Below are 97875 nucleotides of genomic sequence, written 5' to 3'. Positions count from 1 at the left end.
CCCAACGGCGGTGTCCCCGGCAGAGATGGGACCTGGCTATGGCTGGCCGGGAGCGGTATCTCCGGCAAGCTTTGGTCCCGAGAATGTATCGCCTGCTGCCTTGGGAGAAAATAGTGCCCCAACAGCCGTCAGCCCTGAAATGACAGGACCTGTCGGCGGTTATGGCTACGGCTGGCCGGGAGCGGTATCTCCGGCAAATATGGGTCCGGAATATGGCTACGGCTACGGAGGAATGGTATCCCCCGTTAACGCAGGCCCGGATTACGGCTACGGCTACGGTCATCCGGGAATGGTATCGCCGGCTGCGATGGGACCAAACGTATCGCCCGCAGCGTTAGGCTCGAACGTATCCCCCGCTGCGCTTGGATCTAACGTATCGCCTGCAGAGCTAGGCTCGAACGTATCTCCGGCTGCGCTTGGATCCAACGTATCGCCTGCGGCGCTTGGCTCGAATGTTTCGCCGCTTGCGCTTGGGCCTAACGCCGCGCCAGGCACGAATGTATCCCCGGCCGGCATGGGGCCTGTCGGCTACGGCTATTACGGCAATCAAGTAGCCGGCGCTCAAGGCTTCAGTCCTTATTCCTACTGGCCTGGCCAAACGGCTGGCGCGCAGGATGATCCTTGCGGATGCGGCGGTAAACGCACGGAAGAAGAGTTGATAGAAGCCGTTACCGAAGCGGTGATCAAAAAAGCAAAGCCGCGCAAAATAGCTAAAATCCGTTCGGTTGCTCCAAAATCGTCGAAAAAAACAGACCGCAACAGCAAACCTTGGATTAACCGCTGATGCATAATTTAGTAACAGCCTCTTGCCTTTCTTTAGGGCAGGAGGCTGTTTGCTTTTTTAAAAATAACTTCGGCGAGCGCTTTATGCGTACATATTATTGGAAGCATTGAGTTAAACTAGGTCAAAAAGAAATACAAGGGGCTATTATTATGATGATGAAGTTCAGCTTATGGAAGCAATTGAAAAAAAGACTGCGACGAGGACGGCGTCCGATGTGGACCTTGGGATCCTTCTTGATTGGAGCAACCGTGCTCGTACAAGCTGTTTACGGATCGCCGGCTGCCGCTGCGGCAGCGGCAGCCGGCAAGGAACCGGGAGAAGGAAATCCCGGTCTGATCCGTATATTGCAGGAGCATGAGGAGCCTCTTGCGGTTCAGCTGCACCGCCAGTACATTTGCGGGGAGGAAACGCAGCCGCTTGGCCAATTGACCTCCGCCGAAGTGATACGCATGCTGATGTCCCATCCGGAATGGACGGCGATGCTGTCGCAGGACGGTCGGACCGTGCTGCTGGAGCAGGAGATAGAAGATTTCTCGCAAACGTGCAAAGGCAACATCTATATCGGGCTGGATAAACAAGGCTACCTGTCTCTCTTTGAAGGAGCTCCCAAAAAAGAGAAGGTCGTAAAGACCTTTTTTCAGTTGGACGTGAAATATATGGAGAGCAGCCTGCCGCAGGATAAAGTAGAACGTCTGTCCGAGGGGATCAAGATTACGGATATGGACGAATACAACAGCGTTCTGTCGACCTACAGCGATTTTGCCATACCCGCCAACCAAAAAGTGATGAAGCCGACGTATTGATCGGATGCTGACCTTCCGCGTTCTCCAGCGGAAGGTTTTTTCGTGGACGGGGCCATGCCTCCTCCCCGCGGCGATCTCAAACGCGTGTTCTCATATGGTCCAACTTTTGCTATAATGGACGGATAAGAAGCGGTAATGACTGCCGCAAAGGAGTTGGCGGATTGCGCGTTCTTGGTATAGACCCCGGCATTGCGATCGCGGGATTTGGTTTTATTGATAAGGATGGCCATAAGCTGAAGCCCGTCCAATACGGCTGTATTCAGACGGCTGCCCATACGCCTCAAGAGGAAAGGCTCGTGCAGATTTACGACTCGGCGGTTGCGCTCATGGATAAGTATAAGCCCGATACCGTGGCCGTAGAGAAGCTGTTCTTCAACCGAAACGTAACCACGGCGTTTGCCGTAGGGCAGGCGAGGGGGGTTATTATTCTGGCCGCCGCCCAGCGGGGACTGCCGGTAGCAGAGTATACGCCGCTTCAGGTGAAGCAGGCCGTTGTGGGTTATGGCAAAGCAGAGAAGCGCCAGGTGCAGGAAATGGTTAAAATGTTTCTTAAGCTGTCGGCCATACCGAAGCCGGACGATGTGGCGGATGCGCTTGCGGTAGCGATTTGTCATGCCCATTCTTCGGGATTGTCGCAAAAAATTAACGAGGTGCTTCGATGATCGATTTTTTACGCGGACTTATTTCTCATGTAGAATCCGAATATGTCGTTTTAGATGTCAGAGACGTCGGTTACCGGGTGTTTACGCCTAATCCTTATGCCTTTGCGGGCAAAGAGGAGACCGTCACCATCTATATTCACCATCATGTCCGCGAGGATGCGATCCTTCTGTACGGCTTTGAGTCGAGGGAGGAGCAGACCTTGTTCCGCAAGCTGCTCGAAGTGTCGGGCATCGGTCCGAGAGTGGCGCTTGGCATTCTGGCCGGCGGGCGTCCGGATGCCGTGATCGGCGCGATTCAGCAGGAGAATATCGCGTTCCTGACGAGACTTCCCGGCATTGGCAAAAAGACGGCCCAGCGCATGATTCTCGACCTAAAGGATAAGCTGGCCGGCTTTGCGACGGATGCGGGGCTTCTTGCCGCAGCGGGACTAGCGTCTCATCAACCGGTCTCCGCAGCAAGCGCGCAGCAAGGAGCCGGAACAGCCTGGGAAGAGGCGCGCGACGGGCTTGCCGCGCTTGGTTATACGGGCGCCGAGCTGGATAAGGCCTGGAACGCCCTGGCTCCGTCGGTAACCGCGGACGAAACGGTGGATTCATTAATGAAACGTGCCTTGCAGCAGCTGTTTAAAGGCTAACATAAAGGAGCTGAGCGAGGGTGGAAGATCGGATTATATCCGCTAACCTGATGATGGACGAGCAGGCTATGGAATTAAGCCTGCGCCCCCGGTATCTGGCCGAATATATCGGGCAGTCCAAAGCGAAGGAGAATTTAAAGATTTATATCGACGCAGCCAAGATGCGGAAAGAAGCATTGGACCATGTTCTCCTGTACGGACCTCCCGGGCTCGGGAAAACAACGCTGTCGAACATTATCGCCAATGAGCTTGGCGTTAACCTGCGCACGACGTCGGGGCCGGCAATCGAGCGTCCCGGCGACCTTGCCGCCCTGCTGACCAATCTGCAGGAAGGCGATGTGCTTTTCATTGACGAAATCCATCGTCTTCACAGGACGGTAGAGGAAGTGCTCTATCCGGCGATGGAGGATTTCGCGCTGGACATTATGATCGGCAAAGGGCCCAGCGCCAGGTCCGTCCGTCTCGACCTGCCGCCGTTTACGCTTATTGGCGCAACGACAAGAGCGGGTCTTCTGTCGGCGCCGCTGCGCGACCGGTTTGGCGTCATCAGCCGTTTGGAGTTCTATACGGTGGATGAGCTGGCTTACATTGTTTCCCGTTCGGCTGAAATCTTCGATATTGCCATTATCGGGGAAGCGTCGGAAGAGATTGCGATGCGTTCCCGGGGAACGCCTCGCATTGCGAACCGTCTCCTGAAGCGCGTGCGCGATTATGCGCAGGTGCGCGGCGATGGCATCATTACGCACGAGATAGCAAAATCCGCGCTGGAGCTGCAGCAGGTCGATCCGATGGGGCTCGACAATATCGACCATAAAATGCTGCTGGCGATGATGACGACGTTTGCCGGCCGTCCGGTCGGCTTGGATACGATTGCCGCGTCGATTGGCGAAGAAAGCCAGACGATCGAGGATGTTTACGAGCCTTATTTGATGCAGATCGGTTTTCTGCAGCGGACGCCTCGCGGCCGGATCGCAACGGATCAGGCGTATCGTCATCTCGGGATGCCTATACCGGAAAGGTGAGGAAGATGAAGAGCGAGCGGGAAAAGCTGTATATCGTATATGACGGAACCTGCAATCTGTGCACGGGAACGGTGAGCAAGCTGCGAGAGCTTCGTTCCAACGCCGATTTGATTTTTGTGCCTATTCAATCGCTTGGCGACGCGGCAAGCCGCGTTCCCGGAATTGAGAAAGCAGCAGAGACGGACCTGTACGAGAAGATGCATGTCGCAGACGAGAAGGGCCGGCTGTATGCCGGCGCTGACGGCGTTGTCCGGATTTTGCGGACCATCAAAGGCTTCCGTCTGCTTGCTTTGCTTTACCGCTTGCCCGGCTTAAGCCGGGTTGGCGATTTGCTCTACCGCTATATCGCGAAACGCAGATACGACTGGTTTGGACGCACGGAGCAGAGCTGCTCCTTAAACGGCTGCGACTTGCCGCCGCAACATGAGAGGGGAAAGGGGAATCATTGATGAATTTTCAACGATGGTCGTTTAAGCGGTTATCCTTGCTTACGATCGCCGGACTTTTGTTTGTATCGACGTGGTGGGTGAAGCCTTCGCTTGGCGCCGTTCCGCAGCTTGACACGATTCGGGTTGCCATCTACCTGCAGCTGCCGGGGAAATATCAGGCTAACACGGCCGCGGCTACGTTTTCTTCCGCCGGCGGTTTAACGATAGGCATGAGCGATCCTGCGGGTACGGTACCGTGGGTCAATACCGGGGCTAATGTGCAATCCCGGATTGCGAAGGACGACTATAAGGTAAAAGTAATCGAGACGGAAAGCTTCGATACGGCGCTTGCCGTTTACAAAAGGCTTCAGGCCTTGTCCGGGAGCGGCTTTATTACGTCCCTGAAGAAAAAAGGAAAGACGGTTTATCAGGTTGCGGAAGGTACATACGGCAATGCGGCAGACGCAACGGCGGCCATGACCAAATGGGCGGCGGACAGCACGATCGGCAAGCTGACCGGCAGTGCCAAAGCGGCAATTCAAGGGCCGTACCACCTGGAAAGCGCAGCAACTTACGCTTCCGAAGCGGAGGCGCTTAAAGCCTCCGACGCCTTCAGCGCAGCGGGAGTGGATGCATTCGTAGGCGTGCGCAAGGCCGACGGCAGCGCGAATGCGCGTTATTCCGTGTTTGTTGGCGCTGCTGCCAGCACGGCTGAGCTTAATGTGGTGAAGACGGCTGCCGGCGCAGCGGGCAGCGGGCTGAAGACGGCGGATGATTCCGCTTATCTGCTGGAACGCAACGACCATACGTTAAGCGGCAAAGCAGACAGTCCGGTTACGCTCTACGCGTTCCCGGTTAACAATGCGAAGGTTCGGATTATGCCAGCGGGCAACAGCGCGATTAAGCTGACGGAGCGCAGCGGCCGGACTTACCGGGGGCAATTCGAGGTCAGCGAATTCAACGGCAAGCTGGCCGTCGTTAACGAGCTGCCATTCGAGCAATATTTATATTCCGTGGTTGGCGGAGAGATGATCTCGTCATGGCCGCTTGAAGCGCTCAAAGCACAGGCGGTAGCGGCACGCACGTATGCGCTGTACCAAGGCGCGGGCTTCCAAATCGCCAACGTCGTTGATACCGTTAGCAGCCAGGAATATCAAGGCACGGTAACCGAGAAGCCTTCGACCATTCAAGCGGTAGACGAGACGGCCGGCGAAGTGATGCTGTACAACGGCAAGCTTATTGAGGCGCTGTTCTCATCCAACGGCGGAGGCAAAACAGCAGATGCTTCGGAGATTTGGGGCAATTCCGTTGCCTACCTGAAGAGCGTCTCCAGTCCGGCGGACAGCTCCTCGGAGAAGGGCTTGTACACTTGGTACCGGGTTGTTTTGCCGAACAATCAGACCGGATATATCCGGGAGGATCTGCTGACCGATTCCGGTCAAACGAATGCGGCAGGCGTCAAGCTAATGACCGTAAATACGGACGGATCCAAAGTGCGGAAAAATCCGAAGGTAGAAGATGCCGTTGCGTTAGTCGGGCAAGTGAATAAAGGCACCGTTGTTGCCATTCTGGACAAAGCGGTCGAGAATAACGCGATGTCCTGGGTGAAGGGTCCCTTCACGTCTTCGGAGCTTCTCGCTACGATGACGAAGCAGGCGAGCGTTACGGGGCCGATTACTTCCTTGCAGGTCGGAACAACGGGGCCATCGGGGCGAGTTACGCAATTGCTTGTCAATGGACAGTCCTACAATGTAAAATATCCAGATGTGCTTCGTTCGGCGCTTGGCGGTTTGCCTAGCACGCTATTTAAGGTAGACGAAACGGCGAAGGTGACTATGCTTGGCGCCAACGGCTCGACCCGCACGAAGACGTCTTCCGCGCAGCCCGTTTATATGATTCAGGCAGGCGGCCAAGTCACGCAGGCCGACAGCAACGTGATCGTTATGAACGGAGACAGCCAGATCCGCGCGACAACCAAGGATCCTTCCTTCCGTTTCGTCGGAACGGGGTACGGCCACGGAATCGGATTATCCCAATACGGAGCGTTAGGTCTGGCACAGCAAGGGTATGACTACTCTTATATCTTGCAATACTACTATAAAGATGTAACTATCGCTAAGGAATGATTGATTCATGAATGTAGATTGGTTTGATTTTGAACTGCCCGAGCATCTGATTGCCCAAACGCCTCTTGCAGAACGTACGGCATCGAGACTTCTGGCGCTTAACAAAGAGACGGGGGAGATCGCGCACCGCACCTTCACGGATCTCGCCGAGTACATGAAAGCGGGAGACGTGCTCGTTCTGAACAACACGCGCGTTATTCCGGCCCGTCTTACGGGGGTAAAGCCCGATACAGGCGGGAAGATTGAGCTCTTGCTTCTGAAACAGCTGGAGGGAGACCGCTGGGAGACTTTGGCCAAGCCGGCCAAACGTCTAAAGGCGGGCTCCGAGCTGTGGTTCGGCGACAACGGCAGCGGCGAGCCTCTGCTCCGCGCGGTAGTTGAGGATGAAGGCGAGATGGGCTCGCGGACGATCCGTTTCCATTACGAGGGCATCTTCCAGGAGCTGCTCGACCGTCTGGGAGAAATGCCGCTGCCTCCTTATATCAAGGAGAGACTGGAGGAGCGGGAACGCTACCAGACCGTGTATGCCAAGCATGAAGGCTCGGCGGCCGCTCCTACGGCAGGGCTTCATTTTACGAAGGAGTTTCTGCAGCAGCTGGTCGATAAAGGGGTTAAGCTTGCCTATATTACCCTGCATGTTGGTCTAGGCACCTTCCGGCCGATGTCCGTCGATAAGGTTGAAGAGCATGAGATGCATTCGGAGTATTACGAGCTGGACGAACAAAATGCCGCAATAATAAATGAAGCCAAATCGTCGGGAGCCCGTATAATAGCTGTGGGCACAACCTCCTCGAGAACGCTCGAGACGGTAGCCGCAAGATTTGAAGGCCGAACGATTGAGGCATGCAACGGCTGGACGGATATTTTTATTTTCCCGGGATACGACTTTAAGCTGGTAGACGCTTTGCTGACAAACTTCCATTTGCCGAAATCGACGCTTGTTATGCTGGTCAGCGCGCTAGCCGGACGGGATGCGATTATGAAGGCTTACGGGGAAGCGGTTCGCGAAGAATACCGGTTCTTCAGCTTTGGCGACGCCATGTTTATCTATTAGCATCAGCTTGCGCAAGCACGATAATTCCAAGTAGACAGGAAGAATGACAAGTGGCTGTAAAATACGAATTAATTAAAGTTTGCAAACAGTCCGGCGCGCGTCTTGGCCGGGTCCACACCCCGCACGGCGTTATCGAGACGCCAACGTTTATGCCGGTAGGGACTCAGGCAACCGTTAAGACGATGAGCCCGGAAGAATTAAAAACGATGGACGCTCAAATTATTTTGAGCAACACGTACCATTTGTTCCTTCGCCCCGGTCATGACATTGTCGGCCGGGCGGGGGGCCTTCACAAATTCATGAACTGGGACCGTCCGATTCTGACAGACAGCGGCGGCTTCCAGGTATTCAGCTTGAGTGACATGCGCAAAATTACGGAAGAAGGCGTGCAATTCCGCTCCCATCTGAATGGGGACAAGCTGTTTATCTCTCCGGAGAAGGCCATGGAGATCCAGAACGCGCTTGGCTCGGACATTATGATGGCTTTTGACGAATGTCCGCCGTATCCGGCCGATTACGATTACGTGAAGCAATCGCTTGAGCGCACAACGCGCTGGGCGGAGCGCTGCCTCAATTCCCATGCCCGCAAGCATGACCAAGGGTTGTTCGCAATCGTGCAGGGCGGCATGTACAAAGACCTTCGGATCCAGAGCGCGAAGGATTTGACTTCCATGGATTTCCCGGGGTATGCTATTGGTGGACTAAGTGTAGGCGAGCCTAAGCATTTGATGTATGAAGTGCTTGATTACACCGTACCTGAGCTGCCAACGACCAAACCGCGATATTTAATGGGCGTTGGTTCGCCGGACGCATTGATCGAGGGTTCGATCCGCGGCGTCGATATGTTCGACTGCGTATTGCCGACGCGTATTGCCCGCAACGGGACAACGATGACAAGCCAAGGCCGTCTTGTTGTTCGCAACGCGAAATTCGCCGAGGACTTTGGACCGCTGGATCCGGAATGCTCCTGCTACACTTGCCAAAACTACTCGCGTGCGTATATCCGCCATTTGCTCAAAGCAGACGAGACGTTTGGCATCCGGCTTACGACCTATCACAACTTGCATTTCTTATTACAGCTCATGCGTGATGTGCGTCAGGCGATTATGGAAGACAGGCTTCTTGATTTCCGCGACGAATTTTTCACCAAGTATGGACTGTTTGATAACGAGAAGGGCTTTTAAGCTTAGATTTTAGGGAAAGGGGGGAATTTCCATGAATGCATATCTAGCAGCAGATTCAGCAGGCAGCACGAATATCTTCCAAATGATCTGGCCTTTTATTCTGATGTTTGCGGTTTTCTATTTCTTGCTTATTCGTCCGCAACAGAAGAAAACGAAACAGCGCAACTCGCTTCTCAGCCAGCTGAAGAAGGGTGATAAAATTCAAACGATTGGCGGCCTTCAAGGCACAATCGTTGAACTGACGGACGACACGGTTGTACTTCGCGTCAACGATACGACAAAGATGACGTTCGACCGCAGCGCAATCAGCTCCGTACTGAACAGCGCACCTGCAGCAACGGAGTAATTCCAATGAAAAGAAGCTGATCCTTAGGGTCAGCTTCTTTTCTTGCTTGTATGTAGTATGTGCAGAGGCATGGTTATTCATTACCGCTATTTCTTAAGGTTAACGCCGATCATTCCGCCTAAGGCTCCCGCCAGTATAGCGGCAAGCAGCATCATGGCGCTTTTGCCGGACAATCCGCTGTTGGCCGCAAGGAAACCGATGGTCAGGACGGTAATGCCGTAAATCAAGCCAAGCAGGGCGCCGTGATACCAGCCCTTCATGCCGGAGCGTTTGCCCGATACGAAACCGCCGGCTAAAGCGGAAAAGCCATGAACGGCAAGAGAGTATTGAGGCAGGTTGTTTTCCTTCATATTGCTGAGGTAAAGTAACAACGAGAGAATCAGTGCGCCTATAGCAAGCCAAATAATCGAATATATAACGCCTGCAATAAGCGGAGAGCCGATACGCGGCGGCCGGGCGATCGATTTGATCGATTTGATCGAATTCATTTTATTCCCCCCCTTGTACAAGACTATTAGTACACCTTATGGTCAAGCCGGCGCGATTAGACCTGCCGCTTAGGCTAGACTGGACGTTATTTGCATTTTTTTTGTATAATGTGCTTTGCTTATTGAATTGCTGATACAAGGAGTTGTTGGCTTGGAACCGATTTATCATCCTGCTGCCTGGCAGGTAACGGCGGCTGTCGTTATTTTCCTCACGACCTACGCCATTATTATTACGGAGAAAATAAACCGCACCGTCATCGCCTTATTTGGCGCGGTAATTATGATTGCGCTTGGCGTATTGGATATGAAGCTGGCCTTCTCGGAGCATATCGAATGGGAAACGATCTTTTTGTTAATCGGGATGATGATCCTGGTTGGCATAACGAATAAGACGGGCGTATTCCAATATGCTGCGGTAAAAGCGGCTCAGACCGCAAAAGGAGATCCGGTTAAGATCTTTATTATTCTGTCGTTGCTTACGGGGCTTGGTTCCGCTTTTCTGGACAATGTAACAACGGTGCTTCTAATCGTTCCGATTACGTTCTCGATTACCCGGATATTGAATATAACGCCGGTGCCCTTTCTGCTGGCTGAAATTCTGTCGAGCAATATCGGAGGAACGGCTACCTTAATCGGCGATCCGCCCAATATTATGATTGGTTCGGCTAACGAGAACTTAACGTTTAACGATTTTCTCGTAAACCTGGCTCCGGTTATTCTCGTTATTCTGGTCGTCACAATCGCCCTGCTTGTCTGGATTTACCGTAAGAAGCTGATTGTAACCGAAGAAGCAAAGAAGGAGCTTATGAACTTAATAGCCGAGGATAATCTCACAGACCGAAAGTTAATGATAAAGTCCTTATCGGTTTTGCTGCTGACGATTGTTGGCTTTATACTTCATTCGGTCATCCATATTGAAGCGGCTGCGATTGCATTGGGCGGAGCTACGCTGCTTATGCTGATCGGGGTGAAGCGGGAGGACGCGGAGGCTGCTTTTGACATGGTCGAGTGGGAAACGATCTTTTTCTTTGTCGGCTTGTTTATGCTAGTGGGCGGCTTGGTGGAGACAAACATCATTTCGGATTTGGCGAACTTCACGCTGCAGATTACTTCCGGCGATATGACCAAAACCTCCATGCTGATCTTATGGGTGTCCGGCATTGCTTCCGCGACAATAGACAATATCCCGTTTGTGGCAACGATGATACCGCTCATTCAGGATTTGGGGATACAAATGAAAATTACGAATCCCGACGATCTTAATCCTTTATGGTGGTCGCTGTCGCTTGGCGCTTGTCTGGGTGGCAATGGGACGTTGATCGGCGCATCGGCCAACGTGGTGGTAGCGGGGCTTGCGATGCGTGAAGGCAAAGGCTTCAGCTATATGGATTACTTGAAAATCGGGGCGCCTTTGACGCTGCTGGCTCTTGTTATTTCAACCATATATATCTATTTTATTGTATTGCCATAGGTTATTTACCCATAAATTCGTTAGTCCGCTCATCGCATGATGTGACAGGCTGAAGGTCAGAATAGCTGTACGTGCTGTTCCGATGCTGGCATGACAAAAACGAGGAGGCGGTTAGGATGGAATATGGGAGCATGCTGCTCCGAACCGTATTGATTTACTTCGTCGTATTTCTGATCATGCGTTTTATGGGAAAAAGGGAAATTGGCAAGCTTTCCGTATTTGACCTGGTGATCTCCGTTATGATCGCCGAGATTGCCGTTATCGTCATTGAAGATGTAGAACGTTCCATGTGGGAGGGCATTTTGCCCATGGTCGTATTGCTAATCATTCAGGTGGGCATCGCGTATATTGCCTTGAAAAACCGTAAGCTGAGGTTATGGTTTGACGGGAAACCAAGCTTCATCATAGCCAAAGGCAAGCTTAACCGGGATATCATGCGCAAGCAGCGCTATAACCTGGATGATTTGCTGCTTCAATTAAGGGAAAACAAGATCGCCAACGTGGCGGATGTTGAATTTGCGATTCTGGAGACGACGGGCAAATTATCGGTTGTCGAGAAAGAAAACGCAACGAATAAGGATCAAGAGCAAGAACAAGAAGAACCGCAAAAAGAACCAAAGACAAGGTCGGCTGCCGACGAGCCTATCCTTAAGCCTCAAACGCAGACGCCTGCTCGTTTCCGGTTCGAGATGCTGCCGATTCCGCTCATTATGGACGGCAAGGTGCAGGACGAGAATTTGGCGAAGATGGACAAAACCAGATTCTGGCTAAAAAATGTGCTGCAGGAACAGGGCGTGCACGATTTCAAGGAGGTCTTTCTTTGCACGATAGACCACAAAGGAAAGCTGTTTATCGATACCGACAAAAAGCCGCGCTTCTAGCCGGAACGGACCCCTGTCACTAAAAGCAGGGGTTCGCTTCCGGCAAGGAAGCGCGGCTTTTTTATATGGGAAGCACTCATTTGAACCATTGCCCCAGTACCGGGATGCGGGCGATATCATAGCGGTCGATTATTCTCATCCAGACCATCAACAGCAGATATAAAATAACGCTGATCATGCAGGCAAGGATCAGATTGATCCACTCCAGCGACAAGGGCTGGGTATTCATCATCCACCTTGCGGCGGCTCCCATAATGATCATGGCTGCTCCAACCTTTATAAAATCCATCGCTTGCATATGGAAGCCGATAAATCGCAATACGCTGATGCCGTGGAGGACCGTAACGAGTACGATATTGACGTTAATGGCGATTAGCGCGCCGTATATGCCAAGCTCCGGCTTGGAAGCGAGCATAACGATTAGAATAAGCTTGACCGCGGCCCCGATAAAGGTGTTCATAAGCGCGGTACCGGGCTTGTTCAACGCTTGAAGGGCCGCTTGAAGAGGGGCCTGCAAATAAATGAATATGCCGATCGGAGCTATCAACTGAAGCATCGGAGCGATATCTGCTTGATTGTAAATCAGGCGGCAGATCGGTTCGGCAAACAGCCACATCACAACGACAAACGGTGCCCCTGCCACAAGAGCAAGACGCATGGACTGATGCATCCGGATATGGATCGTTGCTTTATCTCCCTTGGCAGCCGCTTCGGACAGTGAGGGAACGAGGGAGGAAGCAAGCGAGAAGGTTAGCGCGGTTGGCAGGAGCAGCAGCGGAATAATCATCCCTTGCAAGGCGCCGTATTGGGCAGTGGCGGCACGGGTTGCAATTCCCGCGGCCGCGAGGCTTCGGGCAGTCAGAATCGATTCCAGCAAATAAGACAAGGAGCCGACCATGCGGCTTCCGGTTACCGGAATGGACAAGCCGAGCAGGCGGCGAAGCACGGGTGTATTTTCTTCGGGCGCAGCATCCGGCGCAGTAAGTGAAGCTTTTTTTTGCTTTCCGCGTTCTTTCGAATACGTCCAGAGCAGCACGGCAAGAGCGCCGATCTCTCCCGCAACAACCCCAAGCATGGCTCCGGCGGCAGCCCATTCGATTCCTTTCGGAAGCAGCATGGAAGCAAAGGCCAGGGAGCCGATTATGCGGATGACGGTTTCAATGATTTGCGAGGCAGCGGACGGTATCATATTTTGCATGCCTTGGAAGTATCCCCGGTAGACCGAGGAAATTCCTATGATCAGCATTAGCGGCGTCATTACCATAAACGTCTGATAGACCCTGGAGTCCGTCAGCAGATGGGTCGTAATCCATTTCCCGAAGAGGAGCAGCGCAGCCGTCATGACGATAGCCAGTACGATGGTAAGGCCCATTGCTGTCCGGAAAATCTGTTTGACCCTCGAAGAGTCGCCGCGAGATACGGCTTCCGCTGTCCATTTGGTAATGGCAAGCGGAATGCCGCCCGTTATTACGGTCAGCATAACGGTCAGGAACGGGTAGCTGAGCTGATACAGCCCGACGCCCTCCGCTCCGATGATTCTCGGGAGAGCAATGCGCGGAACAAAACCGAGCAGCCGGTTAATGATGCCGGCGGCCAGCAGAATCAGAGCCCCTTTTATAAACGATTGCTTCGTCATTCGTCGCCCTCATCTCTTCAATAATCCCACCTTTTGTATCCGTACATCTTTATGCGCGGCATGTCCGAATCATGAATCATCCAAATTTATCAATTCAAAAGATTCAGCAGGAAAAGCGGCAGGCGGTAGCGAATAGGTAGAAGAGTTATCACTATCGGGACAAGGCATTTGCAAGGCCAAAAGGAGGAGACAGCCGTGAGAGATGAGGATCTGAACAACGCGATTGAGCAGCTGTGCAACAGCAAGGCGGAAGAATTTCATCTCATCGGATACGAACATGTAACGGGGAAAGAGATTTGGGAATGCGTAAGCGAGAAGTATAACAAGACCGGTCAACCGGAGCTTCATCAGATCGTAAACGATATCTTGTCCTTAAAGGTGACAAAATTTATGAACTTTATGACGCTGAGCGCTTTTCGGGGAAACCATTTCTAACGGAAGGGTTTTCTTTTTTTTGTCGTGCAATTTTACACGCAAGTACAACCTAAGTATAATAGGAATATTGAGATCTTAAGGGGGACTATGTACGTATGAACTGGAAGAGATTAACTGCCTTCCTTGCGGTCGTTGTCATCATGTTTGGCGCAATCGCATGGACGAGCCCGGCTCTTGTCAAAGATATCCGGCTCGGTCTTGACTTGAAAGGCGGATTCGAGGTATTGTACGAAGCCTCTCCACTGGAAGGCGGCGAACAGGTAACGTCCGAGTCGCTGAAAGAAACGGCGCATAGCCTGGAGCAGCGGATTGACTCCACGGGTACGACTGAGCCTGAAATCACGCGTGAAGGAAGCAACCGGATCCGCGTGAAAATTCCTGGCGTTACGGATGAAACGGCAATCAGAGACATGCTGAAAAAACCGGTTAATCTGACATTCCGCGGTCCGGACGGCACGGTTGAGCTGCAAGGCAACGACTTCGTGCAAAACGGCGCTAAAGTCGAGTTTGATCAGCTCGGCAACCCGATGATTACCATTAAACTGAAAGACGCGAAAAAGTTTGAAGACGTTACAACAAAGCTGACGGGCAAAACGTTGTCGATTTACTTGGATGACGAATTGCTGTCCAGCCCTACTGTTAACTATCCGATTACAGGCGGTTCGGCACAAATCTCGGGTAAATATTCCCTTGATGAAGCGAACAAGCTGAAAGATACGATTAACCTTGGCGCTCTGCCGCTGAAGCTGACGGAGATCTACACGCAAAGCGTAGGCGCGAAGCTTGGCCAAAAGTCGCTTGAAGATACGGTTGGCGCAGGCGTGATCGGCACGATTATTATTTTGATTCTGTTGATCGTCTTGTTCCGAGTTCCGGGTCTGGTTGCCGGCATTACGGTTATTTCCTACACCTGGCTGCTCGTTGTTGTATTCGAACTGATGAACGCTACGCTAACCTTACCGGGCATCGCCGCGTTCGTACTCGGTATAGGTATGGCGGTTGACGCCAACATCATTATGTACGAGCGGATCAAGGAAGAGATTCGCAGCGGCAAGAGCCTGCTGTCTTCCCTGAAGGCCGGTTCGAAAAACTCGTTCCGTACCATTATGGACGCGAACGTAACGAATATCATCTCTTGCGTCGTATTGTACTTTATCGGTAACGGCGCAATCCGCGGCTTTGCCCTGACGATGATCTTCAGTATTCTCGTAAGTATTGTGACCAACATCTTCTTGGCTCGTCTGCTGATTCACTTGCTGATCCGCAGTAACCTCTTTACTAAACCTGGCTACTACGGCGTGAAGGAGGCAGAAATCCGTGCTCTATAATGCAAAGGTTCGGTTCGACTTTATTAAACACCGCAACAAATTTTTTATGTTCTCGGCTATTTTGACGATTGTCGGCATCTTGATGGTCAGCATCTTCCATTTGAACTTCGGGGTTGACTTCAAGGCCGGTACCAACATGGATATTCTCGTAGGCAAGAAAATTACCCAGGCGGACGCCAAAGCTATTTTGTCTCAAGCAGGCTATTCCGACATAACCCCTACGGTTGGAGGCACAAACGGCGATCGGGTTTCGGCCCGTTTCGACGATGTTCTCGAACAGCCGAAGGTTCAGGCAATCGAGGATGCTTTTAAAGCAAAATACGGTGACAATGTATCATCGGAAGTAAACGTTGTCTCGCCGGATATCGCGCAGGAGCTTGGCGTCAAAGCAATTTATGCGGTTATTATCGCAAGCGTAGCGATTATGCTCTACGTGATGATCCGTTTCGAGTGGCGCATGGCGCTTGCAGCCAACATTGCGATTTTGTACGATGCTTTTGTCGTTATTACGATGTTCTCAATATTCCGTTTGCAGGTTGACCTGCCGTTTATCGCGGCCGTACTGACAACGATCGGTTACTCGATTAACGATAAGATCGTTATCTTTGACCGGATCCGCGAAAATCTTCGTTTCTCGAAAACAAAAAACGCCGATCAAATTGGCGATCTTGTGAACCAAAGCTTGTGGCAGACCATGGCGCGTAACATTTACACGGTACTCGCCGTTCTCATTATCGCAACCTGTCTCTTTATCTTCGGCAGCGAATCGATCAAGCTGTTCGCACTCGCGAAGATGATTGGTCTTGCAAGCGGCGCTTACTCCTCGATCTGTATCGCGGCTCCGCTGTGGATGGTCATGAAGAGCAAGCAAAAGCCGTCTACGAAAGCAGCGGCTAAAAAAGCCGTTTAAGCAATATTTACGGGCAGAGATAGAAAAATACTCTATGAAAAAGTGGAATGGAAGCTTTGCCAGCTCCATGGCGAGCGATCCTTTCCGCGCTGGAGGCATAAATGTCAACTGAACAACGATATGCGAAGGCGAAGCCGGCTGAACAGGCAGGCTTATGGGGAACTGCGGCGCTGGCGTTGTTTAAAGGCATAGTAGGCGGACTCGCGGGCAGCAAATCGCTGCTCGCCGATGCCTTCCGTACGGCGGCAGAATGTGCCGCCGCTTTTGCTTTGTTGTCCGGTAAGCAGGACGAAAGCAAGAAAACGGCTGCGGCGCTGCGGATGGAAGCCTTGACGAATGTTTTTCTGGCCGTGTTTTTTCTCATTACGAGCCTCGAGATTGGCATCTCCGCTATTCGGTCCATTGCGGAAGGGGTTGATACACCGCCGCACTGGACCGCATTTGCGGCCATTCTTATTAGTTTGCTTGTAAGGGAGATGTTCTTCTCCCAGAAGGAACGCGGCTCAAGCCTGTATTGCTCGCTGGCGGCGCTTGTCGGAGCAGGGGGAGCTATGCTTGGAAAGGCTGCGGCTTTGCCGGCTCTGTATTATCTGGACCCTGCGGCCGCAATCGTAATTGCCGTCATTGTGATGTTAAGCGGCTATCGTACGATAGCCGGTTTCGTAAGAAAAGACGGAAAGACCGAGATTCAAAACGAGGACACGGAAATACTGATGCAGCTGATTCAGCGGGTAGAAGGGGTTATTACCGTTGAATCGATTCAGGCCAAGGAGCAGGGGCATTATGTTGTTGCCGATATTGTAATCAGCGTTAATCCGCGAATTTCCGTATCGGAAGGCCATGAAATTGCAAAGCGGGTTAAGCAGCTGCTTCTTACGCGGTTCGGCCATGTTACGGACGTGACGATCCATGTGGAGCCTTACGATCCTGGTTATCCGTACAAATCGAATCATGATCCGAACCAGGAGCATATGCCAACGCTTCTGCAATAGAATGGAAAGGGGTTGAAACTTTAGCGTGATACAAGCTAAAACACGCTGGAATTTGGCGCCTTGGAGTAAAGAGGAAGAACAGCAGGCGGAGCGGCTGTCTGCCCAGCTAAACATTCCCCCTCTTGTTGCCAAGCTTCTTGTCCAGAGAGGCTATAAGGATAAGGAAGCGGCGGAGGTTTTCCTTCAAGGAGGGGAAGATCGGCTGCACGACCCGTATTTGCTGATTGGAATGAAGGAAGCCGTCGACCGGATTCGGCAGGCGGCAGATAACGGCGAATTCATTCGGATTTACGGGGACTATGACGCGGACGGCGTATCCAGTACGTCGCTGCTGATCCATGTATTCCGTGAATTGGGTTATACCTTTGACTATTATATTCCTCATCGCGCCTTGGAAGGCTACGGCCTCAATACCGGGGCAATCGATTTGGCGGCTGCGGACGGCGTTCGTCTTATCGTTACCGTTGACACGGGCATCAGCGCTTACGAGCAGGTCGAATATGCGAAATCGCTTGGCATTGATATTGTCGTAACCGACCATCACGAACCGCCTGAACGGATTCCCGAGGCGGTTGCCGTTGTTAATCCGAAGCGGGAGGATTGCCCCTACCCGTTCAAAGGCTTGGCCGGGGTAGGCGTAGCCTTCAAGCTCGCAACGGCACTTATGGGACGTCCGCCCATGGAATGGACGGATATTGTCAGCCTCGGCACGATTGCGGACATTATGCCGCTGACGGATGAGAACCGGGTATTGGTGCGGGCTGGACTCGAAAGGCTGCAAAATACGGGCAATATCGGCTTCCGGGCTTTATCGGAAGCATGCGGGATAGAGCTGGATCAAGTCACGTCGACCACCGTTGCCTTTGGCATGGCGCCGCGCATCAACGCTGCGGGGCGGCTCGATCATGCGAAGCGCGCGGTAGAGCTGCTGACGACCGGCGATTACGATGAGGCTATACGGGCAGCGTCTTCGCTGGATGTGCTCAACAAGGAAAGACAACGAATCGTGGAAGGCATTGTGAAGGAAGCCGAGCTGCAGTGGCAGGGGAAAAGGGACGCCGCGCAGGCGGCTGCCAGACCCGAGCCCGCCGTTATCGTGCTTGCCGGGGAAGGCTGGAATGTTGGAGTCATCGGAATTGTTGCTTCCAAGATTCTGGAGCGTTATTACAAGCCGGTTATTATCCTTGGCATTGATCCGGAGAGCGGCATGTGCAAAGGGTCGGCAAGATCCATTGAAGGCTATGATCTTCATGCCGCGTTAACCGAATGCGACGAGCTGCTGGATCATTACGGCGGCCATCAGGCTGCGGCCGGCATGAGTCTTCACCGCGATCAGCTGCCGGCATTCGAAGAGAAGCTTAGCGAGCTGGCGATGGAATGGCTGACGGAGCAGGATTGGATTCCGAAAACAGCCATTGATCTCGTCTGCTCGGTGGGGGATGCAAGCGTCCATACGATTGGTCAGCTTGCTCTGCTCGAGCCGTTTGGAGCGGGCAATCCGTCACCTAGGCTGCTGCTGCAATCCGCCGAGCTGTCGGACTACAGGACGATGGGGAAGGATTCCCGGCATTTGAAGCTGTCGCTCCGCAGCGGGCGTGCTTCTCTGGATGCGGTAGGATTCGGATTGGGCGAGCTGTCGAATCAGCTGCAGGCCGGTCTGCCCGTCGATCTGGTTGGCGAGCTGTCCATCAACGAATGGAACGGCCAGCGCAAAGCCCAGCTGCATATTCACGATCTGTATTTCGGAGGAGCGCTTGCCAGATTCCCCGAACGGGAGCACTTCGGACAGGTCTATCAGCTGCTAAGAAGAAAGCAGCGCTTCCCGGTAAAAGGGATTGAAGCCTATCTGTCCGGGCAATGCGGCTGGCCCGAGCAGATGATAACCGTCATGCTGGAGGTCTTCCTTGAGCTTGGCTTTATTGAGGTAGACGGTACTCATTTTGTTGTTGTAGAAGCACCGCAAAAGCGAGATCTTGGTACGTCGCAGAGGTATCAAGAGGCAAAACGCGAAGCCGAAAGGCTTCGTTCGCCGTATGTTCCAAACGAAGTAATGGCATAATTGATATGGGAAGTAGAGAAAGGATTGAATAAAGAATGAGCGATATTAATTTCAAAGACTACATCCGGGTGATTCCCGATTTTCCGCAACCAGGTATCCGATTCAAAGATATTACGACTCTGCTGAAGGATGGCGACGTATACCGCGCTGCTATAGAGGATATCCGTAAAGCGGTTGAACATTTGAAAATCGACATTATTGCCGGACCGGAAGCACGCGGCTTTGTTGTTGGCGCTCCGCTAGCGACGGCGCTTGGCGTTGGCTTCGCGCCAATCCGCAAAAGCGGCAAGCTGCCAGGCGAGACGATTCAAGCCAGCTACGATCTGGAATACGGCAATGACAGCCTGGCGATGCATAAAGACGCGATCTCTCCTGGTCAGCGCGTACTCATCGCGGACGACCTGCTTGCTACTGGCGGTACGATCGCGACATCAATGAACCTTGTCCGCCAGCTGGGCGGGGAAGTGGTTGGCGCCGCATTCCTGATTGAGCTGTCCTACCTGACCGGCCGCGAGAAGCTGGAAGGCGTGGAAGTGTTCTCGCTCGTAACCTACTAAAGTCAAGTTTTTACCTGAACTGTCCCTGACGCGCAAGCGAAGGGGGCGGTTTTTTTGTTTTCACGCACCTTTCAAGGGATGTGAGGTGGAAACGGATTCATTTTAAGCTTAAAAATGCAACCGCATACATCGGAATATAGTGTTATGAATAATAACATGATTCGATTGAAATGTATCATTTTTCGTTGGTCTGGCAAATAGAAACGAACCTTCTCCGATTCTAAAATAAAAGCATGAGCATTTGCTTCTAATTGATAACTAAAACTTGCGAAGTCAGAAACGCAACCGAAACGTGTTGCCATTCTTTTTAGGGGGAAGGCAAATGACAGAGATCACCGCAGCCGTAGCAGAGAAACAACATGCGCTAAAGCGCAAATCCAAGCTTACGCGGTTCATAAAGCAGTGGGATTTGCAGCTGATGGTTATTCCGGCGCTTCTGCTTATTTTCGTATTCAGCTACATACCGATGTACGGCGTACTGACCGCTTTCCAGGATTACAGCATCTTTAAAGGGTTTTTGGATAGCCCATGGGTGGGATTCAAGCATTTCGAAATGTTCTTCCACGCCCCCGAGTTTGAGCGGGTGATGCGAAATACGATCATCATCAGCGTATTGAAGCTGTTGTTCGGCTTTCCGGCGCCAATCCTTCTGGCGCTTATGCTGAACGAGGTAAAGAACATGTACTTCAAGCGCGTTGTGCAGACGGTGAGCTATTTGCCGCATTTCTTATCATGGGTTATCGTATCGGGCTTTGCGATGTCGATCCTGTCGGTGGAGAACGGCAGCCTGAATATCCTGCTCCAGTCCGTGCATCTCGTCAAAGAACCGATCAGCTTCTTGTCCATTCCCGAATACTTTTGGACGATAATCGTCACCACGGGAGTGTGGAAGGAAATCGGCTTCAGCTCCATTGTCTACTTGGCCGCGATTGCGGGCATTGACCCCAACATGTACGAAGCGGCTTCCATCGACGGAGCAAGCCGGTTCAAGCAAATATTCATGATTACGATTCCAACGATCATGCCGGTCGTCATTATCTTCCTTATTCTCGCAATCGGCAATCTGCTTAGCGCGGGCTTTGAGGATCTGCTCCTTCTCGGGGTTAATCCGGTTCTAAGAGACGTATCGGATGTGCTGGATACTTACGTGTACAGAACGGGGATAACGGGGCAGCGTTTCTCTTACGCGACGGCAGTTGGATTGTTCAAGGCAGTCATCAGCGTCGGCTTGCTCACCTTTGCCAATCTTCTGGCAAGAAGAACCGGCAACAGCTTATGGTAAGGCAATCGCATAATCGCATAAGGAGGACCGCCCGCGTATGAGAATCAAATCCAGCTTAAGCGATAGAAGCTTATCGATCTTCGTCTATATCTGCCTGACCGTCATCGCCTTTTTTACCTTTTATCCGTTCTGGAACGCTGCGGTAATTTCGTTTAACAAGGGCATGGATACGGCGCTTGGCGGCGTCACCTTCTGGCCGAGGGCGTTTACGGTCGATAACTACGAAATCGTTTTCCAGGATAAACGGATCATTAACGGTTTTTATGTCTCCGTCATGCGGACGGTGATCGGTACGGCCTGCTCTATCCTGTTTACCGCCATATTCGCTTACGGCATGACCAAGCGCGAGCTGATCGGCCGCAAGTTTTATATGATCGCCTGCATCGTCACGCTTTACTTCAGCGGCGGCATTATCCCGACGTTTCTGCTGATTCGCGGACTTGGCTTGATGGATAACTTTCTTGTCTTTATCGTCCCGGGCTTGATTAGCGTATGGAACATGATTATATTCCGCACCTTCTTCCAAGGACTCCCCAAAGGTCTAGAGGAATCGGCGCAAATTGACGGCTGCGGCTACTGGGCAACGTTTTTTCGCATCATTCTGCCGTTATCCGGTCCCGTCATCGCTACGCTTGCTTTATTTACCGCTGTTGGCCACTGGAACGACTGGTTTTATCCAAGTCTCTATATTACGAAGGAAAAGCTTATTCCCATTCAGACGATGCTGCAGCAGATTCTGAATTCCAATATTATGAGCGAGCAGTTCTCGCAGCTGGATTCCGCTTCGCAGAGCAGGCTTAGCTCGATGAAAAGCGTGACCAGCAAATCGCTTTCGATGGCTACGATGATGGTGGCTACCATCCCGATTATCGCCGTGTATCCGTTCGTGCAGAAGTATTTCGTAAAAGGGGTATTGGTAGGCTCTTTGAAGGAATAGGGAGTTTAAGCCCGACCAGCGTTTTCAACGTGAAACGGATACGGCTTGCCCGGCAGCACGGATCGACAAATCCGCTTCCGCTGAACATAATTAAAAGCATGGGAGAGAGGGGTAATAGTAACATGAGCAGATGGAGGAAGTCGGCAACGATTGGACTAGCAAGCGTAATGGCGATCACATTGGCAATGACGGGATGCTCCGGCAATAACGGGAACAAGACAAACAACGAACCGGCAGCGACCAACAGCCAGAAGCCGGCCGAAAGCGAAACGCCCGCGAACACGGCTGCCGATTCGGGAGCATGGAAGCTTGGCAGTGAACCGCTGAAGTTTTCATTCTACGGGCATTACGACTGGTATTCGATGCCCGCTTGGGGCGGGGACGAGGCAACCAAATGGATTAAAGACAACATGAAGGTCGATATTACGCCGGTTCAATCTGGCGGCAATGCGGCTCAGAAGCTGAATACCATGATTGCTTCCGGAGAGCTGCCGGATGTCATCTGGTTGGACCGCGGGGCGGATGTCGAGAAGCTGCGCGAAGCGGGCATGCTGGTTCCTTTCGACGATTATCTCGATAAATATCCGAACTTCAGGAAGTGGGTCGGCGAAGAGGCGATCAATATGCTGCGTTCGAAGGACGGCAAGATCTATCAGTTCCCGAACTGGTATACGTCCCAGCCTAACGGCAACGCAGGTTACCTCGTAAATAAGAAGATTTATGAGGAGCTCGGCAAACCGGCACTCGAAACAACCGATGATTTCTACAACTATCTGAAAATGGTCAAAGAGAAATATCCTAACGTAACGCCTTTTAACCCGGATTTGGCGATTGACGGCCAAGGACTTGATGTGTTGTACTCCGCATTCGGAGAGGATTACTCGACGGCTTATGTATCGAACCGAGCCGTGCCAAACGGCGACAAGCTGACTTCGCTGTTCCTGGATCCCGTCTTCCGCGAGTCGATGCAGTTCGCCAGCAAGCTGTTCCGCGAGAAGCTGATGACCCCGGATGCCCTGACGCAAACGAAGGATCAAGTGAAGGAGCAGGCCTATAACGGAACGGCTGCCGTATTCGCCGGCGCCAGCCCTACGGAATATGGCGCAGTTGGCGATTCCGAGCTGAAGAAGAAGGATCCGAATTCGGGTTACATGATGATCTGGCCGGTCCATAAGGCAGGTCTCGATAAGAATAAAATTTGGGCAGGTACTTACACGCAGCTGGGCTGGAACGTAAGCGTCATTACGAAATCGGCCAAAGATCCAGAGAAAATTTTCGCTTTTCTCGATTACCTGACCGGTCCTGAAGGCACTCGAACGTTGTTCTGGGGTCCTGAAGGCATCTACTGGAAGGGCACGGATGCGGACGGATCGCCGATCTTTACCGATGCTTATACCTCCGACGTAGAAGGGCGCACGAAAATGATGGACGCAACGGTTAACTTCCAATGGAACGGCAACACCGTCTTTATCGATACGTCCAAAATGAAATTCGAGCTGACGCTGCCGGAAGAGAAGCAATCCTGGGAAGCGCGCTGGCAAAATGCGATTACCTGGAAAACGCAGAAGAACGCAACGGAATTCATTAACCTGGCGCCTGCGCCGGATTCCGAAGAGGGCATTATCGCCCAAACCTTCGAGGAGCTCTACAAGGAAGCAAGAGCGAAGGCTCTGTATGCGAAGAGTGACGAAGAGGTGCTCGCCATCCTCGATAAAGCGCAGAAGGATGCCGAAGCCATTGGCTACGACAAGCTGCTGGCTTACAAGACAACCAAATGGCAGGAAAATTTAAAAAGCATGAAAGGCAATTAACATCGAGGCTCATGCTGGAGTATAATTTGGTCAAGCGGTCAGCGCCGTCCCTATGCATAGGGGCGGTTCTGCCGTTTCACGGCTTAACACTCTTCGGGAACGGGGGAAGATGCTTCGTGTACAAGGTGTTGATTGCAGACGATGAAGTGCTTGACCTGGAAGGCATGCGTTTGTTTATTCCCTGGTCGGAGCTTGGCCTTGAGGTTGTGGCAGCCGTTAACAACGGCTTTGATGCTTACGAGGTGTTAAAGGACGGGAGAATCGATATTCTCGTTACGGATGTGCATATGCCCAGCATGTCCGGACTGGAGCTTGCCCGAAAGGCGCAGGAGACCGAAGGCTGCTCGGGTCTGCGGGTCATATTTGTCAGCGGTTATCAGGATTTCCATTACGTCAAGCAGGCCTTGTCGCTTCGGGCATACAGCTATGTGTTGAAGCCAATGGATGATTCCGAGCTGGTTGACGCGCTTGTTCACGTAACGAAAGAGCTGGATGAAGCTTCAAGAAAGCAAGAGGAAGAAAGACAGTGGCGTCAGGCAGCCCAACGCATGGCTCCCCGCTATCAGCCGCAGCAGGAGACCTCATCCGTGGAACCCGGCAAGCATACGAAGCTCATTCAAGAAGTCACCGCTTACATGAAGGAGCAACTGAACCGCTCCCTGACGCTGAAGGAAGTGGCGGACCGGTTCGCTTTTTCCCCTAATTACCTGGGTCTGATGTTCAAGGAAGAGATGGGTGTAGGCTTCAGCGAATATGTCATTGCGATGCGGATGGAGAGAGCAGGAGAGCTGCTGAAGGACCCTAAAGTGAAGATCTACGAGGTGGCCGACCAGGTAGGTTACCGCTACATGCCTTATTTCAGCCGACAGTTCAAAGAGACCTTTGGCATGACGCCTATCGAATTCAGGAGACACCGCTAATATGATGCATACGCCGCTTACTGGCACTAATCATCCCCGCAAGTTTATTCCGTTTGGCATTAAGCTGCTCATCTCTTATATGATGCTGATCATTATACCGATTTTTCTGCTTGGCTATTTCGCAAGCGGCATCATGACGGATTCGATCCGTTCCAATACAACGAATACCATTAAGGGGACGCTAAAGCAAATCGAAGATAACGTCGTCTATAAATTGGAGGATACGGTTCGTTTATCCGATCTTCTCTATTACGATACAACCTTGTCGAAGCAGCTGCTCCATTACGAGGAAGGCTGGGTGAGCTATGAAGCAACAACCAAGCTGCTGCTTCCGAAGTTCCGGCAGACCATCGAATCGACGAACCGCAGCATGTGGCTTACCGTTTATTTGCGCAACGAGACATTGCCGGAAGTTTATTACGACACCAAAAATATCGATCCTCTTGTCATAAAGGGCAAGTTTTTTGACCTGCTTCATTTGAACCGGATTGCGCAGAAGCCCTGGTACAAATCCTACCCGGTCGAGCACTACGGCGAGACGCTGCAATGGAAGCAGATTGAGGATGACGGCCGCTATAACCGGATATCGATGCTCCGGCGATTAGTGGATCTGGAGTCGGCAAAACCGAAAGAAATCGGCTTTACGCGCATCAGCGTCTATTTGTCCGATTTGTTCCAGAGCGTAGATTCCCGCAAGATTGGCGCAGGCAGCACCTTGTTTATTACCGACGGCAGCCGGAATATTCTGTATGCTTCGGGAGCAACCGAGCAGTCGACGGAGCAATTGTGGGATGAGGGGAGAGGCGAAAATTATCTCGTCATCCGCCAGCCGCTGCCGGGTCTGAACTGGAGTCTCACGGCAATGGTTCCGTCCTCGGTATTAGAGAAGGATACGCAGAAGGTCAAGCTGCTGACATTGGTCATTTGCAGCGCGAGCTGCGTGCTCATTCTGCTGGTCGCGACTTTTGTCTCGAGAACGTTTTCACGGCGGGTATTAAAGGTGATGTCCGTCCTTCAATCCTTCCGCCAGGGAGACTTTCAACGACGGATACATTATAGCGGCAACGATGAATTTACGACGATTGCATCCTCGCTAAATGAGCTGGGCAAACGGACGCAAACCCTGATTGAAGAGGTTTATGCGACAAATTTGAAAAAGAAAGAGGCGGAGCTGGAGACGCTTCAGGCGCAGATCAATCCGCATTTTTTATATAATACGCTTTCCTCGATCAGCCGGTTGGCCAAATTCGGGCAGGTCGAGAAGCAGCATCAAATGGTTATGAACCTTGCCAAGTTTTACCGGCTGTCCTTGAATGAAGGGCAGACTATTATCCCGATCGGCAAGGAAATCGAGCAGGTCCGTGCTTACATGGACATCCAGCAGATTAAATACGGCGACCGGGTCCGAATCGACTATACTATTTCCCCGGAAATTGTCGAACTGACAACCGTGAAGCTGATTGTTCAGCCTTTCGTCGAGAATGTGCTTGAGCATGCCTGGCGCGGAGACCAGATCGATATTCAGGTAACGGGATATCTGGAAGGGGCTGATGTCCATCTCATAGTTGCGGACAACGGCAACGGAATGCCTCAAGATACGATTTTCCAAATATTTAACGGCGAAGGAATGGAACGCGTAGGCTACGGAATCCGTAATGTACATGAAAGAATCCAGCTTTATTACGGTAAAGATTTTGGCGTGGCGATTAATAGTGCCGAAGGTGAAGGTACGCGTGTTCATATTCGCATTCCGGCTCAATCCGTTTAGCTTCCTTGCGCGAAATTTGGTGAGGGATGCAGGTTGACGCGGATGACTACTTCCAGCATAATATTAAGAAAACTCGGAAAATGCGCGAATCGGAGTCAAGCGTTCGGAAAGGACAATTCATGGGCATAGAGCAGTTAATCGAAAAGGCGTCGGCCTATATAAAAGAACAGGATCTTGTACGCATCAGGGAAGCCTATGAATTTGCGGACCAAGCCCACCACGGACAAGTGCGCAAATCGGGAGAGCCTTATATTCTTCACCCTGTTGCAGTTGCGGAAATTATCGTGGATATGCAAATGGACGTACTGTCGATTATTGCAGCGCTGCTGCATGATGTGGTAGAAGACACGACAGTTGACCTCGAGGTCATCCGCGCGAATTTTGGTGAAACCTGCGCGATGCTGGTCGACGGACTTACGAAGCTCGAGAAGATCAAGTTCCGTTCGAAGGAGGAGCAGCAGAACGAGAATTACCGGAAGATGTTCCTGGCGATGGCGCAGGATATCCGGGTTATTCTGATTAAGCTGGCGGACCGCCTTCATAATATGCGCACGCTGAAGTTCCAATCCGAGGAAGCGCAGCGTCGGATTGCCTACGAAACTCTGGAAATTTTTTGCCCGATTGCTCACCGTCTTGGTATTTCCGCGATTAAATGGGAGATGGAAGATATCGCTCTGCGGTATTTGAATCCGCAGCAATACTACCGGATCGCGAATTTGATGAAGAAGAAACGGGCGGAGCGCGAGCTGTTTATCTCCGATGTAATCGGCCGGATCAAAGAGAAGCTCGAAGAGATGGGCATCGACGGGGATATATCGGGCCGTCCGAAGCATATATACAGCATTTACAAGAAAATGACCGTCAAGAACAAACAGTTTAACGAGATTTACGATTTGATGGCGATCCGGATTATCGTAGACAATATTAAAGATTGTTATGCCACACTTGGCATTATTCATACGTTGTGGAAGCCGATGCCGGGACGGTTCAAGGACTATATCGCAATGCCGAAGGCAAACATGTACCAGTCCTTGCATACGACGGTAATCGGACCAAACGGGGATCCGACGGAAGTGCAGATCCGTACCTGGGATATGCACCGCACCTCCGAGTACGGTATCGCGGCTCATTGGGCTTACAAGGAAGGCACCGTTGTGCCGAATAATAATTTCGAGGACAAAATGTCCTGGCTCCGCGAAATTATGGAGCTCCAGAACGAAGCGCGCGACGCCTCGGAATTTATGGAATCGCTCAAGATGGACTTTTTCTCCGATCTCGTATTCGTGTTTACGCCAAGCGGAGAAGTCATCGAGCTGCCAGCCGGCTCCGTGCCGCTGGACTTTGCCTACCGAATCCATACGGAGGTCGGCAACCGGACGATTGGCGCGAAGGTCAACGGACGGATTGTGCCGCTCGACCATAAGCTGAAGACCGGCGACATTATCGAGATTTTAACGTCGAAGCATTCCTACGGTCCTAGCCAGGATTGGGTGAAGATTGCGCAATCGTCCCATGCCCGCAGCAAGATTCGCCAATGGTTCAAGCGCGAGAAACGGGAAGAGAACGTGGCTAAGGGCCGCGACCTGCTTGAACGCGAGCTGAAGCGCATGGGCGTGGAGCCGTCCGCCTGGATGAGCGATGACAAGCTGCAGGAAGTGGCGGGCAAGTTCAATTTCAACGATATTGAAGATATGATGTCGGCCATCGGGTTTGGCGGTATTACGGCTGCTCAGATTTGCACCCGCCTAACCGAGAAGCTCCGCAAGGAAGCGGAGAAATCCAATCTGATTGAGCTGACCTCCGAGCCGAAGGAGATGAAGTCTCCGGGCCACCGCAAGAACCGTCCGACTAACGGCGTAACGGTAAAAGGGATCGATAATTTACTGGTCCGATTTGCTCGCTGCTGCAACCCGGTGCCGGGCGATACGATTATCGGCTACATTACCCGCGGCAGAGGCGTATCGGTCCATCGGATGGACTGCCAGAACATTCCGTTTAATGCCGATGGCGAAGAAGCGGACCGCGTTATCGAGGTGGAATGGGAGGATTCGATTGAATCCAATTACAGCGTGGATATCGAGATAACGGGTCATGACCGGTCGGGGCTTCTCAACGAGGTGCTTCAGGCCGTTTCCGAGAGCAAAACGAATATTTCGGCGGTTACGGGCCGCTCGGTGAAGAACAAAATGGCCATGATTCATATGACCGTGCTCATCCGTAATATCGATCATTTATCCTCTGTAGTAGAGAAAATTAAACGCGTTCAGGATGTTTATTCCGTTCAGCGCATTATGAACAGCTAGTTGGAGGTTTACCCGCAGTGAAGGTAGTTGTACAACGCAGCAAGCAGGCAAGCGTAACGATCGAAGGGGAAGTCGTCGGGGCGATCGAACATGGCCTTGTGCTTCTCGTCGGCATTACGCATGAGGATACGGAAGACGATATCCGCTGGATGGCGGATAAGGTTGCGGGTCTTCGGATCTTCGAGGACGAGAACGAGAAAATGAATTTCTCCGTCGTTGACGTTGGCGGACAGATTCTATCGATTTCGCAGTTCACGTTATACGGGGACAGCCGTAAAGGGCGGCGTCCGAACTTTATGGCTGCCGCACGTCCGGAGCTGGCGGAACCGCTCTACAACCGGTTCAATGAGCTGCTCCGCGCGGCAGGCCTGATCGTTGAGACGGGCCGTTTCGGCGCGATGATGGATGTCGATCTCGTCAATTCGGGACCGGTCACATTAATTATCGACAGCAAGCAGTAAATCGCGGGTAAGATAGGCTTCGGCTGGCAACAATAGAGACAGGCATGGCTTAATCGGCCTCAAGTATCTGTTGGCAGAGGAGCATAATTTATGCATCAATCCCGCAAGGAACAAGGCGTGGAGCGGGCCTCCCGCAGACTCCTGCAATCGGATCGCCGCGAAGCGATCGTAATGTCGAGGCTGGAGGAGCAGGTGGAGACGGCGGAGGAATTTTTCGCATTCCCTTCGAACCGGCGCGAGCCCGGCGGACGCATGTAGGTCTACCTACCATAAGCGAAAGGCTGCTCTTCCGGGCAGCTTTTTTGCTTCCAAAGCCGAATGTTCGTAAATGAACCGCTTACTATTTTGTAATATTACTGTAATGATTTTATAACGGTTTTTTAACATCGCTATCCTATAATAAATCTCGACCCCCTTTTTAAAAATATAATTTCTGGACCTGCAACGATGGCTGCAGGTTTTTTTTTGTCCTGAAAGAGGCATACTGATATAATGTGATTGACTATTGACTTATTTTGTCGACACGGTTAGAATTAGGACTCAGTATATAAGTTTCTGATTCGTTGATGGAACAAAGTAATCCCGTGCACGTACCCAGAGATAGGCGCCATGGCTGCAAGCGTCTTTATGGTGGCTGGATGAATAGACCTTCCGGAGAACAGACGGTGAACGGATGATCCGCGGGATCATTGCCAATAGCCGATCTGCGTGTAACGGGCGTTAACCGTTAATGAGCGGACTGGATTGTCCGGAATATGGGTGGCACCACGGGAGTTCAACTCTCGTCCCTAACGATTAGCCTTTAACGGCATGTCGTTAGGGGCGGGAGTTTTTTGCGTGATTAAGGGTTAGTTCAGTTACGCTTACGAAGTAAGAATTACCGCCAAAGACGCGATAATTGTTTAGGATTACGCTTACGAGGCAAGAATCATCGCAATAAACGCGACAATTCTTTTTAGGAGGGTTTGCAATGGCTTTTCAAAAGTCGCCGGGCACGCAGGACATATTGCCCGGAGTAGTGGAGCGATGGCAGTATGCGGAGCAGAAAGCCCGCGATATTTGCCGACGCTTTAATTTCCGCGAGATTCGTACGCCGATCTTCGAAGCAACGGAGCTGTTCCAACGCGGCGTAGGCGAAACGACGGATATCGTGGAGAAGGAGATGTACACCTTCACGGACCGCGGCGATCGCAGCATTACGCTTCGTCCGGAAGGAACGGCGGGTGTTGTCCGTTCGTACGTCGAGAACAAATTGTACGGAGAGCCGGATGTATCGAAGCTCTATTATATCGGACCGATGTTCCGTTATGAGCGCCAGCAAGCCGGACGTTACCGTCAGTTCCACCAATTCGGAATCGAAGCGCTTGGATCGGTGGATCCGTCGATCGATGCGGAGGTTATCGCACTGGGGTATACCTTCTACAAGGAAGTAGGACTGAAGGGCGTCCGCGTGGAGATCAACTCCGTTGGTACGCCTGCGGTTCGCGCAGCCTTCCGGGAGAAGCTGCTTGCTTTCCTTATGCCGATGCGCGAGCAGCTCTGCAAGGACTGCCAGTCCCGCATGGAGCGGAATCCGCTTCGCGTTCTCGACTGCAAGACCGATCAGGCCCGCTTTGAAAATGCGCCATCGATTCTCGACAGCTTGGATGAGGAGTGCACGACCCATTTCGAGAAAGTTAAAACGTACCTGTCCGATATGGGAATTCCGTTCTCCATCAATCCGAGACTTGTTCGCGGTCTTGATTATTACACCCACACCGCATTTGAATACAAAGCGGAAGGGATCGGCGCTATCGATACGATTGGCGGCGGCGGCCGTTATAACGGACTTGTAGCCGAAATCGGCGGACCGGATCAACCCGGCGTAGGTCTTGGTCTTGGCCTGGAACGCACGATCATGCTGCTTGAGCATCAACAAGCCGAGCTGGATAATGCGCATCAGGTTGACGTGTATGTCGTAGCCCTTGGCGAAGCGGCAGACCGGGAAGTAACCAGACTGGTCTACGAGCTCCGTACTTCCGGAATTCGCGCGGAACGCGATTATCTCGGTCGTAAGATGAAAGCGCAGATGAAGTCGGCAGACCGGCTGCAAGCCCGGTATACGGCTATTCTCGGCGATGACGAACTGGCTCGCGGCGAGATTGCGTTGAAGGAAATGGCGACTGGCGAGCAGCGCGTAGTGGCGCTTGCAAGCCTTGCTTCTGAACTGAAATCCAACTAATTATAAAGGGGAGTTACATCCATTATGATGCTGAAAACTCATCAGTGCGGCACCTTAACGAAAGCCAACATTGGCGAAGAAGTAACACTGAACGGCTGGGTACAACGCCGCCGTGACCTTGGCGGGGTATTATTCATTGACCTGCGCGACCGCACGGGTATCGTGCAAACCGTATTTAACCCTGATTTCTCCGGCGAAGCTTTGGCAATCGCTGACCGCGCCCGCAACGAATACGTACTGGCTGTTAAAGGTACGGTTGTAGAACGCGACGCCGAGACGGTTAACAAAAACCTGGCAACGGGCGAAATCGAGATCCGCGTGACGGAGATTGAAGTCATCAACGCTGCGAAGACGCCTCCATTCCCAATCGAAGACGGCGTCGAAGTAGACGAATCGCTTCGCCTGAAATACCGTTACCTCGACCTGCGCCGTCCGGAAATGCACAAGACGCTCTTGCTTCGTTCGAAAGCGGCAAAAGTATTCCGCGACTTCCTTGACGGTGAAGGCTTTATCGACGTTGAAACGCCAATTCTGACGAAAAGCACGCCGGAAGGCGCTCGTGATTACCTGGTGCCAAGCCGCGTTCACGAAGGCGAATTCTTCGCATTGCCGCAATCGCCGCAAATCTTCAAGCAATTGCTGATGGTCGGCGGTATTGAGCGTTACTACCAAATCGCTCGCTGCTTCCGCGACGAAGACCTTCGCGCAGACCGTCAACCGGAATTCACGCAAGTCGACATCGAGACTTCCTTCCTTACGCAAGATCAATTGCTCGGCATGATGGAGCAGCTGATTGCACGACTGTTCCGCGAAACGGTTGGCGTGGAGGTTGAGCTTCCGATCCAACGCATCACTTATGCGGATGCCATGAACAAATACGGCTCCGACAAGCCGGACCTTCGTTTCGGCATGGAAATCGAAGACATTACCGATATCGTTGCGACAAGCGACGTTAAAGTATTCGCAAGCGTTGCGGCAAGCGGCGGCGTCGTGAAGGCGTTCAACGCAAAAGGCTGCGGTCATTGGAGTCGCAAAGAGCTTGACGATCTGCAGCCGTTCGCTGCCCGTTACGGCGGTAAAGGCCTGGCATGGATCACGATTAAAGACGGCGAGTGGAAAGGTCCAATCGTTAAATTCCTGAAGCCGGAAGAAATCGCGGCATTGACTGAACGTCTGAACGTTGAAGAGGGTGACCTCCTGACATTCTCCGCCGATAAAGCGAAAGTTGTTGCCGACGTTCTTGGCAACCTGCGTCTGAAGGTCGGCCGCGAGCTGGGTCTGATCGACGACTCCAAGTTCAAGTTCGTATGGGTGGTTGACTTCCCTATGCTGGAATGGGACGAAGAAGCAAAACGTTACGTGGCGGTTCACCATCCGTTCACGCGTCCGAAAGACGAAGACCTTCACCTGTTCGAGACGGATCCGGGACAAATCCGCGCGCAAGCGTACGATATCGTTCTGAACGGCTACGAAGTTGGCGGCGGCTCGATGCGTATCTACAAACGCGATATTCAGGAGAAAATGTTCGGCGCGCTTGGTTTCAACATGGAAGAAGCGCATGAGAAGTTTGGCTTCCTGCTTGACGCATTCGACTACGGTACGCCTCCGCACGGCGGTATCGCATTTGGCTTCGACCGTCTCGTTATGCTGCTGGCAGGCCGCACGAACCTGCGCGAGACCATCGCATTCCCGAAAACGGCAAGCGCAACCGACCTGCTCTGCGATGCACCGTCTCCGGTCGAGCTGTCGCAGCTTGAGCAGCTTCATATCCGTACGGTTCTGAAGCCTAAGCCGGAAGCGGCTGCTGCGGGCAACAAGCAAGCTTAAGCTTATGCTTTCGATGTAAGAATCATCACGAACAGCCATAAGGCTGTTTAGGTGACAATTCTTTTTAGGAGGCGGCTACGAATTATGCTGCATCAATTTTCTCGTACCGAGCTTGCGATTGGCCCGGAAGGCCTCGACGTGATGAGAGGGAGTACCGTCGCCGTGCTTGGCATCGGCGGCGTAGGCTCCATCGCGGCCGAGGCTCTCGCCCGGACCGGCGTAGGCCGGATCATCCTGATCGATAAGGATGTTGTTGATATTACAAACGTAAACCGCCAGATTCATGCGCTCACCACAACGGTGGGACAACCGAAGGCTGATCTGATGCGCGACCGGATTAAGCTGATAAATCCGGAATGCGACGTCATCTCGCTGCGGATGTTCTATACGGAAGAGACGTATGAGCAGTTGTTTGCTTACAGGCTTGATTATGTCGTGGATGCTTCGGATACCATCTCGTATAAAGTCCATCTGATCAAGGAATGCCTGGAGCGGAAAATTCCGATCATCTCCAGCATGGGTGCAGCCAACAAGATGGATCCGACGAGATTCACGGTTGCGGATATCTCGAAGACGCATACGGATCCTATCGCGCGCGTCGTACGCACGAAGCTGCGCAAGGACGGCATTAAGAAAGGCGTGAAGGTGGTCTTCTCGGACGAGTTGCCCAAGAAGCCTCGCGAGGACGTGACGCAGCGCATTGTGCCGGAAAACGCTCCGGAGATCCGCAAAGCGAAGCAGCCGCCCGCGAGCAACGCCTTTGTGCCTCCGGTTGCCGGTCTTATCATGGTAAGCGTAGTGGTGCAGGATCTTTTGGAGAAGCATGGCATAGAAGTATAGAGGAAGGCTGTCCTTTTGGGCAGCCTTTCTTTTTTGTTGATGCTGGGGTGGGATTTACAGAAAAGTATCCTCGTCCGGTTGCTGTTGCTGTTGCTTGTGCTTTGCATGAACAATATTCAGAGGTGGCAAAGCACAAGCAAAGGCCGCCAAAAGATCCTGCGGGGGAGGGGACAGAAAGCACCGCAAGCGGAATTCGCCTGCGGTGCTTTTTTAGGCTTAGAGGGAGCGATGGTCGATGAAGGCTCGCAAATATTGAACGCCGTCCTCTTTTATGAATCTGCAGCCGGGAACAATCGGGTTCTTCAGGAGCTGCATGGATAACGTATGGAGAACGCGGGTTAACGGCGTTCGATCGTTGTCGCCGATCTGGAATTCAAGGCCGTAGCGATAAATGCCGGATTCCAGCTCCTTCAACCAGACAACCTTGCCGTATAGCTTAAAGATTTTGTTGAGAAGCTGGGCTTCAATCTCCAACAGAATTCCCGGATGGACGGCAAGCTGGATGGAAGACAAGAATCGCAATCCTCCGGCCCCTATATTTTCGATGACGATTTCCGTTTTGCCAAGCTCAATGCTCCTTCCGTTGATCTCGATGACGGTCATTAAAGCACTGATTGGGTGAGGAAGATGAACCCGGAAATATGCCCTTCTGTTTTCAATTGGAGCATCGGCCCCTTTGATAAGGGGAGTCAGGAATCCCCGCTTTAGCAATTCGGCAAACGCTTCTGCTTGCACGGGTCTGCTGAACAAATAGCCTTGAACGAGGTCGCAGTTCAGAAGCTTGAGAATATGAAGCTGCTCTTCGGTCTCAACGCCTTCCGCGACAACCGACATGTTCATATGCTGTGCCAGTTGAATAATCGTGCTGATAATGGCGTTGTCGTCGCTGCCTTGATGCAGGTCATGAATAAACGAGCGGTCAATTTTCAGGATGTCGATTGCATGCTTGAACCGTTTGAGATAAGACAGGGAGGAATAACCCGTTCCAAAGTCGTCAAGCGAGATGGTAACCCCAAGCTTGTTCAGCCCGTCAAGGGTATCCATAACCGTTTCCGCATTCTCTAGCAAGGAGGTTTCCGTAATCTCAATCTCGAGGTACCGGGGTTCCAGCCCGGTCTCGGCTAAAATTTGCCCAATGGTATCCATGATATCTTTGGACAAAAACCGTTTTGCCGTTACATTGACCGAGATCGGAATAGGCTTCAGACCGTCTAGCTGCCACTCCTTGTTCTGCCGGCATACCGTCCTCTTCACCCAGTTGCCAAGCGACAGGATTAACCCGGTTTCTTCCGATATCGGGATAAATTCATTTGGCGATACAAGCCCCCATTCGGGGTGGTTCCACCGGATTAACGCTTCGGCGCCAACAATTTCGCCCGTATGGATATTCACCTTGGGCTGATAATACATTTCCAGCTCGTTACGCGAAATGGCCTTCCGAAGATCCTTTTCGAGCGTAAAAATTTTATAGGTCTGCACGTTCATCGAGGAGGTGAAAATCTGATAGCCGTTTTTCCCAAGGCCTTTAGCCCGATAAAGGGCGGAGTCGGCGTTTTTCATCAGGGTTGAAGAATCGTCCCCGTCGTTAGGATAGATGCTGATTCCAACGCTTGTTGTAATGAACAGCTCGTAATCCTCGATATAAAAAGGCTCCCGAATTCCCTCGATAATCCGCTTGGCGACCTCGATTGCGCTATTATTGTCCTTGATTTGCGGGAGAATGACGGTGAATTCATCCCCGCCCATTCGTGCTGCAAAGTCGTTTTCCCTGATCTGCTCCCGCAACCTTTTGGCGAAGGCGATGAGCAGCTGGTCCCCAACGGCATGTCCTAATGAATCGTTAATGGATTTGAACCGGTCCATGTCGAGATACATGACCGCGAATTGGCGGCGGGCAGTTTTGGCGGTCTCCAAGGTTTTCTCCAGCATTTCTTCAAACTTTCTCCGGTTAGGCAGCTCGGTCAAGGAATCGTGATAGGCGAGAAAAGCATTCAATTCCTCGGCTCTTTTCCGCTCCGTTACGTCAAGGACCGTACCAATGACGGCGGGGGCGCCTTGATACGTGATCCGGTTGGAATACATCTCGACATCAAGCAATTTCCCTTCCGCTGTTAATACGCGGAGAGGATGACGGATCGCATCCGATTCGTTATACAGGAATTGAATGTTTTGTTTTACAACCGGGTGGTCATCCGGATAAACGATGTCCCAAATGCTCATTCCGATAATCGCTTCTTGATAACCAAGCATGTCTATCAGATGAGGATTGGCGTACAGAATCATATTTTTTTGAATGATATAGACGCCAACAATCGATTTTTCCACCAGGCTGCGGTATTTGGACTCAGCTTCGATAAGCGCGTTTTCGGCTTGTTTTTTCGTTGTGACATCTTTGGCGATGGAATAAATTCCGACAATTCGATTGTCTACCGTGATGGGGAGCTTCGTCATTTTCATGTAGACCGGATGACCTTGCTTATGCAGACAGACTAGTTCATAGCTCTGAACAGTGCCCTGCAGAGCCTGATTGAAATAATGTCTGGCTTTATCCCGTTCATGTTCGGCAATCAAGCGACTATAGTTGGAATATAATAATTCTTCTCTGGAATAGCCTAATATTTGTTCCAAGGAAGAGTTGCAATCCATAAAGTTTCCGTTCAAATCAAAATAGGAGATCGCGTCGGGGTTCTGTTCAAACAGGGATTCGTAGCGTTGCTTGTTGATTTGGAATAATTGCTTGTTTCTTGTTTCATCCGAGATATCGTTGCTTATTCCGATAATGCCCGTAATTTGCTCGTGCATAAATATCGGGGAGAGGGTCGTGATGACATCAACGCTATGCCCGTTTTTATGAAGAATGGATATTTGAAAAGACAGAGTCTCGCCCTCAAGTGCCCTCTGATTATAAGCCATCGCTTGCTCAAGGTATTCAGGCTTAACGAATTGACTAAAGTGGACATGCTCCTGTTTGTCGTAGCCCGTTAATTTAACGGCCGCATCATTCACGTCAAGGATGTTGCCCTGCAAATCGATGATAAAGGCAGCGCTGAGCATATTTTTTAGCAAGGATATGTATCGCTGCTCCATTAATTTGATGTCCGACAGGTCCTTCGCAATGGCGTAGAAGCCATCGACGGCATCCTTCCTCTTTCTAGGGAAAGCGGTAACGGTTAAGTCGATGAATTGGCCGGTTTTATGTAGAACGCGGATTTCAAAGATTTGAATTTCGCCATGCAGCAGCTTTTGAAAGTGCTCCTTTGCCCGTTGCCGCTGAGTGTCCGGTAAAAGCGAGCCGTAGGTCAGCTGCTTGAACTCCTCCAAAGAGTAACCTAATGTATTCGTAAAGGCCTGGTTTGCTTCCATCAGCCGTCCGTTACGGTCAAACAGCAGGAAAATGTCCGACCGAAAATCAAACAAGGACATATTAAACAAATCGGAAAGAACCGGGATATCCTCTTGTCTCTTCTTTCTCTTCAAGAAATCCAGCTTAAATAAACTCATATCAATATTCCGCCCACCCGCAGCTATGTTGTTGAATCATTATATCAAGCTTTGTATTTTTTTGTCGATTTACTATGGGAAGTAATGAATGGACGGAGCTGCTAAAATGAAAAACCCGCAAGCGCTAGTCCGCTCGCGGGTTGCCGTCAACGTTATTTGGTTGTCGGCTCAACCAATTGCTTAAGTTCGGAGATCAAGACATCCAGCTGCGCGTAACCTTCCACGAGATGGCCGATCTTCACATCCTGGGTTTCCATGCTTGCGCAAACCTCTTCAACGGATGCCATGTTCTGCTCGGTTATGGCGGCCATACCCGTCATCTCGCCCGAGATAGAGGAGTACCGGTCATACAGCTGCTTGGAGGATTCGCCAACGGTATCGGATTGCCGCTTAACCTGCTCGGTATTGCTGTTAATCCGCTTGATAATGGTTTCCACCTGCTGCGAAGCTTCGTAGCTGGTATCCACAGCCTGTTGTCCGAGATGCACCTGTTCGCTGACGGCTGTGACCGACGTATGGATCGTGCTCAGAATGCTCGAAATTTCTCCCGCTGCAATATTCGCGTTATCAGCAAGCTTGCGAACCTCGCCGGCAACAACGGCGAAACCTCGGCCATGCTCGCCGGCACGGGCAGCTTCAATCGCTGCGTTCAGGGAAAGAAGATTCGTCTGCTCCGAAATTTCCCGGATCGAGTCAACGATCGAGCTGACCTGCTCGTTCTGCTCAATCAATTGCTCCATCAAGGATACGGTCTGGGCGATAATCGCCTTGACGCTGTTCACGTCCGTTGTTAAGGTCTGGATCAGCTCATTTCCTTCCACGGTCAGCAAGGCCGTATCCGCGGAGTACTGCTGCAGCTGCGAGGAGCCTTCGCGAAGATGGGAGACGGCCGATTCAATCGCGTGGGCGGAATCGCTTACGTTAAGCACCATGCTGGTCTGCTTCTCGATGGAAGCGGACATTTCCGCAAAGGTAGTGGTGACCTCTCGCGAGATCTGGCCGGTCGATTCGACCGTGTCTTTCTGAACGCTGCTGAATTCGCCAAGAATGAGAATCATGGATTTGAGCTTCTCGACGACCTTTTCGGTAAGCTCCTTCGCTTCGAGCGCCTCGCGCCGCTCGTTTGTGACATCGGACTGCAGCCGTTGACTGAATTTCGCGGAGAAGGAGAGCGCGACGGTCGCAAAGATCAGATATAAGAACAGGTAGAGCAAGGAATCACTCGGGAACAACTGCTGCTGCAAATCGGGATCCAGGAAGATGTACGTGCTGACGCCCATGCCGAGAACGCCGGTGAAGATGATAGGCTTGTAATCCGCGTAAAGCGTCATGACGGCAATATTGACGTAAACGAGGAAGTAGGTGCTTATAATCGGATGCGGATCGGATACGATCAGCAGCACCGTCAAGGCGGTTAGAATGACCGGGACGACATACATAATGTATTGGATCATAATCCGCTTGTAAGTCATGAAGGTTGCGAGGCCGCAGCTGATAAGCCCTACGACAGCCAGCAAAACGATCATTTCCGTCCCGAGGCCCGCGCCTAGATCGGCGAGAAGGCCTAGAGCAAGCAGTCCCCATAAAATTTTTACAAACAAACGGTTCCGTTTGTCGAGTATAAGCTGATCTTTGGTCATAGTCGTGATCTCTACCTTTACACAGTGGTTTATAATGCTTACATGGCTCTGCTGGCGGATCGGGCAGGCGGGGCGGCCGGGTAGACCAGCCATTCGTAGGCCTCTTTGTTGCGGTAAATGGACTCCATGTCGAAAATAACGGGAATGACGTCATCCCCCTTGTAGTACGTTTTGCCGCCAACCTTTTCCATTGGAACACGGAAGGTAATTCGTAGAGCGCGGTAGAATACGGGCTCCAGCAGCGATATAAAGTAGCGGAAATTATACTTCTCCGCGCAATATACGGCGGAAGATAATAAATCCGAGATCGGCTGTTGTCCTCTATAATGTTGCAAGACTGCGATTTTATCGATTTCCGCTACGCGGGTGGGATCCTCGGTGATTTTGAAATGCTGTTGGAAAGGAGCGACCGTATCGATCTCGTTATGGCCGGGCAGGTAAGGCTTGATTTCGGACGTTCCTACGCATTGTCCGTCCTCGGCCACGGCCAGGTACCGTTCGACGACTTGAGCGGCGTGCTCGAGCTCATAGCCTTTTTCCTCCCACACAGAGACCCAAATACTGTTGAACACCGCTAATTCCCATTCGCTCTTCACAGATTTGAACAAAACACAACTCTCCTTATCCTCTCTCTCTGTCTAATGTTTTTTATCTCTTTAAGTTCCCTCTCATGCTTGCCATTCGCCTTGCGCGTATGACAAAGGAAATATATTCCTGTAACTGATATCGGAAATTTAGTAGTAAAACATTATAGTAATACCTACAAATTAACTAGGTTTTAACAAAAAAATATGGCAACAGTCCCATTTCCGGAAGGTAGCGAACGTATGTGCGAGTATGCTATCATCATAGTATCGTATTTAAGCAGGTACAAAGGTTGTGACTTCATAATGGACTTATTCTCCTATCAGGAGGCGGAGACGCCGCGGGCAAGACTGCTTGCCGACCGGATGCGGCCGGAGACGCTGGATGACTATATCGGGCAAGAGCATATCATTGGAGCTGGCAAGCTGCTGCGCAGGGCGATTGAGGGCGACCAGGTATCGTCGATTCTGCTGTACGGCCCTCCGGGCTGCGGCAAAACCACGCTCGCGAATATTATCTCGAAACGTACGGCAGGGGAGTTCGTCAAGCTGAACGCGGTAGACGCGTCGGTGAAGGACGTCAGGGAAGTCATTGACACGGCGAAGACAAACAAGCTGATGTACGGAAAGAAAACGATTCTGTTCCTCGACGAGGTTCACCGGTTTAACACGTCCAGGCAGGACGCGCTGCTGCCGGCCGTTGAGCAGGGGATCATTATATTTATCGGGGCAACGACGGAGAATCCGTTCCATCATGTAAACGGGGCTCTCCTGTCCCGCTCAACGCTATTCCAGCTGGAGCCGCTTAATGAGAAGCACGCGCTGGAGGCCATGAAGCGGGCTTTGACGGACAAGGACCGCGGGCTTGGCTTTATGACGCTGCATGCCGAGGAAGAAGCGCTGAGGCATATCGCGGCTATGGCGGGCGGCGATATCCGTCGCGCGCTGAATGCGCTGGAGCTTGCAGCGGTCACAACGCCTTCGGAGCCGGACGGCTCGGTCCGGATCACGATGGACGTGGCGCAGGAATCGATCCGGAAGCCAACCGTCCGGGCGGATACGTCTACGCAATACGATGTGCTCTCGGCGTTCCATAAGAGTATCCGGGGCTCGAGCGATGCGGCCTTGTTCTGGTTTCTGTACGCGGTCGAGAAGCTTGGCATGGATCCGATGACCTTTCTTCGCCGGCTTATCGTGGCCTGCAGCGAGGATATCGGTCTTGCCAATCCGCAGGCGATGGTGCAGGCGGTAACCGCGATGGATGCGTACCATAAGATCGGCTGGCCGGAGGCGAAGTACAATATAGCCCAAGCCATCCTGTTTGCCGTCGAGAGTCCGAAGTCGAACGCGGCAGCGGTTGCGATCGGCAAAGCGATGTCCGTAATCGAGGGTGCGGGACAAGCCGAGGTGCCGCTTCATCTGCGGGATACCCATTACAAGGGTGCCCAGCAGCTTGGCCACGAGGGCTACAAGTATCCGCATGATTACCCCGGCCATTACGTGAATCAGCAATATTTGCCGGATAACTTAAAAGGCGTAACGATCTACAAAGCGACCGAGCAGGGGATGGAAGGGAAAATCCGCCAGAACCAGGAGCTTCGTCAGCGGAAAAAATAAGAGCAAAGAGGACCTTCAACGGAAGGTCCTCTTCTTTGCTTATAGCGTAATTTGAATTTTTACCGTTTCGTTCTCGTAACGGAAGCGGATATCGCCGTTGTATTTATGAACCGTCTTCGTAATAATCGACAGCCCGTTGCCCCGCATCGCGTTTGGATTGGTCTTGGTTGTGTATCCGTCGGTGTGGAACAAGTGCTTCTGATCCTTGGCCGTCAATATCGCCGGATTTTCTACCGTATAGACCGTTTTGGCGCTTTTGGAGCGGGAGGCAACGAGTATTCGCCGCGGCAGCTTGCCTTCGTAAACCTCGGCAGCTTCAATGGCATTGTCTAGCAGGTTCGAAAATATTTTAACCAGATCCATCGATTCAATTTTGCTGAATTCATCGGTATCGGTTTCAAACTGCATCTCAATGCCTTTGGATTGCGCCAGCTCCCATTTGCTCTGGAACAAGATCAAAATAACGGGGTTATTGATTTTCATCGAGAGATCAAGGGCTTTGGAGTCGGCTGCCAGCTCCTTCAAATATTCCGTTGCCCTGTCGTACTTCTTCAGGGTCAGCAAGCCGTGAAGCACCTGCAGATGGTTCATCCGGTCATGACGGCTGGATTTGATGGAGTTGATGACTTTTCCCATTTCGGAAATATATATTTGCTCGGATTCGTAAAGATCCTGCTTGAGCCGCGTCTTATGCCATTTTCTCAGAACAAAGAAGGCGAGCAGCAGAATTATGGCAAAAAGAATGTCAATGGTGAAGACAACCTTGTTGCTGTTAATGACCTCTTGGCTGATGGATTCCAGCTGGCTGGCATCAATATCGATGGCCATCACGCCCAGCAGCTTGCCGGACTCGCTGACAATAGGCACGCCAATGGACAGATAGACGCCATGCGTCTCATCCTTAATGATGCCGGTATAGTATTCCAATCCGTCTTTCGCCTGATTGACCTGTTTGGGCGGCACGGTGCAAGGAGAGCCGATCGGCAGCAGCGCAGACTCGGTTGGAACCGCCGACAACATCACCTTGGCCACATCCGTATCGTCCAACAGCAGGGTATAAACGTACAAAGCATGGATCCGCGAACGGTATTCTTCAAGATATTGAATAATTGCGGAATCGGGCTGCTTGGTTTGAAGAAAACGTTCATACGCGGATTTATCCAGTCCGTCCGCCATATCCTGCGCAATGGTCATATACTGCTTCGCTAGGGTCGTTTGCGTTGCGTTCCCCGTGGAGTAGTAAGTCAGAACGAGTTTGGAGCAAGTTAAAAGGCTCAATATAGTAAAGGAGGTAACTAAAAAAAGGAGTTGCCTTCGAGAATTCATTGGTAATAATCCTTTTCAGAATAGATTGTATGCATAAATATACATATTTTGTATTTGTAAAAATCGTCTAATCTTCATTATTAATCAAATTCATACCTACATCAACCCTTATTTTTTTGAAAGCAAAAAGGACCCCCCAGAGGTCCTTTTCTTCTCTCTATAGTTTTAAAAATGAATGGCGCCGGTGTAAAGTTCGGAACCATTCACTTCCCGGTTTTACTTCGCTTTCTTCCGCCCGTGGGGCACAATCATCGGCGTATCATACAGCGGATCGGAAATGACATCGCATTTCAGATGGAACACGTCCTCGATCATCGAAGCGTCAACGATTTCGGAAGGTGATCCTTGCGCGTAGATGGCACCGTTCTTCACGGCCGCGATATGATCGGCATACCGGCAGGCCAAGTTAATGTCATGCAGAACCATCACGATGGTCCGGCCATCCCGCTCGTTCATTTCCTGGAGCAGGTCAAGCACCTCAATCTGATGCGTCAGGTCCAGGTAGGTGGTCGGCTCATCCAGAAGGATAATCCCCGTCTGCTGCGCCAATGTCATGGCGATCCAAGCCCGCTGCCGCTGCCCGCCCGAGAGGGAGGAGACGGAACGCTCTGCAAGCTCTTCGATACCGGTAGCGCGCATGGCGGATTGAACGGCTTCCTCATCCTGCTTCGACCATTGCTGCAGCCAGGTCTGGTAAGGATAACGCCCCTGCTTCACCAGCTGCAGCACGGTTAATCCTTCGGGAGCGACGGGCCCTTGCGGAAGCAGGGAAAGCTGCTTCGCGGCAGTCTTGGCCGGCATGGACGACAGATCCTTGCCGTTAAGCATCACCTCGCCCTTCGTTGGCTTAAGCAGCTTGGACAAAGCCCGCAGAAGCGTTGATTTGCCGCAGCCGTTGCTTCCGATTAGAACGGTTATTTTACCGTCGGGGATGGATAGATTTAATTGTTCGAAGATCGATGCTCCGCCGTAAGAAAGGGAGATTCCTTTCGCTTCAAGCATGCTCATGGTTGACTTCCTCCAGCTCAGTTATTGGTTGCGGTGGCGATACAGCATAAATAAGAAGAACGGTGCGCCGATAGCTGCGGTGAAGACGCCGGCCGGTATATCAAGCGGAGCGAATACGGTCCGGGCCGCCAAATCGGATACAAGCAATAGCAAGGCGCCAATCAATGCGCTGACCGGCAGCAAGCCGCCAAAGGACGAGCCAACAAGCTTCCGCGCCATATGCGGGGCTATCAAACCAATAAAGGCAATTGCGCCGCCAATCGCAACCGCGGCACCGGCCAGCGATACGCTTAGGAGCAGCAGGATGAACCGGTGCTTCTGCACGTGAGCGCCGGCACTGCCGGCAACCTCGTCGCCAAGCGCCTGAACATTCATATGGCGGGCCATCAGCCACGTCGCGGGGAGCAGGACAATGAGCCACGGAAGCAGCGTATAAACATCCTTCACCCAGGACGAGCCGTAGATGCTGCCTGTCATAAAGGTCATTGCGCGGTTCGCCAGGAAATAGGGACTCGAAATGATAAACATGTAAGAGACGGACTTGAACGCAGCCGATAACCCGGTTCCGATGAGAACCATCCGGAGCGGCGAAGCGCCGTTTTTCCAGGACAGGATATACAGAATAAACGTAACCGCGTAAGCGCCGAGTATTGCGGCTATAGGCATCCAATGGACGGAGACACGGTCGCCAAGGAAAAAGAGAAACAGAACCGTGCCGAGCGATGCGCCTTCCGTAATTCCGGTGACATCGGGCGAGGCCAGAGGATTGCGGATCAGTCCCTGCAGCACGGCGCCTGCAGAAGCCAAGGCGGCTCCAACCAGCATCGCGATTACGATGCGCGGCAGCCGGAGCTTTAATACGATAACATCATGCATGGCGCTGCCTTTGCCGATGATCGATTTCACCACGTCAAGCGGCGAGATGAACTGGCTGCCGATTCCGGTACTGACAATAGCGCCGGCAGCGCATAGCAGGAACAGAATAAGCGTCGTCCATAAGGCTCTGCGTTCGAGAAGATAGGATAGCTTGGGGCTGCTCAGCCGGACCGTCTTGTATTTGCTCATGATGTCTGTCTTCCTTTCCTGGCGATATAGACAAAGAAAGGCACTCCGATTACGGCGGTCATAACGCCAACCGGCACCTCTCGGGGCATGGCGATGTAGCGGGAGCCGATGTCGGCTGCCACCAGCAATACGCCGCCAAGAACGGCGCAATAAGGGATAACCCAGCGATAATCCGCGCCAACGAAGTACCGGACGACATGCGGAATGATGATGCCCACAAAGGCGATCGGGCCGGCAACGGCAACAGACGCGCCGGCCAGCAGAACAACCGCAGCGGAAGCCAGCCATTTGACAACTGCCGTTCGTTGGCCCAATGTCTGGGCAATGTCGTCGCCCATCCCGAGGACGTTTAAGTGACGCGAAAGCGCCATGCCAATGACAAGGCCGACCGCCATGTAAGGAAGCACGCTGAGGAGCATGTGCATGTCGCGGCCGGCAACCGAGCCGACGAGCCAGACAAGCACCTGGTCGAACATTTTTCCGCTGGAGAGCATAAAGCCTTGGGTGAGCGACGCGAAGAAAGCGGCGATCGAAGCGCCGGCTAGCGTGATTTTGACAGGTGTCATACCGTCCCGTCCGATGCTGCCAAGCACAAACACGATAGCGCCGCTGATTGCCGCGCCAAGCAGGGCAAGGAGAGTAAGGGGCTGCATGCCGTTAACGCCCAGCCAGCTGGATGCTACGACCACCATAAAGGAAGCGCCGGAATTGACGCCAAATACGCTTGGGGAAGCGATCGGGTTGCGGGTAATGACCTGCATTAAGGCGCCTGCAACAGCCAGGCTGGCACCGGCAGCGGCTGCGATTAGAGCCCGCGGAACTCTTGCCGTCTGAATGATCAGATGCTCTTGATTGGAAGGCTGATAATGAAAAACGGCATCAAAGACAGTCGCAAGCGGGATATCCGTTACGCCGAATGCAATGCTGCATATAATCGCTGCTCCAAGGAGCAGAAGGGATATAATGAATCCTGTTAGTCTCATAGCTGTGCGCGGACTCCTTTTTCTCGGATGACAACTTATTATAAATATGAATATGTACCTAGTGAATTTTAATGGACGAGTTATAGCCTGTCAATGAATATGAGAATCGTTATCAAAATTATATTGACTATGAGGTCGTTTTCTTTTATATTGTCCAAGTGAGAAATATTATCATCGGGAGGCACTTATTCGCATGAAGAACCGTTTCAACGGAAAGAAAATAATTTGGCTGACGCTTTGCACAATGATTATCGCTGTTCTGGCAGCAGGCTGCGGATCGAATTTGAATAATAATTCAGGAACAGAAACAACCAATAATCAAGCAGGGAATTCGGAGCAGGCAGCTTCGAACGAGACCCGCATCGTGAAGCACGCCATGGGAGAAACCGAGATTAAAGGCACGCCGAAGCGGGTTGTTGTTCTGACGAATGAAGGGACGGAAGCCGTATTGGCGCTTGGCGTGAAGCCGGTTGGCGCTGTCAAATCCTTCACGGGCAACCCGTGGTACGACCATATCGCGGCGGACATGGAAGGCGTGGAGGTAGTAGGCGAAGAAGGCCAGCCGAATCTGGAGCTTATCGCCGGACTTCAGCCGGATCTCATTATTGCGAACAAAATGAGACATGAGGAAATCTACGAACAGCTGAAAGCTATCGCGCCAACGGTGGAGGCCGAAACGCTTCGCGGCGCCTGGAAGGATAACTTCAAGCTGTATGCGGAAGCGCTTGGCAAAACCGAAGAAGGCAACAAGCTGCTTGCCGACTTTGACGCCCGCATTGAGGATTTCAAAGCGCAAGCCGGAGACAAATTGAAGGAAACCGTATCGTTTGTCCGCTTTATGGGCGGAAAAACGCGTGTCTATCACACTGACACCTTCTCCGGTGTCATCGCGGCGCAGATTGGCCTGACACGCAACGAGATGACGCTGAATTCGAAGGAAACGTTTGCCGACGAAATCACGAAGGAACGTTTGCCGGAAACGGATGCGGACCGAATCTTCTACTTCACTTACGATACGGGTGACGGCAAGGGCTCCGCTCAAGAGCAGGAGTGGACGAACGATCCGATCTGGAAAGGTCTCAGCGCGGTGAAAGCAGGCCATGCCTACCGGGTAGACGACGCGATCTGGAATACGGCGGGCGGCATCAAAGCTGCTAATCTGATGCTGGACCAGCTTGCTGAAAATTATGGCATCAAGCTTGCAAAATAATAGATTAAAAAAGCGCCGCTTCCATGACGAAGCGGCGCTTTTATTTGATTATTATCCAATACCGAACATCAAAGCAAAGTATCCAAATGCCGTAGTGAGCAGTCCCATAATAAAGGCCGGCAAAATTTTGTTTTCTTTGTACATCTGAATAAGTCCGTAGATCATGACGAGAGCCGCGGCAAGCATGAGAATGCTGTCCAGCCCGATCGAAAGCTTCAAAGACAAATCCGGACTGAAATGCCCGTTGTAGACCGCCCTGAACAGCTTGGAAGGCGATACCGATTGCAGCGTTTCCTTCACGTTATGGGGAGGCGTCTGCTGCCCCAGCACTCCGGTGACGATAAAGAGCAGCAAGGCGATGACGCTCTCCGCTTTGAGCCACGGAAGTGGATTGAAGTTGCTGTTCTCCTTAAGCTTGTTCCGGTAGCCGAAGCCGTTCGTGTAGGCAAATAAAAGCAGCGGCGCAAGGAGCAAATGCTTCAGCAGAAGCATCTGACCGTAAGGCAGCATCCACGAATTGACATACTGCGGCGTCGTAAAAGTCATGAGCGTAATGCCGGCGATAAAGGTGATCAGCATGCAGCCGATCGCAAGCGGCGAGAACCAGGCCAGGAAAGCCTCCCAGTTGCGGCTGCTCGCGGAGAACCAGCTGGCAATCAACAAGACGCCGATCCACACGGTTACGGCAAGGAAATGGGCGGAGTGAACCAGCCAGCCCTTGGTGCCGTAAAGCGAAGTCGCATGGCTGGCATAACCAAGCCAGAGAATGAGCAGGAACATAATGAACAAGCCGACCTTCGGCATATGCTTATCGTTCCGGAAGGAAGGTAGTCCAAGCAGGAAAGCAAGGCCCACGGAAGCGACAGCCGACCAGATCCAGGCTTTGCCGTTGTTCAGCTCCAAGAGGATGCTCTTCACCATTTCACCGTAGGTCACGTCCGTATCCTTGGCAAACAGCACCGCAGAATCGTGAATAGGCACGTATTCGAGTACCGGAATCGCAAGCGCGCAAACGAGGAGAAGCCAGTTCGGCGTATGTATGTCCGGGCGTCTATGCTCCGGGACAACCCGCAGTATAAACGTTCCGGTCAGAACGGCGAAGCAGACATAGAGAAGAGCCTCGCTGACATAACTCATTTGCGGTTCCTCCGGATCACGATAACGACGGCGGCAGCCACAATAACGCCGGCAATAACCCAGATCACGGTGTTAACGCCATTGTCATTCCCGGATTCAGCCTTTGTGTCCTCTGCCGGAGCTGCGGGAGCGGGTTCCTCGGAGACGTTGCCATCCGCGGATGCGCTTGCATCGGGTGCCTCGGTAACTTCGGCGCTTGGAGAAGAAGACGTCTCTGCCGGGGTTGCCGTGGCTTCCGGCGATGGAGAAGGCGTAGCTTCCGGAGCATTAACCGTAAAGGCGTATTCACCGTCAACCGCATGACCGTCAGCGCCGATAATCGTCCATTTTACCGTGTAGGCGCCATTCTTCAGAGGCTCGGTCACCGAACCGCTCATTGTCGCTTTATGTACCGCAATATCCCCGGTCGGAACCTGCTTGCCGGATTCATCGAGCAGCTTGAATTGGCTCAGCTTCTCGATATCGGTGTTAAAGGTCATTGAAATCTCGGCAGGGGAAACGGTAACGGTCTCCTCCTTGGCAGGGGTGGATACGGTGATTTTGGAATGGGCCATCGCGATGCCCGGCAGCAAGAACAAGGCGGCCAAGCAGATAAAAAGGATACGTTTCATTAGGACATTCCCCTTTGTGTATTGGATTAATTGATGTCATTATAACAGATCGGACATTCGTTTCGGCTTCGCCTTTTTGAACAATATTCGAAGGCAATAAATCGTCATAATGCAAGGTTTGCGCGGAATAAACTTAAATTACCGTATCTTTACAGAATCGCAAATTCCCTTCTCGAAGGAGGTGCACCTGCTGCTGTGCAGGTCGCACGGCTGCAGGGGACTGTATTGAGTGATCCGCTTCCGATGGTTATGCAGCTGGTTCTTATCGTTTTTCTGGTGTTTATGAACGGTCTGTTTGTTGCCGCGGAATTCGCCATGGTCAAGGTTCGGGGTACCCGGATTGAAACGCTGGCGGCCGAGGGACATATGCGGGCGAAGCTTGCCTCGCAGTTGACGAGCAATCTCGATGCTTATTTGTCTGCGTGCCAGCTTGGGATTACGCTGGCTTCGCTTGGCCTTGGCTGGATAGGGGAACCGGCGATCAAGGATTTGATCGAGCCGTGGTTTCTCGCGCTTGGCTGGGGCAATCCGGTTTGGATTCATTCGATTTCCTTCATTATCTCCTTTATGTTTATTACCATTCTCCATATTGTCCTCGGTGAACTCGCCCCCAAAACATTGGCCATTCGCAAAGCGGAAAGCGTTACCCTGCTTACCGCAACGCCTCTTGTCCTGTTCCACAAGCTGATGTATCCGTTTATCTGGGTATTAAACGGTCTTGCGAACCAGCTCCTGAAGCGGTTCGGCATCGAACCGGCATCCGAGCAGCATTCCGCCCATACGGAGGAAGAGATCCGCATTCTCATGCAAGAGAGCCATAAGAGCGGATTGATCAACAATACGGAACTGACGCTGGTGGATAATATATTCGAATTTGCCGAGACCAATGCCCGCGAGATTATGATTCCGCGCACGGAGATGGTCTGCCTGTACGTCCATCTGTCATTGGAGGACAACAAGGCTATCGCGTTAAACGAGATGCATACGAGATATCCCGTCTGCGACCATGACAAGGATAATATTATCGGATTCGTTCATATAAAAGATTTGCTGAAGGACACGACGCATAGCCTGACCGATATCCGTCAGATTACGCGGGCGATGACTACGGTTCCCGATTCGATGCAAATCAGCAATCTGCTCATTCTGATGCAGAAGAGGAAAGCGCAAATCGCCATTCTCATCGATGAATACGGGGGGACATCCGGTCTTGTTACGCTGGAAGACATCATGGAAGAGATCGTGGGAGAGATTCAGGATGAATTCGACGAAGAGCGGGCGGAGATCGAGAAGCGGGACGATTCCGTCTACTCGATCAGCGGAATGATGCTGATCGAGGAAGTGAACAGTTATTTCGGCATGGATATCGAAAGCGACAATTACGATACGATCGGCGGCTGGATGTATTCCCAGATCGAGATTCCGCCTACAAGCGGTCAGCGGATAGATAATGGCGGCGAATATGCGTTTATTATCGAGGAAACGGATCATTTGCGGATTTCCCGCGTTCTGGTGCTGAAATTGACCACCGGAGCAAAGCAGGGCAATTGGAAAGGGAAACCGGGGCAGGAAGATATGGCGGAGGGACACTCATGAGGAAAAAATAAATCCCCCTTGTCCAAGCGGCAAGGGGGATTTCGTGATTTATTTGGCCAACGCTTCAAACGCCGTTTCATCAATCTTGTGAACGGCATCGATCGTTCCGCCGCCCAGGCAGACGTCGCCATCGTACAAGACAACGGCTTGACCCGGCGTGATCGCCTTTTGCGGATTGTCGAATACAACCTCAGCGGTGCCGTCGGCTTGCAGCGTTACGCTCACGCCTTGATCCGGCTGGCGGTAACGGAATTTCGCCGTGCAGCGGAAGGTGCCTTCCGGTCTATGAGGCGCGATCCAGTTCATGCCGCTTGCCGTAAGACCCGTGGAATACAGGCTTGGATGGGATTCGCCCTGCACAACGTAAAGAATGTTGCGCTCCAGATCCTTGTCGGCCACGAACCAAGGCTCGCCGTTGCCGGATCCGCCGATGCCAAGACCCTGGCGTTGTCCCAGCGTATAATACATGAGACCGTCATGGCGTCCTTTTACCTCCCCGGAACGGATATCGACCATATCGCCGGGACGGGCAGGCAAATAACCGCTCAGGAATTCCTTGAAGTTGCGCTCGCCGATAAAGCAAACGCCGGTGCTGTCTTTTTTCTTCGCGGTATAAAGACCCGCTTCTTCGGCAATCCGGCGCACTTCCGGCTTAGGGAGATGCCCGATCGGGAACATGGCCTTCTCGAGCTGCTTCTGATTCAGCGCGCTTAGGAAATAGGTTTGATCCTTATTGCCGTCAACGCCGCGGAGCAGTCTGGTCTCGCCGTCTTCGTTCCGTTCAACCCGCGCATAATGGCCGGTTGCCAGATAATCGGCGCCAAGCTCGTTCGCTTTTTTGAGGAAATCGCCGAATTTGATCTCCCGGTTGCACATCACATCCGGATTAGGCGTCCGGCCCCGCTTGTATTCATCGAGGAAATAAGTAAATACTTTATCGAAATACTGCTTCTCAAAGTTTACCGTATAATAAGGGATGCCGATCTGATCGCAAACCCGGCGTACATCCTCAGCGTCCTCTTCCGCTGTGCAATGACCGAATTCATCGGTGTCATCCCAGTTTTTCATAAATATGCCAACCACGTCATAGCCTTGCTGCTTGAGCAGCAGAGCCGTTACGGAGGAGTCAACTCCGCCGGACATCCCGACAACGACGCGTGTTTCTTGCTTCGATTTCACCATCACGCGCACCACCTTGTTCGTCACACTTCTAAGACCGTTACGCAAGACTTACTCTCCGCGAACGGACTTCGTACTATTGTAACATAGTCGAGAAACTTTTTCATGAAAAGTCAATCCTTTTCTCGCATGTCGCAAAAGGTTGTGTTAACATAGATATGATATGGGAATACCCGTAATTATAAACAAACAACACGCTAACATACGCGCTATCGAATGGAACAACTACTACTTAAGAGAGGTGCCCGAATATGAAAATATCGACGAAAGGCCGTTACGGCCTCACCATTATGATGGAGCTTGCGGGAAAATTCGGCGAAGGTCCGATTTCACTTAAAAGCATTGCCGAGCGCAATCAGCTTTCCGAGCACTACCTGGAGCAATTGGTTGCACCGCTTCGCAATGCCGGACTTGTAAAAAGTATTCGCGGCGCTTACGGCGGTTATATCTTGTCCAAGGAGCCGGAGACGATTACGGCCGGCGACGTGATTCGTATATTGGAAGGCCCGATTTCCCCGGTAGATTTCACGGAAGAGGATGATCCGGCCAAGCGTGATTTGTGGCTGCGCATCCGCGACAGCATCGCCAGCGTGCTTGATTCGACAACCCTGGCCGATCTGGTGAACTACCAGGATGCGGGCGTTGCAGACAGTTATATGTTCTATATTTAATGAGGGATTCGTATGCAAAAGTATTATTTTGACCACGCGGCAACAACGCCGATGCATCCGGAAGTAGCGGCAGCGATGCTGGAAGTGATGACGGGAGCCGGCGGCAATCCGTCCAGCATGCATGCCTTCGGGCGCGCGGCGAAGCAGAGGGTGAACCGGTCGCGCGATTTGATCGCGGCCGCGCTTGGATGCAAGCCGTCCGAGCTGATCTTCACCTCCGGCGGAACGGAAAGCGACAATGCGGCTATTATCGGCGCCGCAGCGGCGATGAGAACGAGGGGCAAAACCCATATCATTACATCAAGCGCGGAGCATCATGCCGTTCTGCATACCTGCGAAGCCTTGGCCGAGGCAGGTTACGAAGTGACTTACGTTCCGGTAGATCAGACGGGACGAGTCTCCGTAGATGATATTGCCGCAGCGATTCAGCCCGCAACGGGGCTTATCAGCATTATGCACGGCAACAATGAAGTCGGCACTTTGCAGCCAATCGAAGAGATTGGCGAACTGGCTCATGCTCACGGCATACTGTTCCATGTGGATGCTGTCCAAGCCTTTGGCACGGCTGCCTACCGGCTGTCCGAGCTGCCGGTTGATTTGATGAGCTTTTCCGCGCATAAAATAAACGGGCCGCAGGGCGTAGGCGCTTTATACTTGGCAAACGGCACGCCGTTTGAGCCGATCGCGCACGGTGGATCGCAGGAGCGAAAGCGGAGACCGGGGACGGAGAATGTCGCCGGCATTGCCGGTTTCGCTAAAGCTGTTGAAATTTGTGTGAACAATCTCGGCGGCAAGAAACTTTTCCTGGACAAGCTTCGTACAGAATGGGTAGACAAGCTGAAGGCTGCGCTATCCGGAAAAGCGGAGATCGTTATTAACGGGAATGCGGAGCATCATCTTCCGAACATCGTAAATATAAGCTTTATCGGAATTGATACGGAGACGATGCTGATGAACCTGGACATGGAAGGCATTGCCGCGGCAAGCGGTTCTGCCTGCACGTCGGGTTCGCTTGAAAGATCGCATGTGCTGAAGGCAATGAACCTTTCGGAGGAACGTTTGAATTCAGCTGTACGATTCAGCTTTGGTTTGGGGAATACTGTGGAGGAACTGGAAGACGCTGCACGCAAAATCGCGACAATCGTGGAGCGGATCCGTACCAATCAGTAGGAGGCATGAGGCACGCCATGATCAAACTCCAGCAATTAATCGGGCTGCCGGTGCTTGTCATTCATTCCGGGAAGCATGTCGGCAATGTACGAGACGCTTGGTTCGATGAACATTGGCGGTTAATCGGTCTTGTAGTAGAAGGCGCAAAATGGTTTGCGACATCGGTTAAAGCCGTCGAATGGGCGGAAGTGTTAACCTGCGGCGAAGACGCCGTACTCATATCAAGAGAATCCGCCGTAAAACCGGTTAAAGCCGCCGAGATCGGACGTTCTTTTGAGACCGGCGTCGTGAAGCTGAAGGACTTGCCTATGATAACGGTGCAAGGAATACAGCTCGGACGAGTGTCCGATGTTTATTTTTACCCGTTTCAGGGTACACAAATAGTAGGCTATGAGCTTACGGATGGCTTTATATCTGATCTGATGGAAGGGCGCAAATGGCTGAAGGCCCCGGAGGATCCGGATGCCGTGCTGCTCGGGGAAGACGCGATTATCGTTCCTGCTGTCAGTGAAGCGGAATTGGAGCCTGTCGCAGCTTCCAATTCGATAAATAGGGAGAAATGAAAGATGATGAGATGTCCCAACTGCAATTCAAAGGATATTGGTAAAATCGGTTCCCATCAGTTCTACTGCTGGGGCTGCTTCATAGAGCTGACAGTGAACGGTGAGAAAATGTCGGTCTATCAAGTGGAAGAGGATGGAACGCTGAGTTCGCTCGACGATTTGTTCTTTGAAGAGGAAATGCCGCAAATTCAAATCAATTAGCGGCTCTATAGATCAGGTGACGACTTCAGGACGGCTATGGGCCGTCCTTTTTGCTGTGCTTGGATGAAGCACAGGAGAATCGTATAGGAAATCATCAGAAATTTATATGTTCATGCGGAGCAGGACGAACGATAATCTTAGTACATTCTACGTATAACGGGGGAACTTCGCATGAAACAACTGGCAGCGGCTATTAAAAAGAGAACAGCCGTCCGAATTGCAATCAGACAAAAAATGATGGCTGCCTTTATCGGGGTGGCCGTACTGGTAGGGGCAGTCAGCGTCACCGCTTATATTTTTCTTCACCAAATCGACCGGTCGGCTTCCTCCATCATTCATACGAACACGAAAATTGCGGAGCAGGCCGCGGCTATCGAAACTTTGACGGAGCAGCAGAAAGGGATGTTATTTCATTATCTGTTGGAGCCTTCCGGTGAGTTGGAAGAGCTGTTGTTGAGAACAAACGGAGATCTGGAAGCGACAATTAAGCGGCTGGAAGGTTTATTGGCCGAAGATGACAGCTCGATCGCCGCCATGGATGAATCAAACCAAACCTTCAAGAGGCTGGTAAGCAAAGTAACGGGATATATGCATGACAACCGCCCGAATCTTGCGCAAGCTGAAGCGAAGATGTGGGCGATCCAGGTGTCAGAGCAGCTGTCTGTCACTGCAAATACAATTCAAAATGGGCAAAATAAGGCGATGGAGGGCAAATTGGCAGCTAATGCAGATCAGGTGACGCAGCTGTCACGGATCCTGCTTGCCGGAAGTTCTGCGGCGCTTCTGTTGTCTGTGCTGATTGGCTATTTTCTATCGCAATCCATTGTAAAGCCGACTCGTCGCCTGGTTAAAGCCGCAGAGCAAATAGCAGCATATGATTTGACTGGCGAAACCGTGCATGTGCACAAGCGGGATGAGCTTGGCGATCTTGCGGCCGCTTTTCATACCATGAATCTTCATTTGAGAAACATGATAGCCGAGGTGAGCAAACATGCCAGTCAAATGGCAGAAGCTGCGAACCAGACGAACATTGGATCCGGACATTTGCGGTCGGCTTCCGAGCAAATTACGACTATCGTTCAGGAAATCGCGCATGGTACCGAGCGGCAGGCCGACAGCATAGACCGCAGTACTGTCCGAATCGAAGCCATGTCGGGTTCGATGTCGCGGATGGAAGGGGTCGTTGGTGTTGCCCGAGAAAAGACGGCAGCGGCGCAAGAGGCTGCGTTGCAGGGGAGTACGGCAATGAATGCCGCTGTCCGGCAAATGAGCGCCATTTCAAGTACCATGGGTATTTTAACGGGATCTGTCCAGAAGCTTGGAGAACGCTCTGAAAAAATCCAGCTTGCTATCGAGCTAATCGCAGGCATTGCGCGGCAGACGAACTTATTATCCTTGAATGCTTCTATTGAAGCGGCACGAGCAGGCGCTGCCGGCCGGGGTTTTACCGTTGTTGCGAACGAAATCCGTCAGCTGTCGTCGCAGACGGCAAGCGCTGCACAGGAAATAGCGGAGCTTATCGCAAGCATCCGGACAGAAACGGGGGATGTTGTCGCCTCAACCAGAGGAAGCGCCGATGCCGTTCAGGCGGGAACGCGGGTCGTTGCTGAGGCAGGACTTTCCTTTGAGCGTATTGCAGCGGCTGTTGCCGAAATGGCCAGACAGATCGAGCAGATTGCCGTTATATCCGAAGCGACAGCGGGGGAAGCGGACAACGCAGCTCAATCGATGCTGCAAATCCGCGAGGTTGCCAAGGAAGCGTCAGCAGGCGCGCAGGATGTTTCCGCCCATGTGGAGGAGCAATATGCGGGAATCCAGCAAATCTATGCGTCTGCTCAGCTGTTAAGCCATACGTCGATCGAATTGAAGTTACTTGTCGGCAAATTTAAAGTGTAGCCATATTCTATAGGGCATTCATGGATGAAATGGACTGCTTGTACATATACTGAAGCAGATTGCTCTGTCAATCTTTAGGCTTTCGGTAATGAAACAAGCGGGGGTGAGGACGGTGGAACGGTTGACGAAGAGCCGTCTGTTCGTATGGCTGGTCTATATCATTATGGGGCTGCTTGCCCTTTATTTACTTCTACTGGTAAAGCCCATTTTCATTCATTTTTACGTGTTTTTAAGGTCGATTCTCGCCCCGTTTATTATCGCCATGATCGTATCTTACGTGCTGAATCCGATTGTTACGATGCTGCATGAGCGGAAGGTTCCCCGAACGGCAGCGGTTCTGCTGATTTATGCCGTATTTTGCGCGGCGCTGGCCGTCATTTTAGTTAACGTGATCCCGATGTTCAAGGAACAGATGGACCAGCTGAACCGCCATGTTCCCGATTTGACCTATCGAGCTGAAAGCCTCGTGACCGATTTGAACAATACGTCTTTTCTGCCGGACAGTATCCGGGACGGGATGAACAAGTCCATTTATCAGATGGAGAAGAAGCTGTCGGATACCGTTTCCCATTTCATTAACAATATCGGGTCTGTCGTGAATGCGGTATTTATCGCTTTTATCATCCCGTTCCTGGCATTTTATATATTGAAGGACTTCGATTTGTTCGAGCGGACGGTCATCACCTACGTTCCGAAGTCGCACCGCAAGCATACCGTCAGGCTGCTCAAGGATATCGATACGGCGCTCGGAAGTTACATCCGGGGGCAATTTATCGTCTGCATCATCGTTGGCATACTCGCCTATATCGGGTACGTCATCATTGGGCTTCCGTATCCGCTTCTGCTTGCCAGCATTGTATCCGTGACAAACATTATCCCGTACTTGGGCCCATTCTTTGGCGCGGCTCCGGCCCTTCTCGTTGCGTCAACAATCTCTATGAAAATGGTGCTGTTTGTCGCCATCGTCAACATGGCCTGCCAAGTGCTTGAGGGCAATGTCGTATCCCCGCAGGTGGTTGGGCGTACGCTCCATATTCATCCGCTTGCTATTATCTTCGCCTTGCTCGTCGGAGGAGAGATTGCCGGCATTGTAGGGATGATTTTGGCGGTTCCGATCTTCGCGGCGCTTAAAGTGATCGTCCAGCATATTTTCGCTTATTATGTCAGGCGAAAGACCATTTGACAGACGATCCGTTGGCCGATATACTTTAGACAGTTGCAGCAACTACTACATGCAAAAGCGTTGATGGAAGGAAGTAAGCCATAGCCCGTCAATCAGAGAGAGAGCTTCTTCGCCTTAGGGCGTCGGCTGTAAGAGCTCTTGGGACGAAGAATGGCCGAAAGCTACTTTCGGAGTGTGAACGAACTTCACCGGGAGGACCCGTTATCGTCCATACGAGGAGATTGCTTTTGAATGCGGCGGCAAGCGTGCGTTCGGGCAATAACCAGGGTGGTACCGCGATATTAAATTCGTCCCTGTCTTATGACAGGGACTTTTTTATGTTCCAAAACAAACTTTTAAAGGTTTGAAGAAGTGAGCGGCGTCGGCGCGCGGAGAGAAAGGTTGTAGCTTTTGGAGCGACAGCGTCCGCCTTTGTTTTTGAATTTTAACCTTGTACATATCGTTCAAGAAATTCAAAAACAACAGCGGCCAAAGGCTCAACCTTTCTCGCAGTGCCCATCATGCTGATCTCAACTCAAATTTTAACGGAGGTTATTAACCATGAAAGCAAGTGAAATTCGTTCCAAATGGCTTTCCTTCTTCGAAAGCAAACGACACCATATCGAGCCAAGCGCATCGCTGGTCCCTCACAACGATCCGTCGCTGCTCTGGATCAATGCGGGCATGGCTCCGCTCAAGCCTTATTTCGACGGACGCGTCATTCCTGACAATCCGCGCATCACGAACTCGCAGAAATGTATCCGCACGAACGATATCGAGAATGTCGGCAAAACCCGCCGCCATCATACGTTCTTCGAGATGCTGGGCAACTTCTCCATTGGCGACTATTTCAAAGAGGAAGTCATCACTTGGGCTTGGGAGTTTCTGACGAGCAAAGAATGGATCGGCTTCGATCCTGAGCGCCTCTCCGTTACGGTATATCCGGAAGACGAGGAAGCGTACAAATACTGGAACGAGAAAATCGGCCTTCCGGCCGAGCGCATCTACAAGCTGCAGGACAACTTCTGGGATATCGGCGAGGGCCCTTGCGGACCTTGCACCGAAATTTTCTATGACCGCGGCGAGAAGTACGGCGACCTGAACGATCCGGAATGCTGGCCGGGCGGCGAGAACGAGCGCTTCCTTGAAGTATGGAATCTTGTATTCTCCCAATTCAACCATAACAAAGACGGCAGCTACACGCCGCTTCCGAACAAAAACATCGATACGGGCGCGGGGCTCGAGCGTTTCGCTTCCATCCTGCAGGATGTGGATTCCAACTTCGATACCGACCTGTTTATTCCGATCATCGAGCGCACCTGCGAAATCGCCGGTGTGAAGTACCATGTCAATGCCGAGCATGACGTTGCGCTGAAAGTAATCGCCGACCATATCCGTACGGTTGCCTTTGCGGTGGGCGACGGCGTTATGCCTTCCAATGAAGGACGAGGCTACATTATCCGCCGATTGCTACGCCGCGCCGTGCGTTACGGAAAAACAATCGGCATCGACCGTCCGTTCCTGTATGAGCTGACTTCCGTCGTAGGCGAGATTATGGGCGTCTACTATCCGGAGGTTGTCGACAAACGCGAGTTTATCGAGCGCGTTATCCGTACGGAGGAGGAGCGTTTCCACGAAACCTTGTCCGACGGTCTTGTCATGCTGTCCGATCTGGTTGCAGCAGCACGCAAAGCGGGCACAACAGAGATCGGCGGCGAGGACGCATTCCGCCTGTACGATACGTACGGCTTCCCGTTTGACCTGACAGAGGACTTTGCTTCCGAGAACGGCATGACCGTTGACCGCGAAGGCTTTGACTCTGCGATGGAAGCTCAGCGCGAACGCGCTCGCGCAGCCCGCCAGGATACAGGCGGCATGAACGTACAAGGCGGTCCGCTTGCCGACTTTACGGTTAAAAGTGAATTTGTTGGCTATAATGAACTGGTAACAGAAGCCCAAATCACAGCTATCGTCCATGAAGATTCGCTGGTAGACCTCGTAGGCGAAGGCAGCCGCGTGCTTGTGCTGCTCGACCGTACTCCTTTCTATGCGGAAAGCGGCGGTCAAATCGGCGACAAAGGCACGATCGTAGGCAACGGATTTACGCTGCAGGTTGAAGATGTAACAAAAGCGCCGCATGGCCAAAGCGTACATCACGCCGTGGTCGCTTCCGGTACCGTTCGTACTGGAGAGACTGTGGAGGCTGTCGTTATCCGTTCGGTACGCGAGGATGTCATCAAGAACCATACGGCAACTCACTTGCTGCACAAAACACTGAAAGAAGTGCTTGGCGACCACGTTAACCAGGCAGGCTCGCTTGTACAGGCAGACCGCCTGCGTTTCGACTTCTCCCATTTCGGCAGCATTACGCCTGAAGAACTGACGGAAATCGAGCGCAAGGTAAACGAGCAAATCTGGATTGGAACTCCTGTTGTAATCGAGAGCAAGCCGATTGCGGAAGCAAAAGCAATGGGCGCTATGGCGCTGTTTGGCGAGAAGTACGGCGACATCGTGCGCGTTGTGCAAGTCGGCTCTTACAGCATCGAGCTGTGCGGCGGCTGTCACGTAGCGAATACGTCCCAGATCGGTATGTTCAAGCTGGTAAGCGAGAGCGGCATCGGTTCCGGCGTACGCCGTATCGAAGCAGTAACCGGCCGCCATGCGTACGGCTATACGGAAGGTCAGCTTGATCTTCTGAAGCAGGCTTCGGCGCTTCTGAAAGCTAACAACAACGATGTTCCAAAACGGATTGAAGCCCTGTTCGCGCAAGTGAAAGAGCTGGGACGCGAGAACGAATCGCTGCAGGCGAAGCTGAGCCGCATCGAAGCAGGCTCCCTTGAGCAAAGCGCGAAAACCGTTGGCGAAGTAACCGTATTGAGCGCGAAGGTCAGCGCGCCTACAATGGATGCTCTCCGCGGCATTGCAGACGAGCTGAAAGCGAAGCTGCCTTCTGCGGTTATTATCCTCGGCGCCGTGCAAGAGGACAAAGTCAGCCTAGTTGCTGCCGTATCGGCCGATCTGGTCAAGAAAGGCTTCCATGCCGGCAAGATCGTCAAGGAAGCGGCTGCGCATTGCGGCGGCAGCGGCGGCGGACGTCCGGATATGGCGCAAGCCGGCGGCAAAGACGCTTCGAAGCTGGACGAAGCTTTGAAACTTGCCGAAGAACTGGTTCTTAACCAATCAAATGTGATATGATAGCAGTGTAAATGTAATAAACTAGTTAATAAATGCGGTTGGAAAGCGAGGTGCTGGCGATGAATTCCATGGACAACACGATGAAGTTTAATGTGAAGGCGGAAGGCGAATCTTCCTCACAAGACATTTTGCTTACGGTGCATGAGGCGCTTCTGGAGAAAGAGTATAATCCGATCAATCAGATTGTTGGGTATTTGCTGTCCGGAGATCCCGCCTACATTCCACGGCATAACAACGCCAGAAGCTTAATTCGCAAGAAAGAACGCGATGAACTCATTGAAGAGCTTGTCCGGTTTTATCTGAACAACAAGAAATAAGAATTTGGGAGCCGGATATGAGAACAATGGGTTTGGATTACGGTGACCGCAACATCGGAGTTGCGGTCAGCGACGCGTTCGGCTGGACCGCGCAGGGACTGGAAACCGTTCACAAGCGCAGGGACGGCGGCGAAATGGATCGGATTGCCGAGCTGGTGAAAGAGCATGAAGTAACGGAAATCGTTGTGGGACTGCCGAAAAATATGAACAATACGATTGGCCCCCGCGGCGAAATAAGTATGGCATTCGCAGAGCAGCTTCAGCAAACACTAAACTTGCCTGTTCACCTTTGGGATGAACGGCTGACAACGGTATCCGCCGAGCGGACTTTGCTTGAGGCGGATGTTAGCCGGAAGAAGCGAAAGCTAGTAATAGACAAAATGGCGGCAACGCTTATTTTGCAAAATTATCTCGATTCTAAAACGAAAAGGTGAGGGTTGCGATGACAAAGGATGACCTGCAGTTCGAAGAACCGGAAATTATTTATATTCCGGATGAAGACGGCAACGAAGAAGAATTCGAAGTCATCATGAAGTTTGAAGTGGATGGCTCTGATTCGAAATATATGATGGTTGTTCCGCTTGCAAGCGAAAGTGACGAGGAAGATGAAGTATACGCTTTCCGTTATGAAGAAGAAGGCGACGACCTGAAGCTGTACACGATCGAAGACGAGGAAGAGTGGAACATGGTTGAAGAAACCTTCAACACGCTTCTCGGCGAGATGGAGGAAAATTAATGGCAGATAACGAGCGCATTATTCCGGTTCCGCAAGAGCGGCTTCGGGAAGTGTTCGGGAATGTAATCGAGCTGGTCTCTGAACACGGAAGTCTCGACAAATTCGAGATCAAAGCAGAGTTTCAGCTGGGCCCGTACGTTTATGCCGCTCTGCAATCGCCTGATATGAAGAAAGAGCAGGAGGTCGAGCTGTTTCGCGTCATTCTGACCGATAACGGCGAGCCTCAGCTTGAAACGATTGAGGACGATGATGAGTGGGAACTTGCGGCGGAAGCCTACGATGATCTTCTGTTCGCAAACGACGAAATGCCTTAATTGCATAAGCTAGTTAAAAAGAGCGGCTCCCACCGCTCTTTTTCTCAGGCTTTCGAAGGAAATTATTGTCGGAAAATGGATGAAACTGATGAATTAGAGTCTATGTCATAACTTCTAAGATTATGCTTACGAAGTAATGAATCATCACAATGGCCGGAATATGGCCATTAGGGTGATAATTCATTTTAGGAGGAACGCGGTTGGTGCAATCGAGACAACAGCATTCGAAATCAGGACCATCGGCAGGCCGGATTGCCCTGTGGGTCGTTTTATCACTCTTGGCTCTCCTTATTATTGGAGCGGGGAGTGTCTTTTTGTATGTTTGGAACGGGTTAAAGCCGACAGCTGCCGGCGAACCTGTCCGAATTGAAATCGCAAAGGGCGCTTCGGCGATTGCGGTATCCGATACGCTGGAGGAGCATGGCATTATCAAGAATTCTTTTTTGTTTAAATATTACTTGAAGGCCAAAAACGAAGGCTCGCATTTCCAGGCCGGCGTCTATGATCTAAGCCCGGGAATGGAGAATGACGAGATCATCGCAAAGCTAAACAGCGGGGATACGGTAGCCGAAGCCATGATTCGGTTTACGATTCCGGAAGGCTTCACTTTGCTTCAGATTGCCGACAAGCTGTCGGAGGAAAAGCTGATCGACAAGGAAAAATTCCTGGCGCTTGCGGATTCTGCCCCGGGCTGGGAAGGCGCGGAGGCCGTAAAATCGATACCCGCCGACGATAAGCTTCATCACCGGCTGGAAGGGTATTTGTTCCCGGAGACCTACGAGCTGAAGAAGGGGAGCACGGAAGAGGATATTCTCAAGCGGATGATGGCGGAGTTGGATACGAAGTTGGATACCTTGCCCGAGGGCTGGACGGATGTTCTTGCCGAGCGCAAGCTGACGCTTCATCAGCTGCTCACGATCGCGTCGCTGATCGAGCGGGAGGTGGTTGTCGATGAAGAGCGGCCGATTGTGGCCGGCGTCATCTATAACCGTCTGACGAAAGGAATGCCTCTCCAGATCGACGCGACCGTTCAATACTTGCTGGATAAGCCAAAGGAACGGTTATACGAGAAGGATCTGCAGATTGACAGTCCGTACAACACGTACAAGATTGACGGACTGCCGCCGGGACCGATCGCAAGCCCAAGTCTCGCTTCGATTAAAGCGGCTTTATATCCGGAGAAAAACGATTACTTCTATTACGTCACCAAGAAAGACGGCTCGCAGACGCATCTGTTTGCCAAGACCTACAAAGAGCATCTGAAAAATATCGAAACAAGCAATGAAACGGCCGCGAAATAAGGCGGAAATTATCGACAAGGAAGGACGTATGTCCTTCCTTGTTTTTTATTGGGAAAAATAGTTTTTGAAATCTACTAATCAATTGACATTTTCCGACCGATATAAAATAATAGGACTGTACATACCAAAATAGGGTAATAGAACTAGACCGATCCAACCGACAAACTACATAACGATAAAGAGGCGGTGTCTTGCATGAAGAAAACGGACAAACCTAAAAAAGTTAAAGAGAAACCGCAAAATATGAAAGCGCAATCAAAGGCGCAGGCGGTTACCGCTCAAACAACGAAGCAAGTAACGCAGACATTCACATCCATTTTCTCCAACCCATTAAAGTCAGTAGGTACAAAGCTGTTCCTGATTATCTTTGTGAGCATTATCGCGTGCGTCTTGGTTGTGGGTCAAATGGCCTACTCGAAAGCGAAAAACATCGTTGAAGATAAAGTATCAAGCGCAAGCTTCGAGACGATTGCGCAGGCTTCGGCGAACTTGGATATTATACTTAAGACGTATGAGGATCTGTCGATGCAGATCATGATCGATAAAGAATTCCATAAGCTGGTTTCTACCCTGGAAGACAGCACGGAAGCTTTTGATTTGTTTGAGGCAGAGAAGGATTTGGGAGACCGACTGCAAAATGCGGTGATGAGCAACAAGGCGATTATCGGCGCTTATTTGCTGCCGCTGGACGATAAACTTCCGGTGATTACGTACGGGACGGCCTCCGTGGCCGTTGCCCCTGATTTAATGAAATCGGATTGGTTCGAGAAGACGAAAACCTCTAAGGGCGGCGTGAACTGGATCGAAACGCAGCCAACCGGTTTTGGCACAAAGGACAAGCTGCCGTCGATTGGTCTCAGCAGGCAAATGAACAACACGACAACCAACGCGGCGTCCTATATCCTGTTGCTCGAGCTTAACCTCGAGGATATCCGCGCGCAATATGAAGACGTCTCGCTTGGCGAAGGCAGCAAAATTTACCTGGTGGACAGCGACAACAAGTATATCTCAGCCCCGGATAACAGTCTGATCGGCAAAGGAAATGTAGTGAAGCTGAATATTGACGAAGAAGGCTCGTTGAAAGAGAAGTCCACTGACGGGGAAGAGGTTCTGTCCGTATTCAAGACGCTGGATACGGCCGGCTGGAGACTGGTCGGCACCATCCCGGTTAACGAGCTTGTGAAAGACGCCGGCGTTATTAACAAAATGACCTGGCTGATTGCGCTGGTTGCGATGTTTATTGCGATTGCGATCGGCATGCTGGTTATCCGCACCGTCGCTATGCCGCTTATTGCGATGCGCAATCTGATGAACGAAGGCGAACGCGGCAATTTGACCGTTCGCTCGAAAATAACGAATCGTCAGGATGAGATCGGTCAGCTTGGCGACAGCTTTAACAAAATGATGATACAGATTACGGCGCTTGCCAAGCAAACGACCCAATCCGCCGATGATGTATTGTCTACGGCCGGCGAGCTGACCGATGTGTCGAAGAAGACGGCGATCTCGGCAAGAGAGATTTCCGTGGCGACGGAAGAGATCGCAAGCGGCGCGTCCAGCCTTGCGGTAGAGGCTGAAAGAGGCAGCGATCTGACAGGCAATATCAATCATCAAATGAAGTCGGTCATGGAAGCAACCGGTCATATGGTTGAATCTGCCGGCGAAGTGGAGAAGGCCAGCCAGCAAGGTACGGCGTATATGGGTCTTCTTATCCAGAAGACGGGCATGACGGAAGAAATGACCCGTTCCATGGTAGAGAAGGTGGACAGCCTCAAGCTTAGCACGGGGTCTATCGTTAAAATTCTGGATGTACTGAACAATCTGACGAAGCAGACGAATATCCTCTCGCTGAACGCAACCATTGAAGCGGCACGGGCCGGAGCGGCAGGAAAAGGTTTTATGGTCGTCGCCGACGAGATCCGTAAGCTGGCGGATCAATCCCGTCAATCGATCGATGTCGTAGGCCAGATTACGGAGACGATTATGACGCAGATCGAAGAGACGGTGACGGTATTGTCGGATGCGTACCCGCTGTTCCAGGAGCAGATCGGTTCGGTTAAAGAAGCAAACCAGCTGTTCCTGACGGTGCAGAACCAAATGGGGCAATTCGTGCAGAAGCTCGATTCGGTAACGAATTCGATCACCATGCTGGATCAATCGCAAGTGGTGTTAACGGAGGCAATGGTGAATGTGAGCGCGGTAGCTCAGCAGTCCTCGGCTACTTCCGAAGAGGTCGCGTCGCTCAGCACCGAGCAGCTTAGCATCAGCAACGGGCTGGTTAACCTGTCCGAGAAGCTGGACGCCGTATCCCGCGGTCTGAAGGAGTCGTTGTCCCGTTTCAAAATCGATTAATCATGCAGCCGTCCAAATGGATGAAAGATCCGTTTGGACGGTTTTTTTGTGCTTCGGAAGGGCGATAATGTCTAATGACTGGAGGCGCCTTACATGAAAAGACGTATTGCCGTAATCGGGTTATTATTTGTATTTATTTTGTCCGGGTTTATCGCTAGGCTTGCTTGGCTGCAACTGACCCCGGGCTACGGGCATAAGAACGCCGCTGCCGCCATGGGCCGAACCAGCTGGAAGCGGATGTCGGTTATGCAGCGTGAACGGAATCTCGTGCTGGATTCAGGCCGGGGAGATTTCGTAGACCGGAATAATAGATCCATTACGGGGGAGACGTATTATACGCTTGCCTTATTTCCCGTTCCCGTGAATACGCAGTTTGAAGATCCTGAAGCGGAACAGAACTGGCATCGGAATGCCCGGCAGCTAGCCGCGATTCTGAATGTAACGGAAAGTGAGCTGGTGAGCCGGTGGCAGGAGCTGCGGGAGCCATCCTTCTGGCATAAAGGGAAGGAGAAGCTGCCTTACCGTTTATCGGACAAGCAGCTTCAGAAGCTGACTCAGCTTCACTTGAACGGAGTAAGGGCATTGCCTTACCGGAACCGGTATTTAACGGCATTTGCCGCCAAACAGGCGATTGGCTATATCAGCCAGCATCCCGAGCATCTTGAATTGGCGTATTCGAAGGAGCTAGTGTCGGGTAAACGGAAAATCAATGAGCTGATAGGCGGTTCGGGTCTTGAAAAGTCGCTGGATGATCTGCTTCATGGCGCCGGCGCTACATCCGTCTCTTATTTTACGGACGGCAACAAGGGGCCGCTGCTGGGGCTGAATTATCGGGTTACGGGACCGGGAAATCCGTATTATCCGCTTCAAGTACAGACAACGCTTGACCTTGAGCTGCAGAACAGGATTGAAGCTTATATCGATGCCATACCGCTGAAGGAAGGGGCGGTTGTTGTTCTGGACGCGAACAATGGAGACATTGTGGCAATGATCTCTCGGCCGCAGATGGAGCCGCTGCAGCTGGACAATGAGAAGGAATGGGCCAATCATGCGATTCAAGCGGCTGTTCCGGGCTCCATCTTTAAGCTGGTTACGGAGGCCGCTGCCCTGGAAGCGGGAGTGACAAACGAGAAGGAGCGTTTTACTTGCAATGGGGAATACGGCAAATACGGCTTGTCCTGCTGGAAAGAGGGGGGGCATGGCACGCTCACGCTGCAGGAGGGACTCGCGCAGTCCTGCAATATTGTATTCGCGACGATCGCCGAGCGGTTAAGCGCGGAGCAGCTGCAGCGAACGGCAGCTGCTCTTGGGATCGGGAAGCCAGCCGGCTGGCATTCGGAACGGGCCTTTGGTCCGTTCCGTCATCCGCTCCGGCTGCTTGGGGAAGAGGAAGCCGGGCGGTTATTCCCGGCTTTGGCCAGTGTAAAGACGGATGGCGGCGTCATGGCGCAATCCGCCATTGGGCAGCGTGATGTATTGATGACGCCGCTGCAGGCGGCGAATCTGGTCGTTACGCTGCTAAACCACGGGCGCGTAATGGAGCCGCGCCTCGTCCGGGAAATCCGCTATGCCAACGGCCAGCGGATGGTTACTATGCCCGCGAAGAGCGCTCCGGCGGAGGACGGCCGAATTCGCCCGGCCACCGCGCGCAAGCTGCTTCGCGGCATGGAGATGGTTGTCGACCATGGGACAGGGCGGTCGATCCGGGAGGGTGCGTGGGCGGTAGCCGGCAAATCCGGTACCGCGGAAATAACAAAGGCCGGAGCGCCCCGCGTGAACCAATGGTTCACGGGATACGGTCCGGCCCGGAAGCCCCGTTATGCGGTTGCGGTGCTGGCGGAGAATCGTCCGCCGGGCAGCAGCAACCAGGCGACGGCGCTTTTTCGCGGCGTAATGGATATTCTCGCTTTATACGCCCGTTGAACGTTGATTGCTATCGATTTCCTCCTCGGCAGCTGCCGGGAACGGATTGACGTCATATTCGCCCTGCGGCGTGCGGATCCAGCGGTGGAAGAAGCCTTGCTCGTACAGCGCCTTGATCAGAATAATAATGATTGGCGACAGGATAACGCCTGCAACGCCGAACAAATGCAGCGATACGATCATGCACGACAGCATCGTGAAGGCGGATACGCCAAGCGTATCGCCCGTGATTTTAGGCTCCACGATATGGCGAGTCAGCACAACGGCAACTAACAATACCGACAGCCATACGGCAAGCGAGGTTTGACCAACCAGGAACAAATAAATGATCCAAGGGATAAACAGCGTACTGACGCCAAGAAGCGGCAATACGTCGAAGATCCCGGCCGTAAAGGATATGGCGAAAGCATTCTCCACTCTAAGAACAAGCAGCGCCGCGAAAATAACGAGGAACGTAATACTCATCATTTTTGCCTGAGCCTTCACATAAGCTCCGATACCTTTAAATACATTTTCTCTAAGGAAGAAGAAAGCTTTCTTGAACGTATTGGGCGTCTTGTTGTTGGCGGTTATCTTCCATACTTTAATCTCGATGCTCAGGAAGTAGGCCAGAATAATCCCGATAACGAAGTTGAATATAAAGGTGGAGAACGAGGAAATATATCCGATCAATCCGGTGAAAATAATATTGGCCAGCTTCGGCAAATATTCCGTTGCCCCGTTTATGTATTCGGTAATTTTTTCCACCCATTCGGGAGGCAGAGCTTTGAGCTTTTGCTGGAAGACGCTTGAATCGTCCTGCACCTGTTCTTTGAACAGCTGTTGGTATTGCGGCAGTTTCACCTTGATGAAGTCGGTGCCTTGGCTCGTAATAATATAGGCTAGTCCGGAAAAAATGCCGATAATAATTAGGGAGAACACGAGCACCGATATGCCGGAAGCAATCGATTTTTTGATCCCGATCTTGTTGAGCCACCTAGCCAGCGGCTCGATGAACAGGTAAATCACAAAGGCAAAGAAAATAGGCGTTGCGATCTTGTAAAGGTAGCTGAAGGCGAACATCACCAGATAGACCGTAAGGGCAATAAGCGCTATGTCGAATGCGGTACGCCAGTATTTCTTGTAAAACGGAAGCATACAATAATCTCCTCTCGTACAGGAATCAAATCCCTGTTGTGATTGTACTATAATTTTTAAAACGATGCCTATAATTAATGCTCATATGGTACAATTAAAGGTATCGTGTTTATAACTTTCATAAACGGTGGGGAATACAAAATGTTACAATTGCTGCTTTGGGCATTTTACTTCTTGTCCTTGTATGCCTTTATCCCTGCGCTTATCAGCCGTGTTTTCGGATTTCGTGTATTCAAGAAAGGCCGTGTCACAAGCGAGATCGCTTTAACGTTCGATGATGGTCCGGATCCTGAATATACGCCCCAGCTGCTTGATCTGCTTGCCCGTTATAAGGCGAAAGCCACGTTTTTCGTAGTAGGCTCACATGCAGAGAAGCATCCGGAAATTCTGCGGAGAATGCAAGAGGAAGGTCATGTCGTCGGTATTCATAATTATGTTCATAAAACCAACTGGTTTATGAGGCCCAAGACCGTTCGCGCCCAGATCGATCGTACCTCAGACGTAATACGGGAGGCCATAGGAATCCGTTCCGCTTTTTATCGGCCGCCTTGGGGGATCGTTAACGTATTCGATTTCATGAACCGCCATAAAATGCAAATCATTTTGTGGTCGGCCATTTTTGGCGATTGGAACGTTAAGCTTGGCGCAGAGCGACTTAAGCAAAAAATGATGAAAAAGATGCATCCCGGAGAAGTATTGCTGCTGCACGACTGCGGACGCACGCCGGGAGCGGATCCAACAGCACCGGCCAATATGCTGATTGCTCTTGAAGCTTACATGGAAGAAGCGACGAAGCGGGGCTTTCGGTTTGTCGGCATAGCGGAGATGATGAAATTGACAGAGAGAACGCCGAAACGGTCTGTGTTGAAGAACGCGCTGGTTGGAGCATGGCTGCTCTACGAGAAGCTGTACCACGTTGTTTTCCGGCTGAAAAACGTTGGGGGAGCAGACTCGGCCTTTCATTACCGAGTTATCAAATATCATGGTGAGCCCATTAAGCTGGCGGATAACGGCTTCTTGAAGAACGGCGACAAGATTGTTGAGCTGCATTTCGACAACAAAATGCTTTCTTCGATTGCTTTGCAGTCGGGTTCTCCGTTAGCGACGGGAATTCGGCTGCTCCGGGAAATGGAACAGGCATTGCCGGTTTTGGCGAGAACGCTCGCTAAGGACCCTGAGGTCGAAGGCGTGCGAGCGGTCTATGGCGTGACCATGATCCATCGCGGCGCGGACCGGTTAGGCTTCCAGGTGGAGCCGCTTCCGGAAGGCATGTTCGCGCGGTCAACCCGGATATACTTGAAAATTCTTACAAGCGTTCTTACCAATAAGCAGCGCAATGCAAGAGGCAAAGCAAAGCGGGATTCCATCAAGCCCCATATGCTGTTGATGCCGCTGGAGCAGCTTCTTATGTTCGCCGTAAACGGTGCGCATGCCTCCTCGACCAAACCGGTAAAGCTTCATCAAGAAGTGGCCGCCGCAAAATCGGCTCCTTCCCCAGAAAATTCGGATGCTTCCGAACTGGACAGCAACCCATCAGTTATTTAACAGTAGCCGGGCAGTCAATGACTGCCTGGCTTTTTTGTCCCTTTTTCTTCTACCCTAACCTAGCCCAAACGCAGCTATTGTAGAGCTATAGCATGAACTAGAGGATCTGATGCAAATGTTACTGGAACGACTACCGTTAGGAGGCGTTGAGTGTTTAGGGTGGTTGGATTGGGTTGGTTCTCCGACAGGGAGGCGCAACAGCCTGATATTCACCTGTGCCCGGGTCATCAGGCACATTACACTCTCCCCCAGGGAGCAGAATGTGGAGTCAGCGACGTCGCCTCTGCTGCTGCCGTTTGCTCCAACGGAGCAGACGTATATCTCTGGAGAAGCGGAGCGTTCGCCTTTGGTTACCGGATTCCAACTTTGCTAAAAGTTGAATCAGAGGAATCCGGAACCAACAGCGATCGGAAGAGATATACGTCTGCGGAGTGCTGTGGCGCTACAAAACAAACCAAAAAATAAGAAAAGCAGCCCCCAAAGGAGCTGCTCCACAATTTCTGCGAACTACATCTTCATTACGCCGCCCGTACTAGCATTCGTAACAAGGTGCGAGTAGCGAGCCAGGTAGCCGCGTTTGATTTTCGGTTCGAAGCCAGGCCATGCGGCACGGCGTTTTTCCATCTCTTCGTCGCTGATGAGAAGGTTAATTCCACGGTTGTTCATATCAAGTTCAATGATGTCGCCGTCTTGAACGAAGGCGATCGGACCGCCTTCTGCCGCTTCCGGAGATACGTGGCCGATGCTGATGCCGCGGGATGCGCCGGAGAAACGACCGTCGGTGATCAGGCCGACTTTAGTGCCAAGACCCATGCCGACGATTTGCGAAGTTGGAGCAAGCATCTCTGGCATGCCAGGACCGCCTTTAGGACCTTCGTAGCGGATAACGACTACATGACCTTCTTTCACTTTGCCGCCGGCGATGCCGGCAAGTGCATCGTCTTGGGAGTCGAAGCAGATCGCTGGACCTTTATGGTAGCCGCCAACCGATTTGTCAATAGCGCCGACTTTAACGATCGAGCCGCCTGGAGCCAGGTTGCCGAACAATACAGCCAAGCCGCCGCGTTCGCTATGCGGGTTATCGATCGTGCGGAGAACATCTGTATCTAGGATTTCACAGCCTTCAACATTCTCCCGAAGGGTTTTACCAGTAACAGTTATACGCGAACCATCCAATGCGCCATCTTTTTTGAGCAGCTCATTAAGAACGGCGCTTACGCCGCCTGCAACATGAACATCTTCGATGTGGTAATCGGATGCTGGAGCAATTTTAGCAAGATGCGGAACGCGTTCTGCAATTTCGTTAATGCGTTCGATTGGATACTCGATACCGGCTTCATGCGCAATAGCAAGCGTATGCAGAACGGTATTTGTAGAACCGCCCAAAGCCATATCAAGAGCAAATGCGTTGTCGATTGTTTCTTTTGTCACGATATCACGTGGTTTGATGCCAAGTTCGATCAGTTTCATCAGCTGGCGAGCCGATTCTTTAACGAACTCTTTACGCTCGGGCGATACAGCAAGGATCGTACCGTTACCTGGCATTGCAAGGCCAAGACCTTCTGCCAGACAGTTCATCGAGTTTGCAGTAAACATGCCGGAGCAAGATCCGCAAGTCGGACAACCGAATTGTTCCAATTCAGTAAGACCTACTTCATCAATTGTGCCAGCGATATATTGGCCTACGCCTTCAAATACGCTAGTCAGGGAGATTGCACGGCCGTCGGATGTTCTGCCGGCTTTCATTGGTCCGCCGCTTACGAGCATGGTTGGGATGTTAACACGAAGGGCACCCATCATCATGCCAGGCGTAATTTTGTCGCAGTTAGGAATGCAGACCATACCGTCGAACCAGTGCGCGTTAACTACTGTTTCTATGGAGTCCGCAATAATCTCGCGGCTAGCAAGGGAATAACGCATCCCGATGTGACCCATCGCGATTCCGTCGTCTACGCCGATTGTATTGAATTCGAACGGCACGCCGCCCGCTTCGCGAATTGCTTCTTTAACCAGTTTGCCGAACTCCTGCAAATGGACATGACCCGGAATGATATCGATATAGGAGTTACAAACCGCGATAAACGGTTTGCCGAAATCTTCTTCTTTTACGCCTGCTGCCCGCAGAAGACTGCGGTGAGGTGCGCGGTCAAATCCTTTTTTGATCATGTCTGATCTCATTTTCTTAGGCGCCATGCTAGTCCCTCCCATGTAATGTCATACCTTTGAGTTTATCATATCGGACAAACATTGGCTACAAGAGCAGAAGCCGTGAATGGTCGTAAATGCTTGTAAAACAGAGCAAATTAGGCTTATTATGGTCATTACGCTTTTACTGCCTACAATTTTCGATAAATTTAATGTTATCGTCTTTTTATTTGTGGCAAAATGAGTACTGGTTTGATGAAGGAGGAAACAGACGTCATGTATAAACTTCTGCTTGTTGATGACGAACCGGAAGTAACGGAAGGCCTCATGATGGAGATTGACTGGGAGAGCTGCGGCTTCTCTGAGGTGAAGACCGCCGGGAACGGGAAAGAAGCGACGGAGCTTGTTGAAAAAATGGAGCCGGATGTGCTCATTACCGATATTAGCATGCCCTATATGAACGGCCTCGAGCTTGCCGATTGGGTAAAAAAAATGTATCCCATTACCCGTGTCGTCATTCTGACCGGGCATGACGAATTTGAATATGCCAAGCAGGCCATTAATCTGCAGGTGGAGGCTTACGTGCTTAAGCCGTTCTCGGGGAGCCAGTTGACGGAAACGGTGCTTCAAGTGAAGCGCCGGATGGATGAAGAGAGGGAGATGCGCAACAACGTCGAGCTCTTGCAGGAGCATTACCGCATGACGCTGCCGATCGTCCGCGAAAAGTTCCTGTCTTCCTTAATAACGAGGCATCAGTCGCTGGCAAGCATCCGGGAAAAAGCGGATAAATACGGCATGGAGCTGGAGGGCGAAGGTTATGTGGTCTCGGTAATCTCCGTACTCCATTCGGACAAGCCGGAAGAGGAGCTTGACCCTCTTCATGCGGTCTCCTCGATCAAGGATCTTGATCTGAAGCTGTTTTCCATTACGAACATCGCAAGCGAGATCTGGTCCAGACACAAACTGGGCAGAGTGTTTATTCACCAGGACCAGGTTGTCCTGTTTACGGTTAGCACAGGGGGCCAGGACGAAGAAGTAATGGAGGCTACCCAGGACGCGTTGAAAGAAATTTTGCAGAGCATTGAAAGATTCCTGAAGCTTCCCGTCATGATTGGAGTCGGGAGGTTTACCCGGGATATCCGCGGCTTGAAGTATTCGTATGAAGCGGCGGAGGTGGCGCTCGATTACCGCAGAATTCTCGGAATCAACCAAATTATTTGCATCGACGATATGGAAGAACGCGTGCAGGAGAGGCTGATCTTTGACGAGTGGAAGGAGCAGAATCTCGTTCGGTCCATCAAGGTGGGGACTGAGCAGGAGCTGACCGATGTCATCGATGAGCTCTTTGACGATCTCGCGCGCGTGCAAGCGCCGGTGCCGGTGCATAACTTCGAGCATTATCTGCTGGAAATGGTAACGGCTATTATCAAGCTTTCCAAAATGATCGACGACGGTACGGACAAGGACCCTATCTTTGCGGTTGGCATATTGGATCAATACCAGAAGCTGAATACGCTGAACGAGACAAAAGCCTGGTTCACGGAGCTGTGCGGCAAGGTGCGCAGCCGGATTGCAAGCCGCAGGCAGCATTCGTATAAGCATATCGTAGAGGAAGCGATTCAATTTACGAAAAGCCATTTCAACGACCGCGAGCTCTCGATAAACGTCGTCTGCACTCATCTTCATATTAGCACGGGCTATTTCAGCAGCTTGTTCAAGAAGGAAGTGAAGATGACCTACGGCGCTTACCTCCTGCAGCTTCGCATGGAAGCGGCGAAGGAATACCTGAGAACGACCGAGCTGAAGACCTTCGAGATTGCGGAGAAGGTTGGCTTCGCCGACCCGAACTATTTCAGTCTTTGCTTCAAGAAATACGCTGGAGTATCCGCCAAGGAATACCGAAGCGGCTTAACGGAGTCTTCCAGATGAAGAGCGGGAGCAGCAAAAGCATCCAATACATTTTGTCCGTCTCCCTCATCTTATTCTCGGTCTTTATTATTATCGTCGTCAGCACGGTGCTGTACAGCCGGTTTGCCGCTACGGCGGAGGAGAACGCCTTCCGCAATTCGCAGCAGATTGTCGATCAGGTCAGCTACAGTCTGGAAAATAACGTGCAGGCAACGTCCGACCTGTTCAACATGATGTACCATACCATCACGCAGAGCGGCGACGTGGACTCGGAGAGTCTGCACCGGCAGCTGGCGACAATGATGTCTACCCGCGCGGATACGGTCTCGCTAGCCCTGTTTGATGATAAGGGACAGCTTGTTATGGATCTTCCGGCCGTCGAGATGAAGAAGGCGCTTGATGTAACAAGCGAAAGCTGGTTCCAAAGCGCGCTGGATACGCCGGGCCATCTATCCATCTCGCTGCCGCATGTGCAGAACCTGTACAAGGAGCAGTTCAGATGGGTCGTTTCGCTCAGCAAGAGTATTACGATTATCCATAACGGCAAGCCCATCCAAGGCGTTCTGCTGCTGGACGTTAACTTCAACACGATTGACGAGCTATCCGACAGGGTTAGTCTAGGCGAGAAGGGCTATGTTTACATTCTGGACGAGTCGGCCGGCAACATTGTTTACCACCCCCAGCTGCAGCTTATTTACGCGGGGCTAAAAAACGAGAACGTTGAGCTTGCGCTCAAACATACGTATGGCAGCTATATCGACAAAACGTCCAGCGCTCCCAAAATCATCAGCGTTCAGACGATCGGCAACGTAGGCTGGAAGGTTGTAGGCGTATCCTACAGGAATGAAGCCATGACCTCCATTTCGGAGCTGAACAGATCCGTGTTTCAGCTTCTTCTTGCTTTAATTTTTATTGTTGTGCTGCTGTCGAGCATCGTCTCGCGGCGGATATCAAAGCCCATCAAGCAGCTGGAGCTGTCCATGAAAAATGTGGAGCATGGCCATTTCGAGCAGACGGCCATAGGAGAAGGACCGCTCGAGGTCCGGCAGCTGGCTGACCGGTTTAACATTATGATCGGCACGATCAAGAAGCTGATGAAGCAGATCGTCACCGAGCAGGAGAGCAAACGTACCTATGAGCTTGAGGCTTTGCAGGCCCAGATTAACCCGCATTTTCTATACAATACCCTGAATTCGGTTGTGCGCATGGTCGGGATGAACAAGAACGAGGAAGTGACCACGATGATTACCTCCTTATCGAGGCTCTTCAGAATTAGTCTTGGCAAAGGGAAAAGCGTCATTACGATAGCCGATGAGCTTGAGCATGCCCGGAACTACCTCGTTATTCAGCAGATGAGGTTTAAGAACAAGTTCGATTTTTCGATTGAGGCGGATGAGGAAGTCTTGACTTACGCCACTCTGAAGCTAATCGTTCAGCCCCTCATTGAGAACGCTCTTGTCCACGGTATCGAGCCTTCGGTTGATAAAGGTCATATTCGGATTAACGCTAAGCTGGACGGCCGGGATATCGTGATTGAAGTAAGGGACAACGGTCTTGGCATGAGCGAGGAGCGGCTGAAGCAGGTGAACGACGGTCAAGTGACCAGCTCCAAGGGCTCGGGAGTGGGCGTGATGAACGTGCAGGAGCGGATCCGTTTGTTTTACGGACCGACGTATGGCCTGCGGTTCGAAAGCGAGCTTGAGGAAGGGACGACCGTTACGATTCGTTTCCCGGCGATGGAATTGAAGCAGGCGGAAGGGAGGGAGCAGGGGGAATGAGCCGGAGACAAAGAATGATTGTTGGCATACTGCTAGCGGTTTCTGCCCTGGCTCTCCTGATTTCGGCGTTTAACCCCGGATTTCTGGAGAGGAAGAAGAAGCCTTCCGATATCGCCATTCAAGTTATTTTGCGGTCAAGCGAAGGCGATTACTGGGAAAATGTCATGCTTGGCGCACAAGCTGCGGTCAAGGAATTCGGCATTACGATGTATACGACCGCTTCGCACGATGAGACGGATGCTGACGGGCAGATGCAGGCCGCAAGGCAGGCGCTTGCAGCAAAGCCGGATGCGATTGTGCTTGCCGCCAGCGATGACGAGCTGTTTGCCCCATTCCTGAAAGAAGCGGCCGAACGGCATATTCCGGTTATTGCCATCGACAGCGTGCTCACTTCGGGGAAGACGAGATCGTATATCGGCATGGACAACTACGAGGCGGGCGGGGAAGCACTCCGCGAATTGGCCGAACAGCTCGGAAGGCAAGGCGAAATCGCCATAGTCTCCCATGCGGCAGGAGGGATTAACGGCAGGCTTAGAGCCCAGGGGATTATTGATGCTGCCGCCAGATATCCGAATATCCGCATTGTCGACCAGGTGCCATGCAGCGGCGATCATGACGTTTGCAGCAACGCCGTAGCAGTGGAGCTGCATAAGCGTCAGCTGGACGGCATCATTGCGCTAAATACGGAAGCCTCGATTGGCGCGGCGAAGGAGCTGAGGAACGAGCAGGCAGCCGACCGGATCAAGCTTATCGGCTTTGACAGCTCGCCGGAGCTGCTGGAGCTGCTGCAGGAGAATCAGCTTCAGAAGCTTATCGTACAAAATCCTTTCAGTATGGGGTATCTCGGCATGAAATATGCAATGGAAGCCGCCCTTGGTCATAAAGTCCCATCCCGTGTCGAGATTCGAAACAAGCTGATCGACAAGAAAAACATGTTCTGGAAGGACAACCAGAAGCTGTTGTTCCCTGTCGTGCAATGATTAGAAACTGATGAGAATATTAATAAAAAAGATGAGAATATTAGATTCGAATCCATTTCAAATTTCGACATAATAAGGATGCAGCAAGCAAACAATACGGCAAGCTCGCATTACTTAATTCACTCGGGGGGTATTACAGAGATGAAAAAATGGACAGTGGCTCTCGTTGCGGGAGCAATGGCACTTACGGCAGCAGGTTGCTCGAACTCGAATAACGGCGGTTCCGGCGGCGGAAGCCTTCCTAAAACGGGTGTGGCGATTTACAAATTTGACGACACATTTATGAGCGGCGTGCGCAACGCGATCAGCAAAGCGGCTGAAGGCAACGTGAAGGTCGATATCGTTGACAGCCAGAATTCCCAGCCGACTCAGAACGATAAAGTTGACTTGTTCATCACGAAAAAAGTAAAAGCAATGGCGATTAACCCGGTTGACCGTACGGCAGCTGGCGTAATCATCGACAAAGCGCAAAAAGCCGACATTCCGGTCGTATTCATCAACCGCGAGCCGCTGGCAGACGATCTGGCGAAATGGGACAAAGCGTTCTTCGTAGGCGCGAAAGCGGAAGAGTCCGGCACAATGGAAGGCGAAATCATTGCCGACTACTGGAAATCGCATCCTGAAGCCGACAAAAACGGCGACGGCGTTCTGCAGTACGTTATGCTGAAAGGCGAGCCGGGCCACCAAGATGCCGAGCTTCGCACGAAGTTCTCCGTACAAGCTATCGAAGACGCTGGCATCAAGGTTCAAAAGCTGGCGGAAGATACAGCAATGTGGGACCGCGTTAAAGGCCAAGAGAAAATGGCAGCCTTCCTTGGTTCCCATGGCGACAAGATCGAAGCGGTTATCGCAAACAACGATGACATGGCTCTTGGCGCAATCGAGGCTCTGAAAGCGGCTGGCTACTTCAAAGGCGACAAGAAAATGCCGGTTGTAGGCGTTGACGCAACGGACCCTGCCATGCAAGCTCTGAAAGACGGCACGATGCTTGGTACGGTTCTGAACGATGCCGAAAACCAAGGCAAAGCAACCGTTATGCTGATGAAGGTTCTGGCAGCAGGCGAAACGCCTACGAAAGAAAACACGGGCTACGACATCACGGACGGCAAGTACGTTTGGATCCCTTACCAAAAGGTAACGCAAGAGTCCGCGAAGTAATCGCATAGACACGAACACCGCATCAGAAAAATAAAAATAACGAAACAAAACAGGGAGCGACAACCGCACTTCCGTCGCCCCCTGTTTTTTTTGTACCTTGCTTCTTGGATGGGAGCCGGATTAAAGGAGGCTATATTAATGGCAGAGCAGCATCCTTATTTGCTTGAGATGAACAATATTACGAAGACGTTCCCTGGCGTTAAAGCGCTTGACAACGTAACGCTGAAGGTTCGGCCGGGTACGGTTCACGCCTTGATGGGCGAGAACGGCGCGGGCAAATCAACACTAATGAAATGCTTGTTCGGGATTTATCATCCGGACGCGGGCGAGATTTTCCTCGATGGACAAAAGGCAGACATTAAAAGCTCGAAGGACGCCCTGAACAGCGGCGTATCCATGATTCACCAGGAGCTTCATCCGGTGCCTCAGCGCAGCGTGATGGAGAACATTTGGCTTGGCAGATTTCCGATGACGGGCGTTCGTCCGCTGCGGTTTATTGACCATAAAAAGATGTACAAAGACACAGTCGCCTTGTTTGAAGATTTGAACATGGACATTGATCCGAACCAGCTTGTCGGCGAATTGTCGGTGTCCAAAATTCAATCGCTCGAAATTGCGAAAGCCGTGTCGTTCAACTCGAGAGTCATCGTCATGGACGAGCCTACTTCTTCCTTGACGGGCAACGAGGTTGAGCAATTGTTCGCGATAATTAACAAGCTGCGTGCACGCGGCGTAGCCATTATTTATATTTCCCACAAAATGGAAGAGATCTTGCGGATCTCGGATGACGTAACGATTATGCGCGACGGCAAATATATCGGCACTTGGGAATCCAAGGAGCTGACGATCGACATGATCATTCAGCGGATGGTCGGCCGCGATTTGTCCGAACGTTTCCCTGAGCGTACAAACGTACCTGGGGAAGTGATGATGAAGGTCGAAGGCCTGACGTCCATTAATCCAAAATCCTTCAAAGACGTAAGCTTCGAGCTTCGCAAAGGCGAGATTCTTGGTGTTGGCGGCCTTGTCGGCGCTCAGCGTACGGAATTGATCGAAGCTTTGTTCGGACTTCGTTCCGTGAAATCCGGCGCGATCTACAAAGACGGCAAGCAAATAACGATCAAATCACCGATCGATGCGAAAAAGCATAAGATTGCGCTATTGACGGAGGAACGACGCGTAACCGGTATTTTCCCGGTGCTCAACATTACCGAGAATACGGCGATCGCCAACCTTGGTTTGTACAAAGGGCCGTTTGGCCTCTTGAACGAATCGAAAATGCGCGTTGAAGCGAAAAAAGGCGTCGAGAAGTTCAGAACCAAGACGCCTTCGGTCAACCAGCTGATCCGCAACCTGTCGGGCGGTAACCAGCAGAAGGTGCTTCTCGCCCGCTGGCTGTTGACGGATCCGGACATTCTGCTGCTGGACGAGCCGACACGCGGCATCGATATCGGCGCCAAATACGAGATTTACCAGATCATTATCGATCTTGCGAAGCAAGGGAAGAGCATCATTATGATTTCGTCTGAAATGCCGGAGCTTATTGGTATGTCGGACCGGATTATGGTTATGTCGGAGGGCCGCGCAACGGGTATCCTCGACGGCAAAGACGCGACAGAACAAAGCATTATGAGGCTGGCCGCTCAGACGGGCTAATGATGAGGATTTGAAGGAGGATTAACACTCATGGAAGCTACAAAAGGTTCAAGAGCTAGAAGTATGTTTTCACAAAACGCGATCTGGATCGTTCTGATTCTTCTTATCGCTGCGATAACCATCATGGACACGAATTTCTTGTCCGTTACGACATTCCGGGATATGCTCGTTCAATCGTCGACGCGTCTAATCATCGCGCTAGGCGCTGCGTTTATCCTGATTACGGCCGGAACGGACTTGTCGGCCGGCCGCGTGGTAGGCTTGACGGCGGTTGTATCCGCATCGATGCTGCAAAGCGCGGATTACGCGAACAAGTTTTTCCCGAACCTGCCGCATCTGCCATTGATTCTTCCGATCCTAATCGCGGTCGTTGTAGGTCTCATTGTCGGCTTGATCAACGGCATTATCGTTTCGAAGTTTAATGTTCCGCCGTTTATCGCAACGCTGGGTACCATGGTTGCCGTATACGGCGCGAACTCCCTGTACTTCGATATGCCTCCTAACCAATCGCAGCCAATCGGCGGTCTTCGCAAAGATTTCTCCGATCTTGGCACGGGTTCCATCGGCAGCGGTGACTGGTCTCTGCCTTACATCGTATTGATCGCGATCTTTGTCGCGTTTATCGTATGGGTTGTCTTCAACAAAACAACGCTTGGCAAAAACATGTACGCGATCGGCGGCAACATTCAAGCCGCTCACGTATCCGGTATTAATGTAGCCAAATGCCTCATGTGGATTTACGGTATCGCAGGCGCTCTGTACGGCCTTGCCGGCGTTCTTGAGGCAGCGCGTACGGGCGGTGCGACAAACAACTACGGTAACATGTACGAGCTTGACGCGATCGCAGCCTGCGTAGTCGGCGGCGTGTCCACGACAGGCGGCGTTGGCCGGGTGAAAGGCGTTATCGCGGGCGTATTGATCTTTACGGTAATCAACTACGGTCTGACTTACATCGGCGTGAGCCCTTACTGGCAGCTGATCATCAAAGGTGCAATCATCGTGGTTGCCGTAGCATTCGATATCCGTAAATATGTAGCGAAGAAATAGTTCAAATATTTGCGACGAGAACCCGCAGGGACGTGCTTACATAAAGCGCGTAACCTGCGGGTTCTTTTTATTTTTGACAAAAAAACTATGGATACGACGTGGATATGTCATGTAAAGGTGAGATATGTCGAATTAAAAGGAGTTTATTCGTTGATAACGATCATTATTATGTCATATTACCTAACATAATTCCATTTACTTCAAACAGGCGGCTGTCTATAATGAAACTAATACATTTGGGAGAGGTGGTAAGCATGCAACTGACGGAACGCGAGAAGGAGAAGCTTCTTATTACCATAGCAGCAGATTTGGCCAGAAGACGGTTGAACCGGGGAGTTAAGCTGAATTATCCGGAAAGCGTAGCGCTCATTACCTCCGAGATTATGGAGGGCGCCCGTGACGGCAAGACCGTAGCGGAGCTAATGGAATACGGAACCAAGGTGTTGAGGCGTGAAGATGTCATGATCGGGATTCCGGAAATGATCCATGAGGTTCAGGTAGAGGCTACCTTCCCGGACGGAACAAAGCTTGTGACGGTCCACCACCCCATCTCCGGCTAGTCTGAAGGTGCCAAGGAGGAATGCTTAAGTGATACCGGGAGAATACCGGGTTACGCCCGGTTCCATCGTGCTTAATGCCGGACGCCGGACGGTAAAAGCGATCGTTGCGAATACAGGCGACCGCCCCGTCCAGGTAGGCTCGCATTTTCATTTTTTTGAAGTAAACCGGGCATTATCGTTTGACCGCGAAGCGGCTTTTGGCATGCGTCTTCATATTCCCGCCGGAACGGCGATCCGGTTCGAGCCGGGGGAGGAAAAGCCGGTCACGCTGGTTGAGCTTGGCGGTTCCAAGCTGTCCTACGGGTTAAACGGACTATCCCAAGGGAAGGCGGAAGCGGGCAAGCTGCCGGAGGAAGTCCGGGCGCGTCTTAACGCATGGGAAGGAGAAGGCGGATGAGCGTCATTGACAGGCATAGATACGCGGCCATGTTCGGCCCAACGACAGGAGATGCGGTAAGGCTGGCGGATACCGAGCTATGGGCTGAGATCGAGAAGGATTATACCGTTTACGGCGATGAGTGCAAATTTGGCGGCGGTAAGGTCATCCGTGACGGCATGGGGCAATCAAGCGGCGCTCTAAGGGATGAAGGCGTGCTGGATACTCTAATAACAAACGCTGTTATTATCGATCATTGGGGGATTGTGAAGGCGGATATCGGGATTAAAGACGGCTTTATCGTCGGGATTGGCAAAGCAGGCAATCCGGATATTATGGACGGGGTCACGCCGGGTATGATCGCAGGGGCAAGCACGGAGGTTATTGCGGGCGAAGGGAAGGTGGTTACGGCCGGCGGCGTGGATGCGCATATTCATTTCATTTGTCCCCAGCAGATCGAGACGGCGCTTTCCTCCGGCGTTACTACGATGATTGGCGGCGGTACCGGGCCGGCAACGGGAACCAATGCGACAACCGTTACCCCGGGTGCCTGGCATATGCGCAGAATGCTGGAAGCGGCGGAGCATTTTCCGATGAACCTGGGCTTTACGGGCAAAGGAAATGCTTCGTTTACGGCTCCTTTAATTGAACAGATTGAGGCGGGAGCCATTGGGCTGAAGCTTCACGAAGACTGGGGAACCACTCCCGCGGCGATCGACGCATGCCTGAAGGCTGCCGACCGCTACGATATTCAGGTGGCCATTCATACGGATACGTTGAATGAAGCGGGATTTGTGGAGGATACGCTGAGAGCGATTGGCGGCCGCACGATTCATACCTACCACACGGAAGGCGCGGGCGGCGGCCATGCGCCGGATATTATCGTAGCGGCTGGGGAATTGAACGTACTCCCTTCCTCCACCAACCCGACAAGGCCTTTTACGATTAATACGATTGAAGAACATTTGGATATGCTGATGGTCTGCCACCATTTGGACAGTCGCATTCCGGAGGATGTGGCCTTTGCGGATTCCAGGATCAGACCGGAGACCATAGCGGCGGAAGATATCCTTCATGATATTGGCGTTTTCAGCATGATCAGCTCGGATTCCCAGGCTATGGGGAGAGTTGGCGAGGTCATTATACGGACATGGCAAACGGCGGATAAAATGAAGCGGCAGCGCGGGCCGTTGTCTCCCGATACGGAAAGCGATAATTTCCGCATAAAGCGTTATGTGGCGAAGTATACGATCAATCCGGCCATCACGCATGGCATTTCGCATTTGGTAGGCTCTGTCGAGGTGGGGAAATTCGCGGATCTGGTGCTCTGGCAGCCGATGTTTTTTGGCGTGAAGCCGGATTTGGTACTGAAGGGCGGAAGCATTGCCTACGCGCAAATGGGCGATCCGAATGCCTCCATTCCTACCCCTCAGCCGGTGTTCGGCCGGCCGATGTTTGCTTTCTTTGGCAAGGCTGTTTACGGCAGCTCGATCACGTTTGTCTCGCAGGCGGCGTTTGACAACGGCATTGATCGGCAGCTGGGACTTCAGAAACGGATCGAGCCGGTGAAGGGCTGCCGGTCGGTTACGAAGAAGGACATGATCCATAATGACGCAACGCCGTCGATAAAGGTTGATCCCGAGACCTATAAGGTAACCGTGGATGGCGGGCTTGTGACCTGCGAGCCGGCAGATTCGCTGCCGATGGCTCAGCGTTACTTTTTATTCTAGGAAGGGCGGTGGCTGATGGGGTACTCTGCAGCTTGGCTCGCCATGCAGCAGCTATTGGACTCTGCCCTGCCGATCGGAGGATTTTCCCACTCGTTTGGTCTCGAGACGATGGTTCAGGAAGGGCGGGTCGTTCATAGCGCGCAGCTATATGAGTATGCTTCGGTTATGATGCGGCAAAGCTGGGCGACTTCCGATGCGATGATCATCCGGGCCGTATACAGGGATGCTCCGCATGGGGATTGGAGCAGGCTGTTTGCAGTCGAGCGGCTTGTGCATGTGCAGCGGATTGCGGTAGAGACGAGAGTTGGCATGGAGAAGATGGGGCGGCGTCTGCTGCAGCTTGCGGCTGCCATTCATCCTCAGCTGGATTGGTCTTTATTAAATGAGGCATTACGGCGAAAAGAATGTCAGGCTACCCATCCGCTGGTCCACGGTTATCTATGCTGGCGTCTTGGCGTAGAGGAAGAACGAGCTATTCAAGGCTATTTATACACCTGCGTCGTTACTTGCGTGAATAGCGCTCTAAGGCTGATGTCGATCGGGCAGACCGAAGGCCAGTCGCTGATCGCAAGGCTGTCTTTAGGGATAGACGGAGCGACGGAGCTGGCCATGTCGATGCTGCCCGAGGAGGCCTATTCCAATATGCCGATGGCGGAGCTGGCCATGATCCGGCATGAGGGTTTGTATTCGCGTTTATTTATGTCATAACCATAATAGGAAAGCGGGGAATTGCAATGTGCCAAGGTCAAGGTCATACGCATAAGGAATGGGTGAAGCCGGTTATCGACTCTTCGCGTCCGGTCCGGATTGGAATCGGAGGTCCGGTTGGCTCGGGCAAAACGGCGCTGGTGGAGCGGCTGTCGCGCGAGCTTTGCGATAAATACAGCTTAGCCGTTATTACGAACGATATTTACACCAAGGAAGACGCAAGAATTCTCGTCAATACGGGAGTGCTTCCCGAGGAACGAATTCTTGGAGTAGAGACGGGCGGCTGCCCGCATACGGCTATCCGGGAGGATGCGTCGATGAACTTCGAAGCCATTGAAGAGCTGCAGAGCAGATTCGAGAAGCTGGACCTGATCTTTATCGAGAGCGGCGGTGATAATCTGGCCGCTGCCTTTAGTCCGGAGCTGGTGGATCTCTTCATCTATATTATCGACGTTGCGCAAGGCGAGAAGATTCCTCGCAAAGGCGGCCCGGGCATTATGCGTTCGGATCTGCTCGTGATTAACAAGATCGATCTTGCCCCGTACGTAGGTGCAAGCCTGGAAGTGATGGATGCGGATTCGAAGCGGATGCGGGGCGATCGTCCGTTTGTCTTCTCCAATATGTTCGGCGGCGATGGGGTAGCCGAAATCGTTGGCTGGCTGGAGCATGAGCTTGCGCATGCGCGTGGCGAGGCGCATACCCATATCGCGCAGCTTGGCTCCATGCCTCATAAGCATTAGGAATGGCGGCGGATTTACGGGAAGAGCGCGCGGTACGAAGCTCTGTGCTGCGCGCCTGCTTTCATTGTGCGGAAGGCGTAACCCGTCTTTCGGATAAGTATCACACCGCGCCTATCAAGATCGCCAAGAGCTTTCCGCTTCAAGAACAACTGGCCGTCATGATAATGGATGCATCTCCCGGTCTGCTGGAGGGGGACCGTTACGAAATGGAATGGCAGGCGCACGGCTCCTCGCAGGCTTATATCACGACGCAGTCTTATTTGAAGGTTCATCCCAGTCCGCTTGGGGGCGGGGCGGTGGGATCATCGATTTGTCAGACCTTCCGGCTTGGTCATTACGCGGTTATTGAACATATGCCGGAGCCGGTTATGCTGTATAAGGATGCGAGACTGCGCAGCGAGACAAATGTCTATCTGGAAACGGGAGCCGTGTGGATGCAGGCGGATATTCTTTGTCCGGGACGCACGCTGCGCGAAGAGCGGTTCCAATACGCAGAGTTTCGGAACAGCTTGTCCGTTTACTATGAGGATGAGCTGATCTTCGCCCAGCGGCAGCGGATTGTGCCTAGCGCCCATATGCTTGCGGCTCCCGGCTGTTGGGAGGAGATGACGCATATGGCGACCTTTTGTCTGTTTACCGATCAATTAACGGCTTCACAGATTGAGTCCATGAAAGAGCTTGTTCAGGAGATGCCTGAATACGGCTCTCATCCGGTTGCGATAGGACTGTCCGACACGCACCGTCACGGTCTTGTCGCTGCAGCTGCTTCTACCGCGGCATGGCCGCTGCAAGAGGCTATGCGCTTTCTCTGGCAAGGAGCAAGGAAAATTGTATTGGGCAAAGAATCGGTTGATTTGCTTAATTCTTAGGGCTGGACTTGGCTATGCGTTCAAAACACGGTATATTTATAGATATGAATGTATTAGCGAGGGTGGATGGATGAACCTGGATCAGGAGAAACTTCTTAAACTAAGAGAGATGGATGACGTATTCCGCAAGCTGCGCAGGCTGATTAACGCGGAATATAACCGGTTTAATGTTCACGGCCTTGGGATGACGGAAGGCAAGATGGTTATTATTCTTGCGCAGCATGGACCCCAGAAGGCATCTGCCATGGCAGAATGGCTGCGTATTACAAGCGGCGCCGTAACGGGGATTTCGGATCGCTTGATCGACCTTGGCTATGTGGAGCGCTCGCGGAGCGAGTACGATCGTCGTATCGTTATGCTTAGCGTAACCGACGAAGGCCGCAAGCTGGTGGATCATGTGATGGAAATGCGCGAGCGCATTATGTTTAAACTGTATGACGGCTTCGAGCTTGACGATATCGAGAAAGCAACGGACATCTTCATGCGGATGGCAGCGAATCTGGATCCGAAGAGCGATGCGACGGAAGAATAGACAAAAGGTCTGCCCCTAGTTACGTGGCTGGGGGCAGACCTTTTTTTGCATTACTCTTTATAGGGATTCGCCATTCAGATAATTAAAGAATGGTTTATCGACCCAGATCGGATAGGATTGGATGTCGAGTCCTGTGCCAAGTTTTTTGAATCCTTCTACAATAGCAGCCGAAGGCTCGTTTAACGAGAAGGATTGCGCGTAATAGTGGCCGGCGCCCGTAATTTTGTTGTTCGTGATCTGGATATAATCATCGAGCTTGGTCGAGGAGTAATAAAGCGGCTGCCACCAGGAGCTGGCGATAAGGCCGGTCTGGTCCTCGCTGTTTTTCTTTGCGTATTGCAGAATAACCGGCTGGAAGCGGGCTTTGTCCGCGGCATTCGCGAATTCGAATTTCAGATCGTATTCTTTGGCGTAAGCGATATAATTGCCGTTCTCGATTTGGACGACCTTATAGTTCTCCGTTTGAACAGGCTCGCCCCACTCCTTCAAATAGATAAACGCGGAAGTTTTAGGCTCGAACTGTACTTTGACGCGGATTCCTTCGCTGCGGAGCAAGCCGATCAGCTGAACCGCATGCTTCAAGTTGTCGTGGCCGTATGTAAGAGTGAGCGAATCGACGAAGTTGGCGTCGAAACGATTATCCTTCAGATTGTAGCCGGTAACGAGATTTTGCTTCAATGCCGTGTCCACTACCGTTTGAAGCTCAGGCGACTGAATGATGTCGGAGGTGTTGTAGGCATCCGCGAGCTTGCCGTAGATATCGGCATCGGAGGTATAACCGATATAATGCTTATACTCTCCTTTAATGGAAAGAATCTGTACGAGAAGGGCTTCCGCCAGATCGGAAGATGCGGCTTTTCCTTTCACTTCTTTATAGAAGGAAGAAGGGAGCAGTCCGCTATGAACGGCAGCCGCAAGCTCTTGCGACGCGGACAGGCTTAGTCCTGCGTGGGAGTAGCCAATTTGCTTCAGCGCATCGGTTGTTTTGCTTAGCGGGTAAGAATGGGCAAGCTCGGTCAGACCGGCTGCTTTAACGGCGATATAAAGCGCGCTGGTCGCTTGGAGCGGCTTATCGGCCTCGATTTTTAGAGAAGTGATGATACCCTGCTCATATAATGCCGCTGCGGATGAATAATAAGGACTGTCGGCTCCGAGATCGCTAAAGACCGGTTTGGACTCGGCAGGCCCGAGATGAAGAACCTTGGCCACCTCCTGAAGGAATTGTCCCCTAGTAACCGTCCCTTGCCGGAAAGTAATGCCGTATTTCTCTTGCAAGAACTGCTCATATTCTGTTATTAATGTAGAGGAGGACTGCACGACCGCGGAAGTTGTCACTGCTGCGGCTTCGGCTGCGGACGGGGGTAAAGCTGCTGTGAAAAGAAGGGATAAAGCGAGCGACCCGGAAAGGAGCCATTTGTTGCGTAAATTCATCATTCAAAACCTCCATTGATATAAAAGATTGATTATTTCAATTAATCCACTCGGAATTGTATGGAAATATTATCATTGTTACAAATTGGTGTCAATAGCCGAAAGGCGCAGGTCTTGTTTTGCTTGCTATAGTAGAATGGAAATACATAAGCTTAGGCTTAGGAAGCAAGAATCATCGCGAACAGTCTAACGATGGCTGTTCGTGTGATCATTCTTTTCAGGAGGCTTGGAACAACATGAATACAAGCAAGAAGGCTGAGCGTTTGAAGAAAGCTCCTGCGCTCAAGGCGAATGTCGCGCCCGAGCTGGCGCATCGCGTACCGCCCGGACAGACAACGACGGACCGCTTCCCGATCCTGCATGAAGGAGAAGTGCCGGAGTACGATATGTCCGAATGGACCTTGCGCATATTTGGGGAAGTGGAAGAGGAAAAGGTGCTTGCCTACGAGCAGATCATGGCTCTTCCCCAAATCAAACAGACAAACGATATTCATTGCGTTACCCGCTGGTCGAAGCTGGATACCGAATGGGAAGGCGTACGCTTCACGGATCTGTTGAAGCTGGTTAACGTGAGCCCGGATGCCAAATATGTCATGATTCATGCCGATCAGGATTACGAGACGAATCTTCCGCTCGAGGATCTTATGCATGACAACATCCTGCTGGCTCACAGCTTCGACGGCGAACAGCTGACTGCCAAGCATGGCTGGCCGATGCGGCTGCTTGTGCCGCATCTGTATTTCTGGAAGAGCGCCAAGTGGATCAGAGGGATTGAATTTATGAAGGAAGACCGCCCTGGCTTCTGGGAAAGAAACGGCTTTCACAATTATGCCGACCCGTTCCGCGAGCAGCGCTTCTCGGGCGAGGATCTTGGCTTGCCGGAAGACGAGTGGCATCACAAGGATTTCGATTAATTGGCATATAGCCGGATAACCAGAGATATGGTATAGTACGTAGGTACATTCGAATAAATGCTGAAGCTTCAAGCTTCAGGAGAGGTTCGCGAACTCCCTCTATAAAAAACTAAGAACTGGAATCTATTCTGATTCCATTTTTTTCGTTTTGAGACATGTGTACAGGGTTTTGTTCGAAGGGTCTCTCCTTCATTAAGGGAGGAGAAGAAAGATGAAAAAAGGAAAAGCGGTAGTCGTATTCAGCGGCGGGCAAGACAGCACAACCTGTCTGTTCTGGGCTCTGGAACGCTTCGAACAGGTGGAAGCAGTCACCTTCAACTACGGGCAGCGTCATGCGCTCGAGCTGGAATGCGCCGCGCAGATTGCCGAAGAGCTTGGGGTCAAGCATCATGTGCTTGATATGTCCCTGCTTAACCAGCTAGCCCCTAACGCGCTGACCCGCTCGGATATCGAGATTGAGCAGCAGGAAGGCGGCCTGCCGTCTACGTTTGTAGACGGTCGAAATTTATTGTTCCTTTCCTTTGCGGGGGTGCTCGCGAAGCAGATTGGAGCAAGAGCAATCGTTACCGGCGTATGCGAGACGGATTTCAGCGGTTATCCGGATTGCCGGGATATTTTTATCAAATCGCTTAACGTAACGCTTAATCTGTCGATGGATTATCCGTTTGTGATCGAGACGCCTCTCATGTGGTTGGATAAAGCCCAGACATGGGAACTGGCTGACCAGCTTGGCGCCTTTGATTACGTGCGGACCAAGACCTTAACCTGCTATAACGGCGTCATTGCGGACGGCTGCGGGGAATGTCCGGCCTGCAAGCTGCGGAGCCAGGGGCTGAACCGTTACTTGGCCTCCAAAGAGGAGGGAAGAGCGGAATGATTCAGCAAATTTATCCAAGCGTCCCGCATTCCTTTCAATATGAATTAAATAAAGATATGCAATTTGCGGCCGCGCATTCCATTCCTTCCGAGGAAGCGGGGCATTGCGCCCGCGTGCACGGCCATACGTATTTCGCTAACGTGACGATTGCCGGCGATGAGCTGGATTCATCCGGATTTCTGGTGAATTTCGCAGCGGTGAAGAAGCTGATTCATAACCGCTTTGACCATACGTATTTGAATGATCATACAGACGTATTCGACAATAACGACCCGAACCGTTTTCCAACCACGGAGGTTGTCGCCCGAACGATTTACGAGATTGTCCAAGCTTTTCTCGACGAAACGCCGAATAAGGCGACCTGCGTACAGGTTTTCCTGCGGGAGACGCCAACCAGCTATTGCATTTACCGTCCGAAGAAGGTTGTAACACATGGCTGAGAAACGAATTCCGGTGATGGAAATATTCGGGCCAACCGTTCAGGGCGAAGGCATGGTGATCGGGCAAAAGACGATGTTCGTCCGTACGGCGGGCTGCGATTATTCCTGCTCGTGGTGCGACTCCGCATTTACGTGGGACGGAACGGGGAAAGACGATATCCGCATGCTGACGGCAGGCGAGATTGTAAGCGAGCTCCGGGAGCTCGGAGGGAATGCCTTTTCTCATGTCACCTTGTCGGGGGGGAATCCCGCTCTGCTGAAAAATGCGGATGAACTGGTGGATGCCCTTCATCGGGACGGCGTTCGAGTGGCGGTGGAAACGCAAGGCAGCCGCTGGCAGGACTGGCTTCTTGCTATTGATGAGCTGACCCTGTCGCCTAAGCCGCCAAGCTCCGGCATGACGACGAATTGGGAAGTGCTTGATGAGATCGTTGCGAATGTATCGGACGGAAGCAACCCGTTCAGCTTGAAGGTTGTTGTGTTTGACGAAGAAGATTTGGCTTATGCCGCCAAGGTGCATAACCGTTATCCGAACGTGTCGTTTTTTGTGCAGACGGGCAATGACGATCTGGTTGAGGGAGATAACGGGAGGCTCGCGGCCAAGCTGATTGAACGTTACGAATGGCTAATCGATCAAGTGATGAAGCGCGAGGATATGACGAACGTAAGAGTGCTGCCGCAGCTTCATGCCCTGGTATGGGGCAACAAACGCGGCGTGTAAGCAGAGGGAGGACTAACTGATGTCTGGAAGAAACGAAGAGGAATTGCAAGGAATCAGCCTGCTTGGCAATCAGGGAACGCGTTACCCGATGGAATATTCGCCTGCGGTACTGGAGGCTTTCGACAATAAACATCCTTACCGGGACTATTTCGTAAAGTTTAACTGTCCGGAGTTTACCAGCTTATGTCCAATGACGGGCCAGCCGGATTTCGCGACCATTTATATTTCCTACATCCCCGACGTAAAAATGGTGGAGAGCAAGTCGCTCAAGCTGTACCTGTTCAGCTTCCGCAACCATGGCGATTTCCATGAGGACTGCATGAACATCATAATGAACGACTTGATCGAGCTGATGCAGCCCCGCTATATCGAAGTATGGGGCAAATTTACGCCGCGCGGCGGCATCTCGATCGATCCGTATTGCAATTACGGCAAGCCCGGTACCAAATATGAGCAAATGGCCGAGCAGCGGCTGTTTAATCATGATATGTATCCGGAGAAGGTGGATAATCGATAATCGGAGGGGCAAATCTCAAGAGGGGTAGGCCAAAGAAGGACCACGATTTGTATTCGTGGTCCTTCTTTTTGTTTATGGAACTCCCGGTCCTTCTATTTGATCCCTACGCGATTAACCTTTCCTTATTCCTCTTCCTCGTCAATAAGCACAATGTCCAGGATGGTCGTCTGCCCGTCAAAAATCGTTGGCAAACGCACCGCGGTTTGCTTGCCCGGGAAGGAGAATTCGGCTGTTGGCGTGCCGGCTGCAATATTTGTGAAAGCGTATTGGCCGCTGTTATTGCTAATGATTTGGCGAATCAATTCGCGGTTGGTCGTAACAATCTCGGCGAGCGCCATGTCAAGCGGGTTGCCCGAAGTATCCCTTATGGTTCCGCGAAGCGTTCCGAAAGCTGCGCTTAACGTGAGGTCGGCTCTTGCAGCGGCTGCTGCGTTTGTTGTTAAGGAGTGGGCCGCAGAGCCGTACGAAGGCGCGGAGCCCGTTACGGTATAAGTGCCGGGCGCTACGGGATCCGTTATATACGCTCCGTTAAGATCCGTTATTGCCGTTTGCAGGGACACTTTTGTAGAGGAATCCAGCACATGAATAACGGAGCCCGGAATCGGTGATGCGTCCACATTGCTCGTGACGGTGCCCGTAATCGGGAAGGATTGACCTATCGCCGGGATTGTCACGTTTGCTGTTTGGGTTTGACCAAGCTGTTCCGGAATGACGGTTGTAGAAGTGCCTGCAGAAGGTTGGCTCACGATAATCGTCTGTTCACCCGCCGGGATGCTAGGTACGACATATTCGCCGTTGCTGTCGGTAATCCCGTTTCCGCCAATGACTCCGTTGTTGTCGATGATGGTAACCGAAGTGTTTGGCAGCGGTTGGCGCCCAGGCCCAGTCGTAACCGTTCCGCCTACGGATGTTTTAATTTGAAGGAGTGCAAAGGCAACAACCGTTGTCTCGCCCCGGTTGACCAGGGTGGAGGATTGCTGGGTAATGAAGCCTTGCAGCGAGGCCGTCAAGGCATAGTTGGTCGGGGCGACTTCGCCGAGATCAAACAAGCCGTTGGTATCGGTTAGCAAGGTGGAAAGTGCCGGCCCAAAATTGTTATACTGCAGCAATTGGACGGTAACGCCTGGGAGAGGTGCTCCTGTTGCCTTATTAGACACGCTTCCTATTAACCGTCCGGGCAGCGGCTGCAGCGCAAAGCTGAAGCGGGTAGTCTCGCCCGATGCGATAGTGAAGCCGCCAAACTCTGCGGCATAGCCGGACGCGGTGACGATCGCATTATAGCTGCCGGGAGCTAATGCCGGGAATGAATATTGTCCGCCGTTATCGCTAAGGACAGTACCAACGACCGCGCCGGTAGTTGCGTCGGTAATTCGAATTTCCGCTCCTGCAATGTTTGCTCCGTTAGTCAGGTCGCTGACGAATCCTACGACTCCCCCCGGCAGCGGAGTCAGCAGCAATACCGCAACGGAAGTTTGACCGCTTCGCGTAACGACAGCGGCAATTCCCGTCCCAAAGCCCGGCGCCACGGCGGAAATCGCGAAGTTGCCGGCGGGTATGCCCGATATAATGAAACTGCCTGTATCATCGGTGAATGCCGTATCGATAGGCAAACCGTCAACATCCGTAAGGATGATGAGACCGCCGCTCACCGGCGCTGACGTGAAGCTGTTTTTGACCGTTCCGATAACCGTCGCCGTCTGCGGGATTAATTGAATCTGTACAGAGGTAGTGATGCCAGCTCGAATCGCAATACCGACGGTTTCCGTTTCGAAGAATGGAGAGGAAACCGAAATAATATATTCACCGGGAGAGACGCCGTTTATGAAGAAGCTTCCGTCTACTTCGACAAACGCGGTCTCGATCATAGTTCCGTCCTTGGTGTAGAGCTTAATTCTAGTATCATTTGCTCCAATTGGATTGCCGGCTGTATCCGTTACGCTGCCGCTGATTACCCCAAAAAGAGGATTTAACGCCAGGTTCGCGATAGAGAAGCCGTTGCTTTCCACGGAGGTTCCGATTGTGCCGGTCGCAAACTGATTGGTTTTGGCAATGACGGTGTACGAACCGGGCTGCAAGCCGCTAATTTGAAAGTTGCCGAACGGAGTTGTTGTTGCGGAACCGACGGACAGACCTGTAGCCTCGCCCATCCGAATCTCTATGCTTGCGCCGGGTATAACCAATCCGGTCGATTGGTCGGTAATTTGTCCGCTGATCGTACCCGGATCCGGACTAAGCACGAAGTCGACACCGGTTACGATTTCGCCCGGATCGATGAAAGTGCCCTTCACCTGCGTGCTGAAGTTAGGAGCTGATGCAATGACGGTTTTGGCGCCGGCCGGAATGGCGTCTATGACATAACTCCCGTTTCCTTGCGCAGGGCCTATCCCGCGGATTGACTCATTGCTGTTCAATATTTTAACTACAGCCGTTGGTATCGGATTGCCCGCAGGATCAACGACGATTCCGGTTATTTGACCGGGGTTTGGCGACAGGTTTATCGACACTTGGGTCGTTTGTCCGCTAAGGATGGTCGCTCCGGCGACTTGCGAGGAATACCCCATGGCGACGGCCGTTACATAATAAGAGCCGTTTTTTTCTCCAAAGAAAGTAAATGTCCCGTCGGATCTCGTAAAGACTGAGGATATGAGGATATTGTTGTTATTGAATAACTGAACGACCGCTCCGCCGATTGCCGGAGAAACCTCGCCGACAAGCGTGCCCGGATTTGGCTGAAGAGCGAAATTAACGGGAGTAATCGAGTTGGAATGGACGATACCGCCAAGCACTTCTCCTTCATAATTCAGCGCGTGAACAGCCACGGTGTAGCTGCCCGGAGGCAGGCCGTCGAACTGGTAACCGCTTTTCGTATCGGCAAATAATGAAGCGATGAGGAAGTTGTTGCTGTCGGTGAGGGTTACGGCCACTCCTAATACGATACCGCCAGTAAAGGCATCCGTAATTTGCCCTGCAATGCTTCCCGGATCCGGCAGGAGGACGAGCATAACGTTTGCCGTTTGGTCTGAAGCAACGCTAACGGTAGCAGATGCCGTTTGGAAATCCGTCGCCGATGCAAGAATGGTATAAATGCTTGGAGTCAGGCTGCTGACTTGGAAATGCCCGTCGTTGTCGGTGAAAATGGTCGCAATGACAACGCCTGTTCCCGACAGCATCTTGACTGCGACAGCAGCACCGGCTACCGGTACCCCGTTCGAGTCTACGACGGTTCCGCTTAAAATCCCGGGGTTTGGCTGGAGCACGAAATTAAGCGTCGAGCGTGTGTCTGCCGCAACGGCAACGCTTTGGAAGCTGCTTTGATAAGGATTGGCAGCGGCGGTTACGAGGTATTGCAAAGGCAGCAAATTTTCGATGACATAACGGCCATCCGTTTGGGTGACAAAACGGGTAAGCAGCAAGCCGCCTCCTGCAACGTTAACATTCAGGGAGATGATTGCACCAACAATGGGAGTGCCCGACGGATCCGTTACAATCCCCGTAAGAGAGCCTTGAATGGGGAAAAGAACGAAGTTCTCGGACGTCGTCTGACCTGGATTAATCGTAACGCTAAACGATTGTCCGCCGTATCCGTCTGCCCGGATGGTCACGAAATAAACCCCGGGCGACAGATTGCCGATATCGTATGTTCCGTCTTCGAGTGTGGCGACTCTGACGACGATAATGTTATTTAAAAAAACGCGGATAATCGCATCTTCCACAGGGGCTCCTGTAACCGAATCCGTCACCCGTCCGGCGACTGCTCCGGCAAGCTGCTCAAGCGCGACATTTAGTTTTGTTGTTGCGGCGGCATTAATCATGGCTCCGATCGTTTGACCCGCATATCCCTCTTCGGCAATGACAATCGAATAAGAGCCGGGCGAGAGGGAAGGAATCGTATAGCTTCCGTCTGCAGCCGTTGAAGTGGTCTGAAGCGTTATTCCTTCCGAGGTAAAAACGCGGATGCTTGCTCCCGCAAGAGGTGCTCCTGTTACGATATCCGTAATAATGCCCGACAGCGCTCCCGCAACCGGGGATAAGGCCGCATTAATTGTTTTCGTTTGTCCCGCAGCGATGGAGAAACCTATCACCTGCGCTACAAACGTGTCGGCGGATAATCGAAGCCGGTCGTTTGTAGCTGGAGACAGGGAAGATAGCGTGTAAACGCCCGCAGCATTCGTCGTTGCCGTGGCTAGGATGCTGTTGCGATTATCCAGGGCTTCAATCAGTACGCCCGCTAACGGGCCGCCTGTTTGCGCATTTGTGATAGTACCGGTAAGGGCTCCCGGATTCGGTGCCAGTGCGGCATTCAATGTGAGGGTCTCCGCGATCGACAAGGTTACCGGAAAGTCTCGTGCCTGAAATTGATCAGCGGAAAAACTGACCCGGTAATATCCGGGGGTAAGCCCGGTCACTGCGTAAGCGCCAGCCGCGTTGGTTACTGCCTGAGCAGTCAGTACACCAATGGAATCCGTGACATGCACGACGGCGCCGGCAATTGGATTGCCGCCGACTGACGCAATAATCGTACCCTGAATAACGGCAGGAACCGGTACCAGAGTTATGTTTACGGTTTGAACTGTGCCCGCGGCAACCGTTGCAGCAGCCGTTGTCGTTTGATAGCCGTTTAGGCTGAAGGTGAGATTGTAACTTCCCGCAGGAAGCTGGGGAAGTCCATACAGACCGCCGCCGTTAGAGACGGTCAGTCCAACATTTGCACCTCCGGGCACGGTTGCAGCCTGAACCGAAACTCCTGAAAGCGGCAGTCCGGTTGATTTATCAATGATCGTTCCGGTTACTCCTCCAATGGCTATAACGGATACCGTTGCGGAGGAAGCGGGCGCGGTGATGTCTCCCCCCGTAAAGCTGTCGACCGCAGTTACCGTCTTGGTGTCCACGGTCCTTGAGCCGGATGTATTGAATTGGCCGGAAGCCTGATAAGACAGGGAAGCCGTAACGCCTGCGTTAAGATTGCCGACGTTCCAGGTCAGTGTTCTAGTTGTACTGTTGAATGCGGTTGTTCCTTGCGTTTTTTGAGTAGCGGACAAGGATATAGTCTTATCAAACAAGAACGGCACCTGCAGGAAAATCGTTGATGCCTGGCTTCGTCCCGTATTCGCAACATTTATCGTTCCCGTAAAGGAAGAAGCTTGCCCGGCGATAATGGGGGTTGTAGAGGAGCTTACCGTTTGCGTGACGGACAACTTGGCTCTTACGTCGCCTCCGGCAATGGTAACCGGATCGCAAAACAGAGTGCTTAACGTTTGTCCGGTTCCGATAAAGTCCTTATTGAAAATGTTGTTATTCGTTGCCGTGAAGAACAAGAAGCGAATAGCAGACTGATCGGTGATGCCAAGGAGGGAGAACAAGGTTCCGGCAGGAACAAAGAAATCGATAAAATAGTTGGTTGCGCTGCCTAGCTGAGAGCCATCATCGGTAGGTTGCGCCCTTGCGATATCGAAGTTGCAAATGGTTTCGCTATAACTGGGTTTTCCTTTGCCGTCCGTTCCTTCCGCTTGGTCCGTCATAACATTTGGCAGCTTAACCGAGTTGACAATAAGCTGTACTTCGTTTTCCAACCCGTTTACGACCAATTCCCATTCGTAGGTAGCCGGATTGTTATCGGTGTCGAACAATACGCCCCATGCGAAATTGCTGAAATTGTTCTTGAACCTGGGGTCGGCGTTAAGGCGCATGCGAAAATATACGTTAGTTCCGTCGTACGCGTAATAAGCGGCCGGAAACTGAGCGTCACCAACAATGTCCGTTTCATCCGGGTTAACGTCACGGATTGGATCAACAACATTAATGTTGTTTTGTTTCAAGGGAACAAACTGCGCGTTGCTAGGAAATGGCATCCTGGGGCTAAACCTCCATAACAAGGGTTTATAGTATTGCGGGAAGAGATACTATTTCCATGTATATGAATTCCGCCCTTTTTGGGAACATGTACGTGTAAGATGAAGGTGTAAAAAAGCAACGGTCTTCTGCTCGAAGGCCGTTGCCGGTTAATCGTTATTTGATCCTTTAGTGGTTGTTCCCGGAAGAATTGCCTTTCTTATCCGATGATTTGGTTTGCGTATTTTTATTTGCATGACCTTGCTGTTTAGCCATTTGCGTCACCTCCCGCATGCTTTGGGTTGAAGGCTGGGTGTATGCCAACGGCGTTATTTTACGCAATTTTTTCGTTTTTACAAATATGGCTTCGATTCATTCTTTTCCTGTGGCTAGAGTGCAAGCTGACGAGGGATTACACCGTCCGAAAAATAAAGCTTGCAATTCTATTTCGATCCATGGTATATTCTTATTCCGGCCGCGAGAGACAAGCGGTTCGGAAGAAAAGCTGATATCATCGAACAATGTCGATGAGAAATAAAGCTTGACACTGAAAGTGATAGCGTGATAAGATACTCCGCGTTGTCATGAAAATTGTTCTTTGAAAACTGAACAACGAGCGAAACTGCCCCGTTAGAAATAACGGAAAAGCGATGTTTTTAATGAATGAGCAAGTCAAACACTTTAATGGAGAGTTTGATCCTGGCTCAGGACGAACGCTGGCGGCGTGCCTAATACATGCAAGTCGAGCGGATCTTGCCTTCGGGTAAAGTTAGCGGCGGACGGGTGAGTAACACGTGGGTAACCTGCCCATAAGACTGGGATAACATTCGGAAACGAATGCTAATACC

At 51.8% G+C, this 97875-nt stretch carries 80 protein-coding genes, 1 rRNA gene, 1 pseudogene and 1 riboswitch; of the genes and pseudogenes, 66 read left to right on the top strand and 16 right to left on the bottom strand.

What is annotated here, in order from left to right; genetic code table 11:
* From EV294_RS12725 to yajC, 10 genes and pseudogenes are all read left to right on the top strand, one after another.
* Positions 1 to 784 (top strand): annotated as a pseudogene (locus EV294_RS12725) (hypothetical protein); the annotation flags it as partial.
* A gap of 149 nt (positions 785 to 933) precedes the next feature.
* Complete coding sequence (locus EV294_RS12720) at positions 934 to 1587, top strand: BofC C-terminal domain-containing protein (protein ID WP_132307273.1); 654 nt, start codon at positions 934 to 936, stop codon at positions 1585 to 1587.
* Between the two features lie 161 nt (positions 1588 to 1748).
* Positions 1749 to 2249: a crossover junction endodeoxyribonuclease RuvC gene (gene ruvC, locus EV294_RS12715; RefSeq protein ID WP_015845963.1), complete on the top strand. Its 501-nt coding sequence runs from the start codon at positions 1749 to 1751 to the stop codon at positions 2247 to 2249.
* The gene (gene ruvA, locus EV294_RS12710; RefSeq protein ID WP_132307271.1) at positions 2246 to 2884 is read left to right on the top strand and encodes a Holliday junction branch migration protein RuvA; all 639 of its coding nucleotides are present in this window, start codon (positions 2246 to 2248) and stop codon (positions 2882 to 2884) included. Before ruvC ends, ruvA begins: the two co-directional genes overlap by 4 nt.
* Positions 2885 to 2904: 20 nt before the next feature.
* Positions 2905 to 3906 (top strand): Holliday junction branch migration DNA helicase RuvB, encoded by a 1002-nt coding sequence (gene ruvB / locus EV294_RS12705; protein WP_132307269.1) that lies wholly within the window; start codon positions 2905 to 2907, stop codon positions 3904 to 3906.
* Positions 3907 to 3911: 5 nt separating this feature from the next.
* A complete protein-coding gene (locus EV294_RS12700) occupies positions 3912 to 4355 on the top strand; it encodes a thiol-disulfide oxidoreductase DCC family protein (RefSeq protein ID WP_132307267.1) in 444 nt (147 codons plus the stop codon).
* The gene (locus EV294_RS12695; protein ID WP_132307265.1) at positions 4355 to 6460 is read left to right on the top strand and encodes a SpoIID/LytB domain-containing protein; all 2106 of its coding nucleotides are present in this window, start codon (positions 4355 to 4357) and stop codon (positions 6458 to 6460) included. Before EV294_RS12700 ends, EV294_RS12695 begins: the two co-directional genes overlap by 1 nt.
* Before the next feature lie 7 nt (positions 6461 to 6467).
* Positions 6468 to 7514, top strand: a complete 1047-nt coding sequence (gene queA / locus EV294_RS12690) for a tRNA preQ1(34) S-adenosylmethionine ribosyltransferase-isomerase QueA (RefSeq protein WP_132307263.1) — start codon at positions 6468 to 6470, stop codon at positions 7512 to 7514.
* Positions 7515 to 7564: 50 nt separating this feature from the next.
* Complete coding sequence (tgt, locus tag EV294_RS12685) at positions 7565 to 8698, top strand: tRNA guanosine(34) transglycosylase Tgt (protein ID WP_132307261.1); 1134 nt, start codon at positions 7565 to 7567, stop codon at positions 8696 to 8698.
* Positions 8699 to 8729: 31 nt separating this feature from the next.
* A complete protein-coding gene (gene yajC, locus EV294_RS12680) occupies positions 8730 to 9044 on the top strand; it encodes a preprotein translocase subunit YajC (protein ID WP_132307259.1) in 315 nt (104 codons plus the stop codon).
* Positions 9045 to 9130: 86 nt separating this feature from the next.
* Here yajC and EV294_RS12675 read toward each other — a convergent pair whose 3' ends face one another.
* Positions 9131 to 9532: a TIGR04086 family membrane protein gene (locus tag EV294_RS12675; RefSeq protein ID WP_132307257.1), complete on the bottom strand. Its 402-nt coding sequence runs from the start codon at positions 9530 to 9532 to the stop codon at positions 9131 to 9133.
* Positions 9533 to 9683: 151 nt separating this feature from the next.
* Between EV294_RS12675 and EV294_RS12670 the strand changes: the two genes are divergently transcribed.
* Both EV294_RS12670 and EV294_RS12665 read left to right on the top strand, forming a co-directional pair.
* Positions 9684 to 11003 carry an ArsB/NhaD family transporter gene (locus EV294_RS12670; RefSeq protein WP_207918139.1) on the top strand — a complete coding sequence of 440 codons (1320 nt, stop codon included), beginning with the start codon at positions 9684 to 9686 and terminating at the stop codon, positions 11001 to 11003.
* A 116-nt stretch (positions 11004 to 11119) separates the two neighbouring features.
* The gene (locus EV294_RS12665) at positions 11120 to 11884 is read left to right on the top strand and encodes a YetF domain-containing protein (protein ID WP_132307255.1); all 765 of its coding nucleotides are present in this window, start codon (positions 11120 to 11122) and stop codon (positions 11882 to 11884) included.
* 76 nt (positions 11885 to 11960) lie between these two features.
* Here EV294_RS12665 and spoVB read toward each other — a convergent pair whose 3' ends face one another.
* The gene (spoVB, locus tag EV294_RS12660; protein WP_132307253.1) at positions 11961 to 13520 is read right to left on the bottom strand and encodes a stage V sporulation protein B; all 1560 of its coding nucleotides are present in this window, start codon (positions 13518 to 13520) and stop codon (positions 11961 to 11963) included.
* Between the two features lie 195 nt (positions 13521 to 13715).
* Here spoVB and EV294_RS12655 point away from each other — a divergent pair, with 195 nt between their 5' ends.
* From EV294_RS12655 to EV294_RS12580, 17 genes are all read left to right on the top strand, one after another.
* Complete coding sequence (locus tag EV294_RS12655) at positions 13716 to 13955, top strand: post-transcriptional regulator (protein ID WP_243711653.1); 240 nt, start codon at positions 13716 to 13718, stop codon at positions 13953 to 13955.
* Positions 13956 to 14050: 95 nt separating this feature from the next.
* The gene (gene secD, locus EV294_RS12650; RefSeq protein WP_132307249.1) at positions 14051 to 15283 is read left to right on the top strand and encodes a protein translocase subunit SecD; all 1233 of its coding nucleotides are present in this window, start codon (positions 14051 to 14053) and stop codon (positions 15281 to 15283) included.
* Positions 15273 to 16193 carry a protein translocase subunit SecF gene (gene secF, locus EV294_RS12645; RefSeq protein ID WP_132307247.1) on the top strand — a complete coding sequence of 307 codons (921 nt, stop codon included), beginning with the start codon at positions 15273 to 15275 and terminating at the stop codon, positions 16191 to 16193. The genes secD and secF overlap by 11 nt, the downstream gene beginning before the upstream one ends.
* Before the next feature lie 101 nt (positions 16194 to 16294).
* Positions 16295 to 17185, top strand: coding sequence for a cation diffusion facilitator family transporter (locus tag EV294_RS12640; protein ID WP_132307245.1), 891 nt, complete (start codon positions 16295 to 16297; stop codon positions 17183 to 17185).
* 25 nt (positions 17186 to 17210) lie between these two features.
* Positions 17211 to 19244 carry a single-stranded-DNA-specific exonuclease RecJ gene (gene recJ / locus EV294_RS12635; protein WP_132307243.1) on the top strand — a complete coding sequence of 678 codons (2034 nt, stop codon included), beginning with the start codon at positions 17211 to 17213 and terminating at the stop codon, positions 19242 to 19244.
* A gap of 44 nt (positions 19245 to 19288) precedes the next feature.
* Entirely contained in the window at positions 19289 to 19801 is a 513-nt protein-coding gene (locus EV294_RS12630; protein WP_127494695.1) for an adenine phosphoribosyltransferase, read from the top strand.
* Between the two features lie 322 nt (positions 19802 to 20123).
* A complete protein-coding gene (locus EV294_RS12625; protein ID WP_132307241.1) occupies positions 20124 to 21083 on the top strand; it encodes an ABC transporter permease in 960 nt (319 codons plus the stop codon).
* A gap of 37 nt (positions 21084 to 21120) precedes the next feature.
* Entirely contained in the window at positions 21121 to 22020 is a 900-nt protein-coding gene (locus tag EV294_RS12620; RefSeq protein ID WP_132307239.1) for a carbohydrate ABC transporter permease, read from the top strand.
* 122 nt (positions 22021 to 22142) lie between these two features.
* Positions 22143 to 23831: an extracellular solute-binding protein gene (locus EV294_RS12615; protein ID WP_132307237.1), complete on the top strand. Its 1689-nt coding sequence runs from the start codon at positions 22143 to 22145 to the stop codon at positions 23829 to 23831.
* Positions 23832 to 23947: 116 nt separating this feature from the next.
* On the top strand, positions 23948 to 24751 hold the full coding sequence (locus EV294_RS12610) for a response regulator transcription factor (RefSeq protein ID WP_132307235.1): 804 nt from the start codon (positions 23948 to 23950) through the stop codon (positions 24749 to 24751).
* A gap of 1 nt (position 24752) precedes the next feature.
* Positions 24753 to 26519: a sensor histidine kinase gene (locus tag EV294_RS12605; RefSeq protein WP_132307233.1), complete on the top strand. Its 1767-nt coding sequence runs from the start codon at positions 24753 to 24755 to the stop codon at positions 26517 to 26519.
* Between the two features lie 119 nt (positions 26520 to 26638).
* Positions 26639 to 28822 carry a RelA/SpoT family protein gene (locus tag EV294_RS12600; RefSeq protein ID WP_132307231.1) on the top strand — a complete coding sequence of 728 codons (2184 nt, stop codon included), beginning with the start codon at positions 26639 to 26641 and terminating at the stop codon, positions 28820 to 28822.
* Positions 28823 to 28839: 17 nt separating this feature from the next.
* A complete protein-coding gene (gene dtd / locus EV294_RS12595) occupies positions 28840 to 29283 on the top strand; it encodes a D-aminoacyl-tRNA deacylase (RefSeq protein ID WP_132307229.1) in 444 nt (147 codons plus the stop codon).
* A gap of 90 nt (positions 29284 to 29373) precedes the next feature.
* Positions 29374 to 29541, top strand: coding sequence for a hypothetical protein (locus tag EV294_RS30275; RefSeq protein ID WP_165930673.1), 168 nt, complete (start codon positions 29374 to 29376; stop codon positions 29539 to 29541).
* Between the two features lie 712 nt (positions 29542 to 30253).
* Positions 30254 to 31504 carry a histidine--tRNA ligase gene (hisS, locus tag EV294_RS12590; RefSeq protein ID WP_132307227.1) on the top strand — a complete coding sequence of 417 codons (1251 nt, stop codon included), beginning with the start codon at positions 30254 to 30256 and terminating at the stop codon, positions 31502 to 31504.
* A gap of 24 nt (positions 31505 to 31528) precedes the next feature.
* Positions 31529 to 33331, top strand: a complete 1803-nt coding sequence (gene aspS, locus EV294_RS12585) for an aspartate--tRNA ligase (RefSeq protein WP_132307225.1) — start codon at positions 31529 to 31531, stop codon at positions 33329 to 33331.
* Between the two features lie 84 nt (positions 33332 to 33415).
* Complete coding sequence (locus EV294_RS12580; protein WP_132307223.1) at positions 33416 to 34171, top strand: tRNA threonylcarbamoyladenosine dehydratase; 756 nt, start codon at positions 33416 to 33418, stop codon at positions 34169 to 34171.
* 216 nt (positions 34172 to 34387) lie between these two features.
* Here EV294_RS12580 and EV294_RS12575 read toward each other — a convergent pair whose 3' ends face one another.
* The 3 genes from EV294_RS12575 to EV294_RS12565 all read right to left on the bottom strand — a co-directional run bounded on the left by EV294_RS12575 (position 34388) and on the right by EV294_RS12565 (position 39920).
* Positions 34388 to 37672: a PAS domain S-box protein gene (locus EV294_RS12575; protein ID WP_132307222.1), complete on the bottom strand. Its 3285-nt coding sequence runs from the start codon at positions 37670 to 37672 to the stop codon at positions 34388 to 34390.
* A gap of 152 nt (positions 37673 to 37824) precedes the next feature.
* Positions 37825 to 39405 (bottom strand): methyl-accepting chemotaxis protein, encoded by a 1581-nt coding sequence (locus EV294_RS12570; protein WP_243711652.1) that lies wholly within the window; start codon positions 39403 to 39405, stop codon positions 37825 to 37827.
* Positions 39351 to 39920: a GNAT family N-acetyltransferase gene (locus EV294_RS12565; RefSeq protein WP_132307221.1), complete on the bottom strand. Its 570-nt coding sequence runs from the start codon at positions 39918 to 39920 to the stop codon at positions 39351 to 39353. The genes EV294_RS12570 and EV294_RS12565 overlap by 55 nt, the downstream gene beginning before the upstream one ends.
* Before the next feature lie 282 nt (positions 39921 to 40202).
* Here EV294_RS12565 and EV294_RS12560 point away from each other — a divergent pair, with 282 nt between their 5' ends.
* Positions 40203 to 41513: a replication-associated recombination protein A gene (locus tag EV294_RS12560; RefSeq protein WP_132307220.1), complete on the top strand. Its 1311-nt coding sequence runs from the start codon at positions 40203 to 40205 to the stop codon at positions 41511 to 41513.
* Positions 41514 to 41552: 39 nt separating this feature from the next.
* Here the strand turns inward: EV294_RS12560 and EV294_RS12555 are convergent, their stop codons facing one another.
* From EV294_RS12555 to EV294_RS12540, 4 genes are all read right to left on the bottom strand, one after another.
* On the bottom strand, positions 41553 to 42707 hold the full coding sequence (locus EV294_RS12555; protein WP_243711651.1) for a GHKL domain-containing protein: 1155 nt from the start codon (positions 42705 to 42707) through the stop codon (positions 41553 to 41555).
* A 348-nt stretch (positions 42708 to 43055) separates the two neighbouring features.
* Positions 43056 to 43847, bottom strand: a complete 792-nt coding sequence (locus EV294_RS12550) for an ABC transporter ATP-binding protein (protein WP_132307218.1) — start codon at positions 43845 to 43847, stop codon at positions 43056 to 43058.
* Between the two features lie 21 nt (positions 43848 to 43868).
* Positions 43869 to 44912, bottom strand: coding sequence for a FecCD family ABC transporter permease (locus EV294_RS12545; RefSeq protein WP_132307217.1), 1044 nt, complete (start codon positions 44910 to 44912; stop codon positions 43869 to 43871).
* Positions 44909 to 45895, bottom strand: coding sequence for a FecCD family ABC transporter permease (locus EV294_RS12540; RefSeq protein WP_132307216.1), 987 nt, complete (start codon positions 45893 to 45895; stop codon positions 44909 to 44911). The genes EV294_RS12545 and EV294_RS12540 overlap by 4 nt, the downstream gene beginning before the upstream one ends.
* 193 nt (positions 45896 to 46088) lie before the next feature.
* Here EV294_RS12540 and EV294_RS12535 point away from each other — a divergent pair, with 193 nt between their 5' ends.
* Complete coding sequence (locus tag EV294_RS12535; protein WP_132307215.1) at positions 46089 to 47105, top strand: ABC transporter substrate-binding protein; 1017 nt, start codon at positions 46089 to 46091, stop codon at positions 47103 to 47105.
* A 51-nt stretch (positions 47106 to 47156) separates the two neighbouring features.
* On the opposite strand, the gene EV294_RS12530 is transcribed toward EV294_RS12535, so the two are convergent.
* A complete protein-coding gene (locus EV294_RS12530) occupies positions 47157 to 48242 on the bottom strand; it encodes a copper resistance D family protein (RefSeq protein WP_132307214.1) in 1086 nt (361 codons plus the stop codon).
* Positions 48239 to 48853: a copper resistance CopC family protein gene (locus tag EV294_RS12525; protein ID WP_132307213.1), complete on the bottom strand. Its 615-nt coding sequence runs from the start codon at positions 48851 to 48853 to the stop codon at positions 48239 to 48241. Before EV294_RS12525 ends, EV294_RS12530 begins: the two co-directional genes overlap by 4 nt.
* Before the next feature lie 243 nt (positions 48854 to 49096).
* Between EV294_RS12525 and EV294_RS12520 the strand changes: the two genes are divergently transcribed.
* Positions 49097 to 50449, top strand: a complete 1353-nt coding sequence (locus EV294_RS12520; RefSeq protein ID WP_132308004.1) for a hemolysin family protein — start codon at positions 49097 to 49099, stop codon at positions 50447 to 50449.
* 48 nt (positions 50450 to 50497) lie between these two features.
* Here EV294_RS12520 and mnmA read toward each other — a convergent pair whose 3' ends face one another.
* Positions 50498 to 51676 carry a tRNA 2-thiouridine(34) synthase MnmA gene (mnmA, locus tag EV294_RS12515; RefSeq protein ID WP_481856072.1) on the bottom strand — a complete coding sequence of 393 codons (1179 nt, stop codon included), beginning with the start codon at positions 51674 to 51676 and terminating at the stop codon, positions 50498 to 50500.
* Positions 51677 to 51879: 203 nt separating this feature from the next.
* Between mnmA and cymR the strand changes: the two genes are divergently transcribed.
* The 14 genes from cymR (at position 51880) to EV294_RS12445 (ending at position 67429) form a co-directional block, all read left to right on the top strand.
* Entirely contained in the window at positions 51880 to 52299 is a 420-nt protein-coding gene (cymR, locus tag EV294_RS12510; RefSeq protein WP_132307212.1) for a cysteine metabolism transcriptional regulator CymR, read from the top strand.
* A 12-nt stretch (positions 52300 to 52311) separates the two neighbouring features.
* The gene (locus tag EV294_RS12505) at positions 52312 to 53469 is read left to right on the top strand and encodes a cysteine desulfurase family protein (protein WP_132307211.1); all 1158 of its coding nucleotides are present in this window, start codon (positions 52312 to 52314) and stop codon (positions 53467 to 53469) included.
* Positions 53470 to 53486: 17 nt separating this feature from the next.
* Complete coding sequence (locus tag EV294_RS12500) at positions 53487 to 54032, top strand: PRC-barrel domain-containing protein (RefSeq protein WP_132307210.1); 546 nt, start codon at positions 53487 to 53489, stop codon at positions 54030 to 54032.
* A 3-nt stretch (positions 54033 to 54035) separates the two neighbouring features.
* Entirely contained in the window at positions 54036 to 54233 is a 198-nt protein-coding gene (locus EV294_RS12495) for a hypothetical protein (protein ID WP_015845916.1), read from the top strand.
* Between the two features lie 171 nt (positions 54234 to 54404).
* Complete coding sequence (locus tag EV294_RS12490; RefSeq protein ID WP_132307209.1) at positions 54405 to 56129, top strand: methyl-accepting chemotaxis protein; 1725 nt, start codon at positions 54405 to 54407, stop codon at positions 56127 to 56129.
* A 112-nt stretch (positions 56130 to 56241) separates the two neighbouring features.
* Entirely contained in the window at positions 56242 to 57312 is a 1071-nt protein-coding gene (locus EV294_RS12485) for an AI-2E family transporter (RefSeq protein ID WP_132307208.1), read from the top strand.
* Between the two features lie 540 nt (positions 57313 to 57852).
* Entirely contained in the window at positions 57853 to 60486 is a 2634-nt protein-coding gene (gene alaS, locus EV294_RS12480; protein ID WP_132307207.1) for an alanine--tRNA ligase, read from the top strand.
* 59 nt (positions 60487 to 60545) lie between these two features.
* Entirely contained in the window at positions 60546 to 60803 is a 258-nt protein-coding gene (locus tag EV294_RS12475) for an IreB family regulatory phosphoprotein (protein WP_015845907.1), read from the top strand.
* 17 nt (positions 60804 to 60820) lie between these two features.
* On the top strand, positions 60821 to 61237 hold the full coding sequence (gene ruvX / locus EV294_RS12470) for a Holliday junction resolvase RuvX (protein WP_015845906.1): 417 nt from the start codon (positions 60821 to 60823) through the stop codon (positions 61235 to 61237).
* An 8-nt stretch (positions 61238 to 61245) separates the two neighbouring features.
* Positions 61246 to 61539, top strand: coding sequence for a DUF1292 domain-containing protein (locus tag EV294_RS12465; RefSeq protein ID WP_132307206.1), 294 nt, complete (start codon positions 61246 to 61248; stop codon positions 61537 to 61539).
* Positions 61539 to 61853, top strand: a complete 315-nt coding sequence (locus EV294_RS12460; RefSeq protein ID WP_132307205.1) for a DUF1292 domain-containing protein — start codon at positions 61539 to 61541, stop codon at positions 61851 to 61853. Before EV294_RS12465 ends, EV294_RS12460 begins: the two co-directional genes overlap by 1 nt.
* A gap of 203 nt (positions 61854 to 62056) precedes the next feature.
* Positions 62057 to 63154 (top strand): endolytic transglycosylase MltG, encoded by a 1098-nt coding sequence (gene mltG / locus EV294_RS12455; RefSeq protein WP_132307204.1) that lies wholly within the window; start codon positions 62057 to 62059, stop codon positions 63152 to 63154.
* 195 nt (positions 63155 to 63349) lie between these two features.
* Positions 63350 to 65506: a methyl-accepting chemotaxis protein gene (locus EV294_RS12450; protein ID WP_243711650.1), complete on the top strand. Its 2157-nt coding sequence runs from the start codon at positions 63350 to 63352 to the stop codon at positions 65504 to 65506.
* 93 nt (positions 65507 to 65599) lie between these two features.
* Positions 65600 to 67429, top strand: a complete 1830-nt coding sequence (locus EV294_RS12445) for a peptidoglycan D,D-transpeptidase FtsI family protein (RefSeq protein WP_132307203.1) — start codon at positions 65600 to 65602, stop codon at positions 67427 to 67429.
* On the opposite strand, the gene EV294_RS12440 is transcribed toward EV294_RS12445, so the two are convergent.
* Positions 67415 to 68566, bottom strand: a complete 1152-nt coding sequence (locus EV294_RS12440) for an AI-2E family transporter (RefSeq protein ID WP_132307202.1) — start codon at positions 68564 to 68566, stop codon at positions 67415 to 67417. The two genes, EV294_RS12445 and EV294_RS12440, sit on opposite strands and share 15 nt — an antisense overlap.
* Positions 68567 to 68707: 141 nt before the next feature.
* Here EV294_RS12440 and EV294_RS12435 point away from each other — a divergent pair, with 141 nt between their 5' ends.
* Complete coding sequence (locus EV294_RS12435) at positions 68708 to 70111, top strand: polysaccharide deacetylase family protein (protein WP_132307201.1); 1404 nt, start codon at positions 68708 to 68710, stop codon at positions 70109 to 70111.
* 507 nt (positions 70112 to 70618) lie between these two features.
* Here EV294_RS12435 and ilvD read toward each other — a convergent pair.
* Positions 70619 to 72289 (bottom strand): dihydroxy-acid dehydratase, encoded by a 1671-nt coding sequence (ilvD, locus tag EV294_RS12430; RefSeq protein WP_132307998.1) that lies wholly within the window; start codon positions 72287 to 72289, stop codon positions 70619 to 70621.
* A gap of 243 nt (positions 72290 to 72532) precedes the next feature.
* On the opposite strand from ilvD, the gene EV294_RS12425 reads away from it, so the two are divergent.
* The 13 genes from EV294_RS12425 (at position 72533) to EV294_RS12365 (ending at position 86298) form a co-directional block, all read left to right on the top strand.
* Entirely contained in the window at positions 72533 to 74185 is a 1653-nt protein-coding gene (locus EV294_RS12425; protein WP_132307200.1) for a response regulator, read from the top strand.
* Complete coding sequence (locus EV294_RS12420) at positions 74182 to 75942, top strand: cache domain-containing sensor histidine kinase (protein WP_132307199.1); 1761 nt, start codon at positions 74182 to 74184, stop codon at positions 75940 to 75942. The genes EV294_RS12425 and EV294_RS12420 overlap by 4 nt, the downstream gene beginning before the upstream one ends.
* The gene (locus tag EV294_RS12415; RefSeq protein WP_132307198.1) at positions 75939 to 76922 is read left to right on the top strand and encodes a substrate-binding domain-containing protein; all 984 of its coding nucleotides are present in this window, start codon (positions 75939 to 75941) and stop codon (positions 76920 to 76922) included. The genes EV294_RS12420 and EV294_RS12415 overlap by 4 nt, the downstream gene beginning before the upstream one ends.
* Positions 76923 to 77063: 141 nt before the next feature.
* Positions 77064 to 78080 (top strand): galactose ABC transporter substrate-binding protein, encoded by a 1017-nt coding sequence (locus EV294_RS12410; RefSeq protein ID WP_132307197.1) that lies wholly within the window; start codon positions 77064 to 77066, stop codon positions 78078 to 78080.
* Between the two features lie 138 nt (positions 78081 to 78218).
* Positions 78219 to 79736 carry a sugar ABC transporter ATP-binding protein gene (locus EV294_RS12405; protein WP_132307196.1) on the top strand — a complete coding sequence of 506 codons (1518 nt, stop codon included), beginning with the start codon at positions 78219 to 78221 and terminating at the stop codon, positions 79734 to 79736.
* Positions 79737 to 79766: 30 nt separating this feature from the next.
* A complete protein-coding gene (gene mglC, locus EV294_RS12400) occupies positions 79767 to 80783 on the top strand; it encodes a galactose/methyl galactoside ABC transporter permease MglC (protein WP_132307195.1) in 1017 nt (338 codons plus the stop codon).
* Positions 80784 to 81037: 254 nt separating this feature from the next.
* Positions 81038 to 81343, top strand: a complete 306-nt coding sequence (locus EV294_RS12395; protein WP_132307194.1) for an urease subunit gamma — start codon at positions 81038 to 81040, stop codon at positions 81341 to 81343.
* Positions 81344 to 81371: 28 nt separating this feature from the next.
* Positions 81372 to 81740, top strand: coding sequence for an urease subunit beta (locus tag EV294_RS12390; protein ID WP_132307193.1), 369 nt, complete (start codon positions 81372 to 81374; stop codon positions 81738 to 81740).
* Entirely contained in the window at positions 81737 to 83449 is a 1713-nt protein-coding gene (gene ureC, locus EV294_RS12385) for an urease subunit alpha (protein WP_132307192.1), read from the top strand. Before EV294_RS12390 ends, ureC begins: the two co-directional genes overlap by 4 nt.
* Before the next feature lie 15 nt (positions 83450 to 83464).
* Positions 83465 to 84157, top strand: coding sequence for an urease accessory protein UreF (locus EV294_RS12380; RefSeq protein ID WP_132307191.1), 693 nt, complete (start codon positions 83465 to 83467; stop codon positions 84155 to 84157).
* A gap of 26 nt (positions 84158 to 84183) precedes the next feature.
* Positions 84184 to 84897 carry an urease accessory protein UreG gene (gene ureG, locus EV294_RS12375; RefSeq protein ID WP_132307190.1) on the top strand — a complete coding sequence of 238 codons (714 nt, stop codon included), beginning with the start codon at positions 84184 to 84186 and terminating at the stop codon, positions 84895 to 84897.
* 2 nt (positions 84898 to 84899) lie between these two features.
* Positions 84900 to 85766 carry an urease accessory protein UreD gene (locus tag EV294_RS12370; protein WP_243711648.1) on the top strand — a complete coding sequence of 289 codons (867 nt, stop codon included), beginning with the start codon at positions 84900 to 84902 and terminating at the stop codon, positions 85764 to 85766.
* 70 nt (positions 85767 to 85836) lie between these two features.
* On the top strand, positions 85837 to 86298 hold the full coding sequence (locus EV294_RS12365) for a MarR family winged helix-turn-helix transcriptional regulator (RefSeq protein ID WP_132307189.1): 462 nt from the start codon (positions 85837 to 85839) through the stop codon (positions 86296 to 86298).
* A gap of 57 nt (positions 86299 to 86355) precedes the next feature.
* Here EV294_RS12365 and EV294_RS12360 read toward each other — a convergent pair whose 3' ends face one another.
* Complete coding sequence (locus EV294_RS12360) at positions 86356 to 87732, bottom strand: hypothetical protein (protein ID WP_132307188.1); 1377 nt, start codon at positions 87730 to 87732, stop codon at positions 86356 to 86358.
* A 233-nt stretch (positions 87733 to 87965) separates the two neighbouring features.
* Between EV294_RS12360 and EV294_RS12355 the strand changes: the two genes are divergently transcribed.
* The 5 genes from EV294_RS12355 (at position 87966) to queF (ending at position 91198) form a co-directional block, all read left to right on the top strand.
* Entirely contained in the window at positions 87966 to 88643 is a 678-nt protein-coding gene (locus EV294_RS12355; protein WP_132307187.1) for a sulfite oxidase-like oxidoreductase, read from the top strand.
* Between the two features lie 75 nt (positions 88644 to 88718).
* Positions 88719 to 88762: riboswitch (PreQ1 riboswitch) on the top strand.
* A 92-nt stretch (positions 88763 to 88854) separates the two neighbouring features.
* Positions 88855 to 89520, top strand: a complete 666-nt coding sequence (gene queC / locus EV294_RS12350; RefSeq protein WP_132307186.1) for a 7-cyano-7-deazaguanine synthase QueC — start codon at positions 88855 to 88857, stop codon at positions 89518 to 89520.
* Positions 89517 to 89960 (top strand): 6-carboxytetrahydropterin synthase QueD, encoded by a 444-nt coding sequence (queD, locus tag EV294_RS12345; protein ID WP_132307185.1) that lies wholly within the window; start codon positions 89517 to 89519, stop codon positions 89958 to 89960. The genes queC and queD overlap by 4 nt, the downstream gene beginning before the upstream one ends.
* Positions 89953 to 90681, top strand: a complete 729-nt coding sequence (gene queE, locus EV294_RS12340; protein ID WP_132307184.1) for a 7-carboxy-7-deazaguanine synthase QueE — start codon at positions 89953 to 89955, stop codon at positions 90679 to 90681. Before queD ends, queE begins: the two co-directional genes overlap by 8 nt.
* A 19-nt stretch (positions 90682 to 90700) precedes the next feature.
* Positions 90701 to 91198, top strand: coding sequence for a preQ(1) synthase (gene queF / locus EV294_RS12335; protein ID WP_015845875.1), 498 nt, complete (start codon positions 90701 to 90703; stop codon positions 91196 to 91198).
* 122 nt (positions 91199 to 91320) lie between these two features.
* Here the strand turns inward: queF and EV294_RS12330 are convergent, their stop codons facing one another.
* Entirely contained in the window at positions 91321 to 97047 is a 5727-nt protein-coding gene (locus EV294_RS12330; protein ID WP_132307183.1) for a carboxypeptidase regulatory-like domain-containing protein, read from the bottom strand.
* 661 nt (positions 97048 to 97708) lie between these two features.
* Between EV294_RS12330 and EV294_RS12325 the strand changes: the two genes are divergently transcribed.
* Positions 97709 to 97875, top strand: a 16S ribosomal RNA gene (locus EV294_RS12325); the annotation flags it as partial.

It is taken from the genome of Paenibacillus sp. BK033, from assembly GCF_004345425.1.
Lineage (GTDB): Bacteria > Bacillota > Bacilli > Paenibacillales > Paenibacillaceae > Pristimantibacillus.
The sequence above is the reverse complement of the archived record's forward strand: the minus strand, read 5'-3'. Positions and strand labels throughout refer to the sequence as shown.

Excerpts from the sequence above, each read along its gene's own strand:
- EV294_RS12720 (WP_132307273.1), top strand. The coding sequence starts at position 934 with ATGATGATGAAGTTCAGCTTATGGAAGCAATTGAAAAAAAGACTGCGA.
- ruvA (WP_132307271.1), top strand. The coding sequence starts at position 2,246 with ATGATCGATTTTTTACGCGGACTTATTTCTCATGTAGAATCCGAATAT.
- EV294_RS12700 (WP_132307267.1), top strand. The coding sequence starts at position 3,912 with ATGAAGAGCGAGCGGGAAAAGCTGTATATCGTATATGACGGAACCTGC.
- EV294_RS12695 (WP_132307265.1), top strand. The coding sequence starts at position 4,355 with ATGAATTTTCAACGATGGTCGTTTAAGCGGTTATCCTTGCTTACGATC.
- queA (WP_132307263.1), top strand. The coding sequence starts at position 6,468 with ATGAATGTAGATTGGTTTGATTTTGAACTGCCCGAGCATCTGATTGCC.
- yajC (WP_132307259.1), top strand. The coding sequence starts at position 8,730 with ATGAATGCATATCTAGCAGCAGATTCAGCAGGCAGCACGAATATCTTC.
- EV294_RS12675 (WP_132307257.1), bottom strand. The coding sequence starts at position 9,532 with ATGAATTCGATCAAATCGATCAAATCGATCGCCCGGCCGCCGCGTATC.
- EV294_RS12665 (WP_132307255.1), top strand. The coding sequence starts at position 11,120 with ATGGAATATGGGAGCATGCTGCTCCGAACCGTATTGATTTACTTCGTC.
- spoVB (WP_132307253.1), bottom strand. The coding sequence starts at position 13,520 with ATGACGAAGCAATCGTTTATAAAAGGGGCTCTGATTCTGCTGGCCGCC.
- secD (WP_132307249.1), top strand. The coding sequence starts at position 14,051 with ATGAACTGGAAGAGATTAACTGCCTTCCTTGCGGTCGTTGTCATCATG.
- EV294_RS12640 (WP_132307245.1), top strand. The coding sequence starts at position 16,295 with ATGTCAACTGAACAACGATATGCGAAGGCGAAGCCGGCTGAACAGGCA.
- EV294_RS12625 (WP_132307241.1), top strand. The coding sequence starts at position 20,124 with ATGACAGAGATCACCGCAGCCGTAGCAGAGAAACAACATGCGCTAAAG.
- EV294_RS12620 (WP_132307239.1), top strand. The coding sequence starts at position 21,121 with ATGAGAATCAAATCCAGCTTAAGCGATAGAAGCTTATCGATCTTCGTC.
- EV294_RS12615 (WP_132307237.1), top strand. The coding sequence starts at position 22,143 with ATGAGCAGATGGAGGAAGTCGGCAACGATTGGACTAGCAAGCGTAATG.
- EV294_RS12605 (WP_132307233.1), top strand. The coding sequence starts at position 24,753 with ATGATGCATACGCCGCTTACTGGCACTAATCATCCCCGCAAGTTTATT.
- EV294_RS12600 (WP_132307231.1), top strand. The coding sequence starts at position 26,639 with ATGGGCATAGAGCAGTTAATCGAAAAGGCGTCGGCCTATATAAAAGAA.
- EV294_RS30275 (WP_165930673.1), top strand. The coding sequence starts at position 29,374 with ATGCATCAATCCCGCAAGGAACAAGGCGTGGAGCGGGCCTCCCGCAGA.
- hisS (WP_132307227.1), top strand. The coding sequence starts at position 30,254 with ATGGCTTTTCAAAAGTCGCCGGGCACGCAGGACATATTGCCCGGAGTA.
- aspS (WP_132307225.1), top strand. The coding sequence starts at position 31,529 with ATGATGCTGAAAACTCATCAGTGCGGCACCTTAACGAAAGCCAACATT.
- EV294_RS12580 (WP_132307223.1), top strand. The coding sequence starts at position 33,416 with ATGCTGCATCAATTTTCTCGTACCGAGCTTGCGATTGGCCCGGAAGGC.
- EV294_RS12575 (WP_132307222.1), bottom strand. The coding sequence starts at position 37,672 with ATGAGTTTATTTAAGCTGGATTTCTTGAAGAGAAAGAAGAGACAAGAG.
- EV294_RS12570 (WP_243711652.1), bottom strand. The coding sequence starts at position 39,405 with ATGGCTGGTCTACCCGGCCGCCCCGCCTGCCCGATCCGCCAGCAGAGC.
- EV294_RS12560 (WP_132307220.1), top strand. The coding sequence starts at position 40,203 with ATGGACTTATTCTCCTATCAGGAGGCGGAGACGCCGCGGGCAAGACTG.
- EV294_RS12555 (WP_243711651.1), bottom strand. The coding sequence starts at position 42,707 with ATGACCATTGCGCAGGATATGGCGGACGGACTGGATAAATCCGCGTAT.
- EV294_RS12550 (WP_132307218.1), bottom strand. The coding sequence starts at position 43,847 with ATGAGCATGCTTGAAGCGAAAGGAATCTCCCTTTCTTACGGCGGAGCA.
- EV294_RS12545 (WP_132307217.1), bottom strand. The coding sequence starts at position 44,912 with ATGAGCAAATACAAGACGGTCCGGCTGAGCAGCCCCAAGCTATCCTAT.
- EV294_RS12540 (WP_132307216.1), bottom strand. The coding sequence starts at position 45,895 with ATGAGACTAACAGGATTCATTATATCCCTTCTGCTCCTTGGAGCAGCG.
- EV294_RS12535 (WP_132307215.1), top strand. The coding sequence starts at position 46,089 with ATGAAGAACCGTTTCAACGGAAAGAAAATAATTTGGCTGACGCTTTGC.
- EV294_RS12530 (WP_132307214.1), bottom strand. The coding sequence starts at position 48,242 with ATGAGTTATGTCAGCGAGGCTCTTCTCTATGTCTGCTTCGCCGTTCTG.
- EV294_RS12525 (WP_132307213.1), bottom strand. The coding sequence starts at position 48,853 with ATGAAACGTATCCTTTTTATCTGCTTGGCCGCCTTGTTCTTGCTGCCG.
- EV294_RS12520 (WP_132308004.1), top strand. The coding sequence starts at position 49,097 with ATGGTTATGCAGCTGGTTCTTATCGTTTTTCTGGTGTTTATGAACGGT.
- cymR (WP_132307212.1), top strand. The coding sequence starts at position 51,880 with ATGAAAATATCGACGAAAGGCCGTTACGGCCTCACCATTATGATGGAG.
- EV294_RS12505 (WP_132307211.1), top strand. The coding sequence starts at position 52,312 with ATGCAAAAGTATTATTTTGACCACGCGGCAACAACGCCGATGCATCCG.
- EV294_RS12500 (WP_132307210.1), top strand. The coding sequence starts at position 53,487 with ATGATCAAACTCCAGCAATTAATCGGGCTGCCGGTGCTTGTCATTCAT.
- EV294_RS12495 (WP_015845916.1), top strand. The coding sequence starts at position 54,036 with ATGATGAGATGTCCCAACTGCAATTCAAAGGATATTGGTAAAATCGGT.
- EV294_RS12490 (WP_132307209.1), top strand. The coding sequence starts at position 54,405 with ATGAAACAACTGGCAGCGGCTATTAAAAAGAGAACAGCCGTCCGAATT.
- alaS (WP_132307207.1), top strand. The coding sequence starts at position 57,853 with ATGAAAGCAAGTGAAATTCGTTCCAAATGGCTTTCCTTCTTCGAAAGC.
- EV294_RS12475 (WP_015845907.1), top strand. The coding sequence starts at position 60,546 with ATGAATTCCATGGACAACACGATGAAGTTTAATGTGAAGGCGGAAGGC.
- ruvX (WP_015845906.1), top strand. The coding sequence starts at position 60,821 with ATGAGAACAATGGGTTTGGATTACGGTGACCGCAACATCGGAGTTGCG.
- EV294_RS12465 (WP_132307206.1), top strand. The coding sequence starts at position 61,246 with ATGACAAAGGATGACCTGCAGTTCGAAGAACCGGAAATTATTTATATT.
- EV294_RS12460 (WP_132307205.1), top strand. The coding sequence starts at position 61,539 with ATGGCAGATAACGAGCGCATTATTCCGGTTCCGCAAGAGCGGCTTCGG.
- EV294_RS12450 (WP_243711650.1), top strand. The coding sequence starts at position 63,350 with ATGAAGAAAACGGACAAACCTAAAAAAGTTAAAGAGAAACCGCAAAAT.
- EV294_RS12445 (WP_132307203.1), top strand. The coding sequence starts at position 65,600 with ATGAAAAGACGTATTGCCGTAATCGGGTTATTATTTGTATTTATTTTG.
- EV294_RS12440 (WP_132307202.1), bottom strand. The coding sequence starts at position 68,566 with ATGCTTCCGTTTTACAAGAAATACTGGCGTACCGCATTCGACATAGCG.
- EV294_RS12435 (WP_132307201.1), top strand. The coding sequence starts at position 68,708 with ATGTTACAATTGCTGCTTTGGGCATTTTACTTCTTGTCCTTGTATGCC.
- ilvD (WP_132307998.1), bottom strand. The coding sequence starts at position 72,289 with ATGAGATCAGACATGATCAAAAAAGGATTTGACCGCGCACCTCACCGC.
- EV294_RS12425 (WP_132307200.1), top strand. The coding sequence starts at position 72,533 with ATGTATAAACTTCTGCTTGTTGATGACGAACCGGAAGTAACGGAAGGC.
- EV294_RS12420 (WP_132307199.1), top strand. The coding sequence starts at position 74,182 with ATGAAGAGCGGGAGCAGCAAAAGCATCCAATACATTTTGTCCGTCTCC.
- EV294_RS12415 (WP_132307198.1), top strand. The coding sequence starts at position 75,939 with ATGAGCCGGAGACAAAGAATGATTGTTGGCATACTGCTAGCGGTTTCT.
- EV294_RS12410 (WP_132307197.1), top strand. The coding sequence starts at position 77,064 with ATGAAAAAATGGACAGTGGCTCTCGTTGCGGGAGCAATGGCACTTACG.
- EV294_RS12405 (WP_132307196.1), top strand. The coding sequence starts at position 78,219 with ATGGCAGAGCAGCATCCTTATTTGCTTGAGATGAACAATATTACGAAG.
- mglC (WP_132307195.1), top strand. The coding sequence starts at position 79,767 with ATGGAAGCTACAAAAGGTTCAAGAGCTAGAAGTATGTTTTCACAAAAC.
- EV294_RS12395 (WP_132307194.1), top strand. The coding sequence starts at position 81,038 with ATGCAACTGACGGAACGCGAGAAGGAGAAGCTTCTTATTACCATAGCA.
- ureC (WP_132307192.1), top strand. The coding sequence starts at position 81,737 with ATGAGCGTCATTGACAGGCATAGATACGCGGCCATGTTCGGCCCAACG.
- EV294_RS12380 (WP_132307191.1), top strand. The coding sequence starts at position 83,465 with ATGGGGTACTCTGCAGCTTGGCTCGCCATGCAGCAGCTATTGGACTCT.
- ureG (WP_132307190.1), top strand. The coding sequence starts at position 84,184 with ATGTGCCAAGGTCAAGGTCATACGCATAAGGAATGGGTGAAGCCGGTT.
- EV294_RS12370 (WP_243711648.1), top strand. The coding sequence starts at position 84,900 with ATGGCGGCGGATTTACGGGAAGAGCGCGCGGTACGAAGCTCTGTGCTG.
- EV294_RS12365 (WP_132307189.1), top strand. The coding sequence starts at position 85,837 with ATGAACCTGGATCAGGAGAAACTTCTTAAACTAAGAGAGATGGATGAC.
- EV294_RS12360 (WP_132307188.1), bottom strand. The coding sequence starts at position 87,732 with ATGATGAATTTACGCAACAAATGGCTCCTTTCCGGGTCGCTCGCTTTA.
- EV294_RS12355 (WP_132307187.1), top strand. The coding sequence starts at position 87,966 with ATGAATACAAGCAAGAAGGCTGAGCGTTTGAAGAAAGCTCCTGCGCTC.
- queC (WP_132307186.1), top strand. The coding sequence starts at position 88,855 with ATGAAAAAAGGAAAAGCGGTAGTCGTATTCAGCGGCGGGCAAGACAGC.
- queD (WP_132307185.1), top strand. The coding sequence starts at position 89,517 with ATGATTCAGCAAATTTATCCAAGCGTCCCGCATTCCTTTCAATATGAA.
- queE (WP_132307184.1), top strand. The coding sequence starts at position 89,953 with ATGGCTGAGAAACGAATTCCGGTGATGGAAATATTCGGGCCAACCGTT.
- queF (WP_015845875.1), top strand. The coding sequence starts at position 90,701 with ATGTCTGGAAGAAACGAAGAGGAATTGCAAGGAATCAGCCTGCTTGGC.
- EV294_RS12330 (WP_132307183.1), bottom strand. The coding sequence starts at position 97,047 with ATGCCATTTCCTAGCAACGCGCAGTTTGTTCCCTTGAAACAAAACAAC.